Annotated in this window: 92 protein-coding genes (1 of these 92 running past the window's edge); 53 read left to right on the forward strand and 39 right to left on the reverse strand. The window is 38.6% G+C overall.

The genetic code is table 11. The features are described from left to right. Positions 1–451 precede the first annotated feature (451 nt). Both B045_RS0110990 and B045_RS0110995 read right to left on the reverse strand, forming a co-directional pair. Positions 452–1,051, reverse strand: coding sequence for an outer membrane beta-barrel protein (locus B045_RS0110990; RefSeq protein WP_154650160.1), 600 nt, complete (start codon positions 1,049–1,051; stop codon positions 452–454). 19 nt (positions 1,052–1,070) lie between these two features. Then, positions 1,071–2,387 (reverse strand): UDP-N-acetylmuramoyl-tripeptide--D-alanyl-D-alanine ligase, encoded by a 1,317-nt coding sequence (locus B045_RS0110995; protein WP_018464308.1) that lies wholly within the window; start codon positions 2,385–2,387, stop codon positions 1,071–1,073. A 132-nt stretch (positions 2,388–2,519) separates the two neighbouring features. Between B045_RS0110995 and folP the strand changes: the two genes are divergently transcribed. From folP to B045_RS0111020, 5 genes are all read left to right on the forward strand, one after another. Continuing rightward, positions 2,520–3,365, forward strand: coding sequence for a dihydropteroate synthase (folP, locus tag B045_RS0111000; protein WP_018464309.1), 846 nt, complete (start codon positions 2,520–2,522; stop codon positions 3,363–3,365). Between the two features lie 19 nt (positions 3,366–3,384). Next, positions 3,385–4,161 (forward strand): diadenylate cyclase CdaA, encoded by a 777-nt coding sequence (gene cdaA / locus B045_RS0111005; RefSeq protein ID WP_018464310.1) that lies wholly within the window; start codon positions 3,385–3,387, stop codon positions 4,159–4,161. 125 nt (positions 4,162–4,286) lie between these two features. Then, a complete protein-coding gene (gene pta, locus B045_RS0111010) occupies positions 4,287–5,300 on the forward strand; it encodes a phosphate acetyltransferase (protein WP_018464311.1) in 1,014 nt (337 codons plus the stop codon). A gap of 20 nt (positions 5,301–5,320) precedes the next feature. Next, positions 5,321–6,529 (forward strand): acetate kinase, encoded by a 1,209-nt coding sequence (locus B045_RS0111015; RefSeq protein ID WP_025883286.1) that lies wholly within the window; start codon positions 5,321–5,323, stop codon positions 6,527–6,529. A 61-nt stretch (positions 6,530–6,590) separates the two neighbouring features. Continuing rightward, positions 6,591–7,613, forward strand: coding sequence for a sugar kinase (locus B045_RS0111020; protein WP_025883284.1), 1,023 nt, complete (start codon positions 6,591–6,593; stop codon positions 7,611–7,613). A 101-nt stretch (positions 7,614–7,714) separates the two neighbouring features. Here the strand turns inward: B045_RS0111020 and B045_RS14610 are convergent, their stop codons facing one another. Continuing rightward, positions 7,715–8,980, reverse strand: a complete 1,266-nt coding sequence (locus tag B045_RS14610) for a DUF6850 family outer membrane beta-barrel protein (RefSeq protein WP_404827976.1) — start codon at positions 8,978–8,980, stop codon at positions 7,715–7,717. Positions 8,981–9,185: 205 nt separating this feature from the next. On the opposite strand from B045_RS14610, the gene B045_RS0111030 reads away from it, so the two are divergent. Continuing rightward, the gene (locus tag B045_RS0111030; RefSeq protein WP_018464315.1) at positions 9,186–9,506 is read left to right on the forward strand and encodes a metal-sulfur cluster assembly factor; all 321 of its coding nucleotides are present in this window, start codon (positions 9,186–9,188) and stop codon (positions 9,504–9,506) included. Positions 9,507–9,531: 25 nt separating this feature from the next. Next, positions 9,532–10,299, forward strand: coding sequence for a UDP-2,3-diacylglucosamine diphosphatase (locus B045_RS0111035; protein ID WP_018464316.1), 768 nt, complete (start codon positions 9,532–9,534; stop codon positions 10,297–10,299). A gap of 19 nt (positions 10,300–10,318) precedes the next feature. On the opposite strand, the gene radC is transcribed toward B045_RS0111035, so the two are convergent. The 3 genes from radC to efp all read right to left on the reverse strand — a co-directional run bounded on the left by radC (position 10,319) and on the right by efp (position 12,750). Further along, entirely contained in the window at positions 10,319–11,005 is a 687-nt protein-coding gene (gene radC / locus B045_RS0111040) for a RadC family protein (protein WP_018464317.1), read from the reverse strand. 5 nt (positions 11,006–11,010) lie between these two features. Further along, positions 11,011–12,060: a glycosyltransferase gene (locus tag B045_RS0111045; RefSeq protein ID WP_018464318.1), complete on the reverse strand. Its 1,050-nt coding sequence runs from the start codon at positions 12,058–12,060 to the stop codon at positions 11,011–11,013. A gap of 123 nt (positions 12,061–12,183) precedes the next feature. After that, positions 12,184–12,750, reverse strand: a complete 567-nt coding sequence (gene efp / locus B045_RS0111050; protein ID WP_018464319.1) for an elongation factor P — start codon at positions 12,748–12,750, stop codon at positions 12,184–12,186. A gap of 309 nt (positions 12,751–13,059) precedes the next feature. Between efp and rpmH the strand changes: the two genes are divergently transcribed. The 10 genes from rpmH (at position 13,060) to B045_RS0111100 (ending at position 22,283) form a co-directional block, all read left to right on the forward strand. Then, entirely contained in the window at positions 13,060–13,215 is a 156-nt protein-coding gene (gene rpmH, locus B045_RS0111055; protein WP_018464320.1) for a 50S ribosomal protein L34, read from the forward strand. Between the two features lie 287 nt (positions 13,216–13,502). Next, the gene (locus B045_RS0111060; protein WP_018464321.1) at positions 13,503–14,201 is read left to right on the forward strand and encodes a PASTA domain-containing protein; all 699 of its coding nucleotides are present in this window, start codon (positions 13,503–13,505) and stop codon (positions 14,199–14,201) included. A gap of 10 nt (positions 14,202–14,211) precedes the next feature. After that, positions 14,212–15,276, forward strand: a complete 1,065-nt coding sequence (locus B045_RS0111065) for an RluA family pseudouridine synthase (RefSeq protein WP_018464322.1) — start codon at positions 14,212–14,214, stop codon at positions 15,274–15,276. Positions 15,277–15,293: 17 nt separating this feature from the next. After that, the gene (locus tag B045_RS0111070) at positions 15,294–16,289 is read left to right on the forward strand and encodes a D-alanine--D-alanine ligase (RefSeq protein ID WP_018464323.1); all 996 of its coding nucleotides are present in this window, start codon (positions 15,294–15,296) and stop codon (positions 16,287–16,289) included. Between the two features lie 4 nt (positions 16,290–16,293). Continuing rightward, the gene (locus tag B045_RS0111075; RefSeq protein ID WP_025883279.1) at positions 16,294–17,445 is read left to right on the forward strand and encodes a 1-acyl-sn-glycerol-3-phosphate acyltransferase; all 1,152 of its coding nucleotides are present in this window, start codon (positions 16,294–16,296) and stop codon (positions 17,443–17,445) included. Next, positions 17,442–18,107 carry a NigD1/NigD2 family lipoprotein gene (locus tag B045_RS0111080; protein ID WP_018464325.1) on the forward strand — a complete coding sequence of 222 codons (666 nt, stop codon included), beginning with the start codon at positions 17,442–17,444 and terminating at the stop codon, positions 18,105–18,107. Before B045_RS0111075 ends, B045_RS0111080 begins: the two co-directional genes overlap by 4 nt. Before the next feature lie 285 nt (positions 18,108–18,392). After that, on the forward strand, positions 18,393–19,892 hold the full coding sequence (locus B045_RS0111085) for a hypothetical protein (RefSeq protein WP_238312043.1): 1,500 nt from the start codon (positions 18,393–18,395) through the stop codon (positions 19,890–19,892). Positions 19,893–20,046: 154 nt separating this feature from the next. Continuing rightward, entirely contained in the window at positions 20,047–20,418 is a 372-nt protein-coding gene (locus tag B045_RS0111090; RefSeq protein ID WP_018464327.1) for a DUF3244 domain-containing protein, read from the forward strand. A 311-nt stretch (positions 20,419–20,729) separates the two neighbouring features. Continuing rightward, positions 20,730–21,647 (forward strand): hypothetical protein, encoded by a 918-nt coding sequence (locus B045_RS0111095; RefSeq protein ID WP_018464328.1) that lies wholly within the window; start codon positions 20,730–20,732, stop codon positions 21,645–21,647. Positions 21,648–21,995: 348 nt separating this feature from the next. Then, a complete protein-coding gene (locus tag B045_RS0111100; protein WP_018464329.1) occupies positions 21,996–22,283 on the forward strand; it encodes a hypothetical protein in 288 nt (95 codons plus the stop codon). 63 nt (positions 22,284–22,346) lie between these two features. Here the strand turns inward: B045_RS0111100 and B045_RS0111105 are convergent, their stop codons facing one another. From B045_RS0111105 to B045_RS0111185, 17 genes are all read right to left on the reverse strand, one after another. Further along, positions 22,347–23,369, reverse strand: a complete 1,023-nt coding sequence (locus B045_RS0111105) for a threonine aldolase family protein (protein WP_025883275.1) — start codon at positions 23,367–23,369, stop codon at positions 22,347–22,349. 16 nt (positions 23,370–23,385) lie between these two features. Beyond that, positions 23,386–24,348 (reverse strand): Rossmann-fold NAD(P)-binding domain-containing protein, encoded by a 963-nt coding sequence (locus B045_RS0111110; protein ID WP_018464331.1) that lies wholly within the window; start codon positions 24,346–24,348, stop codon positions 23,386–23,388. Between the two features lie 12 nt (positions 24,349–24,360). Beyond that, the gene (locus B045_RS0111115; RefSeq protein WP_018464332.1) at positions 24,361–25,608 is read right to left on the reverse strand and encodes a glutamate-5-semialdehyde dehydrogenase; all 1,248 of its coding nucleotides are present in this window, start codon (positions 25,606–25,608) and stop codon (positions 24,361–24,363) included. Positions 25,609–25,615: 7 nt separating this feature from the next. Continuing rightward, the gene (gene proB / locus B045_RS0111120) at positions 25,616–26,689 is read right to left on the reverse strand and encodes a glutamate 5-kinase (protein WP_018464333.1); all 1,074 of its coding nucleotides are present in this window, start codon (positions 26,687–26,689) and stop codon (positions 25,616–25,618) included. A gap of 19 nt (positions 26,690–26,708) precedes the next feature. After that, entirely contained in the window at positions 26,709–28,385 is a 1,677-nt protein-coding gene (locus B045_RS0111125) for an AMP-binding protein (RefSeq protein WP_018464334.1), read from the reverse strand. Between the two features lie 14 nt (positions 28,386–28,399). Continuing rightward, a complete protein-coding gene (locus B045_RS0111130; protein WP_018464335.1) occupies positions 28,400–28,954 on the reverse strand; it encodes a helix-turn-helix domain-containing protein in 555 nt (184 codons plus the stop codon). 151 nt (positions 28,955–29,105) lie between these two features. Further along, entirely contained in the window at positions 29,106–29,891 is a 786-nt protein-coding gene (locus tag B045_RS0111135; RefSeq protein WP_018464336.1) for a pyrroline-5-carboxylate reductase family protein, read from the reverse strand. 7 nt (positions 29,892–29,898) lie between these two features. After that, positions 29,899–31,041: an aspartate aminotransferase family protein gene (locus tag B045_RS0111140; protein ID WP_018464337.1), complete on the reverse strand. Its 1,143-nt coding sequence runs from the start codon at positions 31,039–31,041 to the stop codon at positions 29,899–29,901. 18 nt (positions 31,042–31,059) lie between these two features. Further along, entirely contained in the window at positions 31,060–32,061 is a 1,002-nt protein-coding gene (argC, locus tag B045_RS0111145; RefSeq protein WP_018464338.1) for an N-acetyl-gamma-glutamyl-phosphate reductase, read from the reverse strand. A 2-nt stretch (positions 32,062–32,063) separates the two neighbouring features. Further along, positions 32,064–32,255 (reverse strand): PspC domain-containing protein, encoded by a 192-nt coding sequence (locus B045_RS0111150; RefSeq protein WP_018464339.1) that lies wholly within the window; start codon positions 32,253–32,255, stop codon positions 32,064–32,066. Between the two features lie 103 nt (positions 32,256–32,358). Then, positions 32,359–33,558 carry an argininosuccinate synthase gene (locus tag B045_RS0111155; RefSeq protein WP_018464340.1) on the reverse strand — a complete coding sequence of 400 codons (1,200 nt, stop codon included), beginning with the start codon at positions 33,556–33,558 and terminating at the stop codon, positions 32,359–32,361. Between the two features lie 18 nt (positions 33,559–33,576). After that, on the reverse strand, positions 33,577–34,167 hold the full coding sequence (locus B045_RS0111160; protein WP_018464341.1) for a GNAT family N-acetyltransferase: 591 nt from the start codon (positions 34,165–34,167) through the stop codon (positions 33,577–33,579). Positions 34,168–34,242: 75 nt separating this feature from the next. Continuing rightward, complete coding sequence (locus tag B045_RS0111165; protein WP_018464342.1) at positions 34,243–34,713, reverse strand: arginine repressor; 471 nt, start codon at positions 34,711–34,713, stop codon at positions 34,243–34,245. Positions 34,714–35,174: 461 nt separating this feature from the next. After that, positions 35,175–36,125 (reverse strand): peptidoglycan DD-metalloendopeptidase family protein, encoded by a 951-nt coding sequence (locus B045_RS0111170; RefSeq protein WP_025883270.1) that lies wholly within the window; start codon positions 36,123–36,125, stop codon positions 35,175–35,177. Positions 36,126–36,346: 221 nt separating this feature from the next. Next, a complete protein-coding gene (gene recG, locus B045_RS0111175) occupies positions 36,347–38,449 on the reverse strand; it encodes an ATP-dependent DNA helicase RecG (RefSeq protein WP_025883268.1) in 2,103 nt (700 codons plus the stop codon). Then, complete coding sequence (locus B045_RS0111180) at positions 38,446–39,141, reverse strand: 2-C-methyl-D-erythritol 4-phosphate cytidylyltransferase (protein WP_018464345.1); 696 nt, start codon at positions 39,139–39,141, stop codon at positions 38,446–38,448. The genes recG and B045_RS0111180 overlap by 4 nt, the downstream gene beginning before the upstream one ends. 3 nt (positions 39,142–39,144) lie before the next feature. After that, positions 39,145–39,711, reverse strand: coding sequence for a DJ-1 family glyoxalase III (locus B045_RS0111185; protein ID WP_018464346.1), 567 nt, complete (start codon positions 39,709–39,711; stop codon positions 39,145–39,147). Between the two features lie 63 nt (positions 39,712–39,774). Here B045_RS0111185 and B045_RS0111190 point away from each other — a divergent pair, with 63 nt between their 5' ends. The 13 genes from B045_RS0111190 (at position 39,775) to B045_RS0111255 (ending at position 62,257) form a co-directional block, all read left to right on the forward strand. Beyond that, positions 39,775–40,602: an NAD kinase gene (locus B045_RS0111190; RefSeq protein WP_018464347.1), complete on the forward strand. Its 828-nt coding sequence runs from the start codon at positions 39,775–39,777 to the stop codon at positions 40,600–40,602. A gap of 26 nt (positions 40,603–40,628) precedes the next feature. Further along, on the forward strand, positions 40,629–42,299 hold the full coding sequence (locus B045_RS0111195) for an ABC transporter ATP-binding protein (RefSeq protein WP_018464348.1): 1,671 nt from the start codon (positions 40,629–40,631) through the stop codon (positions 42,297–42,299). 56 nt (positions 42,300–42,355) lie between these two features. Beyond that, complete coding sequence (locus tag B045_RS0111200) at positions 42,356–43,075, forward strand: ABC transporter ATP-binding protein (RefSeq protein ID WP_018464349.1); 720 nt, start codon at positions 42,356–42,358, stop codon at positions 43,073–43,075. A 13-nt stretch (positions 43,076–43,088) separates the two neighbouring features. Continuing rightward, positions 43,089–44,348: an ABC transporter permease gene (locus B045_RS0111205; RefSeq protein WP_018464350.1), complete on the forward strand. Its 1,260-nt coding sequence runs from the start codon at positions 43,089–43,091 to the stop codon at positions 44,346–44,348. Between the two features lies 1 nt (position 44,349). Continuing rightward, complete coding sequence (locus B045_RS0111210) at positions 44,350–45,594, forward strand: ABC transporter permease (protein WP_018464351.1); 1,245 nt, start codon at positions 44,350–44,352, stop codon at positions 45,592–45,594. Positions 45,595–45,624: 30 nt separating this feature from the next. Next, positions 45,625–46,752, forward strand: a complete 1,128-nt coding sequence (locus B045_RS0111215; RefSeq protein ID WP_018464352.1) for an efflux RND transporter periplasmic adaptor subunit — start codon at positions 45,625–45,627, stop codon at positions 46,750–46,752. Positions 46,753–47,876: 1,124 nt separating this feature from the next. Further along, positions 47,877–49,214, forward strand: a complete 1,338-nt coding sequence (locus tag B045_RS0111225; protein WP_018464354.1) for a glycoside hydrolase family 28 protein — start codon at positions 47,877–47,879, stop codon at positions 49,212–49,214. A 108-nt stretch (positions 49,215–49,322) separates the two neighbouring features. Further along, complete coding sequence (locus tag B045_RS0111230) at positions 49,323–52,322, forward strand: SusC/RagA family TonB-linked outer membrane protein (protein WP_026234410.1); 3,000 nt, start codon at positions 49,323–49,325, stop codon at positions 52,320–52,322. A gap of 18 nt (positions 52,323–52,340) precedes the next feature. Next, positions 52,341–53,948, forward strand: coding sequence for a RagB/SusD family nutrient uptake outer membrane protein (locus tag B045_RS0111235; protein ID WP_018464356.1), 1,608 nt, complete (start codon positions 52,341–52,343; stop codon positions 53,946–53,948). Between the two features lie 79 nt (positions 53,949–54,027). Then, the gene (locus tag B045_RS0111240) at positions 54,028–54,765 is read left to right on the forward strand and encodes a hypothetical protein (protein ID WP_018464357.1); all 738 of its coding nucleotides are present in this window, start codon (positions 54,028–54,030) and stop codon (positions 54,763–54,765) included. Further along, the gene (locus tag B045_RS14615; protein ID WP_018464358.1) at positions 54,740–56,245 is read left to right on the forward strand and encodes a glycoside hydrolase family 28 protein; all 1,506 of its coding nucleotides are present in this window, start codon (positions 54,740–54,742) and stop codon (positions 56,243–56,245) included. Before B045_RS0111240 ends, B045_RS14615 begins: the two co-directional genes overlap by 26 nt. 8 nt (positions 56,246–56,253) lie before the next feature. Next, complete coding sequence (locus tag B045_RS14620) at positions 56,254–58,821, forward strand: GH92 family glycosyl hydrolase (RefSeq protein ID WP_044067793.1); 2,568 nt, start codon at positions 56,254–56,256, stop codon at positions 58,819–58,821. Positions 58,822–58,852: 31 nt separating this feature from the next. Continuing rightward, a complete protein-coding gene (locus B045_RS0111255) occupies positions 58,853–62,257 on the forward strand; it encodes a GH92 family glycosyl hydrolase (protein WP_018464360.1) in 3,405 nt (1,134 codons plus the stop codon). Positions 62,258–62,356: 99 nt separating this feature from the next. Here B045_RS0111255 and B045_RS0111260 read toward each other — a convergent pair whose 3' ends face one another. The 6 genes from B045_RS0111260 to B045_RS0111285 form a co-directional block, all read right to left on the reverse strand. After that, positions 62,357–64,273, reverse strand: a complete 1,917-nt coding sequence (locus tag B045_RS0111260; protein WP_081618631.1) for a glycoside hydrolase family 97 protein — start codon at positions 64,271–64,273, stop codon at positions 62,357–62,359. 244 nt (positions 64,274–64,517) lie between these two features. Beyond that, a complete protein-coding gene (locus B045_RS0111265) occupies positions 64,518–65,252 on the reverse strand; it encodes a Bax inhibitor-1/YccA family protein (RefSeq protein WP_018464362.1) in 735 nt (244 codons plus the stop codon). Positions 65,253–65,340: 88 nt separating this feature from the next. Next, on the reverse strand, positions 65,341–65,814 hold the full coding sequence (gene ispF / locus B045_RS0111270) for a 2-C-methyl-D-erythritol 2,4-cyclodiphosphate synthase (RefSeq protein ID WP_018464363.1): 474 nt from the start codon (positions 65,812–65,814) through the stop codon (positions 65,341–65,343). Further along, positions 65,814–66,980, reverse strand: a complete 1,167-nt coding sequence (gene porV / locus B045_RS0111275; protein WP_025883260.1) for a type IX secretion system outer membrane channel protein PorV — start codon at positions 66,978–66,980, stop codon at positions 65,814–65,816. Before porV ends, ispF begins: the two co-directional genes overlap by 1 nt. 32 nt (positions 66,981–67,012) lie before the next feature. Next, positions 67,013–70,522, reverse strand: a complete 3,510-nt coding sequence (gene porU, locus B045_RS0111280) for a type IX secretion system sortase PorU (protein ID WP_018464365.1) — start codon at positions 70,520–70,522, stop codon at positions 67,013–67,015. Between the two features lie 70 nt (positions 70,523–70,592). Then, on the reverse strand, positions 70,593–71,210 hold the full coding sequence (locus B045_RS0111285) for a fumarylacetoacetate hydrolase family protein (RefSeq protein ID WP_018464366.1): 618 nt from the start codon (positions 71,208–71,210) through the stop codon (positions 70,593–70,595). Between the two features lie 216 nt (positions 71,211–71,426). Here B045_RS0111285 and B045_RS0111290 point away from each other — a divergent pair, with 216 nt between their 5' ends. The 4 genes from B045_RS0111290 to B045_RS14625 all read left to right on the forward strand — a co-directional run bounded on the left by B045_RS0111290 (position 71,427) and on the right by B045_RS14625 (position 79,568). Continuing rightward, positions 71,427–72,560 carry a glycoside hydrolase family 43 protein gene (locus tag B045_RS0111290; RefSeq protein WP_018464367.1) on the forward strand — a complete coding sequence of 378 codons (1,134 nt, stop codon included), beginning with the start codon at positions 71,427–71,429 and terminating at the stop codon, positions 72,558–72,560. Between the two features lie 135 nt (positions 72,561–72,695). Continuing rightward, a complete protein-coding gene (locus B045_RS0111295) occupies positions 72,696–75,995 on the forward strand; it encodes a SusC/RagA family TonB-linked outer membrane protein (RefSeq protein ID WP_018464368.1) in 3,300 nt (1,099 codons plus the stop codon). Positions 75,996–76,007: 12 nt separating this feature from the next. Continuing rightward, a complete protein-coding gene (locus tag B045_RS0111300) occupies positions 76,008–78,014 on the forward strand; it encodes a RagB/SusD family nutrient uptake outer membrane protein (RefSeq protein ID WP_018464369.1) in 2,007 nt (668 codons plus the stop codon). A gap of 513 nt (positions 78,015–78,527) precedes the next feature. Beyond that, on the forward strand, positions 78,528–79,568 hold the full coding sequence (locus tag B045_RS14625) for a glycoside hydrolase family 16 protein (protein WP_018464370.1): 1,041 nt from the start codon (positions 78,528–78,530) through the stop codon (positions 79,566–79,568). A gap of 313 nt (positions 79,569–79,881) precedes the next feature. On the opposite strand, the gene B045_RS0111310 is transcribed toward B045_RS14625, so the two are convergent. Then, positions 79,882–80,865, reverse strand: coding sequence for a TraB/GumN family protein (locus B045_RS0111310; protein ID WP_162163154.1), 984 nt, complete (start codon positions 80,863–80,865; stop codon positions 79,882–79,884). Positions 80,866–81,455: 590 nt separating this feature from the next. Here B045_RS0111310 and B045_RS0111315 point away from each other — a divergent pair. Beyond that, positions 81,456–85,379: a hybrid sensor histidine kinase/response regulator transcription factor gene (locus tag B045_RS0111315; protein ID WP_018464372.1), complete on the forward strand. Its 3,924-nt coding sequence runs from the start codon at positions 81,456–81,458 to the stop codon at positions 85,377–85,379. 779 nt (positions 85,380–86,158) lie between these two features. Here B045_RS0111315 and B045_RS15360 read toward each other — a convergent pair. Continuing rightward, positions 86,159–86,257 (reverse strand): DUF6486 family protein, encoded by a 99-nt coding sequence (locus tag B045_RS15360; protein ID WP_154650163.1) that lies wholly within the window; start codon positions 86,255–86,257, stop codon positions 86,159–86,161. Between the two features lie 139 nt (positions 86,258–86,396). After that, entirely contained in the window at positions 86,397–86,870 is a 474-nt protein-coding gene (locus B045_RS0111320) for an HU family DNA-binding protein (protein ID WP_025883253.1), read from the reverse strand. Positions 86,871–87,659: 789 nt separating this feature from the next. Here B045_RS0111320 and B045_RS0111325 point away from each other — a divergent pair. The 7 genes from B045_RS0111325 to B045_RS0111355 all read left to right on the forward strand — a co-directional run bounded on the left by B045_RS0111325 (position 87,660) and on the right by B045_RS0111355 (position 93,683). Continuing rightward, on the forward strand, positions 87,660–88,553 hold the full coding sequence (locus tag B045_RS0111325; RefSeq protein WP_018464374.1) for a hypothetical protein: 894 nt from the start codon (positions 87,660–87,662) through the stop codon (positions 88,551–88,553). Continuing rightward, entirely contained in the window at positions 88,546–89,391 is an 846-nt protein-coding gene (locus B045_RS0111330) for a hypothetical protein (protein ID WP_018464375.1), read from the forward strand. Before B045_RS0111325 ends, B045_RS0111330 begins: the two co-directional genes overlap by 8 nt. Further along, positions 89,363–89,905, forward strand: coding sequence for a hypothetical protein (locus B045_RS0111335; RefSeq protein WP_154650164.1), 543 nt, complete (start codon positions 89,363–89,365; stop codon positions 89,903–89,905). Before B045_RS0111330 ends, B045_RS0111335 begins: the two co-directional genes overlap by 29 nt. Before the next feature lie 197 nt (positions 89,906–90,102). Beyond that, positions 90,103–90,390 (forward strand): DUF3127 domain-containing protein, encoded by a 288-nt coding sequence (locus tag B045_RS0111340; protein ID WP_018464377.1) that lies wholly within the window; start codon positions 90,103–90,105, stop codon positions 90,388–90,390. 106 nt (positions 90,391–90,496) lie between these two features. Further along, positions 90,497–90,847 carry a hypothetical protein gene (locus B045_RS0111345; protein WP_018464378.1) on the forward strand — a complete coding sequence of 117 codons (351 nt, stop codon included), beginning with the start codon at positions 90,497–90,499 and terminating at the stop codon, positions 90,845–90,847. Continuing rightward, on the forward strand, positions 90,844–93,255 hold the full coding sequence (locus tag B045_RS0111350) for a DUF3987 domain-containing protein (protein WP_018464379.1): 2,412 nt from the start codon (positions 90,844–90,846) through the stop codon (positions 93,253–93,255). Before B045_RS0111345 ends, B045_RS0111350 begins: the two co-directional genes overlap by 4 nt. Positions 93,256–93,305: 50 nt before the next feature. Beyond that, on the forward strand, positions 93,306–93,683 hold the full coding sequence (locus tag B045_RS0111355) for a DUF5675 family protein (protein WP_018464380.1): 378 nt from the start codon (positions 93,306–93,308) through the stop codon (positions 93,681–93,683). Between the two features lie 51 nt (positions 93,684–93,734). Here the strand turns inward: B045_RS0111355 and B045_RS0111360 are convergent, their stop codons facing one another. Then, positions 93,735–95,051, reverse strand: coding sequence for a cytidylate kinase family protein (locus tag B045_RS0111360; RefSeq protein ID WP_018464381.1), 1,317 nt, complete (start codon positions 95,049–95,051; stop codon positions 93,735–93,737). Between the two features lie 124 nt (positions 95,052–95,175). Between B045_RS0111360 and B045_RS14630 the strand changes: the two genes are divergently transcribed. Continuing rightward, the gene (locus tag B045_RS14630; RefSeq protein WP_162163153.1) at positions 95,176–96,042 is read left to right on the forward strand and encodes a LysR family transcriptional regulator; all 867 of its coding nucleotides are present in this window, start codon (positions 95,176–95,178) and stop codon (positions 96,040–96,042) included. Positions 96,043–96,048: 6 nt separating this feature from the next. Here the strand turns inward: B045_RS14630 and nadD are convergent, their stop codons facing one another. The 3 genes from nadD to B045_RS0111380 are packed head-to-tail and all read right to left on the reverse strand — an operon-like array spanning position 96,049 to position 98,108. Then, entirely contained in the window at positions 96,049–96,621 is a 573-nt protein-coding gene (gene nadD, locus B045_RS0111370) for a nicotinate (nicotinamide) nucleotide adenylyltransferase (RefSeq protein ID WP_025883246.1), read from the reverse strand. Between the two features lie 36 nt (positions 96,622–96,657). Further along, positions 96,658–97,230, reverse strand: a complete 573-nt coding sequence (gene gmk / locus B045_RS0111375; protein WP_018464385.1) for a guanylate kinase — start codon at positions 97,228–97,230, stop codon at positions 96,658–96,660. Between the two features lie 2 nt (positions 97,231–97,232). Continuing rightward, entirely contained in the window at positions 97,233–98,108 is an 876-nt protein-coding gene (locus tag B045_RS0111380) for a YicC/YloC family endoribonuclease (protein WP_025883244.1), read from the reverse strand. An 88-nt stretch (positions 98,109–98,196) separates the two neighbouring features. Here B045_RS0111380 and tsaB point away from each other — a divergent pair, with 88 nt between their 5' ends. From tsaB to B045_RS0111425, 9 genes are all read left to right on the forward strand, one after another. Then, positions 98,197–98,889, forward strand: a complete 693-nt coding sequence (gene tsaB, locus B045_RS0111385) for a tRNA (adenosine(37)-N6)-threonylcarbamoyltransferase complex dimerization subunit type 1 TsaB (protein ID WP_018464387.1) — start codon at positions 98,197–98,199, stop codon at positions 98,887–98,889. Beyond that, positions 98,886–99,536, forward strand: a complete 651-nt coding sequence (locus B045_RS14635; protein ID WP_018464388.1) for a DUF4290 domain-containing protein — start codon at positions 98,886–98,888, stop codon at positions 99,534–99,536. Before tsaB ends, B045_RS14635 begins: the two co-directional genes overlap by 4 nt. Positions 99,537–99,542: 6 nt before the next feature. After that, entirely contained in the window at positions 99,543–100,853 is a 1,311-nt protein-coding gene (gene murA / locus B045_RS0111395; RefSeq protein ID WP_018464389.1) for a UDP-N-acetylglucosamine 1-carboxyvinyltransferase, read from the forward strand. Beyond that, positions 100,846–101,367, forward strand: coding sequence for a ribosome maturation factor RimM (rimM, locus tag B045_RS0111400; RefSeq protein ID WP_018464390.1), 522 nt, complete (start codon positions 100,846–100,848; stop codon positions 101,365–101,367). The genes murA and rimM overlap by 8 nt, the downstream gene beginning before the upstream one ends. Positions 101,368–101,387: 20 nt before the next feature. Beyond that, positions 101,388–102,557, forward strand: a complete 1,170-nt coding sequence (locus tag B045_RS0111405; protein WP_018464391.1) for a 1-deoxy-D-xylulose-5-phosphate reductoisomerase — start codon at positions 101,388–101,390, stop codon at positions 102,555–102,557. 15 nt (positions 102,558–102,572) lie between these two features. Further along, the gene (rseP, locus tag B045_RS0111410; protein ID WP_025883241.1) at positions 102,573–103,967 is read left to right on the forward strand and encodes an RIP metalloprotease RseP; all 1,395 of its coding nucleotides are present in this window, start codon (positions 102,573–102,575) and stop codon (positions 103,965–103,967) included. Between the two features lie 221 nt (positions 103,968–104,188). Beyond that, complete coding sequence (gene gltB, locus B045_RS0111415) at positions 104,189–108,694, forward strand: glutamate synthase large subunit (protein ID WP_018464393.1); 4,506 nt, start codon at positions 104,189–104,191, stop codon at positions 108,692–108,694. 26 nt (positions 108,695–108,720) lie between these two features. Then, positions 108,721–110,064, forward strand: a complete 1,344-nt coding sequence (locus B045_RS0111420; protein ID WP_018464394.1) for a glutamate synthase subunit beta — start codon at positions 108,721–108,723, stop codon at positions 110,062–110,064. 75 nt (positions 110,065–110,139) lie between these two features. After that, complete coding sequence (locus B045_RS0111425; RefSeq protein ID WP_018464395.1) at positions 110,140–112,392, forward strand: inorganic phosphate transporter; 2,253 nt, start codon at positions 110,140–110,142, stop codon at positions 112,390–112,392. A 109-nt stretch (positions 112,393–112,501) separates the two neighbouring features. Here the strand turns inward: B045_RS0111425 and B045_RS0111430 are convergent, their stop codons facing one another. From B045_RS0111430 to B045_RS0111440, 3 genes are all read right to left on the reverse strand, one after another. Further along, positions 112,502–112,774: a hypothetical protein gene (locus tag B045_RS0111430; RefSeq protein ID WP_018464396.1), complete on the reverse strand. Its 273-nt coding sequence runs from the start codon at positions 112,772–112,774 to the stop codon at positions 112,502–112,504. 97 nt (positions 112,775–112,871) lie between these two features. Beyond that, the gene (locus tag B045_RS0111435) at positions 112,872–113,651 is read right to left on the reverse strand and encodes a glycosyltransferase family 2 protein (RefSeq protein WP_018464397.1); all 780 of its coding nucleotides are present in this window, start codon (positions 113,649–113,651) and stop codon (positions 112,872–112,874) included. After that, the gene (locus tag B045_RS0111440) at positions 113,648–114,922 is read right to left on the reverse strand and encodes a glycosyltransferase family 4 protein (RefSeq protein WP_018464398.1); all 1,275 of its coding nucleotides are present in this window, start codon (positions 114,920–114,922) and stop codon (positions 113,648–113,650) included. Before B045_RS0111440 ends, B045_RS0111435 begins: the two co-directional genes overlap by 4 nt. Positions 114,923–115,068: 146 nt before the next feature. Here B045_RS0111440 and B045_RS0111445 point away from each other — a divergent pair, with 146 nt between their 5' ends. Next, positions 115,069–115,343 carry the 5' portion of an outer membrane beta-barrel family protein gene (locus B045_RS0111445; protein ID WP_025883238.1) on the forward strand. The gene runs 2,197 nt beyond the window's last position, so only the first 275 of its 2,472 coding nucleotides appear in the window; its start codon is at positions 115,069–115,071; its stop codon lies beyond the right edge, outside the window.

A 115,343-nucleotide genomic window follows, 5' to 3' on the forward strand; every position in this document is an offset into this window, starting at 1 on the left:
GCGATATAAATATACAAAATATTTGTCAAACATCCTAATATATAACGATGTAATTATCTGATTTATAGTTAATTACATATAAATTATAAGTAAAATATATAGGACTTATTTTAAAGCTTAAATTCAACTAAATTAGAGAAGAACCGAATCACTATACATATTTTAAGACCGTTACTGATAGTCTTTATATCTTCTGAAATCCTATACTGAAAAGGTTGACATCATTGTTAAAATGAAGTATAACTTTTCAGTATAAAGTAATCATGTATGATCATGTATGATTCATGTATGATATGGCATATACATACATTAGTAAACGTATTGACTATGATAGACTTACGTTAAAAATGTATGTTATGTATGTTATTTTTCTTTTTTCAGCAGATTAAAATCTACTACCAAACTAGTAGTAATCGTTGAATCTACTGACTTATGAACAGCACCTAAACTCTTAAAAATGATAATATATTGATGCTACAATATCATGGATGTGTTTGGTGTCAGAGAAATTTGGACGTTGCTTGGCAACATTAAACAACCCTGCATTTCCTTCAATTCCTATACGGAACTTACCAGTCTGATACATGATGCTAGGTTGTATTCCAATATTGAAGTTTTTAATTTTGTCTGTAGAGGGGGGAGTTGGAGCGTCAGGCATCACGTCATAATAGTATTGGTCGTTTTTAACACAGAAAGATAATACTGGACCTAGTCCTAGCACCCAAGCGTTATTTCCTTCCTGAATATGATATTGCATTATTATAGGAATATCAAGGAAGGTGAACCCGTCATCATCATCCCCAGCGTTAGAGGAGAATGGTCTAACGACATCTTGACGTATAGCAACACCTGGCATAATAGACAACTTATCTGAAAGATAGTAGTTAAGTCCATAGCCCATTTTTATGGACATACCAGTCTCTGTATCTCCAGAAGTATTGTCTATAAATAATCCACCAGACACATAAATGTTATGCTCAAACTTCTTTTCCTGAGCATTTGATGTTATGCTTGTAAGCATTAACAAAGTGGTTAAAATAATAAGTCTCATATTTAGTTTTACTTATAAATTATAGTAGCTCTGGTATCTGAAAAAGTTTTATACCGTTGGAACCTTTTATTAGTATGTAATAACCCTCTGGACGTTTTTTAGCAATCTCTTTTTTCACTTCTTCAACATCTTTGAATTTGCGGTAATCTGTATCTGTTTCCCCGAATTCATCACCAACAAGCCAGATTTCTTTAAAACCGTATTCTTTCAGTTTGTCGACAATTTTTTGGTGCTCTACCATTGAAACATCACCTAGTTCGCGCATGTCTCCTAATATAGCCATCTTCTTGTCAACATCCATTACTTTGAAGTTATCAATTGCTGCAGCCATGCTTGAAGGGTTGGCATTATAAGCATCAACAATCAGTTTATTGTATTTTGTAACATCAAGTTGGCTTCTGTTGTTGTCAGGAGTATATTCTTCTAAAGCTTTGTTTATCATTTTGGCTTCCACCCCGAAATGCAAACCTATTGTTATAGCAGCTAGCATGTTATCAATGTTATAAGCTCCGATAAGATGAGTCTGAACCTCGTAGGTCTTTACCTTAGAATCGGTAGATGAAAGATCTGTCCAACAGAATTTTAGAAATGGTGCACAACTGATAACCTCGCCGTTAACATTGGCGTCATCAGTCTGACCATAACTTACAATACGGTTAAATTCCCTTTTCTGTGCCATTTCCACTAAGTCATCGTTACTCTCATTGAGGAACAATAGACAATCATGTTCTTTTAAAAAATCATACAGTTCTCCCTTTGTCTTCTTTACGCCTTCAAAGCTTCCGAATCCCAGCAAATGGGCACGACCTACATTGGTAATCATACCGCATGTAGGTTCAACATATTCCACGAGTTTCTGTATGTCTCCGGGGTGGCTTGCGCCCATTTCTACAACAGCTATATTGTGATTACTGTCAAGACGCAGCAAAGTCTTTGGTACGCCTACATCATTATTGAAGTTGCCCTCGGTATGCATGACATTATATTTTGTAGCCAATACCGCAGAAACAAGTTCCTTAGTGGTAGTCTTTCCGTTTGTACCGGTAATGCCAATAACAGGAATATCGAAATGTCTTCTGTGCTCTCTTGCAATTTCCTTGAATGTATTGAGACAGTCGTCAACGAGAATAATATTGTCGTTTCCAGCCACAGCATATTCCTTTTCATCAATGATAGCATAAGAACATCCCTTCTCCAGAGCTGCCTCGGCAAACTTGTTGCCGTTGAATGACTCACCCTTCAATGCAATGAAAATACTGTCTTTAGGACAAGTCCTACTATCAGTAGTAATACAAGGATGCTGCTGGTAGATTTTATACAATTCTTTTATATCCATGTCGTATATGTTTCTTTTATGATTGCAAAGTTACATTTTTTTCTTTTAAGACAAATAATCTGCTAATTATTTATTGCTAATATTGGAATTTTAATTTGGATAATAGTCAAAAATATGATAACTTTGCATGGTATGAAATATATGGACTATACAATTAATGTTCGTGGAAGGTTGATAGACCTTTCGACTCCCAAAGTAATGGGAATACTTAACTGCACTCCTGACAGTTTTTATGTCGGAAGCAGAAAGCAGACTGAGCGTGAAATTCTGGAAAGAGCTACTCAGATTGTGGAGCAGGGCGGTGACATTATCGATATAGGAGCATTCTCTACACGTCCAGGTGCAAAGGAAGTTAGTGAGGAAGATGAGACGGAAAGACTGCGATATGCACTTGGTATAGTAAGGCATGAATATCCCGATATTCCTATTTCTGTTGATACTTATCGTCCTCTTGTAGCAAAAAAGTGCATCACTGAATGGGGTGCAGATATAATAAACGATGTGAGTGAAGGCGGAATAACCGGTATCGTTAATACTCTGATAAGCGAAACTGGCAGTATGTTTGATGTTGTTGGTGAATTGAAAGTACCATATATATTGATGTCGGTAAAACCCAATATTCATGATATGGTGATAGCCTTTGCTGATGAGGTACAACAGTTGCGAGACCGAGGTGCAAAAGATATAATCCTTGATCCCGGCTTTGGCTTCGGAAAAACATTGGAACAGAACTATGCTATTTACGCAGAAATGGAGAAACTGCAAGTATTTGAACTTCCTATACTTGTTGGTATATCAAGAAAGAGCATGATTTTCAAACTGCTAGGTGGAGATCCTACCACGGCTCTAAACGGAACAACGATTCTCAATACTATTGCTTTGCAGAAAGGTGCCGGAATATTGCGAGTGCATGACGTAAAAGAAGCAATTGAAACTGTAAAAATTGTGTCTGAAATGCGGAAGTCAACTCAAAGCTAACATATAATAATATTTACAAATGCTTTTTGAATTTGGAATAAAAGATATAATCGACATCTTTCTTGTCGCACTGATATTATACTACCTTTATCGATTGATGAAGGAAAGTCGCTCGTTGAATATCTTTATCGGTGTTATGGTGTTTGTAATAGTGTGGCTTTTTGTAAGTCAAGTGCTTGAAATGCGCTTGTTAGGATCTATACTTGACAAATTCGTGAGTGTTGGTGTTATCGCCATGATTGTTCTTTTTCAAGAGGAAATACGTAAATTTCTTTATACACTAGGCGCACATCAGCGAATAAGACAATTCGCCCGTTTGTTTACGTCTAGCAAAAGTGATAAGGATATAGAGGCTACCAGAATAACTATAATGCCAATCGTTATGGCTTGTATGAGTATGTCTAAGGGAAAAATAGGTGCTTTGATTGTTATAGAGCGAGGTGCACCGCTTGATGACATTATTGATACAGGTGATGTTATAGATGCTAATATTAATCAGCGACTTATAGAAAATATATTTTTCAAGAATTCTCCACTCCATGATGGTGCGATGATTATATCTAATAAAAGAATTACGGCTGCAGGATGTATATTGCCTGTAAGTCATAATAGAGATATACCTAAAGAGTTAGGATTGCGTCACCGTGCTGCTATGGGAATAAGTCAGGAAAGTGACGCGATAGCAGTTGTAGTGAGTGAAGAAACTGGAAGAATTAGTGTAGCTGTCAAGGGACAATTTCATTTGAGATTGTCAGCAGAGGAGCTTGAGAGCATTTTAACCCGCGAAATAGACTGATTTTATATTTTTTTATCCTTAACCAACTCCTCGTTTTCAATTAATTTTGCTAATTTTGCAAACTGTAAATAGCAATTTAAATATTTTATTTCGAAATTTATATATTATATACATATTAACAAACTATGGACTTATTACAGCAAATAGTTGCGCGCGCTAAAGCTGACAAGCAGCGCATCGTGCTCCCAGAAGCTGAGGAGGAGCGCACTTTAAGGGCAGCCGATAAAGTTTTGGCTGACGACATGGCAGAAATCATTTTGATTGGTAACCCTGACAACATCAAGAAACTTGCAAAAGAGTGGGGACTTGGAAGTATAGACAAGGCTACTATCATTGATCCTATGAACAACCCTAAGAGTGAAGAATATGCTGAAAAACTTGCAGAACTTCGCAAGAAGAAAGGTATGACAATTGAGCAGGCTCGTGAGCTGGTTACAAAAAATAATTTGTATCTCGGTTGTATGATTATAAAAACTGAAGGCGCTGATGGTCAGATTAGTGGTGCATTGAGCACTACTGGTGATACTCTTCGTCCTGCACTTCAGATAATCAAGTGTGCACCAGGTGTTACATGTGTAAGCGGTGGATTACTTTTGTTCTCTCAGCAGAAAGAATTTGGCGAGAATGGTGTTCTTGTTATGGGTGACGTTGCAGTTACACCAGTTCCTGATGCTAGGCAGCTTGCAGAAATCGCTGTTTGTACAGCTCAAACAGCAAAGACTATTGCTGGATTTGCTGAACCTCGTGTAGCAATGTTGAGTTTCTCAACAAAGGGAAGTGCAAAGCATGAGGTTGTTGACAAGGTAGTTGAGGCAACAAGAATAGCTCATGAAATGGCTCCTGAATTGAAACTTGATGGAGAATTGCAGGCTGATGCAGCTCTTGTACCATCTGTTGCAGAGAAGAAAGCTCCTAATAGTGATATTGCAGGAAAGGCAAATGTTCTTATCGTTCCAAACCTTGAGGTTGGAAATATTGGTTACAAACTTGCACAGCGTTTAGGTAATGCCGTTGCAATTGGTCCTGTACTTCAGGGTATAGCGCGCCCAGTAAACGACCTTAGCCGTGGATGTACTGTTGATGACATCTATTACATGGTAGCAATTACAGCTTGTCAGGCTCAAGATGCAAAGAAATAAAAATCATTAAATTAAAATATATGAAAGTTTTAGTTCTTAACTGCGGAAGTTCTTCAATAAAATATAAGTTTTACAATATGGATGATGAGTCTGTATTGGCACAAGGTGGTGTTGAGCGTATTGGTCTTGACAATGCATTTATTAAGGTAAAACTTCCTAATGGGGAGAAAAAGCAGATAATGGCAGACCTTCCTACACATAAGGAAGGCGTTAGCTTGGTATTCAAGTGCCTGCTTGATTCTGAAATAGGTGCAATAAAGAGTCTTGACGAGATTGATGCTGTTGGTCATCGTATCGTACAAGGTGGTGACAAATACAAACAGAGTATCATTGTTGATAAGAGCGTTGAAGACGGCATAGAAGAACTTTGCGATCTTGCACCTGTTCATAATGCAGGACACTTGAAAGGTATTCGTGCTGTAGATTCATTGATGCCTACAACACCTCAGGTTTGTGTATTTGATAATGCTTTCCATAGCACAATGCCAGACTATGCATATCTTTATGCAGTACCTTATGAACTTTATCAGAAATATCACATACGTCGTTATGGTTTCCATGGAACGAGCCATCGTTATGTATCACAGCGTGTTTGTGAGATTCTTGGTCTTGATATAAATAATTCTAAAATCATAACATGCCATATCGGTAATGGAGCAAGTGTTGCTGCAATACTTAATGGTAAGGTTATAGATACATCAATGGGGCTAACTCCTCTTGCTGGTCTTATGATGGGTAGTCGTTGTGGTGATATTGACGCATCTGCTGTTACTTACATCATGGATAAGCTCAACTTGAAGCCACAGGAAATGTCAAGCTATTTAAACAAGGAGAGTGGTGTGCTCGGTATTACCGGTATATCTAGTGATATGCGTGATATTGAAAACGCAGCTCATGAAGGCAACGACCGTGCACAGCTTGCGCTTAAGATGTACAATTATCGTATAAAGAAATATATTGGCGCTTATGTTGCTGCTCTTGGTGGTGTTGACGCTATTGTATGGACAGCCGGTGTAGGTGAAAACCAGACCGATACTCGTGAAGAGGCTTGCGCTAATCTTGAATATCTCGGTATAAAGATTGATGTTGAGAAGAATGCAAAGATTCATGGTGATGAGGCTATAATCTCAACACCAGACAGTAAAGTAAAAGTTGTTGTTGTGCCAACTGATGAGGAAATTGTTATCGCTCGCGATACAAAGGAACTCGTTGAGAAAGCAGGCAAGTAATTTAAGGATATACAACAATAAGCCCTCTCCTTTAAGGAGTGGGCTTTTTTATAATTATATGATGGATAAGAAGATCGTTACTTTCGGAGAAATTCTTTTGCGCTTGTCAAAGGAAAATAATTCCCGCCTTTCTCAGGGGAGGCAGTTTAATGGTGATTTTGGAGGCTCTGAAGCTAATGTTGCTGTCTCATTATCGGTATTAGGAGATAATGTGGAGTATGTGACTCGTGTCCCTGAAAGTCCTATGGGCAATGCTGCGTTGATGCATCTTCGTGAGTTTGGTCTTGATACAAGTCATATAGTAAAAGGTGGTGACCGTCTTGGCACATATTATTTTGAGTCGGCGGCATCTATGCGTAATTCCGTTGTTGCGTATGATCGCAATAATAGTTCCTTTTATAGTCTAAAACATGGAGATATTGACTGGGCTCCGATATTTGATGACGCAAAGATATTTCATTGTTCAGGTATTACATGTGCTATGAGTAGAGATGCCTTGGATACAACGTTTGATGCATTGGAACTGGCAGAGAGAATGGGAGTTGAAATTACATGTGATATCAACTACCGCAAGAATCTTTGGCATTACCCTGGAGCAAATGCAAAGGCGACTCTCCATAAACTGATGGAATATAGTTCATTTATATTCGGTGATCAGAATGAATGGGAAGTCGGCAGTTCTTTGAAACATATACCTTTTGAGGCAATGGACTCTTCGTATAAAATTGACGAGGATGCTTATATTGCTTATTTCAAAGAATTACAGAAACAGTTTCCACGATGCAAGCGTATGTTGATAGCTTTGCGCAATCAGATAGCGTCAAGCCATCATACTCTTACAGGAGTGCTTTATTCAGAAGGTAAACTATATAAGACTAAGATCTATGATATTAATCCTGTCGTAGATCCTATGGGATGTGGCGATGCTTTTGTAGCTGCATTTATTCATGCCCGTATGAAATGGGTTGATGACGATCAACGTTGTCTTGATTTCGCGATAGCAGCCTCTGCCATAAAAAATACCATTATTGGCGACCAGAATCTAGCAATAGAAGATGAAATAATAGAAGTGATGAATCACTAACGATTTACTTCATTATATAAAATAAAAAAGTCATACGATGAAAGGTTTAACCTTATCATGTATGACTTTTTTGTTTTTAGCTAAATACTTACTGAAGTAGTCTAGTAGATAATTCCTACACAGACTCCAAATGTGTATTTGTTGTATGCTGTATTTTCATATTTCTTAGTCCTCAGATAATTACCATATATTTTAGCAAACCAATTTGATGTAGTTCCCTTAATAGTTATAGGATGCTCATAACTCAATTCTCCGTGCACGAAACCATAGTCAACTGCATAATATTTCATATCAGGTAACAGAACACCTTGTGCGTATTCATTTGTATTGTCAGCTAGATTGATACTGTTGCGTGTAGAGAAACTATATCCTGCACTGAGGGCATATCCAAGTCCAGTGTTGCATAAGTCCATACCTTCTTCAAATGCGATGTTTAAGCGTCCGTATTTTAGTTCTGAAGTATTAAGAAGATACTTGTTGCTTACATTATTATAGTTAGCTATGAATCCCATGTAAGCAAATATTCTGTCTTTATAAGGAATGCTCATTCTATAATGTGCATCAAGATTTAAAACTCTTATCTGATATCGCTTATTAAACTTAATCTGAGTATCATATCTATATGAATTGAAACCTGTTACAGAGTCTGTGTTGATAATCAGTTTCTGTCTGTATTCATCAGCAAATCCCTCTTCGTAACTTGCTTTAAGATCTATCTGATGAATTAATTTTCCAGTTGTCAGTCTATTTTGTGATTGTAAACCATATATGTAATTGTAGTAGTGACCAGGACTATACTTATATACGCCGAGTACACTCTCACTTCCACGCTGGATGCTTATACTATTTAGTGAATTTAAAACATTACCTTTATATCCATAAGATATTTCTGCACCAAAGTTCTGGTTTACCCATTCACGGCTGAAACTTCCGTAACCACCAGTTGTGCCGTTTGCATTCTCAAGTCCGCTCATCAAATAATATTTCAATGTAGCGTCAGTCTGCACGGTTGTTACATTCTGTATTTTCTCTTTGCGTCTGTTATACCATGCTGCAAGTCCGATACTGCTGTTACCGAAGTTATATATTGCAGACGGAGTGAGTTTATATTCAAGAAGTTCTGATCTTGATCTAGGATCACGTAGACGACTTAAATCACCTAGGTTGTAATCAATGCGTGCACCAAAGTTCCATTTCCCAATTTTTGTAGTACCAATAGCCGCAGTGAGATTTATATTCTGGAAATCGTAGTTTCCATATACTGACGAACCGCTGAAATAAGGGTCACTGTTGTATGGGCGAACAACGTCAGCCCAAGCACGATCTTTCGTTTTACCGTTGTTGAAATCAAACTTACCAATACTAATATTATCTTATTTTTTGCAAATGTATTAAAATATATTAATGTCAACAATATCTCAATGTAGGTATTTTTGTATTTAATGTCGTTTTTAACGTTTCATATTTGCAAAATACTCTTTTAATGCTTAATGATATTACCAAAAAGTAGCTAATGTTTTTGTTGGTTTCAAATATTATATTAACTTTGCAAGAAACCATAAGGAAAGATTTATGACACAGACAGAAAAAACCAAGATAGAAGAACATATAGTAGATGTGTTAAAGACTGTTTACGATCCAGAGATTCCTGTAAATATATGGGACTTGGGTATGATATACAAAATAGAAGTTCAAGACGATGCTAGTGTGGAATTGGATATGACGTTTACTGCACCAAATTGTCCTGCTGCTGATTTTATCCTTGAGGATGTTCGTACGAAGGTTGAAAGTGTAGACGGTATTACTTCTGCCAATGTTAATCTCGTTTTTGAACCTGCTTGGGATCAAAGTATGATGACGGAAGAAGCTCGTGTAGAACTGGGTTTTGAATGATAATAGAAATTTAGATAAAGTGATTATGAGAAAGAATGTTTATTTTCTCTCAGATGCCCATCTTGGATCATTGGCAATAGAGCATCCGCGTATGCAGGAAAGACGCCTTGTTCGTTTCCTTGATAGCATAAAAGATAAAGCTTCTGCTATATATCTATTGGGAGACATGTTTGACTTTTGGGATGAATACCGTTATGTCGTACCAAAAGGATATACACGCTTCTTGGGTAAATTGAGCGAACTATCAGACAGTGGAGTCGAAATCCATTTCTTTACTGGTAATCATGACCTTTGGACTTATGGATATCTTGAGGAAGAGTGTGGGCTAATTGTTCACAAGAAACCTGTCACTACTGAAATATATGGTAAGGTGTTTTTTTTAGCTCATGGTGATGGACTCGGAGATCCTGACAATAAATTCAAGATATTAAGGAAGATTTTTCATAACCGTACGTGCCAGAAGTTGCTTAATTTCTTTCATCCTCGTTGGGGAATGGCTTTGGGACTAAACTGGGCAAAGCATAGTCGCATAAAACGTATTGATGGCAAAGAGGTTCCTTTTATGGGTGAGGACAAGGAGTATCTTGTACAGTTCACTAATGAATATATGGCTAACCATAATAATATAGATTATTTTATCTATGGTCATCGACATATAGAATTGGACCTGAATTTGAGCAAGAAAGTTAGAATGCTTATCCTTGGTGACTGGATATGGCAGTTCACTTATGCCGTATTTGACGGTGAACATATGTTTATGGAACAATATGTAGAAGGTGAGACCGAGTTTTAAAAAAGCGGTCTTATCTTTTTTACAGTTTGCCGCTTTCACGATATGAATAATATTTCCCGTCTGTTATTATAACGTGATCGAGGAAATATATACGCATTAATTCGCAGGCATTTTTAACTCGTTTCGTAAGTTGATCATCTGGTCCGCTTGGAAATGGATTGTTGCTTGGATGATTATGGCATAGCGCAATCACGGTAGTATTGCAGAGTAAAGCCTCTTTCAATATTATTCTAATGTCAACAGCTGTTTCACTTATGCCTCCATGACTGATACGCATAATCTTTATCAGTTTGTAGTTTTGATTAAGCATCATAGCCCATGCCTCTTCAACATCAAGATCCTGCATTCTTGGGTGCATGTAGTCATATATCGCCGATGCAGAGCTGATGTTTTGACGCTCTTCAGCCTTTTCCAATGATCGTCTTTTTCCTAGTTCGCATGCTGCGAGTATAGTTATCGCTTTAGCGGGACCTAATCCGTTATATTCTTCGAGTTGTTGAATACTTAGTTTTCCTAATGTGTTTAGATTGTTGTTGCAATCGTTTAAAACTCGTTTCATTAAGTCGACAGCACTCTCATTGGTGTTTCCGCTTCCAATCAGAATGCCTAATAATTCAGCATTGCTGAGGGAGTCGGCACCAAGTCTTTCTAGTTTTTCTCGTGGGCGATCTTCAAGTGCCCAATTAGTTATAGATAGTTTTTCCACTTTTATTATTTGTAGAATGTTTTTTTGTATGCGCTAAATTCGTCTTTTCCTCTTACGCAACGTTTCCACCAGGAATTAATGAAACCGCAACCGTAACCTGTTAGTTGTACGTAAGCCGCGACAATACTCAGCAGACCCACTTTTATACTTTTGTTTACCTTTGTGGAGTCAGCGAAAATCAGTAGGCAATACAGTATGATAGGCAACGCTGCACATAAAGTCATGACGTAACCTGCTGTTTGCCATTTCCCTTCATCTGCAGTCAGCATAGTAATGATTCCTGAAATGCATAATGTAAAAAGGAACATCATTCCGACTGTGAATACCATTGGTAGCAGATGTACCAGTTTCAAAGACTCTGGATATTTCTTATAAAGGTTTATGCGCGCGATACCGCTATTGAAAACCTGTCTCCAGAATTTATTGAAGTCAGTGCGTCGTTTGTGCCATACCCATGCATCAGGAAATAGTCTACATTTATATCCGGATTTGAAAATGCGTATGCTAAAATCTATATCTTCACCGAAACGCATATCACTAAAGCCGTTTAACTTGCTGTAAACATCTCGCTTTATTCCCATGTTGAATGAGCGTGGATAGAATTTATCCAGTTTCTTCTTTCCTCCGCGTATTCCTCCTGTTGTGAAAAAGCTTGTCATGGAATATGATATAGCTTTTTGAGTGTCGGTAAATGAATCGTGTGCACGGTCCGGACCTCCGAAAGCATCAGCATCATTGTTATTGATTTCATCGCCAATGGCTTTGATGTAATTCTCTGGAAGCACAACGTCACTGTCAAGGATTATTAGATATTCACCATTAGCTCTCTGTGCTCCGTAGTTTCTGCTTTGTCCAGGACCACTATTCTCTTTCATGAAATACTTTAAATCAAGTTTTTCTGAATACTTGTCGCAGATATCTTTACACGTAATCTTTGAACCGTCTTCGATAATAACGACTTCAAAGTCAGTTAAAGTCTGTATTGTGAGGCTTTCGAGTAGTTCGTCAACTTCGTTAGGGCGATTGTAAACAGGTACTATTATTGAGTATTTCATAATTTATATATATAGAGAGTAACTAAGGTGCATAAAAGCAAAAAGGTAAAAAAGTAAACATTTTATGGTAGTATTTTTACTCCCATGTATTTACTTTTTCACCTTAAAGTATTTGATTTTTAATTATTCCTTTACGCGGCCTAAATAACTTCCGTCACGTGTGTCAACCTGAATAAGGTCACCTTCGTTGATGAAAAGAGGTACGCGAACTTCAACACCTGTTTCAAGAGTTGCAGGCTTTGTTGCGTTAGTTGCAGTATCACCCTTGATTCCAGGTTCGCTGTGAGCAACATGAAGATTAGTCTTTACAGGCATTTCAGCAAGTAGGATAGTGCCATCGGAAGTATCAGTAACAACTTCAACAATGTCGCTTTCTTTCATGAAGTCAACACCAGTAATCTGCTGCTTACCTACAGGAATCTGCTCAAAAGTCTCTTGGTTCATAAGAATCATTCCGGTAGTGTCTTCGTAAAGATATTGATAAGGACGGCGCTCAACGCGAACATCCTCAAGTTTGAAACCGACCTGGAATGTACGCTCAAGAACGCGACCATCAGCAACGTTCTTTAACTTTGTGATCATAACAGTGTTACCTTTTCCTGGCTTTCTGTGCTGAAAGTCAATACAAGTCCAAATCTTACCATCCATGCGAATACATGTACCGATCTTAATTTCTTGTGAATTAATCATTATTGTATTTTTAATGTTTATAATTTCTTAAAACGTTTGATGCAGTGTTTATAACTGAATTTCGACTGCAAAGTTACTATATTTTTATAAAAAAACATCAATTTGCAACTTAAAAAACTCTTAATTCTTTGGTATTTCGAAAATTATGAGTAATTTTGCAACCCAAAAGGTTTAAACTTGACTTTACAAAGTGTAGATATTATACTCAGAAGTGTTTTTAACTTTTAATTCAGAAGTGGAGGAATTGTATGCGCGGATAGCTCCGACATCATTTACAAGCAATAAATAACAAAATAAATAAGTAAAAAAATGAAAAGAACATTTCAGCCTCACAACCGCCGTCGTGTAAACAAGCACGGTTTCCGCGAGAGAATGGCAACAAAGAATGGTCGTCGTGTATTGGCAACTCGCCGTGCTCGTGGTCGCAAGAAATTAACTGTATCTGACGAGAACCACGGTAAATAATCCGTTGTTGGTCGCAGATCACGATAAGAAGCAGCAAAGAAAGTATTTTCCTTGCTGCTTTTTGTGTTATTAAGTTTTGTTGCCTTGCTTAGATTCTTATACCTTTAACTATCGTTGAAGATAGGCTGTACTTGGAATAAAAAATAAAAACTTTGTTATTTATTTTGTTCTTCTCTCAACTTGCATTATCTTTGCATAAGATAAGGCTGTACTCGGCGAAGCTATCAAGTAAATTTGATGTATTTAACTCGCTTGCAATATCTTAGCAATTAAATTAATGTATATAAATGGAGTCATCAGAATTCGTCAAGAAGTTTAAAAGCTGGTATCTGTGGAAGAATCTTCTAGCCATGGCTGCTGTCGTTATTGCGCTTTGCCTTGGTGTAAAGTTCGGGCTTGATGTATATACACATCATGGACAGTCTATTCCTATTCCTAATGTTAAGCATAAATTGTTTAGCGACGCAGAACGTATTCTTGATGACGCAGGACTTCAAATTGTAGTCAGCGATACTGGATACGTTAAGAACCTTCCTCCAGATTGTATCCTTGAACAAACACCTGGACCTGGTGAAAGAGTTAAGGAAGGACATGTAATATATGTAACTGTCAACTCTCCTCATACTCCAACTATAACTCTTCCTGATGTCATTGATAATAGTTCTCTTAGAGAGGCTATGGCTAAGTTGACATCTATGGGATTTAAACTTGGTATGCCGCAATACATATCTGGTGAGAAAGACTGGGTATATGGTATTATGGTTCGTGGTCATCATGTGACGGCTGGTGATAGAATTTCTGTTGATGATAAACTTATCATACAAGTTGGTAATGGAAAACGAGATGCCGCTGATTCTGTTGACTATGTAGACCCAACTAGTCCTGATGTGGATGAGAATAATGGAGATGTAGATGGATTCGAAGTTGTGCCTGGTTCTGAATCTACGGAACCGGAACATTCAGAATCAAACAAGACAACACCATAAAGAATAATAAATGATTGAAGATATAAACGAAATTGAAGAATTTGAAACCGATGATCAACAACTCTATGAACATTGGAAGATAGAAGTTGATCCTGGGCAGACTCAGGTACGTATTGATAAGTTCCTTTCTGAGAAAAATCCGTATCAGAGTCGTAATAGAATTCAGCAGGCTGCCGAAACCGGATTTATCCGTGTGAACGGAACGCCGGTTAAAAGTAACTATAAAGTACGTCCTAATGATGTGATAACTCTTGTGCTCGACCGTCCTAAGCATGATACAAGTATCGTTGCAGAGGATATCCCGCTAGATATTGCTTATGAAGACGATGATGTCATCGTAGTTAATAAAAAGGCCGGCATGGTAGTTCATCCTGGAGCAGGAAACTTCACTGGTACTCTGATAAATGCTATTGCATGGTATTTGAAGGACTTGGAGGGCTTTGATGCGAATGATCCTGAAGTTGGACTTGTTCATCGAATAGATAAGGACACAAGTGGACTTATTTTGGTTGCTAAAACAGCTGCTGCTAAGACTGCATTGGGAAAACAGTTCTTCGATAAGACCACACATCGTAGCTATAACGCACTAGTATGGGGAAATGTTGTCGAAGACGAGGGTAGAATAGAAGGAAATGTTGCCCGTGATCCTAAAAACAGATTGAGAATGAAGGTATTTCCTGCCGACAGCGGAATAGGTAAAACGGCAGTAACTCATTACAGAGTTCTCGAACGTTTTGGATATACAACTCTTGTTGAATGTATACTAGAGACAGGGCGCACACATCAGATACGTGCTCACATGAAGAATATCGGTCATCCTTTGTTTGCAGATGAGACTTATGGAGGCAATGAGATTCTTCGCGGACAACGCAGCGGTACGTATAAAGCTTTTATTCAGAATTGCTTTAAAACTTGTCCTCGTCAGGCTCTGCATGCTAAGACATTGGGCTTTATTCATCCTACAACAGGAAAGCAGATGGACTTTGATTCTGAATGGCCAGCTGATTTCGGTAGTCTCATTGAAAAGTGGAGAGGTTACATAAAAGGGACCACACAAGATACTTTTGCAGAATAAAAAAATATATAATAAAAATGGAAAATTTAAAGAGAAACATAGCCATTGTATGTGGTGGCGATTCATCAGAGCACGATGTATCTCTGCGCTCTGCTCAGGGACTGTACTCTTTCTTTGATAAGGAACGTTACAATATTTATGTTGTTGACGTGAAGGGTACTGATTGGCATGTAAACTTTGATAACGGCGATACTGCTGAAATAGACAAGAATGATTTCTCGTTTGTTATGGCTGGTAAATCTGTTTATTTTGATTATGCTTATATCACTATTCACGGACAGCCAGGGGAAAACGGAGTAATGCAAGGTTATTTCGACCTTATACATCTGCCTTATTCTACAAGTGGAGTTCTTGTTGAAGCGATGACATTTGATAAGTTTGTGCTTAACAACTATCTTAGGGGCTTTGGCGTAAAGGTTGCAAACAGCCTTCTATTGCGTCGTGGCGAACAGTATAACGAAGCTGAAATTGAAGAGAAGATAGGTATGCCTTGTTTTGTAAAGCCTGCCGCTGACGGAAGTAGTTTTGGAGTATCAAAAGTAAAGAATGCCGATCAGCTTGCTCCTGCACTTCGTGTTGCTTTTATGCAGAGCGACGAGGTGATGATAGAGGGCTTCTTGGAAGGAACCGAGATTTCTCAAGGTGTATACAAGACGAAGAATAAGTCTGTTGTTCTGCCTGCTACAGAAGTCGTTACAAAGAATGAATTCTTTGATTACGATGCTAAATATAACGGTCAGGTTCAAGAAATCACTCCTGCACGTCTCAATCCAGAGACTGCAGCCAAAGTTGCTAAAGAAACAAGCCGTATCTATGATATCCTCCATGCAAATGGTATCATTCGCATTGATTATATAATCTCTAAGGATAAAGAAGGAAACGATGTTGTGAATATGCTTGAAATCAATACTACTCCAGGTATGACAGCAACAAGCTTTATTCCTCAGCAGGTTCGTGCAGCAGGTCTTGACATAAAGGACGTGCTTGGCGATATAGTTGAAAATCAATTCTGAAAATATGATTATACCAAAAGAGTTCGATGATATACGCCCTTGGGAGGAAGATGATCTCCCAGAGGCGTATGACAGATTGCTTTCAAATGAACAGTTTGAAAGCGTTTTAGCTTATTTGTATCCAGGTGTTCCATTTGATGTAGTTGCCAAGAAAATGCGCAGTTGTAAAAATGGTTATGAGTTTCAATTAGCTTTCAGTTATGATTTTGTTGGGAATGTTCTCAAGAAGGGAAGTACCGGATCTGAGATGGATTCTCAAAACATTGATAACACTAAGCGCTATACATTTGTAAGCAATCACCGTGACATCGTCCTCGACTCAGCGATATTAGATAAGTTCCTTATTGATGCTAAATTCACTACTACATGCGAGATTGCTATTGGCGACAACCTTCTTTCACTTCCTTGGATAAAAGATTTGGTTAGAGTTAATAAGAGCTTTATAGTTGAACGTGGATTGCCTATGCGTCAGATGCTGATGTCAAGCAAACTATTGTCTGATTATATGCATTTTGCTATCAATGAAAAGCATGAAAATATTTGGATTGCACAGCGTGAGGGTAGAGCTAAGGATAGCAATGATCGTACTCAGGAAGCTGTTTTGAAGATGATGGCGATGGGCGGGAACGGCAGTATCGTAGAACGCCTTAAAAATTTGCATATAGTTCCTCTTGCTATATCTTATGAATATGATCCTTGTGATTTTCTTAAGGCCCGTGAGTTTCAACTGAAACGTGACATCGAAGGTTGGAAGAAAGAACCTCAGGATGATATCGTGAGTATGCAGACAGGTATCATTGGACATAAAGGACACGTACATTATCAATGTGCTAAATGTATAGATGATTTTCTTGATACAATAGCGGTAGATGTTCCAAAGACTGATATATATAGAATTGTTGCTGAACATATTGATAAATCTATATATAAGGGGTATATGCTTTATCCGGGTAACTATGTTGCTCTGGATATTCTTAATGGTGCTACAGACTTTGCAAACAAGTTCTATACTCAAGAACAGAAGGCTCTGTTTGAGACTTATATAGCAGGTCAACTTGCAAAGATAGAACTTCCGTCTAAGGACGAAGACTTCCTTCGCGAACGCATGCTTACAATGTATGCTAACCCATTGAGAAATTATTTATCCGTAAGATGAAAAAAAACTTTATTATAATAAGTGTATTAGTAGCGTTTACTCTTTTTGGATGTAAGGAAGACAACTACGATAGCGGAGATGGAAAGTATTCATATATCAAGGCTGATTTTGTTGAGGCTCATACTGTTTCCACTAAAGAGATAAACTCTGTGATAACTGATGATGGTGATTCTTTGGTGCTAAGTCCGCATGTTTCTGCAGACTGGGCTGCAAAGCCTGACTCTGATTATCGTGCGCTTTTATATTATTATAATAATGTAGACAATAATACAACAACGGCATACAGCATTTCGCGTGTGCCCGTTGTTATATATCATCCTCTAAGCGATTTTAAGGAAATACATACGGATCCTGTTAACTTTGAAAGTGCATGGGTCAGTACAAATCGCAAATACCTTAATATCGGCTTTTATGTAAAGACTGGTCAGCAGGATGCATCTACAAATTCTCAAACCATCTCAATTATTAATGATGGGGTGGTGTCGAAGTCTGACGGCACTCATGAATTGTGTCTTCGTATGTATCATGACCAAAACGGCATACCTGAATATTATTCAACAAAAGGCTATATAAGTATTCCAATAGCGAATTTAAAAGGCTATATCATACATCTCTCCATAAACACATATAACGGAATGATCACAAAGGACTTTGAAATTTAAAGACTTATTTATCATAAAAATCCCACCTTTGTTATAGCCTATACTGAATAATAAGCAATGAAACATCTTGTAACATTTTTAATTCTAATTATTTGCCTTGTAGGTTGTACCAATAATGCACATAATGCAGAGTGGAGTAAAATAGATACTTGCATCCATAACTCTGATACAACAGCATTGACGTTATTACGTAAGATAGGTAATGATAAAGCTGATTTCACAAAAGCTGATAGAATGAGATACGAACTGTTGCTTGCTAGCGCACACAACAAGTTTTTTATCTCCATGAAATCAGACAGTGTAATGAATGATGTTGTTGATTATTATTCAGAGAATGGCAATGCCAATGAGCGTATGGAGGCAACATATCTTCTAGGATGCGTATATCGTGACATGGGAGATACACCTCTTGCAATTAAATATTATGAAGATGCAATAAAGTATGCTGATATATCGAATAAAGACTGCGACTTTTATACCTTGTCAAGAATTTATGGACAGATGGGAGGTATATTTGAAGAACAAGACTCTTATAATATAATGCTTTCTTATTTTAAATTTGCTAGTAAATACGCATTCGTAGCAAAAGATACATTAGGATCTTTGTCATACTACAAAGATAAAGGCATGGCATATTATTTAATGGGTAAGTACGATTCTGTTTTTATAACAAATAAAAATGTACGCAATTTGTATCGTAGATATGGGTATAGAGAATTAGCTATTCTACCTTCTGATATAGAAATCTATATTTATCTTTTAAAAAAACAGTTTGTTAAGGCAAAATACTACATGGATATTTCTCATAAGTATTTTAGTAAAACAAATATACATACTAATGAAAATGGTATTAATGAATATTATAAAGGTCTCTATTATTTAGGTATTAATAAAATCGACTCTGCAAAATATTTTTTTGAACACGAACTTTATACTTATAATGATTATAATAACAAGCAAGCGGCAGCTAAAGGGTTATTTAATTTATATAAAAAAGAGAAGAATGCTGATTCGATAGTAAAATATAGTGAACTATGGAACAATGCTGTTGATTCATCTTATGCACATATGTCAACGCGACATTTGCAACAGATGCATGCTATTTTTAATTATAGCATGTATAAGGATTTGGCACAACAGAAAGAGTATCAACTGAAAATTAGAACAGCGCTTATTATTGTTATTATAATAGTGTTATTTTTGCTTTTCCTAATCATTTATATGCGAAACCGACTTCGTTTCAATAAAATAAAAGAACAAAATACAAGTTACGCATTTGATATCCTTACGCTGCGAAATAGAGAACAAGAATTATCTCGCACTCTTAAAAAGAAAGATTCACTGAATAATGAGTTTATAGATCGGCTTCACAATGAGATAGAGAGTCTGCAAGAAAAGCTATCATTACAGCAAAGTGATAAGTTGCGTCCGGACCAATGGGGAATGCGTGATGTCTTTTTTAATGCTCCTATTGTGAATTATTTGCATGCACTATCTCAAAAGGGTCAAAATGCTTCATATTCTGATATTAAAACTTTGCGCTTACATTTTGAAAAATATGATAATGCGTTTTTGTCTTTTCTTATAACTAAGGGAAGTGTATTAAAAGAGCGTGAGTTCAGCCTTTGCCTTTTGACAAGATTAAGATTCTTACCTTCCGAAATGGCATGTCTATTGGATGTTTCTCCACAAGTTATAACTAATATTCGGGCCAAATTACTATTATCTCTTTACAACTTAAAAGGTGGAGCACAAAGTTTTGATGAGAAAATTAGAAAATCATAATCAAAATATCTTTTTGCTTTCTTTGCATATACTGTTCATTATCAGTAGTTTACAAAAAACGTGTAAAATATGTAAAGGTTAAAATCAATAATATCTAAGTCCTTTCTTATCATTTTTAATATATTTGCACTACAAAATAATAACGCAAATAATTATGAAAAGGCTTTTAACTTTCTTTTTTTTCATTTGTACTGCTACTATATCTGTAGTGGCAAATAATGGGGTGAAAGGTAATGTAATTGATTTGACATGTACGGTTATAGATCCAAGACCCACACCCGTCACTCGTGCACCTCAAGTCATGCCGATTGTAAGTGTTGAAGGAAACACATTGTTTTTAAATAATAGTTTTTTTCAAGATATAGTTGTTCAGATACAAGATAATCAAGGAAATATTGTTTATTATGTTAATGTACCATATGGTATTAATTCTATTGCAATTCCAACATCAGTATCTGATGGAGAATACCAACTTTTTTTGAAAACGTCAACGCAAATATATGAAGGGACTCTAATACTACAATAAGTATTCTTCAGAATATGTAAATAGTATGTATCATTTCATAGAAACCAGTAGTAGTATAATGAATAGAGAAATGATGGTAAATAGTTATTCGCTCAAATTATAAGCTTTCAAAACTGGTGATAATATAGACTTACTTAACCTATATATATATATACATTTAAAAAGTGAATATCCTGACAGGAAGTGGTGAAAATCCTTTCTGTCGGATATTTTTTTAAACGGAAAATGCTAATTATAATCTGGAGTTAAAATGGACAATATATAAATGTTTTTTAAGTAGCATTTTATAATTACAGTAGATATAACTAAATATGAAACCAAAGTTACTTTTATTATCAGCCTTAGCCATTACTATTCAGTATTCTTGTAATGAAGTCGAAGACCAAAGTGTTAGACCACAGACAAAGGAAACTATAAAAACGGACTCTGTTAAGGCTGATAGTACTAGTGATTCTTTGGACTGGTATCATTTGGAAAACGTGAAGCCGCTAGACTATAATTTTTATACAGACCGTATACCTGTTTACGATGTAAGTTATAATAATATTTATGTAGGTAACATATTATACGTAGATGCATCAACATTACAATCTCCTAAATTTGTTAGTGGTATTAATTATTTGGAAAAGTTAGATATAATCTGTGAATATGATGCAAACTTTTTATCAGTAACAGACCTGCCGTCTTATGAAGTTACTCATAATATAATAAATAAACTTCCTAATGATATTGAACAAAACAACGTTTTTAGTACCTCATCTCCAGAAAAACTAAACTCTCTTAAAGCTCTTCATTTTTATAGTGAAGCCAAATTTGGAATGCCTTTGGATGAAGTTTTCTTCTCAGATGGATATAAAAATCATTCAAAGGATAATCGTGAATTTCAGCTTTATATGCTTTATCTGAATGTCTGCCACGTGTGCATGGATTATCCTATGGGTAAACTGTTAAGCAACAATTTTTCTGATGAAGAAAAGGCTAATATGGGGATCATTAGTAGTATTAATATTGGCAAAACGGGCTATATGATTATTGACAGTGATAATAATTGTGTAATAATCACGTTCGAATCTGATGGCAAAGCTATTATTACTAGAGGTGGGATAGAACTTAAATCATCTTTTTCAACATTATTCAGCCAACAGAAATTAAGACTTATTGATTATAATATTCAAAGGCTCTCTGATTATGCATTAACTGAATTAAAATACCATGTAGATATGCGTTAATTGCAACCTACCAGAAAAAGTTTTTTTATGTCACTAATGTCACAAACCTTTTGTTTGTAAGGGCTGAGCGAGTGGCATTAAGTGACATTATCGGGATAAAAGTGACATTAAACAACAAATCACACCCGTTTCTGGCGATTTTTTCGCAATTATGCTATTTGCATCATACATATTTGGGCTTATAAAGTTTTATCGAGCATAAAAACTAGACAGCTTGATCATCATGATTTATTCGCAAATGTATATAAGCAATCTTATTTATAATGAAATTCATGTATCGCGGCGAATATGAAACTAGTTTTTTCGGTGTGCCTTTGAGTGATAAAGCCCTAATCACTATTCGATTGAATGACATCCTCGAAAAATAAAGCCCTGCAACTTATATATTTAACAGATAGTTCTCTTAGTGAAGAATCTTACAAAAATATCGTAGATGATTATTTTAACGGAGAGAAAACGATTAGAGTTCCTGATTATTTGTTTGAAGATTTTAGAAGTATATTTAATGTTGATGTATTTCCTCATACCATTGATGTTCTGCCTGATGGAAAAATAAATTCAAACTCTGCTATTAGAATAAATGGAACACAAGAATCAGAGAAAATGATCAGTAATTTTGAGAAAACATCAAACTAACTTTGAGAAGTGTGGGCATAAGCTATTATGATTATTGTCCTTTATGATACAAAATAAGCGAGATTAAATAATCTCGCTTAAAATATTTAGGTCTTTATCTGTTGTAGCCCATGAAGTTACAAAACGGCAAACGAAGTTTTGGGCGTCATAAGGTTCCCAATGGGTGAACATAACTTGTTGCTCAAGTTCTTTCATCTTGGCATTTGGAATTATAACAAACTGCTGATTCGTAGGTGAGTCGAGAAAGAAATTATAGCCTTTTGTCGCAAACATCTGCTTCATCTTTTCAGCCATTTCTATTGCATGTCTTGAAATCTCAAGATAAAGGTTGTCGGTAAACAAGGCATCAAACTGTATGCCGATAAGTCTACCTTTTGCCATTAATGCTCCATGCTGCTTTATCGTAGTGAAGAAATGCTTGGGTGCTCCATTTGGAAAAACTACAGCTTCTCCACACAATGCTCCAACCTTTGTGCCACCAATATAGAAAACATCACAATGAGAGGCAATGAATTGTAGGTCAACATCACTTTTTAGCGACATTATTCCATAACCCATTCTTGCTCCATCAATAAACAGATGAAGACTATACTCTTTGCAAACATTATATATATTGTTTATTTCTTCTGCTGAATAAATTGTTCCGTATTCGGTAGGATAAGTGATATATACCATTCCTGGTTGAGCAAGATGTTCTGTGCTTTCATCATTCACAAACCAGTTCATGTAATCGCTTAATTCCTTTGCGCTCATCTTACCATCGTGAGCAGGAAGGTCTATTACCTTATGACCTGTAAATTCAACGGCTCCAGCCTCATGAATATTGATATGACCTGTCTTTGCAGAAATCACAGCTTCATAGCTTTGCAACATACCGTCAATAACGGTCATGTTGGTCTGTGTTCCTCCACTAAGGAAATATATATCAGCTTTAGGTGCATTGCATACTTTGCGAATTTTGTCTTTTGCAGAGTCGCTCCATTCGTCGAAACCGTATGTAAGGCTTTGTTTAGAGTTTGTCTCTAGCAAGTGCTGCAAAACTTTTGGGTGAGCACCATTATTATAGTCACATTCAAAAGATATCATATAATCATTTTTATTATTATAAACTTTCAAGCATACGTTTCATCACAACTTCTGCACTAATCTCACGATTGGCTGCTTCTGGAATAACTAAACTGTGGTCACTTTCTATCACGTCGTCAGTAACAATAAGTCCTCTTCTTACAGGTAGACAGTGCATAAAATAGCCGTTGTTAGTCCAACTCATGTGCTCTGTGTCTACAGTCCAAGAAGGATCTTTGTTGATAATCTTTCCATAATCAGCAATATTGGCCACACCAGGACAGCTCCAGTTCTTCGCATATATGAAATCGGCATTTTCAAAAGCCTTTTTCTGATTGTATTCAATCTTGGCATTTCCAGCAAACTTTGGATCAAGTTCGTATCCCTCAGGATGAGTGATTACAAAATCAACGTCTGCGGCATTCATCCACTGTGCAAAACTGTTAGGAACAGCCTGTGGAAGACTCTTGCAATGAGGAGCCCAAGAAAGAACAACTTTTGGACGAGCCGTTTGCTTATATTCCTCAATAGTGAAGAGGTCGGCAAAAGCCTGCAAAGGATGAACAGTCGCTGTTTCCATTGCAAATACAGGACGTCCGCTATATTTTACGAATTGATTTACAATTGTTTCAGCGTAATCAAAATCTCTGTCGCTGAGACCTGCAAACGAACGGATTCCTATGATGTCGCAATAGCTTCCCATTACAGGAATGGCTTCGAGAAGATGTTCGCTCTTGTCTCCGTCCATAATCACTCCACGTTCAGTTTCTAGTTTCCATGCACCTGCATTGACATCTAGCACAATTACGTTCATGCCAAGATTCATTGCAGCCTTCTGTGTTGACAGACGTGTGCGCAATGAATTATTAAAGAATATCATCAGCAAGGTTTTATTTTTGCCGAGTTCCTGATAACCGAAACGGTTGTTTTTTATTTCTTTTGCCTCAGCCAAAGCATCGTTAAGATTCCCGAGGTCTTCAACATTAAAAAAAGTCTTCATATTCTATTGATTTTATGATCTGATCTGTCCGTGTCCTTCAATAAGCCATTTGTAGGTTGTTATTTCTTCAAGTGCCATTGGTCCACGTGCCCCCAATTTCTGAGTGCTAATGCCTATTTCTGCTCCAAGTCCAAATTGTGAACCATCAGTGAAACTAGTTGGTACATTTACGTAAACGCAAGCAGCATCAACCAATGTCTGGAATTTGTGTTGTGCATCAATATCTTCAGAAATGATACTTTCACTGTGTCCACTGCCATATTCGGCAATATGTTGAATCGCTTCATCTATAGAGTCGACAGTCTTTATACCCATCTGCATACTCAACCATTCTGTATCCCATATATCTTGAGTTATTTGTTTCAGAAGGCTGTCTGGATAGTGTCCTTTTAAAGCATTGAAAGCTTTTTCGTCAGCATGGATAATCACTTTGCTTTCAGCAAGTTTACTACAAATTTTAGATAAGTCATTCAATCTGCTGCTGTTAATGATAAGAGTATCTAAAGCATTGCAGACACTGCACCTACGGCATTTGGCATTATGGATGATGTCTTTTGCGATTTCAGAGTCTCCGCTCTTGTCGAAGTAGCAATGAACAACTCCAGCACCAGTTTCAATGACGGGTATTTTAGCAGTATCACGTACAAAGTTTATCAATCGTTTGCTTCCTCGTGGAATACATAAATCTATATATCCAACCGCTGTTAGCATTTCGGCTGTAGCTTCATGGGTTGCTGGTAGCAATTCTACGATATCTGTGTTGATGTTGAATTTCTTAAGTACCTCATGTATAACTTTGATGGCAGCCTTGTTGGATTCATCTGCGTCTTTGCCACCTTTCAGAATACACGAGTTTCCACTCTTGAAACAAAGAGAAAATACATCGAAAGTAACATTTGGACGAGCTTCATAAATCATTCCAATAACGCCAAACGGTACACTAATCCTACGCAAATGCAATCCGTTGTCAAGTATTTTCTCTTTAAGAATTCTTCCTAAAGGAGAAGGTAATGTACTGACGTGCCTCATATCAGCTGCAATATCTTGCAAGCGTTTTGCATTGAGTTGCAGACGGTCGTACATAGGATCGCCTTTGTCCATGCGAGCCAAATCAAGTGCATTGCTCGCTATCAGCTGCGGAATATTGCTTTCAATGCTGTCGGCAACAGCCAGCAGTATCTCTTTGCGTTTCTCGTCGCTGATGGTGGCAAGCGTCTTGCTAGCGTCTTTTACTTTCTTGAATGTATCTGTAAGTTCCATAGCTTATTTACTGTTCCATATACAAATAATCATAGTGTATAAGCGGTTTCAAATCGTGTGCTCCGATATTTTCCTTCGCTTCAGAAGAAGAATATCCACTTCTGCCAACGGCAATGATTTCGTTATTACTTCCCACGACGTTTATAATATCGTTCTCCTCAAAGTCACCTTCAATAGAAGTTACTCCGACAAGCAAAAGACTCACCGCTTTGTCACCTTTCAGAGCATCTTCGGCATTCTTGTTTATGTGAACAATACCCTTTGCGAAACTTTCGCTATGGGCAATCCATTTCTTAACCTGTGATGCCGGGTTAGGATTAGGACGGAATTCCGTGTGCATAGTCTCTTGAGGCTTTGTAGCTATGTCTATAAGAATATTGTTTGTCTTTCCGTTTGCGATAATAACCCTTATGCCTTCTTCTGCTACTTTTTTAGCTATATTCGTCTTTGTAATCATACCACCGCGTCCGAATCCACTTTTGCTATCCTGAATGTATTCGCCAAGATCACGGTCGTAGTTAACCAACGGTATAACTCGTGTGTTAGGACTCTTTGGGTCACCGTTGAAAATACCATCTACATTGCTCAGAATAATCAACGTGTCAGCATCTATCATTGATGCAATAAGTCCTGAAAGTTCATCATTATCGGTAAACATCAGTTCTGTAACACTCACGGTATCGTTCTCGTTTACAATAGGAATAACATCGTTTTCAAGCATTACAGTCATACAGGCACGTTGGTTCAAATACTCGCCACGAGTGGAAAAACTGTCTTTCATGGTGAGCACCTGACCTATATGCATGTTGTATTCACGAAATAAATCGTAGTAAAGTCCAACGAGTTTCACCTGACCGATTGCTGAAAATAGCTGTCTCTGTCCCACAGAATCCAGTTTGCGATTGATTTTAAGTTCATCACGACCGCAAGCCATTGCTCCCGAAGAAACAAGGATTACCTCAAAGCCGTTGCGCTTCATCCATACAATCTGGTCTACTATGGCAGACATTCTTGTTACATCAAGTTTACCATCGTCGCGAGTAAGCACATTGCTACCCACCTTTACTACAATTCTTTTCATGTTTTCTCTATCTCAATATCTATTGTTTATTGTCCTTTTGTCGAATTTCAACTCGGCGAATCTTGCCAGAAATAGTCTTTGGCAATTCATCAACAAACTCAATGATACGAGGGTATTTGTAAGGAGCAGTCTCATGCTTCACATGATCCTGTAATTCCTTTACCAAGTCGTCACCGGCTTTATCCTTGTATTCATCTGAAAGTACGACTGTTGCTTTGACCACCATACCACGTATAGGGTCAGGTACACCTGTTATTGCACATTCTACAACGGCAGGATGAAGCATCAGTGCATTCTCAACCTCGAATGGACCTATACGATAGCCAGAACTCTTTATAACGTCGTCTGTGCGACCAACAAACCAAAAGTAACTGTCCTGATCTCTCCAAGCCATGTCTCCGGTGTGATAAACACCGTCGTGCCATGCTTCTTTGGTCTTTTCCTCGTCACGGTAATAACCCTTAAACAATCCTATAGGTTTCTCATCACCTATGAGTATGCATATTTCGCCCTTCTCACCGTCTTCACATTCAGTGCCGTCAGGTCTTAATAGTCTTACGTCGTATTGAGGATTAGGCTTTCCCATAGAACCTGGTCTTGGTTTAACCCAAGGAAAAGTTCCTAATGTCATCGTTGTCTCGGTCTGTCCGAATCCCTCGTATACAGTAACTCCTGTGAGTTCCTTGAACTTGTCTGCAACAGACGGATTCATTGCTTCTCCAGCAGTTGTGCACCATTCCAAACTACTCAAATCGTATTTTGAGAAGTCTTCACGTATGATGAAACGATAAATAGTAGGAGGTGCGCAGAAAGAAGTGATATGATATTTTTCCATCTGTCTCATTATCTTCTCAGCTGTAAACTTCTCATGATCATAAACGAATACCGCAGCACCAGCAAACCATTGTCCGTAGAGTTTACCCCATACAGCTTTACCCCAACCTGTATCAGCAACAGTAAGATGAAGGCTATTCTCGTTCAGATTATGCCAAAAAACTCCTGTTGTGAGGTGTCCGAGTGCATATAGATAATCATGAGCAACCATCTTTGGTTCACCACTTGTTCCGCTGGTGAAATACATCAGCATTGTGTCCTCGTTGGTGTTCACGTTTTCTGGGCGTTTGAACTCTGGAGCATTTATCCATTCTTTATGCCAATCGTGGAATCCTTTTGGTATAGTTTTGTCATATTCTGACATTGAATTTACTGCTACAAGCAGTTTTACAGATGGACTTTCAGACATTGCGCTTTGAATCTGTGTCGTAACATATTCATCATTAGCACATATAATCGCCTTTACACTCGCACTCTCGTTGCGGTAAATAATATCTTGCTTTGTCAGCATGTGAGTGGCAGGAATGGCAATAGCGCCTATTTTGCACAAAGCCATCATAGATAGCCACCACTGATAATGTCGTTTCAGAATAAGCATCACTTTATCACCTCTGCCTATTCCTAGGCTCATGAGATAAGCTGCTGTGCGATCTGTTTGCTCCTTAAATTCTTTAAAGGTTGTTTTTACTTCTTCGCCACGCTCACTAGTCCACAGTAGAGCAAGTTTATCTGGCCTTTCTTCAGCCAAAACGTCCATTACATCGTATGCGAAGTTAAAATTCTCAGGTATTTTGAAATGCAGATTCTTCTCGAAGTCTTCTTCAGACACGAATGAAGTCTGTGTTAAAAATCTTTCTAACATTTTCTAATTCTTATTTAGTTTACAACACAAAGAAATTTAGCCGGTTCATTTTCCAGCGCTCTCATGCAGTGAGGTACTTTGGCATCAAAGTAGATGCTGTCACCTTTTTTAAGAACTAGAACTTTCTCGTCAATAGTGAGTTCTAACACACCTTCAAGTACAAAGTCAAATTCCTGACCGTCGTGTGTATTCTTGTTGTTTTTCTTATCCCCAGGCATTGGGTCTACCTGCACGAGGAATGGATCCATTTTTCTTCCTTTGAATCCGCTTGCAAGAGTCTGATACATGTATTTGTCTCCACGATCAATTTCAGGAGCCTGTTTGTCTCTTGTAAGATAGTAACTGTTCATGCGTGGTTCTTCTCCGAAAAGGAGAACATCCAAGTCGATTCCGTAACGTTTTGAAATCTTAGATAGTCGATAGACGGAGGGGTCAGCTTCGCCAGCCTCAATCTTCAAGTAGTGCTCAACGGTTATTCCGCAGAGTTTTGCAACTTCTTCTTTAGGAATGTTTAGCACATCGCGAAGACCTCTCAGTCTCTCTCCAATTTGTTTTATTGATTCTTCCATAATTAATGGGTTGATAATTTCGTTACGCCAAAATTACGAAAACTTTTGTTATTAATGTATTTCAAGAGCTTTTAATTTCCAAGCAATGCTAATTAAATTTTTAATTATGCTCAAATGCTCATTAATGTGCAATCTTTTATTGCTTTATCTTCTATTTCAGACCAGCCTTCAGTCCACGGATCACAGCACTTGTAAATCCAGCGTGTTCCATTTCGTTTAGCCCCTTAATGGTTAGTCCACCAGGTGTTGTAACCTTGTCTATTTCGGCTTCTGGGTGATTGCCATTAGCTTGAAGCAGTTCTACTGCTCCTTTTACCGTCTGCAAAACGATGTCTTTGGCAATGTCAGCCTTAAATCCAAGTTCAACTCCACCTTCAGATGCTGCCCTGAAATATCTCATAGCGTATGCAATTCCGCAACTTGCCAGTGTTGTTCCTGCACCAAGATGCTGTTCGTCGGTAAGATAAGTCTGTCCAACATTATCGAATATACCTTTCACCATGTTTGTCTGCTCATCACTGGCATTACATGGTACAATGAAAGTCATACTAGCCTTAACAGCTATTGCTATGTTTGGAATTATTTGGAATATAGCTGGTTTTTCTTCCCCCTTTGCAGCCCATTCAAACAGTTGTGCGGAAGAAATTGCAGCAGCCATGTTAATAATAATCTGCTTTTTGTAATCAAGTATAGGTTTAATTTCTTCTATTACTTTTTCAACAAGCCAAGGTTTCACAACAATAGCTACGATGTCTGCGTCTATTGCGGCAACCTTGTTGTCTGTAGTGATGCTTGCGCCCAAAGAGGCGAATTTTTCAAGCTTGTCTGTATGCGGGTTCGCAACAGTAACGTCGGCAGCATTTATGCTTTCGCTTTTCAGCAATCCTTCAGCAAATGCTCCGCCCATTGCGCCTGCACCAATTATTGATATTTTCATGATGTTCCTATAATTCGTTTAACACAGTTTCAAGACGTTGTATGAAGTCATCCACATTGTCTCTTGTGAGACATAATGGTGGCAGAATTCTTAAAATGTCGGTTGATGCACAACCAGTGAAACAATGCTGCTCGTAGATTAGTTTGCTTCTTACTTCCTTATGCGGAATGTCAAGAACAACACCAACCATAAGACCTTGTCCGCGTACGCTCTTAATGTGTGTTGTGCGCTGTTGCAGCTGTTTAAGTTCATCCATGAGATATTCACCCACTAAGTGAGCATTTTCAACAAGTCCTTCTTTCTCAAACACATCTAGTACAGCAAGAGCTGCAGTGCATCCTAGATGGTTACCTCCGAAAGTGGTTCCGAGCTGTCCGTAGACAGGCTCAAAGTCTGGTGAAATAAGTATACCGCCCATTGGAAATCCGTTGCCGATACCTTTGGCTACAGATATAATGTCAGGACGAATGTCCAACCATTGATGAGCGAAGAATTTTCCACTTCGTCCGTATCCACATTGGATTTCGTCACAAATAAGTATGGAGCCGTATTTTTTGCAGGCCTTCTGTAATCCCTTTGCAAATTCAGGCGTAACCATGTTTACACCACCTACACCCTGAATGCATTCAATTATACATGCGCATACATCACCCTTTGCTAGTTCTGCTTCCCAAGCTTCAAGGTCGTTTAGAGGAAGAAATGTTACATGGTTATTATCATTTATCGGAGCTATGATTTTTGGATTATTTGTCACCTCTACAGCGAGAGATGTTCGTCCGTGAAAAGCCTTTTCAAATGACAGTACACGCTTGCGACCGTTTTTGAATGAAGCTAGTTTCAGGGCGTTTTCATTGGCTTCTGCACCACTGTTGATAAGAAAAAACTGATAGTCTTCATATCCGCTTATCTTTCCAAGTCGTTCAGCCAGTTCCACTTGCAACTTGTTAATTACAGAGTTGCTGTAGAAACCAAGAGTATTAAGTTGCTTTGTCATCATCTCAACGTAGTGAGGATGACAATGTCCGATACTAATTACGGCATGTCCACCGTAAAGATCAAGATATTCTTGACCTTTGTCATCCCAAACATTTACTCCTTTACCTTTGACTATATTTATGTCAAATAGCGGATACACATCAAATAGTTTCATGTTTTTTCTCTCCTTATATTAAAATGCAGAAGGCTTTAGTTTCAAGCCTATTGTCTGGTCAATGCCAAACATAATATTCATATTCTGTACAGCCTGTCCAACAGCGCCTTTCAATAGGTTGTCTATGCAGGATGTGACTAGCAGTTTATTATCTATCTTTTCGCAATGCACTAGAGCCTTGTTAGTGTTTACAACCTGCTTTAGGTCTAGTGGCTTGTCTACATAATGCGTAAACTTTGCATTCTTGTAGAATTCCTTATATCCATTCACAATCGTGTCGATATCAACATCAGTCTTTATAACTTCAGTTGCAAAAATTCCTCTAGCAAAATCGCCACGATAGGGGATGAAGTCAATGCTTGCATCAAGATAGCTTTGTACCTGTTTTAAGCTTTCCTTTATTTCTGGTATATGTTGGTGTTTAAACGCTTTGTATATGCTTATGTTGTTGTTACGCCAAGAAAAATGAGTAGTTGATCCTGGCTTTTGGCCAGCTCCAGTGCTACCTGTTATGGCATTCACTGCTACATCATCGTTTATTAATTGCATCTTTGCGGCTGGAAGTAGTCCCAACTGTATGCAGGTTGCGAAGCATCCTGGATTGGCTACATGATTTGTATGTGCAATCTTATTTTCATTTATTTCAGGAAGTCCGTAAACGAAGTCGTGAGATTTGGAAGTTGGATGCTGTGTGTGGACATTATTCTCAGGTTGTAATCTGAAGTCCTGGGCTAAGTCTATCACCTTTACTCTTTCGGGAATGTCGTGTTCGCTCATGAAGGCCTCACTCTTTCCATGTCCGAAACAGAAAAATACTACGTCAACTTCATCAAAATTTGTTTCTGTAGTAAACTCTAATTCTGTTTCTCCGTATAATCCTTCATGAACGTCGGCAACAAGGTTCCCCGCATTACTTTCACTGTTGGCAAAAACAATTTTAGCCTCAGGGTGATTTAGCAGAAGGCGAATAAGTTCGCCTCCTGTATAGCCCGCAGCTCCAAGTATTCCAATTCTAATCATATCTAATATTTCCTAGGTACAATCAACCATGCAATTATGTACAGAATTACACCGCTGAAAATTGTTGTTACGGTGAAAAACGCATACACAAGTCTTACTAATGTGGGGTCAAGGTCAAAAAACTCTGCAATTCCACCACATACTCCAGCAATAACACGATCGCTTGAACGATAAATTTTTCTTTCGTTTGACATACTTCTTTTCTTTTTATGTTTATTTTAATTTAGACGTTCCCATAATTTGAAAAGTTGCAGTCATATACTTTATTTATATAAATAATCTCGCTTGAAGCAGACATTATCTCATTTCGTCTGGATGCATTCCGTAGTAAACTCTTAGAGGTGTGGAACTTACCTTTATAAATCCCTTTGCATCTTCGGCTGTCCATCCGTGTTGCATCTCTCCATATTCTCCAAGTTTTGACTTGGTGAGGTCATCTTTAGAGTCTATTCCAACTGTTTGAAAGCCATAAGGACGTAGTTTGAGAATTGCAGTACCGTTAACGTTGCGTTGTGATGATGTTAACATAGCCTCAATATCCGGCATTACAGGCTCAAGATACTGACTCTCGTGCAGGAACATTCCATACCAGTTACCTATTTGGTCTTTCCAATACTGTTGCCATTTACTCAAAGTGCTCTTTTCTAGCAATCTGTGAGCTTCAATTATAAGTTTAGGGGCTGCTGCTTCAAAACCAACACGTCCTTTTATTCCGATAATTGTGTCGCCAACATTGCAGTCTCTGCCGATAGCATAAGCTGCACCAATTTCTTCGATTTTTTGAATTGCTTGTATCTTGTCAGAGAATTTTTCTCCGTTGACAGCTGTAATTTCGCCTTTCTCAAAAGTGATTTTTAGTTCGCTTTCATCTTTTTTAGTCACATGTTTCAGATAAGCTTCTTCTGGAAGTCCCTGTGTCGGATCTAGAATTTCACCGCCACATATACTTGTCCCCCAAATACCAACGTTGTAGCTGTATTTAAGTTTTGTGAAGTCGGCAAAGAAACCATGTTCATTAAGATAGTCTACTTCTTCCTTTCTAGTTAGAGCCTTGTCACGTGTTAGTGTGATAATCTCAACACCTGGTGCCATTACAAGGAATGTCATGTCGAAACGAATTTGATCGTTACCTGCGCCAGTACTACCATGGGCTATTGCATCAGCACTAATCTCATTGGCGTATCGCGCAATGGCTATAGCTTGGAAAATACGCTCAGAACTTACTGATATTGGATAACAGTTGTTACGCATTACATTACCGAAAATCATGTATTTGAGACTTTTCTCGTAATATTCCTTCGTAACGTCAATTGTGATATATTTCACAGCGCCCAACTTATATGCGTTTTCCTCATTTTTCTTCAGCTGTTCTTCGCTGAAACCGCCTGTGTTAGCGCATGCAGCATAAACATCCCATCCGTCTTGGGTGAGTTTCATAACTGTATATGATGTGTCAAGACCTCCTGAAAAGGCGACAACTACTTTCTTGTTTGCCATAATTCCTTAATTTAATAATCAGTCATCTATATTCTTGATTTTTTCCAATATGTCTGCTGGAAGCTTTGCGGGTAAATCCCTTTCAGGGTCGAAGAGCATAGCTGTACAAATACAGTAGCGACGATTTGTACGGTGTAGAACATCGGAGTTTATACATCCCTCGCATCCTCTCCAGAAACTCTCGTCATCTGTAAGGTCATTGAATGTGACAGGAAGATATCCGAGTTGTGTATTCATCTTCATTACAGCAGAACCGCTTGTAAGAGAGAATATCTTTGCGTGTGGCCATCGCTTTCTAGCCAAAGTGAATGTTACATTCTTGATTTTTTTTGCAAGTCCAAGACCACGAAAGTCCGGATGAACTATCAATCCTGATGTTGTTACATATTGTTTGTTTCCCCAAGTTTCAATATAACTGAATCCTGCAAACTTCTCACCTTGGAGGGCAATAACCGCTTTGGTTTCCCTCATCTTAGTTGCAACGTATTCTGGTGAACGCTTAGCGATACCTGTTCCGCGCACTTTAGCTGCTTCCGCAATAGTTTCTAGTATGATGTCGACGTACTTGATATGGCTTTCGTCGGCAACCATTACCTTGATTTCTTCCATTTTTTTACTCTTCTGTATTCATATCCCATTCTGAATTATGTTCAGTGGGATCATAATTTTTTGGTCTTTTTCTTCTTAGAGACTTATAATTCCGTTAAGACTATCTTTTACATCTTCTGGACTTGCGCCTTCTTTTATTACTATAAATATGGTGTCGTCACCAGCAATAGTTCCGATAATCTGTGGAATATCGCTACTATCTATATTATACGCGATACTACTTGCATATCCAGGGCGTGTCTTGATAATACCCATATTACCAGAAAAGTTAATAGAAACAAATCCAGGAGTCTGCATCATCTCTGTTGGAGACAGTGGTTTGTGTATGCGCTTGTACATCGTTTCATTTGGAAGTACGTAGACATATTTGCCATTCATACTTGCAGCTTTTGCAACTTTCAACTGCTTAAGGTCGCGGCTCAATGTAGCCTGGGTTAGCAGGAATCCCTCAACCTTGAGTGCCTGCAACACTTCTTCCTGATTACTTAGCTCCTTACTTGAAATGAGCATCTTCAGGGCTTCTAATCTGCTAGCTTTTACTTTCATATCGTGTATTTTTATTCAACTTTATGTTTGCAAATATACAACTTTATGTATTAACTTCCAAACAATTTTGCATAAAAATAATGTAAAGAGTGCTATTTTGTCATTTTTAGCCGCTTTTTGAACATAAATATACATACATATTGTATATTTACACTTATAATAGTTATGCATTATTTGTATAATACTATCTAAATTATCTCTATTTTTACAATTTACACCTTGTATTATTTATTAAGCTGACTTTCTAATATAAAATCCAGCCTCACTTAATAAAAGCATTTTAATAAATAGTATAAATATAATTTGTAGCTTGATGTGTATTTAGTAGGGTAGATTGTATGGCATAAAAATAGGGAGAGTGTTTTGAACACTCTCCCTATTTTTATTTAATGCCTAAGTTTATCTTAGGTTGGGTAATTCTTAAATGTATCTTTATATAATAATAAAGCGAAAAATTTGTCTTATGAATATCTTAGGATTTGTCCTGGACGTACGTGTGATTTTGAACTTAAATGGTTCAACTGACAAATTTTATCAACACTCACACCACGTTTTTTAGAAATAGACTGTATTGTTTCACCAGCCTTAACTTTGTGATAGAGTATTTCTGCACTGTTTTCCTGAATATGCCCAGTATATTTGCCAAGTTCGCCATCCTGTACTAGATCACGGGTGTAGCCACCGTTACCAATCTTGCCACGAATACGTGTAGCATCAGCAGATTCTCTGTCGTATGTATTTGAATTATAAACGAAATAGTCTCCTGTTACATCCTGGTTGCGGAAATCAAACATTAATGCTGGATTAAGAGCTACTCCACATAGACGAGTCTCAAAGTGTAAATGTGAACCGGTACTTCTACCTGTATTTCCACCTAATCCAATAACTTCACCTGCTCTTACTGTTTGGTTTTCTGAAACTAGTTGCTCTGAAAGATGTCCGTAAATAGTTTCCAATCCGTTAGCGTGTCTAATAACAATGTATTTTCCATAGCCTGCAGCTTCATATCTAACGATTCTTACTTTTCCGCTGAATGCAGCGCGAATAGAATCACCGATATAAACCTTTATGTCAAGTCCCTTATGTGGGCGTCCCCAACGACTTCCAAAGTTGCTTGTTACAACTCTACTTGGGGTAGGCATGCAGAAATGTCTTAAATCAATTTTAAAAGAATCAGGCATTTCTGTTTTGTGATGTGCGTATCTGTTGTCCCAATCATTATATAAGTCTGCTGCTGGGGACTGAACTTTTTCTCGCTCAATAATGCTCTTCAATGCCAATGTGTCGACTGCTTTCATCTTTCGGTCTATCGGAGCCTGACGTGCCAAGAGATCTTGACCGTGGGACGGTATTGCCGTTAGCGCGAACAGTGCGACTATGTAAAATTTACTAATATTCCTTTTTAAATTCATAATCTGATTTTTAGGTTTAAAACCACTAATGGATCAATAAAGAAATTAATCCAAATGGAATTAACGATGGACGGAAAATGAACACCGTTAAATATCAAAAGCGTTACAAAGATAGCAAAAATATTGCAAAGTTGTTTCTCTATTAACGTATTTTATTGCACTTTTAACAATCTGTTTGCTACCGTCGGATAGCAATTCAGCCCCCTAAGAATCAATGTGTGCTATGATATTGCAGCCCAATTCACATTAGTTTTTCTTAACTCTTTTAGTCTGTTCCAAAGCAATTTGTATTCTATTTTTTCGCATGTAGGGTCATTATCTATTATTTTTTGAGCTTCATCACGTGCCATTTGCACTATCTGACCGTCACGCGCAATGTCTGCTATTTTAAGATCGAAAGCTATTCCGCTTTGCTGTGTACCCTCAAGATCTCCGGGACCACGTAGTTTTAAGTCGGCTTCGGCAATTCTGAATCCATCGTTTGTGTCGCACATGATGTCTATTCGCTTGCGTGTTTCCTCGCTAAGTTTGTAACTTGTCACAAGAATGCAGAAAGATTGTTTTGCTCCACGTCCCACGCGTCCACGAAGCTGATGTAGTTGCGAAAGTCCGAATCTCTGTGCGTCAAGAATTACCATTACCGATGCGTTGGGAACGTTTACTCCTACTTCGATAACCGTTGTCGCAACAAGAATTTGAGTATCCCCGTTTACGAACTTGCGCATTTCCTCTTCCTTCTCTTTAGATTTCATCTTGCCATGAACCTTACTTATATTAAACTCTGGAAATATTTCTTTAAGTGATTCATAACCGTTTTCCAGATTCTTGAGGTCGGTTTTTTCATTTTCTTTAATCAAAGGAAATACAATGTATACCTGCCTTCCTTGGTTAATCTGTTGACGTATTCCACTATACAAACTTGTCATCTGTGTGTCAAATTTGTGTGTTGTTACTATAGGCTTTCTACCTGGTGGGAGTTCGTCTATTACGCTCACGTCAAGATCACCATAGATGGTCATAGCCAAAGTTCTCGGAATAGGGGTCGCTGTCATAACTAGCATGTGTGGAGGATTCTCGCTCTTCGCCCATAGTCTCGCCCTTTGTGCCACTCCGAACCGATGTTGCTCGTCGACTATAGCCAGACCAAGATGTGCGAATTGCACAGTATCTTCTATTACAGCGTGTGTTCCGATAAGTATTTTTACATCGCCTTTTGCTAATCCCTCTAAAACATCTTTTCGTCTTTTTCCTTTAACGATTCCAGTAAGGAGTTCTACGCGAATATTCATTCCAGCAAGAAATTCTTTTATGGTATTAAAATGCTGTTCGGCGAGTATTTCGGTCGGAGCCATTATACACGTCTGGAAATTGTTGTCAATAGCGATAAGCATAGAGAGCAGGGCTACTAATGTCTTACCTGATCCAACGTCACCTTGCAACAGTCTATTCATCTGTCTTCCGGCAGCCATATCTGCTCTAATCTCGTGCATCACCCTTTTCTGTGCTCCAGTGAGTTCAAACTTCAGGTTGTTCTTATAAAAATAGTTGAAGTTGCTACCTACGCGTTGGAATATGTAACCACGATATTTGCGACGATGATCGCTGGCATATCTAAGTATGTTGAGCTGAACATAAAACAGTTCCTCGAATTTCAGTCTTAACTGTGCATGTTGCAGTTCGTCAATACTCTTTGGATAATGGATGTCTCTGAAAGCGTTTTCACGTTCGATAAGATGTAACGGCACGGTTATGAATGGTGGAAGAGTTTCAGGCAAAGAACCTTTTGGAATTTTAGCAATCAGTGTTTTGGTTATTTTTTCTATAGCACGGCTCGTCATTCCGCAGTTCTTCATCTTTTCGGTAGTAGAGTAATAGGGCTGCATACCCATTTCTGAAAGTTGCAGATCCTCGGTTTTCTCTATCTCTGGATGAGCAAACTGATATCGACCACCATATACAGTAGGCTTGCCGAATACAATGTATTCAGTACCAACCTTATATGTCTTATAAATGTATTGAGTACCTCGAAACCAGACTAAGTCAACAACTCCGTGACTGTCGGAGAAATGAGCCACTATGCGTTTTCGCCTAGCACCCATTGCAAATTCCTCAAAACTAAGTATTCTTCCCTTTATCTGAACGAAAGGCATTGCACCGTTAAGTTCGTTAATATGATATATCTTGCTGCGATCCACATATTTATATGGATAGTATTCCAGAAGGTCACGCCACGTTGCAATATTGAGTTCTTTACTCAATATCTCTTTTCGTTTCGGACCCACTCCGGGCAGATACATTATGTCTTGATCTAGAATACCAGTCAAAGTGTATGAATTTTATTTTGTTGTGATTTCAATAAAGCCTCTGCTACGATGATGTCAAAAGGCGTCGTAATCTTTATGTTCTCACGGTTGCCTTCTACCATTGTAGCTTGGCAGCCAAGAGACTCGACGACTGATGCATCATCTGTAAATGACTCTTGATAGTCGGCATTGTATGCTTGCTTCAGCAGTTGTATATCAAATACCTGAGGAGTCTGCACAATCCTATAGTCGCTACGCATAACATTTTTTCCACCACCTTGCTTATCTACATATCTTATAGTGTCAGTAACAGGCATTACAGGAATAGCAGCGAAATCGTCTCTTGCTGTTTCAAAGCAATTGTCAATGACCTCTTTAGATACGAAAGGTCTCACTCCGTCGTGAATTCCTACAACTCCAATTTCTTCGTCAGGAATTGCAGCCAGTCCGTTTCGTGAAGATTCAAAGCGAGTTTCACCACCGTTGACAATTGTGTGGTTTACTTTAAAGCTGTGTTCTATGCACAGTTGCTTCCAATATTCCTGCTGACTTTGCGGAAGAACAAGGATGATTCCCAATTCAGGATCGTATTCGTGAAATCTCTCAATTGTGCGCATGAGAATAGGTTTACCATCAATAGGGAGAAACTGTTTTGGAATATCAGCTCCCATTCTCATGCCTTTTCCTCCTGCAACAATAATAATGTAATCCATCGCTTATTTATTCATTAAGTGGGCGTATTGCATCTTCTCTTGCAGGTCTTCGGTAGCCTTTTCGCCAATGAAGAAGCTCAGAATCTTATAAGCGTATGGCAATGTCGCAGCAGGTCCCTCACCGGTGATTATATTGCCGTCAATCTGGAATAGTTCTGCCGTATAATGTGCATCAATCATATATTTCTGAAAGCCTGGTGAGCATGTTGCTTTTTTACCTTTTAGCAGTCCAAGTCCTCCAAGTACCATTGGGGCGGCACATATAGCACCTATTCGCTTTCCTTTTGCGTTTTGTTCAAGCAAAGCCTTTTTCAACAGTGTATGGTTGTTTAGGTTTGTTGCCCCAGGCATTCCTCCGGGCAAAAGCATCATGTCGGCATCGTCGAAGTTGCTAATGTCTTCAAATTTCAAGTCAGCCTTGATAGTTACTCCATGAGAAGTCTCAACAAGTTCACTTCCCGTAATACTTACGGTTTTAATGTCCACACCGCCTCTTCTGAGGATGTCAACGGGAGCCAGTCCTTCGATTTCTTCGAAGCCGTCTGCCAAAAATTCATATACTTTTGCCATAGTTCTTAATTATTTTCTTTATATTTGCAAAAATAATAATAAAAATTGAAACAACAAAATATTATGTCTGAACGTAAATTGGTATTTGCTGTTTTTGGCAATGAATGCAAGTGTGTCGAGATAGCACAATACATTGAGAGAATAGAAAAGTATTTAGACTGCCATAATGCCGACGTACTGATAGAACCTGTTGATTTCGATAATGCCGACTACGTGATATCTCTTGGAGGTGATGGAACGTTCCTTCGTGCTGCCAGTAAAGTTGGTGACCGTCAAATTCCAATTATCGGTGTGAACATGGGAAGATTAGGATTCCTCGCCGATGTTTTGCCTAGTGAGATTGAAGAGACGCTTGACAAAATGTTGGCAGGAAATTATATGATAGAAGACCACACTGTGATAAAAATGGAGACTGACGGTGAACCTATTATGGGTAGCCCGTTTGCACTCAATGATATCGCGGTGTTGAAACTCGACTCTGCATCTATGATTAGTATCAGGTCACATATAAATGGCGACTTCTTGGTTAATTATCAGGCTGATGGACTTGTAATTTCCACGCCTACGGGGAGCACTGCTTATAACCTTTCTAATGGTGGTCCGATAATTGTTCCTCAAAGTGGTAGTCTCTGTATTACTCCTGTTGCGCCGCATAGTCTTAACATCCGACCAATTGTAATCAATGATACAAGCGTGATTGAGCTTGAAGTGGAATCACGTTCACATAATTTCCTGGTTGCTATTGATGGACGAAGTGAAAAACTTGATGAATGCACAAAACTTAGAATAATCAAGGCTCCGTATTGCGTAAAGATCGTGAAGTTAAAAAATAAACGATATTTCTCTACGCTACACGAAAAAATGATGTGGGGAGCAGATACCAGACAATAGTGTGCCTCATAAGAATATTAAATGCAATGAAATTAAAGAAACTACTCCGCATACCAGATTATAAATATGACACAAAGACTCTGCTGAAATGGCTTTGGCAGGCTTGGAGAGGTAATCAGCTGCAAGCTGTGCTTAATGCTTCTATTGGTTTGCTTTCTGTAGTTGTGAGTCTAGCTCAGGTGTGGGCAGTTAAACATGCTATAGATGTCGCTAGTGGTACGTTGGATGGTAGTATATATTGGTCTGTGGCTGTAATAGCCATGTTCATATTGTGTGATTTCGCATTAAATATTTCGGGAATCTGGGTAAAGAACATCCTTGGAATAAAAGCGCAGAACAAGATGCAACAGCGAGTTCTCGATCGTATTCTGCGCTCACAATGGCATGGAAGAGAAAGTCATCATTCAGGAGACGTACTAAATAGACTGGAGTTTGATGTTAACAATGTTGTTACATTTCTCACCGAAACCATTCCAAATACGTTGTCGGTGATTGCCATGTTCCTAGGTGCATTCTTTTATCTGTTCTCAATGGATAAAATTCTGGCAGTAATTGTAATAGCCATATTCCCAATGTTTCTTGCTGTGAGTAAGATTTATGTTGGACAGATGAGACGACTCACGCGTAAGGTGCGCGACAGCGATAGTAAGGTGCAAAGTGTATTGCAGGAAACTATTCAAAATCGCATGCTTATAAAAACTCTTGAGAGTGATGATGTGATGGTCGGTAGATTAGAGAATACCCAAAGCGAACTAAGACAGAATGTAGTAAAGCGTACTAAGTTTAATCTTTTCAGCAATCTCATTGTAAACTTTGGCTTTGCTTTTGGTTATCTTTTCGCATTTCTATGGGCTGCGCTAAGAATGTCTCTGCATACATTAACATTTGGAGGAATGACGGCTTTTCTGCAATTAGTTAATAAAATACAGACTCCAGCAAGAAGTCTTACTAAGTTAGTACCAGATTTCGTCAGTGTGTTTACAGCTGTTGAACGATTGATGGAATTGGAGGAAGATCCGCTGGAGGAGCAAGGTGAACCTATTGAAATGAAGTCGCCTTGTGGAATAAGATTGGAAAATGTAAGTTACGGATATTCAAATAAGGATGGACACGTGATAGATAATCTCAGCTTTGATTTCACTCCAGGCAGTTGTACTGCGATACTTGGAGAAACTGGAGCCGGGAAAACCACTCTTGTACGCTTAATACTAGCTTTGCTGCAACCTCAATCAGGTATTGTGTCAATTTACAATAAACAGCAATCTCAGTCGCTTTCACCATGTCATCGTTGTAATTTCGTGTATGTCCCGCAGGGTAATACCCTGATGAGTGGTACGATCCGTGATAATCTTCGTTTAGGAAAATTAAATGCTACGGATGAAGAAATACAAGAGGCATTACATGAAAGTTGTGCCGACTTTGTGGAACAGTTGCCTGATGGATTAAATACGCTCTGTTCTGAACAGGGTGGTGGACTCAGTGAAGGACAAGCGCAGCGCATTGCTATTGCAAGAAGTCTGCTACGTGACCGTTCTATAATGCTTTTTGATGAAGCTACTAGTGCTCTAGATCCTGATACAGAGCGCCAACTTCTTCACAACATATTAGCATGTCATGATAAGACCGTGATCTTTATCACACATCGTCCGGCCGTTATGAATTATTGTGATCAAACGTTGAAAATAGAGAAAATATAAATATATTATGTGTCTAAGGCAACTTTTTGCCAAAGTCTCACGTCTAATGAAAGAATATGATTCACTTAAAAGACATTAATAAGACCTACCGTGGAGCACAGCCGTTGCATGTGCTTAAAGGCATCAACCTTGATATTGAGGAGGGAGAGTTTGTCTCTATAATGGGAGCTTCCGGTTCTGGTAAGTCCACGTTACTCAATATTCTTGGTATTCTCGACAACTATGATAGTGGCGAGTATTTTCTCGGCGATACATTGATAAAAGACCTCTCAGAGACTCGTGCCGCAGAATATCGTAACCACATGATTGGATTTATCTTTCAAAGTTTTAATCTTATTGGATTCAAAACTGCTGTTGAAAATGTAGAGCTACCTCTATTTTATCAGGGTGTTGGACGAAAGAAAAGACACCAGTTGGCAATGGAATACCTTGAACGATTGGGACTGTTACCATGGGCAGAACATTATCCTAATGAAATGTCGGGCGGACAGAAACAACGTGTGGCTATAGCGCGTGCGCTAATAACCCAACCAAGACTAATTCTTGCCGACGAACCTACTGGAGCTTTGGACAGCAAGACTTCTGTTGAGGTGATGCAACTGCTGAAAAAACTCAATGAAGAAGAACACAAAACGATTGTTGTGGTAACACATGAGAGTGGAGTTGCCAATGAAACAAACAAGATTGTGCACATCACCGATGGACTTATTGGTAAGATAGAGGAAAATCTTGATCATCACGCTTCGCCATTTGGAATAAATGGAGTGATGAAATAAATTGTGATTGCCTATGCGTGATATTATAACTGAAATATGGTCTACTGCCAAGCGCAACAAACTGCGCACCGCACTCACCGGCTTTGCTGTTGCGTGGGGAATCTTTATGCTTATATTTCTTCTTGGTGCTGGTAATGGACTTATCAATGCCACTGAACAAAACTCAGGTAAATTTCTTTCAAACTCTATGGTTGTGTATGGTGGTCGTACTTCTAAGCCTTACAAGGGATTGAAGGAAGGTAGAAGTATAGCTCTTAACAATAGGGATATGAAAACCACTGATGAAAGCTTTCGTGCGAATGTTGACAAGATGGGTGCAAGCATTCAGCAGAATGGTGTGAATATTTCTGTTGGCGATAATTATATCAGTACAACTTTGAGTGGAGTCTATCCAAATGAACAGCAAATTAATAAGATAGAAATGCTTCACGGCAGATATGTAAATGATATAGATAATTCCAATTCTAGAAAAGTTCTTGTTTTGAGTGAGGATCAAGCCAAGGAACTTATGCCGGGACATATTGAAGACCTTATAGGAAGATATGTAGATGTTGGACCGTTCGGTTTCAGAATCGTTGGTATATATAAGGCTGACCAAAGCGGACAAAATACTAATGCTTATTCTGCATTCAATACTGTGCGTACAATATATAATAGAGGTGATTCTACTGATGAAATCTCTTTCTCCTTTCATGGATTGAAAACTGAACAGGATAATGAAGCCTTCGAGAAGCGATATAAGGCAAAATTGAATACAAACCATAGTGCTGCACCTGATGATGGTGAGTCAATATGGTTGTGGAATAGATTTACACAGTCTTTGCAAATGGCAACCGGTACAAGTGTAATTCGTACAGCCTTGTGGGTTATCGGATTGTTTACGTTGTTGAGTGGTATAGTTGGAGTTTCAAATATAATGCTGATAACTGTAAAGGAACGCACACGTGAGTTTGGCATTCGTAAGGCTATAGGCGCAAGCCCATGGTCTATATTGCGGCTTATTATTATAGAGAGTATCATTATCACAACGTTATTTGGCTACATAGGAATGCTACTTGGTATAGCTGCCAATGAATATATGGATGCTACAATTGGTCACATGAAGGTTGACTCAGGCGTGTTTACTGCAACTATGTTTGTAAATCCAACCGTGGGACTTGATGTTTGTATAAACGCCACATTAGTAATGATTATAGCTGGTACGGTAGCTGGACTTATTCCTGCACGTAAGGCAGCTAAAATACGACCTATTGAGGCATTAAGGGCTGAATAATATGAGATTAGACTTTGATACATACAAGGAAATCCTTGATACGCTGACGCGAAACAAGAGCCGTTCGTTTCTTACCGGATTCGGAGTGTTCTGGGGCGTGTTTATGCTTGTGGGACTTATCGGAGGTGGTAGTGGACTGAAAGAAATACTATCTAATAATTTCGAGGGCTTTGCCACAAATTCTGCAATCGTCTTTGCCCAACCTACCACAAAGCCCTATGACGGTTATCGTAAAGGGCGTAAATGGAATATGGATTATAACGATGTTAAAAGGTTGAAGGCTCAGGTTCCTGAACTAGACATTGTAACACCTATGCTTAGTGGATGGGGCAGTAAAGTAACCTTTAAAGATAAAAAAACATCTTGCTCTGTAAAGGGCTTGCTTCCAGATTACGCAAAGGTAGAGTCTCCAAAACTTTATTATGGTAGATACCTTAATGACATGGACATGCAACAGCACCGAAAGGTGTGCGTACTTGGAAAGAAAATTTATAAGAATCTCTTTCCTGGAGGAGGTGATCCTTGTGGACAACTGGTGAGAATAGACTCTATTTACTATTGTGTTGTTGGAATTGACTACAGCTCAGGAAACATAAGTATCAATGGTAGGGCAGAGGAGAGCGTTGTTATTCCGCTAACTCTCATGCAGAAGGCTTATAATTATGGAAATCAGGTTCACCTCATTTGTGTAACAGCTAAACGTGGTGTAAAGATGAGTACAATTACGCAGAAGATGAGAGATGTGATAGCTCGTTCGCATTCTGTTTCTCCGTCTGATGAAAAGGCGATAACTGTATTTAATACGGAGGTCATGTTTGGAATGCTCGATAATCTGTTTTCGGGTGTCAACTTCCTTATATGGCTTGTTAGCATTGGTACTCTACTTGCGGGTGCTATTGGCGTTTCCAATATTATGATGGTTACTGTGCGTGAACGTACTATAGAAATTGGTATTCGACGTGCGATAGGTGCGACGCCAAAGAGCATACTTGGACAGATTATCAGTGAGAGTATCATCCTGACTTCAGTAGCTGGTATGAGTGGTATCTTTTTTGCAGTAGTGATTTTGCAATTAGCTGAAATGGCTAATACAACAGACGGCATTGTGACTTCACATTTCCAAATAGGCTTCTGGACAGCTATTGGTGCGGTCGTAATTCTCAGTATCCTTGGCGTATTAGCTGGATTGGCTCCTGCTTTCAGAGCAATGTCAATAAAACCGGTTGACGCCATGCGTGACGAATAATTTATAATAAGAAATCAAGCATAAGAATATATGAAAAAGTATTTTAAGTTTATTGTCGCAGGCATTATTGCTTTGCTTTTTATAGGAACATTTGTTTTCCTTTGGGCTAAGTCACGTCCACAGGCTGTGGAATATGACGAGTTTACCCCTACCGTGAGAGATATCAGAAAGACAACTGTCGTTACTGGAAAGATTGAACCAAGAAACGAGGTCAATGTAAAACCACAGATTAGTGGTATCATTACCCAGTTGATGAAGGAAGCTGGTCAGACAGTACAGGCTGGCGAGATAATTGCTAAAATAAAAGTAATTCCTGACATGGGGCAACTCAGTAGTGCGCAAGCTCGCGTCCGTCTTGCTGGTGTAAATATAAAGCAAACAAAGATTGATTATCTGCGTGAGAAGGCACTCTTTGATAAGGGACTCGTAAGCGCAGACGAATATGATAAGATTCGCCAATCTTATCGTCAGTCACAAGAGGAAGTAAGAGCTTCATCTGATAATTTGGAAGTTGTTCGTGACGGTGTTTCTCGTAGTAATGCCAACACGAGTTCAACGCTCATACGCTCAACAATCAGTGGACTTGTGCTTAATGTTCCAGTAAAAGTAGGAAATACTGTTATCTTGAGTAATACTTTTAATGACGGAACAACTATTGCAACTGTTGCTAACATGAACGATCTTATTTTCCGTGGAAATATTGACGAAACTGAAGTAGGAAGTCTTGTCACAGGAATGCCAATGAAGATTACTATTGGTGCTTTGCAGGATGAAAAGCTTGAAGCCAGTCTTGAATATATTTCTCCTAAGGCTGTTGAAAGCAATGGTGCTAACCAGTTTGAATTAAAGGCTGCTGTAAGAGGTGTCGATGGTAATAGAATTCGTTCAGGTTACAGTGCCAATGCTGAGATTGTACTTGCTCAGGCAAACCATGTATTGTCTGTTCCTGAGAGTGCTATCGAGTTTAAAGGCAACGCTACATATGTTTATGTCGTTAAAGTAAAAGGCAAGGACAAAACTTATGAGCGCCGTCGTGTTGTTACTGGTCTTAGTGATGGCATAAATATTGAAATAAAGAGTGGCATCACGCTGAAGGATAAAATACGTGGTCCAAAAAAAGTAGCTGATACTCCTGAAGAATCAGAGAATAAAGACTAGACAATAAAGTCATAAATATATAAATTCTTGTAAATTCTTAAAGAGTTTACAAGAATTTTTATTTTAGTCACATTTGATTATATAATACAGTTCATCTCTGTATTTCTACTCATTCACATAGATTTGTCCCCCAGCACTTTTGGTTCTTCGTCAATTTAGGGGGGAGTGACGATAAAATCGTAATCATACTAATATTTCGCGATTTTTTGCAAAATATACAGATATATACAGACACTTTTTCGCTTATGATGGTCTTTACTCGTCATTATGTGCGCTATACTTCGCTATATATTTAGTTTTTATCTTAGAACCCAACTTTAAATATAGTGGTAATTGCCATCAATCTTATTTTTGTAGTCTTCTTGATTATCGTTCGTTTACCTGCGCTATGTAATGTGTTTTTTCACGTTGGGTAATTTAATTACCCAACGTGTGTAATCGTGTTACTCACGTTGTGTAACACGATTGCCTACGTTGTGTAATAGGATTACACACATGCTGATGTAATCTGATTACACATATGCTAATGTAATCGAATTACACAAAATCTGCGAAAATTTAGGTAATAGTTACTGCACTCGGTTTCAATATATATTTCCATACTTCAAGTTCATTCTATCATATCTATATGTGTATGGAGTTGCTTTTTGTGAATTATCTATGCTGTTCATAAAGCTAGTAATGCTGTTCAATAACACTCCATCATCATAAAAATGCATTATGTAAATAGCATAATTTGCAAAAAAACGCAAAAAACAGGTGCGCTTTAGGGTTTAATGTCACTTTTATGCCGATAATGTCACTTAATGTTACTCGCTTAGCCCTTATAAATAAAGGGTTTGTGACATTATGACATTAGTGGCATTAAAAAAACTTTTTCTAGTAGAGCTGTCTTTAACCGGAATAGGTTTATTGAGGATATCCCCCCTAAATTGACGAAGAACCAAAAGTGCTGGGAGACAAATCTATGTGAATGCGTAGAAATACTGAAATAAACTTTATAAAATTATTATTTTATTTTTAATAAGAATCATTATTTTGTCATAAATGAAGAAAAACGCGAAAAGTTTGTTGCATTTTTAAAAAAATTGTTATCTTTGCCACGAAACTTTCAACATTTGTCCATGATTCGCATTACGAGGAAAACATTTTTACTAACTACCATATTCCTTGTCTTGACACTTTTCGTCAAGGCGGAGAGTGTTTATAACGTAATGTCTTATGGTGCAAAAGGTAATGGTGTTGCCGATGATGCTTCTTCAATACAAAAAGCAATAGATAAATGTGAGCAAAGTGGTGGTGGAATTGTTTTGTTCCCATCTAATCATGTTTTTATTTCAGGTCCATTACAGTTGAAGTCAAATGTAGAACTTCATCTCGAAACAACTGCTACACTGAAGGCCAATCCTGACGAGACGGTTTATCACATTAGCGCATTTGGAAAGAACCAAGGTGAGGGCATGTTGTGGATATGGGCAAACAATGCTGATAATATTTCTATCACAGGAAAAGGATGTATCCATGGAAACGGAATAAGTTTTATGGGTAAGGACCTTAATGATAGTTATGAATTAAAGCCAGTGACAACTTTTGATCCGCGTCCCCATGTTCTTAGTCTTACAGATGTTCGCAATCTCACTATAAAGGATGTTACAATACGTGAAGGCGCATATTGGACAGTGCATCTTATAGGATGTGACGGTGCTGTGATTGATGGAATAAACCTGCTTAACAACTTGAAAATCCGTAATGGCGACGGAATAGATATAGACCATAGTAAGAACATTCGCATTGCTAATTGCCACATCACAAGCGGTGATGATGCAATTTGTCTGAAGAATAGACGTGAATTTCAGCAATATGGTTCATGCCATGATATCGTGATTACCAACTGCGTAATGGCAAGTCGCAGCTGCACTGTTAAGATTGGATCTGAAAATATGGATTCCATTTACAATGTCACAGTTGATAATTGTATAATTAAAGGCAGCAATCGTGGACTTGGAATACAGAATCGTGACGAAGGAACAGTTACAAATGTGATGTTCTCTAATATCATCTTAGACTGTAGGTTGTGGAGTGACGTTTGGTGGGGAAAGGCTGAACCTATCTATGTTACGAGCTATCCACGTGCCAACGGCAATAATAAGGACGCTAACTGGCGATTCCCGAAGGGACAGACAGAGGGTCACTCTGGAGAAGTGAGCAATATTTACTTTAATAATATTGTTGCAACATCAGAGAATGGATGTTTCATTGGTGGAGACACAAAAGACAAGGTCAACAACATTCACTTTAATAATGTAGTACTGAAAAAAACAAGACAAACAAAATATGACACGGGCATTTATGATAAGCGCCCATGCCGTGGAGATGGCTATATATATAATAATCTGGATGCTATAGTGACCGAGAACGTTGCGACTTTGGATACAACAGGCGTGAAAGCCTATGGATTCTAATTTTTGTGGCGTTTCTTAATCTAATAGAAATATAAAATTAAGATTGCTGTAATATAACAGTGATACTTTTGCTCCTAAAATGATACAATAACTTTTTAACAGACAATTATGCGTAGAGTACAAAATCAAATCCGGAGAAACTGTAAGCGAGTCATCGCTTCAGCTTTGCTTCTATTCTTAAGTACAATAGCATTTGCACAAAGTAAAATCACGGGTACCGTAAAGGATGCCAGTGGTGAACCACTTATTGGTGTAAGTGTTGTTGAAGTCGGAACAACAAATGGAACTGTTACCGACATTGACGGTAACTATGTGTTGAATGTAAAGCCTGGAGCAAAGCTCAGGGTTTCTTATGTTGGATTTAATCCACAGGAAATAAAAGCTGGCAATAATAATCAGATTATATTAAAAGAAGACAATAAAACTCTTAATGAGGTGGTTGTCGTAGGTTACGGTACAATGCGCCGTAAGGATGTAACAAGTTCTATCACTACAGTTAAGTCAGAAGATTTGAATGTCGGAGTTTTCTCTGATGCAGCAAGTATGTTGCAAGGAAAGGTCGCTGGTTTGGTGGTAACATCAAGTGGTGACCCTAACGGTTCTCCTAGTATAACTCTTCGTGGTGCATCTTCATTACGTACAGGAGATGCTATGCAGCCATACTATGTAATTGATGGTATTCCTGGTGTAGACATCTCTATGGTTGCTCCTGATGATATTGAGAGCATAGACGTACTTCGTGATGCTACAGCTACAGCTATCTATGGTTCAAAGGCAGCCAACGGCGTTATAATTATTACGACCAAGAGTGGTAAGAATGGTAAAGACCGTACAAGCGTAACATATTCTGGTTATGTAGCTTTTGACAATGCATTGAAGACATTGGATATGGCTTCTGCTGATGACATTCGTAATTATGTAACAGCCAATAAATTGGATTATGCCTATGATGGTAAATCAAGTACAGACTGGCAAAAGCAAGTTCTTCGTACTGGCGTAAGCCATAATCATAATTTGTCTATTAATGGAGGTTCAAACAAGACTACTTATGTAGCTAGTGTAAACTTCGCTAATCGTGAGGGTGTTGTAGAGGGGTCAGGCATGAATCGTTTGAACGTTCGTTCTTTGATTACAACAAAAGTTCTTAAAGATCGTTTGGAACTTTCTGCAGGTGTAAATTCACTATACGCAAAACATAAGGGTGTAGCCAATGGATGGGATGGTGAGTCTGTCCTTGATGCGATGAACTATTATAATCCAACATTGCCAGTTAAAAATACTGATGGTACATGGTCTGATGGTTCTGGTTCACAAAACTATAATCCACTTTCTTTGATTAATGAGGATACTTCTGAGACAATGTACAAACGTATGCAGTTTATCGGTAAAGCAAGTCTTAAGATTATGGATGGCTTTGTTTGGAATATGAACTATTCTTATGATAATATGCAGAGTACATATAGTTCTTATGATTCTCATAATTCTCAGCTTCCTGGATTGAAAGATTACAATGGTCGTGCAACTCGTAATACATATTTTAATAATTCGCAGACTTTTGAAACTTTTGGAAACTATGATAAGACTTTCAATAAAGTTCACAAATTATCATTGATGGCGGGTTATTCTTGGGAAGAAAAAAATAATAATGACGGTTTCGGTCTAACAGTTCATAACTTCTTTGATGATATTTTGAAGTGGAATAATCTTACTTACGCTGGTGCTATTGACGGAATGCCTGCTATTCAAAGTGGAACAAAAGAAACTATTCGTAATATTTCTTTCTATGGCCGTTTGAGTTATTCTTATAATAGCAAATATATGCTACAGGCTACTATCCGTCGTGATGGTTCTTCAGTATTTGGTAGTGGTCACCAATGGGGAACATTCCCTTCAGTAAGTGCTGCTTGGAATATTACAGAGGAATCATTCATGAAAAATCAAAACGTATTTTCTAACTTGAAACTTCGTGTTGGTTATGGTGTCAGTGGTAACGCACTTGGATTTGGTGCTTATTCTGCAGTAAGTACTTATGGTTCATCAGGTTCTTATTTTACATATAATGGAAATAGCTATGTAACTCTAGGTGCAACAAAGTTGGCTAATCCAGATTTGAAATGGGAGACAACAGGCATGTTGAATATTGGCTTAGACTATGCTTTGGCTGGTGGTCGTATCAATGGATCTATTGAATTCTATAATAAGAAAACAAAAGATTTGATTTGGGATTATCCAGTTTCTCCTTATATCTATCCATTTAATCAAATTGCTGCAAATGTTGGTGAAATAACAAATAGAGGTGTTGAATTCTCATTGAATGCAACAGCAATAAAGACTAAGAGCTTCACTTGGAATACAACTCTTAACTTGTCACATAATGTGAATAAGGTAAATAAGTTGTCTAATGATTCTTATGAGACATCTACATTTGCACAGGGCGATCCTCGTGTAGCAGGCGTTTCTGCGAATGGTTTTACTCAGCGTATTATGGAAGGCGAACCTCTTGGTACATTCTATACTTATGAGTTTGCTGGTTATGATGCTAATGGCAAGTCAACATATTATGTGCATGATGAAACAACAGGTAAGCGTACTGGTGAAGTAACAAATTCTCCAGCATACAAGGATCGTACTATTACAGGTTGTGCACAGCCTAAATTGAATCTTGGTTTGAACAATACATTTAATTACAAGAATTGGAATGCCGACATGTTCTTCACGGGCGTATTCGGTAATAAAATTTATAATGGTACACGTGCTCATTACACAGCTCCAGACTTCTTCTCTGGTGGCAAGAATGTCTTGAAGGAATATGTTACCTCTCGTCCTGTTACTGATAACCTTTCAAATATTCCATCTGATCGCTACATTGAAAATGGAAGTTATCTTCGCTTGCAAAGTCTTTCAATTGGTTACACATTCCGTAAGTTTAATGATTGGATTCAATCAGCACAGGTTTATGTAACTTGCAATAATGTATTTACCATTACAAGTTATAAGGGCCTTGATCCAGAAGTTAATTTGGGTGGAATTGATCCAGGTGTAGATTATCGTTGGAACAATTATCCTCACACACGTACATTCTTGATTGGTATGAAAGTCAATTTCTAATTATAAAGAGAAAATAATATGAATACAAATATAAAATTATTATTTGCAACTGGCATCCTGACTCTTGCTGTTGGTTGTACCGACTTAGATGTTCCAGTAGCGTCTCAATATACAACATATCCAAGTAGTGAAATCGCTATTCAGGCTAAACTGGCCAACATATATTTCAAAATGAAAGATTGCTTTGGTCGTCGATATATGGAGGCACAGGCTCTTTCTAGTGATGAAGAAACCGCTGTTGCATATAATGGTGGTTGGTTAGATGCTTATGCTTATGCTCATCCTAGTCTTCATGACTACACATACGAAGACGCTACTTTAGACTGGATGAATAATCTTGGAACAGGAACAGTAACTGCAAATGAAGTTATCAATAGTGATGCTGATGTTAAGTATGTTGCTCCAGCTCGTGCTATGCGTGCTTTCTTTGAGTTCATCATGATGGATTCTTGGGGTGATGCCCCTATCATTGATAATACAGTAAAAGGTATTGATATTCGAGATCGTCAGCCTCGCGCAGATGTTGCAAGATATATAGAAAAAGAGCTTCTTGCAATAATTCCAGACCTTCCAACAGATGTTAATGGAGATAATTATGGAAAGCCTTCAAAATATATGGCTGAGGCTCTGCTTGCCAAGTTGTATATCAACTGGCCTGTTTATACTGCTGCATCTGTAGATCAATATGATGCTGCAACAGCAAAGAATGAGAAGCTTGATGACTGTATCAAGATTTGTGATGATATCATTAAATCAGGTAAGTTTAATCTTGGTTCAATGGCTTATCGCTTTAAGTTTGGTCCAAACAACTCTAGTTTGAAGGTTGAGGACTTCATTTATGTGATGCCTTATGATACCTATACAGCAACTGGTATGCAATATGGTCGTGCACATTCTTATAAGGATGTGAAGAGCATGAATCCTAGTTACTATGGTATGAACCTTTCAAACTCTGGTGGTGGTTACATGACAGTTACTCCAGAATTCGCAAGTTTGTTTAATCTACCTGGTGATGAACGTAATAATTGTATCATCGGTGACACGGTTCATGTATATGATCCTACAACTCTTTTGCCAACAAGTAAAGTTGCTCTTGACCAAACCGGTAAACCTTTGGTGCTTACAAAGAGTATTACTTTGATAAAGCAAGATGAAACTCTTGATGTTGGTGATAATTTAACAGGATGGCGTCAAGGTTATCGTCCAATAAAATTCTTTGTAACGAATGATGATTTCAAAAATGGACGTAACCAGTCTAATGACTTGCCAATATTCCGTTACGCTGATATTTTGTTAGAAAAGGCTGAGGCAATCACACGTGGCGGAACTGCTACAAATGGCGAGACAGCTCAGAGCTTGTTCAATCAGATTCGTTCTTATGTAAAGGCCCCAACAATAGATCATAATCCAACTCTTCAGGAAATTTATGAGGAGCGTGGACGTGAGTTCTTTGATGAAAACTGGCGTCGTAATGATATGATTCGTTTCGGTCATTTTGAAGATGAGTATTTCCCTCATTATAAGGGATTCCCAGGTGCAAACTTTGATAAGACTCGTCGAATCTTCCCAATACATAAGCAAGATCTTGATGTGAATCCAAGATGGAAACAGAACCCAGGTTATTAAACCTTACATAAAAGATTGATAGGGGTAGAAAAAATCTGCCCCTATTATTTATTTAGAAAATACTATTAATGCTATATTTATGAAAAAAACTATTATTTATTTATGTGCTGTTTGCGGTTTGCTGTCACTAGCACAACCAATATCTGCTAACGAAATAAATGAAAATGCGGATACAACAAACATTATGCTGGTAAAGCAATATGGAAGTTTCATTAAGGATGGACGCCCTGTACAATATTGTGCAGATAAAGGTTTGTTGATTATCGTTTCTCCAGGAAATGATTATACAAGACCTGTGATTGTGTTGCGCAACAAAACGGGTAAGGCTTTTGATTTTAAACCAGAGGGTATAAGTGTTCATGCTCTTGCAATGAAAGGCGTGAAGAGTAAGGACACACGTTATCTTACTACTGCGAAATACATTAAGGATGGAGGAAAAAAAGAAAATGTTGAAAGAGACTCTTTGCCAATCTATTCATATTCAAAATACATAAGTAAAGTACGTAACCAGCAAGCTTGGGGAAATGTACTTGGTGGACTGGCTGATGGTGCTATTGATGCAATGGCCTATAATCCTCAGTCAACTACTGATAGAATACTGTTGGATCAGAATAATGAACAGCGTTATAAAGAAAACGCTAAGGAAGATGAAGCCCAGATTAAGAAAATCGTAGACGGCTATTGGAAAGAAAATACTATATTTAATAATACAGAGCATTCTGGTTTTGTAGCTTTTAAAGGTGTAAAAACAGATAATGTTATTTATTCAATATCCGTAAATGGTGAGAAATATGAATTTACATTCTATTTCAATTAAGGGAATATTGCTATTTTTTATTTGCCTATTCATTGGTGATAATGTATCGTATGCAATAGTTCTTAATACGACAAAATTAAAGATAGCCAATGACGGTAATACATTATGCACGCTGCAATTGCAGCGTGCAATTGATAGAGTCTGTAATAATGGTGGCGGCAGACTTGATGTAACTCCTGGTAAATATCTTACTGGGAGTATTATGCTAAAGAGTGGAGTCGAATTGCATCTTATGAACGGTGCTGTGATTCTGGGTAGTACCAATCCTAAAGACTATTATTCAATAAATGCTAAACCTACAGCAGACAAGCGCAATGATAATTCAAACATTGCGCTTGTGTTGGCTGATAACGCCGAGAATATCAGTATTACTGGTATTGGAACTATTGACGGTCAGGGATTGATACTTGCACTAAATATTGACAGTCTCTATCATAAGGGAATGTTGAAAGATAATAATTATAATGTCAGACGAATGCGACCTAGTGAACAGGTACGCCCCAAACTATTCTATTTTTATAAATCAAAGAATGTCACCGTTTCTGATTTGCAGTTGAAAAACAGTTCATGCTGGGGATTATCGTTCGACCTTTGTGTTAATTTAAATCTTAAAAATCTTAGTATCAATAATCGTGCATACTGGAATAATGACGGTATTGATATTGACGATTGCCAGCGGGTTAAGATATCAGACTGCGAAATTAATTCTGCTGACGATGCTATCTGTCTGAAATCTTATCATGCAAATTCTTCTTGCGTAGATGTAGATATTCAGCGATGTAACTTGAAAAGTAGTGCTAGCGGTGTTAAGTTTGGTACAGCTTCCTGGGGAGGTTTCAAAAATATTCATATAGCCGACATCAAAGTTTTAGATACATTCCGTTCGGCAATAGCTTTAGAGAGTGTTGATGGTGGTTGCATTGATAGCGTATGTGTTGAACGGATTAATGCCGTAAACACTGGTAATGCTATCTTTCTTAGACTTGGTCAGCGCGCAGGAAGCAAAAAAGGATGTATGAAAAACATTATTCTTCGTGATATTACTTGTACTATTCCTTTTGAAAGACCAGATAAAAATTATGATCTTCGTGGTCCGGAAGTTGATTTTTTCCATAACCCTTTTCCAAGTAGCATTTGTGGAATACCTGGCAACAAGATACAAAACGTTATGCTTGAGAATATCAATATAGTTTATCCAGGTAGGGCAACAATGGGAATGGCTTACGTTCCGTTGTGGCGTGCTGATAAGATAGACGAACAGATAAAGTCGTATCCCGAATTCTCAATGTTTGGAGAACTTCCTTCATGGGGCTTTTATGTGAGGCATGTTTCTGGGATAACTTTCAGCAATGTGAAATTGTCACTTGCTGATAATGATTTCCGTCCAGCAATTGTATTCGAAGATGCTGCCGACGTTACGTTGAAAGACGTTACATTTCCAGGAGACAAAAGCCGACAAATATATTTCGTTGACAAATAACTTATTTTATGCGCCGTATCCAGTTTATTATATCATTATTTTTTGCGTTGTCTATCCATGCGCAATACACAAAGTTTGTAGATCCTAAAATAGGCAGTGAAGGACAAGGACGTGTCTTTATTGGTCCCTCAATGCCTTATGGAATGGTTAAGCCTGGTCCTGATTGTGTATCAATGCCAAATGCCGGTTGGGAGAAAATGCCTGAAGCCGTAAAGGGTTTCAGTCAGACTCATGTTAGTGGAACAGGTGGAGGACAGAAATACGGCAATATCCTTATCCAACCGTTTAAGGGAACAGCCTTTATGACAGAATATCCTCAGCATCGCAGTGCCGAGACAATGTCGTTGGGATATTATTCTTGTGATTATGAAGAAGGTCCCCAGACAGAGATCACCACAAGTGAACGTTGTGCAATCTATCGTTTAAGAAACCTTGACGGCTTATTTGTCGACGCCCATACATTTCTAGGTATAGACACTATTCCCAACAAACGTGAGGCGCAGCAGTTTGTTGGCAGTGAGATAAATATAAATGGCGAGTATCAAATAACAGGATACTCCACAGTTAGAGGAGGTTGGAATAATGGTGGACCATATACAGTGTATTTCTGTCTTCAGAGCGATGTGCCGTTTAAGAAAAGTATGACCCAAGATAGCAAATATGCGTGGGTGATGTTTGATAAATCAACCGTGAATGTGAAGATTGGAATCTCTTTCGTTTCAACAGACAAAGCAAGACAGAATATCGTTAGTTGTGGATTTGATGACCAATTGGCGCATCTTCACAGTACGTGGAATGGTTTGCTCTCAAAGATTAAAATAAATGCATCTGAATTGCAGTCACGAATGTTCTATACTGCACTTTATCATACAATGCTGATGCCTGTAGACCGAAGCGGTGAAAATCCTAACTGGACGGCTGTTCCGTATTATGATGATTACTATGCTATATGGGATACCTATCGTACTTCGTCTCCGCTTATTACACTCCTTTCTCCACAAAGGCAGCGTGATATCGTGAACTCGCTCATAAACATATATGACAACGAAGGCTATATGCCAGATGCACGAAGTGGAAACTGCAATGGAAGAACACAGGGCGGAAGCAATGCCGATATTGTCATTGCCGACGCATTTGCTAAGGGACTCTCTGGTATAGACTATGAACATGCATTCAAGGCAATGATAAAAGATGCCGAAGTGGCTCCCGTTGACGCTGAGAAGGAAGGGCGTGGAGGAATTGCAGAATATAATTCATTGGGTTACATTCCTTATGGAATAGACCGTGCTGGGAACAGAACCGTAGAATACAGTTACGATGACTGGTGCATTGCGCAAGTAGCAAAAGGGTTAGGATACAAAGCTCTCTATGATAAATATCTGAAGCGCTCAGGCAACTGGCGTAATCTATGGCGTAGTGATTATCAGTGGCATGGAATGCGCGGATTTATAATGCCTCGTGATGCCGATGGTAATTGGTTGGATTCTGTTGTATGGGGTAAATCCAAAGTCTATTATCCTCTTATTCCATATACTCCCGATACGAAGGTTGCACCGTGGTATATTCCTTGGTGGGGAACATTCTTCTATGAAGCCCTTTCGGCAGAATATAGTTTGAGTATTCCTCACGATGTAAAAGGACTTATTCAGGCTTGTGGAGGGAAGACACAATTTATAAAGCGACTTGACACATTCTTTGAAAACAATCATTATAATGTGGCTAATGAACCAAGTTTTATGACCCCCTATCTCTATCATTGGGCAGATAGACCAGAACTTAGTTGCGAGCGCATTAGGCAGATTGTAAATGATAATTACAGTGATCGTCCCGATGGTCTTCCTGGTAATGACGATAGTGGGGCTATGTCTTCATGGTTAGTCTGGAATATGTTGGGACTTTATCCTGTTGCAGGTCAGAATCTTTATCTAGTAGGTTCACCGCTTATAAAGTCGTATTCAATAGATTTGCCAAATGGCAGAACATTGGACGTTGACGCAAAAGGCGATAGATGGAAAATGAATTTCATCAGACATGAGGATATTCTCAAAGGTGGAACATTGCACTTGCCTAATCATAATGCTGTGGCAAAGTCGCCGAAAACGAAAGAAACAGAAAGCACACGTGCTTTTAATTTATCAGCAAGTGCAACAACACATCTTTGTAAATTTGTTCTTAACAGACAGTATCGAAACTGGATAGTGAAGTGTGATCTATCAAACAACGATACATTGCGACTTTTATGTAACAACTCGCTCTATTCCATCCCAAAAACTGTAATGGAGAATGCAGAAGGTTTCTGTTGGTATAGTCCACAGAAGGGTAGTAATATTTATAAATGCAATGAAACATTCCTTTTTATTTCATTCAAAGCTTTGAGTGAATTAAAACGTGACGGCATGTTTGTATATAATGGGATTACATGGCGAATGATCAATGCTGACGCAAATATCATTACAGTTAAGGCTGATATAGACGGCACAATAATGAAAATTTCTACATCGGCAGAATTGCCATGGGTGTTAGAAATGCGCAATAACCCATTGGGAATAGATTGGAATTTGGAATTAAATGATTAATTTTGCAACCTAACAACATTATTTCCTCTTTATGAAAAAGACCCTATCTTTATTGTTACTGCTTTTATGCTTCGTCAGTCTTTCTTATGCTCAGAAATCACGAGAGCAGATGGGCGGCGTTTACTATGCATACCAAGCTCCGCAAAATATCACCTACTCAAAAGTTCCTGAAGGCTATCATGTATTCTATATTTCGCATTATGGTCGTCATGGTTCACGTTGGCTCCCATCTGACTCACGCTACGAATGGGTGAATAGTCAGTTTGCTGACGATTCTAATCTTACAAAGTTAGGAAAGAGTCTTAAGAAACGACTTGCAAAAGTTTGGAATAACGCGAAGGGCAATGGTGGAAAACTCACAGCTCTTGGTGCTGCACAGCATCGTGGTATTGCCGATAGAATGTATGCTAACTTTCCAGAAGTATTTAATGGGAACAAAGTCACTGCACACGCTAGTATAGTGGGGAGATGTGTGAAAAGTATGCAGTCGTTCAGCGACGAACTTAATAAACTCATGAAGGGAGAGACAGCTGTTCAACAGACTGTTGATTCTGCTGATATGGTTTGGATCGCTAACGAGTCACCAGAACTGAGAGCTCTTTCTGCACGAACAAAAGTTAAGGCTTATATCAACGGACAACGTTTTGCAGCTGCATTGTTTAAAGATCCTTCAAAGATATCAGATCCAGATAAACTTATGGGAGAGATTCATGCTATTGCTTCTGATATGCAGGATGTTGAGTTGAAGATAAGGTTTGACGATGTTATAAACGATGACGAATGTCGTGCCGTATACGAACAGAACAATGAGCGCATGTGGATTTGTAACGGTCAGTCTCCTGATAATTACAGTGCACCTTCACGTTCAGCATTTAGCCTTTGGAATGATATTGAGACTAAGGCTGATAATGCCGTTGCCAATGGTGGTACGTCTGCTGACCTCAGATTCGGACACGATACAGCATTGTATCATCTAATGTCGCTTCTAGGTATTTCAACTCTTTCTGATGAACGTGTTGATAAGATGGACGAGGTTGTTCCGATGGCTGCAAACTTGCAAATGATATTTTATACCAATGGTAAGAATGTTATTGTGAAGCTGATGCTTAATGAGCATGAAGTGAAACTTTTCGGACTGCGTCAGGAAAGTCCTTACTTTCAATGGGAGTCATTAAAGAAATATGTACATAAGAGAATGCAGAATGCTTTGTTACATGGACAGATAGAGGCTATAAATACAATGGTGGGAACTGACTTTTCTGTTATCCGCAATGCCGGTGTTTATGGAAATGGTAAGGAGGAACACGGACAGACTCTACCTGCTGCATTTGAACCTAATGGAATGAACTTCTGGACTCCGCAGACACAAGATACAGAACAAAAATGTCTTGCTCCTTATTATTATAGAGACAAGAAGTTTCAAGGATTCCGTGCAAGTCATTGGATGGTAGGTGGATGTACTCAGGACTATGGCTCTTTCACTCTTATGCCAGAAATGGACGTACTTCGCCTTAAACCGGAAGAGCGTGCTTCACGTTTCAGCCATGCAGATGAAATTTCTCATCCTGATTATTATTCTGTCGTACTGCCTGATGAACACCTTCAAGCTGAAATGACCGGAATGAGCCACACCGCAATGTTCCGTTTTAAGTATAATAAGAGTGGTAAAGCCTATTTCGTAGTAAATGCAAATAGTGACGAAAAAGAAGGCTTTATTGCTGTAGACACCGCAAAAAACTGCATTTATGGTTACAATCCAGTGCATCGTATTTATCAAGGTTGGGGTGAAAAGGCTGGTTTCAATGGCTGGTTTGCCGTGCAATTTGAGGATCCTATTGTGGAATATGGTGTTAAAGACTCTGTAGCTTACGTTGCTTTCGATGTAAATGAAGGCGACGAGATATTAGCCAAGGCGTCAACGAGTTTTGTTGACATGAAGGGCGTATTCAATAATATTGCTCAAGAAGTTCCACATTGGGAATTTTATGACACTCGTTGCCGTGTTGTCTCATCTTGGCAAAGCAAGTTAGCAAAAGTAATAGTAGGGTCTTCTGATACGGCTGCCGTAAACAAGTTCTATGGCGCATTGTATCGTGCTAGTTTCCTTCCTCGTGCATTCAGTGACAAGGATGGTCGCTATCCGTCTTTCGCTGGTGGAAAGAAGATAATGCAACATTCTCTAGGGGCATTTGCCGGTAGACCAATCTATCGTCGCGTTTATCAGGATTTCTCAATGTGGGATACTTATCGTGCACTGTGTCCGCTGAATATTATAATTGATAATAAAACAGGTGGTTATCTGCAAAGTCTTGTTGATATGTATCAGCAAGGTGGTTGGCTGCCAATATTCCCCGCATGGAATAGTTATACAGCTGCCATGATTGGTGATCATTGCAGTGCAGCCCTTGCTGAAGGAATCGTGAAAAATGTAAGCGGATTTGATGAAAAGATTGCTTATGAAGCAATGCGCAAGAATGCCTTTGAGAGTCCTAAGACTTTTGAGGAATACAAGAATGGAATGGGACGCCGTGCCTTGAAAAACTATTTGAAGTATGGGTATATTCCAATGGAGGATAGTGTTATGGAGGCTTTTCATACGCACGAGCAGGTGAGCCGCACTCTTGAATATGCTTATGATGATTATGCCTTGGCTCAGGCAGCAAAGGTCTTGGGCAAGACAGATGATTATAAATTGCTTATGAAGCGTGCTGCTAATTGGAAAAATGTTATTAATCCTGTTACCGGTTGGGCTGATGGACGCTATAAGAATGGTAAATGGCTTGGCAACAAGGATATCTTGAGTAGGGTGCCATTCATCACAGAGGGAGCAGCAATTCATTATTCTTTCTATGTTCCACATGATGTTTATGGATTGATTAAGGTTATGGGTGGAAAAGATAAATATGTGTCTAAATTGGATTACCTCTTTGGAATATCTAATGCTTCAGACGATTCTACCTTCACAAAATCATATTATTGGCATGGAAATGAACCGTGTCATCAGATTCCTTATATGTATGCCTATGCTGGAGAACCATGGAAGACTCAGCGAATAGTTCGCCACATCATGGATAAAGAATATCTCGATGTTCCTGGTGGACTAAGCGGTAATGATGACGCTGGGCAGATGAGTGCATGGTATATGTTTTCGGCAATTGGATTTTATCCTGTTTGTCCTGCTTCACAATATTACGTAATTGGAACGCCTACATTCAAAAAAGTAACGATTGGTGAATTCGTAATAGAAGCAGAGAACGTTTCAGACAAGAATTTCTATATACAGAGTGCAACGTATAACGGAAAGCCTTATACTCATAACTACATTACTCACGAAATGGTGAAAGGAAATGGAGTGTTGAAATTTGTTATGGGACCAAATCCTAATAAGAATTGGGGTAGTGCAAGCAACGATTGTCCACCTGACTTAATGAAATAAAGAATCTAAAGGGGAAATAAGATTCAGAACAACACTATACAAAGAAGCCTTGAAAAGTTATTTTCTACTTTTCAAGGCTTCTTTTTTTATTGATTAAACTTAACGACGAACGACTGCTACAAAACCTCCTCTAGGCAAACAATCAATTTTAAGAGTTTGCTGGGCGTTTTTAGCTGCATCGATGGCAAAACTTCTTCCATCGGGACCATCTGTGAAGAGTGCAAATGTCTTGGCGTTTGGTGCAAGTTGCGTTGGATTAAATGTCAACGTCAGCTTTTGGTCGGTTCCATTAATACCTCCTACATACCAAGTATTGCCTTTTCTTCGTGCAATAACTACTGAAGTTCCAGGGTATCCGCTCAAGAAGCGAGTTTCATCCCATACGGTAGGTAAAGTAGCAAACAACTTTTTTACCTGTGCAGGCATTGCTTCATAAGCTGAAGGACGGTCTGGATTATGTAGCAAAGCCGACTCAAACAAAATAGGAAGAGCCAGTTCATGTGCATGTGTGGTGATATGAGGATACTGAGAATCAGTAAAAGTTCCTGGAGTGTAGTCCATTGAGCCTACTATATTTCGAGTAAATGGTAGAGTGGCATTATGGCTAGCAGCAGCCTTAGTCATCTTTCCATTGTTGTTGTACCATTCAGCACCATAAACAGCTTCGGTCGTCATAAGGTTCGGATAGGTGCGTTGCCATCCACGAGGCAGGGTCGCTCCATGAAAAACCACCATCAAATGATGACGAGCTGCCGATTTAAGAATGTCGATACATAGATTCATGTCTTGTGCGTCGTCACCTTTAAAAAAGTCTACCTTGATGCCTTTGACACCTATCTTTTCCAACCAAGAGAATTCTTTTTCTCTCTTGTCGGAGTCATTAAGTCTATAAAAAGGACCAGGAGCTCCATTGCTCACCCAATTCATACTAGAATTGTACCATACCATTATTCCTATCTTCTTTGAGTTTGCATAGGCAACAGCATCTTCAACATTACCACCATTGCCCATTTCGTCCCATTCTGCATCGATCAAACTATAAGGCCAATGCATATCAACTGCCAAATCAATGTATTCTTTTACTCTCTTAAAGTCGCGTGAACCATGATTATAAGCCCAATAAATCCAAGACACACTTCCTGGATGAATCCAATCAGTCTTTTTCAGAACATTTGGGTCTGCAACATCGGTCACTCTTGTAGACTGAACTATCGTAGCCAAGTTGCCAGCTAGTACAACACGCCACGATGATTCCCACTTGTCACCTTGGGTAGATTGTGAAGGATCAGCAAATTCCACATGGTAAGCGTCTGGTTTGGTTTGGTTGTTCAATCGAGATGCACAATGATTGTAGGTGATGTTTGATTCGGTGAGGAATAGATATAGTCCGTTTGATATTTCCATCAATGCAGGATAAGCCCATAGACGATTGTTTGGTCGGTTGGCATCATATCCAGCTGTGGTAAGGGGATAAAAAGCTTCATAGCTATCTGGAATATATTTTTGTATCCAACGTTTAGTGCCTTCAGCGATAGGATAGACTGTTAAATCTTTGAGAATTTTCTCGTCTTGTGAAGTCTTTATTTGATAACGGAAAGCCATACCATCGTTGGCAAGTTTGAAGACAACCGAAAGCACCTGCTGATTGGCATTGACAAAGTTTATTGTTTGCTCTGTTTCTGTCTTTGTGCTATGCGTTTGCTTTCCTTCTAAAAGTGTATAATCAATCTTGTTCTTTTTACTCTTTCCAACTTCTCCCCTTTTCAAAGAGCTAAAGTCTTGTTGGCTAGTGGTTAGTCCCATCTGGGCATTCACTAAAACGTTTTGATAGTTTTCTTTTACTTGTTTGCGGAGCGTAAAAACTGGTGTGCCATATTCCTGGCTACCTTTTTTGTCAATACTTACGTTCACCTCCAACTGCCCGTTGGGCGACGTGATTTTCACATCGGCAAATACCACCGAAAGGCATCCGCTAAAAAGGAATAATAATCCTAATTTCTTTTTTGAAAAAAGCATATTTTTGAACTGTTATTAATGTTACTATTTTAAGGTGTCACAAAGTTAGCATTAAAAATCGATATATTTGTGTCTTTTTATTAGAATTGTAGAAAATAGCAACTCTATATTGAACTTTGAAATACAAAATGACACATTGTGAGAAAACGTAAACAAGATTTTAGAGTGTTAGATTGGGAACAAAAAAGAGGCTTTGAACTTATCGTTCGAAGCCTCTTTTAATGAGTATTTGTATAAACACAGTTTAGTTATTTCTGCCTCCGAATATTCTCAACAGATAAATAAACAGGTTGATGAAGTCTAGATAAAGGCTCAATGCACCTGACAGGGCAATCTTCTGTGAACCCTCGCTCATGTCCTGAGCCATTGCAAGCTGATTCTTGATGCGCTGGCTGTCCCATGCTGTAAGGCCTACAAATAGAGCTACTCCAACGTAACTTATTATCAAGTCCATTGTACTGCTCATGATAAACATATTGACAACAGACGCAATAATTAGTCCAATGATTCCCATGAAGAACAAACTGCCTAAACTTGTAAGATCCTTCTTTGTGAAATATCCGAAACAAGCCGTAACGCCGAACGTTCCAGCTGTGACAAAGAATGTCTTTACGATAGCGGCAGGAGCGAACACAACGAAGATATATGACAATGTGGCACCGTTGAGAGCTGCAAATATCGTAAACATTAATGTCGTTGAAGCAAGAGAGCGATTAGGTTTCCACACGCTGTTGCTGATTTTCCAAACTAATACGAGTTCGGCAATCATGATGCCCCAGAATATTAGTTTGTTGGTGTAGATAACTCTCAATAGATTAGGTGATGTCGCGACACCATAGGCAACCATTCCGCTAATGGCAAGCGCAAATGTCATCCAAAGATATACTTTGCGCATCAATGCAGGGAAAGCAGCTGAAAAATCAAAGCTTCTTCCATATTCTTGTTCTTTAATTCTCTTTTCCAAATCTTGTACTTCCATAATCTTTATTTTATAATTAATGCAAAAATAGCACTTTATGTAAACTATTACAAAAACAATGCCACTTTTTATAGTTTATTTAGTTCCATTATTTTTCAATAAGACAAACTGCGTAGGCTGACATTCCTTCCTCACGACCAGTGAATCCGAGTTTCTCGGTGGTCGTTGCTTTAATTGAAATCTGATCTTCGTCAATGCCCATAACCTCAGCCATACATTTTCTCATTTCAGGAACATGTGGATTAATCTTCGGTCGCTCTGCACAAACTGTCGCATCAATGTTACCGATATGATAACCCTTGCCAGAAATGAGCTCAACAGTTTTTTTCAATATAATCTTGCTGTCCATGTTCAGAGTGGCTTCACTAGTGTCAGGAAAATGATAGCCAATATCACGCATGTTTGCAGCACCCAGAATGGCATCACATATAGCATGAATCAATACGTCGGCATCACTGTGCCCTAGCAAACCCAATGAGTGGTTAATCTTTATTCCACCCAACCATAAATCTCGACCTTCAACAAGTTTGTGAACGTCGTATCCCATTCCTACTCTTATCATTATTTCTTTTTAAATAAATCTTTTATTCCGTCTAAATCAAATGCAAGTGAAAATCTCAATGTTTGGTCAAGCGGATTACTCTTAGCGGTTGCTATTACGTAGCCTGCATCCAGAGTAAAAGCGTTCATTTTGAAGCCTGCTCCAACAGTGAAATATTTGCGATTACCTTTGTTTTCGCTTTCGTGATGATAACCAGCGCGCAGAGAAAACTTATCATTGTAGGTATATTCGCCTCCTAAACTCCAGTTTACTTCCTGCATTTCTTCCTTGAAACCACCTGGTGCATCGCTGAAACTTTTAAATATACCGCTGATGCTTGATACATCATAATAATCTTTTTGCAGTCGGGCTTCATAATCCGTGCTCGACTCATTATCTCTCTGTATTGGATATGTTGGTACAAGTAGTTTGTTGGCATCTGCGGCAACCGTGAATTTGTTGAATTCGTCTATAGGAATCATCAAAGATGCTCCAAGACGCATATTGGTAGGTATAAATTCACTGTTTTGGTCGCTGCCGAAATTAATCTTGCTGCCTATATTTGAGATGTCCAGTCCAAGTCCTAGCTGGCATTCACGTTGCCCGATGTTGATGTAGTCTTGATAATAGGCTGCCAAATCTGCCGCAAAAGCACTTCCTGGTGAAGTATCCTCACTGTAATCGTAAGTAAGGTCTGAATAAATCCATCTCACACCTGCTGCAATAGAGAATTTCTCTGAAAGCATCAGTGAGTAAGCCACGTCGAATGACATTTCATACGGATTGATAGTCATGTCTCCAGAACCAGTTTCTGAACTGCTCATCATAACTTCTCCCATGTTGAAATATCTCATTGAGGCAGACACCGCACTGTAGTCGCCAATGCGATAGTAACCAGCAATTGTAGCAAGATCCATATCGTTGACAAGCTGGCGCAGCCAAGGAGTGTAGTTTAGTGCTATTCCTGCACGGCTTATTGTGAATGGATATTTAGCTGGATTCCAATATTGCGAGTTAACGTCAGGATCAGTAGCTGCACCTATGTCGCCCATACCTGCAGCACGAGCATCCGGCGCAATCGTCTGAGACGTTACGGCTGTACGCACAGGATTGAAAATATCAGTTTTCTGTGCCGATGCATTCATTGCCGTAAAAATCAGCGACAATATTATAATGTATTTCTTCATATAAAGTCTTTTTGTTTAAACGTCTTTGATGGCTAATTATTGTCAATCACAATCAGTTTATGCGACTTGCTTACTTTTGAACTTCCTTCAGATGAAATCTTAACACGGTATAGATAAACACCAGTGTGAAGTCTGTTCCCTCCGTCTGTACATAAGTCCCAAGTCACAGTGTAGACGCTGGAAGTTGGTATGGCTGTTTCTGAATGTTTCCAGAGAATTCTGCCGCTCATGTCGAAAACTTCTATCTGCACGTCCATGTCAGAACCAGTACGATCGTGGTTGACAATAAACGTGGTAGTTATAGTTGCTGGATTATTTGACAAAGACACCCCGAAAAGATTTGGCTCAAGTCTGTTAACTACATTGAAGTCTAGTTGTGCCGTTGATGAATTATTGAGAATGTCCCAAGATCTGAACTGCAGTTTGTGTCTGCCCTCTGTGATTTCTGGAATATTATAGTATGTTGTTCCACTCTGATAAGTTCCGAAATCATAACTAAAATTGTCGTTCAGATTATACGTCATTGTGGCTTTACCATCTATGATAAGTTCCAAGTTGTGACCAATTCCGCTTCCAGTGACATTTATTCCGTTCTCGTCTTTTATTTGTGCCACGAAATATGGGGTAGTATTCACATTTCCACCGTTTTCAAATGAAGGAGAATTAAGATAGCAATATATTGCGGGACCTATTGAATCGTTTGCGGTTACGTCAGATCCTCCTACCTTGAAGTGGTCAGAATGTCCGTTTGCTGTTATTGACCTATCGCTGTTTACGGCATATAGGTTTACAAGTCCAGTACCATCGCTATAATTTATGTCTTTTGGTACAGCGAAAGAAAAAGCGAATTTGCCTGCTTTCACGCTGTCAGATCCATTATACAACACTTTTGTGCGGTCGTAATATTGAAATGCACTGTCTGCTTGGGTAGGGTCATTTAGTCGGCACGTTACCAGTTCTCTAGAGTCTCTTACCGTAACCGTAATAATTCCGGTTAGGGAAGTCGCATTTTCTACGTGTCCCGATATTTTGGCAATGCTTCCACCTTTGAATATAGGTAATGTTGAAGATAATGTAGAAATCCCGTTGATCGAGTCGACTACAATTTTTTTGCTTGGTTTGATGAGTGATATTGCTGGGTCTCCAAGCAATGAATATTGTAGTTTGTTGGTTGTAAGATCTTTGCCGGTAGTTATCATTTCTGTCTTTGCCAACCTTTGTGCGTCACCTATTGTATTCGCTTTCCCGCCAGTGTAGTCAAGTACATAATTCAGATAAGCCATGTTTAGCACCTTATTGTACTGGGCATATACAGTTCGTGTCGTTCCGAAGAAAGCCACAGCGCCACCGTTCTCGTTCAGTACGGCAGCCTCTCCAATTGTTGCTGTAGTTCCGTCAAAAGGCATGATGTCGCATGAGGCTGTGATCCACAAGGGTAAAGCCTTATTCTTGAATGTGGCGAAGTCGTTAAGACCAAGCACTGCCTCGTGTGAAATCATTATTTCAGAGCCATGTCCAGCGTAGTCCATTATAAGGGCTCCGGTTGCTTGCTGCTGCTTGATGATTTTCGTAACATCAGGGTAAGTATTTCCTGTAGTAGATGTCTCTCTCTTATAGGCGTCCCAAATCACCTTTTTTATTAGATAGTTTGGATACTTCTCTGCCATCATGTCAGCTGCAGTGTTGGCATCGTCCATGTGTAGGTTCTGGTTGCCGTCGTCACCCATAAACATCATTGTGTTTTGCCAAGCTCCAGCATTTTCGTTGGTCACGTAGTTTATGGTCTTGTCAACCATAATCTTTGCCTCGGCAGCCGATGTTACAGGGAATCTTCCAACCGAAATGTCTGGCGTATCTTTTCTTTGTGGGTCGCCTCCTTCACCATCATCAAGAAGTGTGTAGAAACCATCATCAACGTAGCATGTGATCGAATTGAACGAATTTTCGCTTTCGTAGCACAATAAATAATCATCCTTGTCGTATGTCTTGGTGTCTGCAGTGAGCATTCTGTTGTCCCATACACCGTCGCCAAACAATAGCAGATATTTTGGTACTTCTGCTGTTGTAGAAGCTCGGTCGTAGAGCATCTTAAGATATTTTCGATAGGCGTTAGCATCAGGTGTTCCGCTTGAAAACTCATTATACAGTTCGTCAGCCTTCACGATGTTCACGCTTAATGAGTCATGAGTCTCATGAAACTCTTTTAGTCTTTCGGCTTGCTCAAGTAACTTTCCCGATGTTGGAATTATTATCACCATGTCAGCTTGTTTGTCAGCATGATGATTTTGATTTGAAATGTTGTTTACGTATTCAGGAATAGGAAATGCACCCTTCGTAATGTCTGGAGCTCCAATGGGAGTGTCCCATGCCATTGATACATAATCCAGACGAATAGGACCGCCAGATAATGCCTTTATAGAAACGTTTTCCTCGTTCTTTAAGTTATTGATGTAATACGTGTTGCCAGCCTCGTTACCATTATCGTAGCTTCCCAACGAAATATTCAGCGTGCCAAGTATCGAGTCGTTAAGCATTATTTGCACCATTGAGTTGCTGCCTGCGCTAACGTTAACTGATAGTTTTCCGCTTTTGGCATTGGCTGTATTATTGAGGATTATATTTTTACTGTTTCCAGTTGTAATCTCGTCCTTGTCAAATAGGTTTCGTCCTCCATGATACCATGAATATTTGTCAACCTCATAAAGAGAATGATAGTCATCTGCTGAAGGGTAGAATGAATTTATGAAAGTTGTCGAATCAACAGTCTGCGGTTCTATATCGTTTTGTGTAATGAAATAATATCCGTAATCAGAATAAGGATTGCGGGTGCGTCTACTAGCATCGTTGCTACTCCATGAAACAGGACCTCGACCATAAAATAATCTCTTTCCGTTAATATTGCATAATGCCACTTCTTTCAAGTCATCGTGGGCAATAAGTTCATCCTCATTAAGCACTTCGTTTTGAAGATTTCCACCATAACCGTATACGTGAACCTTGGAAATGTCAGAGAATCCAGCCTTTCTTATAAGCGCATCTGTAAGTTCAAACACGCCTGATGAGGCAATTCTTATCTTTGCCCAGCGTCCTGATGAAAGCACAGAAGAAGTTGCGTATCTTGATGATGGAACTGTTGCTCTGGTAATGGCTGCCGATGATTTTGCTTTAGTATTGTTTATTGCTGATGACTCAACTTTTAGCATATAGCTTGCCAATATGCGGTAATGGCTGTCGCGAAATACGATGGGATAGAATGATACAACAAGGCATGGCTGCTTGCTATTTACAGCAATAAACTGATTTATTACAGGCAATTCAGATAAGGGCGCACCGGATATCTTATTGTATTGATCAATGCCAGCTTGTGGCAACTCAATAAAGTCGGGATAGAGAATGCTTACCTTATATATTGAGTCACGATAATCAAGTCCAAGTGGAAGTGAATACGTGACACGAGGCAGCGCAGAATCAATCTTTACCTGATCGTAAGTCAAGTTAAAGAATCTCTGTGAGGCTGAGAGCGTGAAGCAAACAGTCAACATCAATGTTGCCAATATATATTTAGCGAAACATCTCAAAAGACAAGCATTATTTAAATATTTAGTCAGCGATCTATTTGCAATTAAAATCCAAAAGTTTGTAGTCTTCTAGGTAACCCTCCAAGTGGTCGTCAATATGTACAGGACCGCAACCTGTAGGGCAACCGGTATAAAGTAGATCGCCAGTCTTAATCGTGAAATAGCGACTGATGTAAGCAATGATTTCGTCAACTTTGTAAAGCATGTTACCAGCGAAACCTTCTTGTACAGTATTGCCGTTGATGTCAAGATGAAATTGCAAAGACTGAATATCTTTAAGTTTGTCTTTATCCATCCAGTCTCCAATCGCAGCCGAACCGTCAAACCCCTTGCTTATTTCCCAAGGCTTACCTGCATCTTTCAACTTCTTTTGCAGTTCACGGGCAGTGAAGTCAATACCCACAGTCACTGCGTCATAATATCGGTGGGCGAAACGTTCTGGAATAGTTTTTCCCAGTTTGCATATTCTCACCACTAATTCTGTTTCATATTCAATCCTTCCCATGTCGTCGGGAATGAAAAAAGGTTTTCCGTCTTTCAGCAATGCTGTGTCAGCCTTTGTGAAAATCACGGGTTCTTCTGGCCTATTTGATGTACCGTGCAGTGCTTTATTGTGCTCGGCGTAGTTCATTCCAATAGCAAAAATCTTCATATTGTTTGTATCTTTATAAAGGGATTGGGTAAAATCCGTTTTCTCCTGTATTATTGACAAAGGTAAATAAAGTTGCCGAAATCACAAAATAAAAGATTGTTTTTCGCAAATTAAGCCTTTTCTTGCATAATACCAATTTCACCTCTTATGATACGAAAAACACACCGCTTTGTTATTAATCTTTGTCTTAACTTTGCAGTCGTTATATTTTTAATTATGAAAACGAAACTAATAATTAGTCTATTTTTACTAGCGCTATTGCCGACACAGATTGTCGCAAAAGGCGCATCTAAGAAGTTTTATCCGGGTGAAATTTGGAAGGACAACAACGGAGTCCACATCAATGCTCATGGTGGAGGTGTGATAAATTACAACGGTACTTACTATTGGTTTGGAGAACACAAGTCTGATTCTACAAGCTCTGCAATGGTAGGTGTTACTTGCTATTCTTCAAAAAACCTTGTCGACTGGACCAATCGTGGTGTGGCACTTGCCGTATCTGACGATGAAACCAGCGATATTGCCAAAGGATGCATATTGGAACGTCCAAAGGTTGTTTACAACAAGAAGACCCAAAAGTTTGTTATGTGGTTTCATCTCGAACTAAAGGGTAATGGGTATTCTGCAGCTCGCTATGGTGTGGCAGTAAGTAACAATGTTACCGGACCTTATAAGTACATTCATTCGGGACGAGTAAATCCAAATGTCTATCCTATTAATATAATAGGTAAAGATACAGTTGATGTAAATTCTCATTACACCGACATGATGGCATTGAAGTGGTGGACTCCTGAATGGTATGATGCTATAAAGAAGGGCTTGTTTGTAAAAAGAGACCTTGCAAGCGGACAAATGGCACGTGATCAGACTGTTTTTGTTGATGAAGATGGAAAGGCTTATCACATCTATTCATCTGAAGACAATTTGACTTTACAGATAGCTGAACTCACCGATGACTACACTGCTCATACTGGTAAATATGCTAGAATGGCTATTTCTGAAATGAATGAGGCCCCTGCTGTATTTAAGAGAAATGGCGTGTATTGGATGATTACAAGCGGATGTACCGGATGGGCACCAAACAAAGCTAGATTGTTTACTGCAAATAACATCATGGGACCATGGAAGCAGTTGCCAAATCCATGTGTAGGTAAGGGAGCTGACTTAACATTTGGTGGTCAGAGTACCTATGTTCTGAATGTGAACGGAAAATATATTTTTATGGGCGATATATGGAAGCCTGAACATCCAAGTGATGCAAGATATATTTGGTTGCCAATAGAATTCAAGGAAGGTAAACCAATAATAGAATGGCGTGATAGTTGGAGTCTGTTGGATTTTAATAAATAATAAGGAATTACGAAAAACACCCCTGCTTTTACGAAAATAATACCTTATACATTAAAATATTTTTAGCATATTTGCAGAACGAAAACATTTTATAACAATAATCTATCTAATAATTAAAACTTAAATGTACGTTTTATGAGTAATAATCTAAAGCATTTCTCTGGAAAACATTTGCTGTTTTCTACGGTTTTAGTTTCAGCTTTTACTGTCGGCTTTCCACTTGTTTCAAGAGCAGGTGTAGACGCAGTCAATGCTGTTCAACAGTCTGACGTCGTTAAAGGACATGTTCTTGATCCCAAGGGCGAGCCTGTTATCGGTGCCACTGTGAAAGTTAAAGGTGCCAAGTCTGGAGTAATTACTGATGTTGATGGTAATTTCGTCTTGACAGGAGTAAGTGGTGGCGAACTTGAAATCTCTTATATTGGTTACGTGACACAATTTGTCAGTTCCAAGAAAGGAGCCCCTTTGAATGTAGTCTTAAAAGAAGATTCTAAAGTTCTTGATGAAGTTGTTGTCGTTGGATTTGGTACACAGAAAAAGCTAGATCTAACAGGTGCAGTAAGTGTTGTCACGGGTGATGAAATAGCTGCACGCCCTGTACAAAATGCAACTCAGGCGCTTCAGGGCCTTATCCCTGGTTTGCAAATCTCTTCTAACAGTGGAACCTTGGATGCCACTCCTAATATTAATGTTCGTGGAACAGGAACTATAGGTGAAGGTTCTAGTGGTTCTCCATTAATATTGATTGATGGTATGGAAGGTGATTTAAATACTGTAAATCCTCAGGATATAGAAAGCATTTCTGTACTTAAAGATGCTGCTGCTTCATCTATTTATGGTTCTCGTGCTCCTTTTGGTGTAATACTCGTTACTACCAAAAAAGGTGGTGCTGGCAAAGTAGTCGTAAACTATAATAATAGTTTTAGATGGAGCTCTTTGATTCATGGAAAACACATGATGAATTCTGTGGATTTCGCATCATGGATGAACGATGCCGATTATAATAGTGGTAATGGTGTCTTCTTTGATAATGACAGAATGAAACAGATCGTTGCGTATCATAATGCAACACCAAATGGTCCTGGACAGCGTATTACAGCTGATGGTCAGAAATTATATGCAATAGGTACTAATGGTACTTCATGGCAGGATGGATATGGTTATGGTGTTGACGATGTTGATTGGTATGATGTTGTTTATAAAAATACAGCATTCTCTCAGGAACATAATGCAAGCGTAAATGGTGGTAATCAGAGCTTTAATTATTATACTTCTATAAACTATTTGGATAATGGTGGTTTTATGAAGATGAGTCCTGATAGTTACAAACGCTATAATGGAACTGCTAAAATTAATGCAGAATTGGCAAAATGGATTACAATGAGTTATTCAATGCGCTTTACTCGTACAGACTACAAACGCCCTTCTGCATTGACAAATGGTTTGTATAGTGACATGGCACGACAGGGATGGCCAGTATTACCATTATATGATCGTAATGGATATTATTATTCTTCACCATCTCCAGCTTTAGCCTTGGCAACAGGTGGAAATGATAATACTCAAGAGGATACTCAATATCATCAGTTAGGTTTTAAGCTAGAGCCAATAAAAAACTGGATTACGCATGTTGATTTTAATTACAGAATAATGAATGCCGATCGTCATTGGGATTCTCAGCAGACATATAATCACGATGTTTCTGGTCAACCTGTAATCTACAATACAAGTTCAAATGTGCATGAAGATCTTAAAAAGGAAAACTATCTTAACTTCCAGGCTTATACTGAATATTCAATGAGCATAGCCGAAAAGCATAATCTACATATATTGGGTGGTTTCCAGACAGAACAGCTTAAACAGACTGTTTTCGGATTGCAGCGTGATGGTATTTTGGATCCTAGCAAACCAGAAGTTGACTTGACATCAGGACTTAGCTATACAGGTACTGCTGTAACTCCAAGTACTAATGGTGCTCGTAACCAATGGCAGACAGCTGGATTCTTCGGACGCTTTAACTACAACTATGATGAGCGTTATCTTTTAGAGGCAAACCTTAGATATGATGGAACATCACGTTTCCGTACTGATAATATGTGGAAGTTGTTCCCTTCTGTATCTATGGGTTGGAATATTGCCAGAGAAAAATTCTTTGAGTCACTATCAAAGAATATTAATACTTTGAAATTAAGAGCTTCTTATGGTTCTTTGGGTAACCAGAATACTGATAATTGGTATCAAACATACCAAACGATAACATATTCTCCTTTTACAGGAACTTACTTGCAGAACGGCACAAACACAAATATAACAAGTGCACCTGGTCTTGTTTCTACTTCTTTAGGTTGGGAAACTGTTGAAAGTTATAATGTTGGTCTTGATTTCGGAGCTTTTAATAATAGATTAACAGGTAGCTTTGACTACTATGTTCGAAATACAAAGAATATGATTGGTAGTGCTCCTGAATTACCTTCTATTCTTGGTACTAGCGTGCCAAAAACTAATAATACCGACTTACGTACAAACGGTTGGGAATTGCAGGTTAGTTGGCGTGACGTTTTGCAAAATGGTTTAGCTTATGGTGTAACAGTTAACTTGTCGGATGCAAGAACAAAGATTACTCGTTATCCTAATAACCCTACAAATTCTATTGATACTTATATTGCTGGTCGTTATATGAACGAGATATGGGGTTATGAGACACAAGGTATTGCAAAGAGCCAGAGTGAGATGGATGCTCATTTAGCTGTAGCTGATCAAAGCTCAATAGGTAGCAATTGGGGTGCAGGTGATATTATGTACAAGGACTTGAATGGTGATAAGTTAGTAACTTCTGGTGCGCGTACACTTGCTGATCATGGAGACTTGAAAGTTATCGGAAATAGTACACCTCGTTATTTAGTAGGTTTAAATTTGAATGCAAGTTGGAAGGGTTTCGATATTAGTGCATTCTTCCAGGGTGTATTGAAGCGTGATTCTTGGGTAGGTAGTTCTTGGAACGGTCTTGAATATATGTTTGGAGCTACAGGCAGTGGACGCTGGTGGTGCTCTGGCATAACAGGAGTATCAGATTATTATCGTGATGCAAGTTCTTGGTCAGTTGCTAATGGATATCAAAGCGAAAATACAGATGCTTTCCTTCCTAGACCAACTTGGAGTGACAAGAATGTTCAGTGTCAAAGTCGTTATTTAGTGAATGCAGCCTACATGCGTTTAAAGAATTTGCAGATTGGTTATTCTTTACCAAAGGCTTTGGTTTCAAATTGGGGAATAACAAATTTGCGTGTATTCTTCTCAGCTGAGAATTTGTTTACTATAACTAGTGTTCCTAATCAATATGATCCTGAGACAATTGGTTATGATAATAGCGGTAATAAAAATAATGGATACCCATTATCAAAGACTGTAGCTTTTGGACTTAATGTAACATTCTAAAATAATAAAGATATGAAACTATATAAAATTCACATACTAGCACTGGCAATGTCGGTAGGACTTGTTTCTTGTAATGATTATCTAAAGCAAGATCCACCTTCTTATCTTACTCCTGAAAGTTTTTATAGTACGGAGTCTCAGGTTCAAGCAGTTGCTAACCAATTCTATCAAGATGTTCTTCCTGGACATGGAGGATGGAATTATGGAACTTATACCAATGATAATAATACTGATAATCAGACATCTTGGTCTCCAGATAATAAATTTGGAACAGGGTTGTATAAGACAAGTAATACGAATGGTGACTGGTCTTGGTCTAACATCAGAAACATAAATTATCAATTAAATCAGATATTAACTAAGTATAAAGTAGGAGGTATTAGTGGCTCTGATGTAAATATTCGTCAGTATATTGGTGAAATATATTTTATGAGAGCTTATTGCTATTTTGATTTATTGAAGAAATTTGGCGACCTTCCTATTATTACAGCACCTTTGGCTGATAATGAGGCTATTCTTGTTGCAGCTGACAAACGTCAACCATGTAATGAGGTTGCTCGTTTTATAGTCAGTGATCTTGACTCGGCTGTAACTTATATGAAAGAAGACTTTGAATCTAAGCATACAAGAGTTTCTACAGATGCTGCATTGCTGTTTAAATCTAGAGTAGCTTTGTTTGAAGGTTCATGGTTGACAAACTTTGCTGGAACTCCTTTCGTTCCACAGGGAACAGGCTGGCCTGGAGCTACAAAAGATTATAATAAAAATTATGCGTATCCTTCTGGCTCTATAGATAAAGAGGCGCAGTATTTCTTTAAGTTGGCTGCTGATGCATCAGAACAGGTTGCTGAAAAGTATAAGAACCAGTTGGTTACCAATACAGGAAAGATACCTCAGTCATTATCCGATGCTAATAATCCATACTTCAATATATGGGGTACAACTGACTGTTCAAACACACCAGAGGTTTTACTTTGGAGACAGTATAGTACTTCTTTGAGTGTCAATAATGATGTAGAGGTTGCTGTGGAGGCTGGAGATATAGGTACTGGTTTCACTCGCAGCTTGATAGAAGGTTACTTGATGAAAGATGGTAAACCTATTTATGCATCTGATTATCAATATTGTGACACATCGTTGACACAAGTTGCTACAAACCGCGATCCTCGTCTTACAATCTTCCTTAAGGTGCCAGGACAGATCAACTGTTTTAAAAACATGAATTCTTCTGAGGATCATTACGTTCAAGTTGAGCCAGTGCCTAATATTAAAAGTAAAACAAGTGAGACTGGTTACGTAACTGGTTACACAATTCGTAAGGGTGGTACTTTTGATAGATTATTATGTGGTAATGGTAAAAGTTATAATGCATGTGAGATATTCCGTGCAACAGAAGCTTTACTTAATTACATGGAAGCAGAGTATATGCTTACTAATGATTTGAGTTCTGGTAGAATATTGGAGTATTGGAAAATCGTTCGTCAAAAAGCTGGATTCTCTGGCGCGGCTATTGATCCTACTGTAACAATTCAAGCTACTGATATGAGTAAGGAAACACAGGATTGGGGCGCTTATACTGCCGGTTCACTATTAACAGATAAGGTTCTCTATAATATACGTCGTGAGCGTCGCAGTGAACTTCTTGCAGAAGGACTCCGCGGTATGGATTTGGAACGTTGGCGTTCTTATGATCAATTGATGACTACTCCTTGCCATGTTGAAGGCTTCCACTTGTGGAATACTCCTATGCAAGGTTGGTACACTGGTCTAAAGGGTGACGGTTCTTCAAGTTCAAATGTATCTTCTCCAACTTTGAGTGAATACTACAGACCATTGGAGGTCGTTATGGCTAACAATAACTTTAAGAATGGATTAACATGGCACATGGCTCATTATCTTGAACCATTGCCTATACGCCAGTTCTTGCTTACTGCATCAGACCATGCGTCAATAGATCAGTCTCCGTTGTATCAGAATCCATATTGGCCTACAACAACTGATCAACCTGCCGAAAAATAGGCTTTGTTATATAGGATTATAGTTAACATTGGAGTCAGTCAAAAAATATTTTGGCTGGCTCCTTATTTTATATTCTCCTTATTATTCGTAAATAAAAAATAAGTATTCGTTAATAATCTTATTTTCAACATTGTTATACTATAAATTATTATTACCTTAGCAGCAAGAAGAATTACAATGGTGTTTAACGACGTCAAGCCAATGATAAAATGGCGTGATAGTTGGAGTTTATAGGATTTTAATAAATAATAAGAAATTACGAAACACCCCCTGCTTTTTACGAAAATAAGTCTAAGAAAAGGAAGGTTTTTGTGTAATTTTGCATAATCTTAATGTACTCAAAAATATTAATGATCATGTATAATTTAAACCTATCACCTTGAGGATCTTTCTGTTTTGGGAAATCTAATTACGAAAACCAATACCGATGATAATTTTATATGTTTATAGAAAGATTAATAACTATCAGTTAATCCAATGTAAATTATTAATAATTTAATGTCAATAATTAATATGAATAATGATTTTAGAAATAGCACAACTTGTTCATTCATATTTGTCGCGATTAGTCTGATTTCGCCTTTCTCAATAAAAGCTAAGGCTGTTGTCTCTTCTAATATCAATGCCGTGAAACAGCATCAGACGTTAGATGTAGCAAGTTCTGTTGCTGTGTTAATGCCTCCTGATGCTTACAGCACAGTGATGCAAGACCCAACAAAACCAGACGAGACAACTCCAAAACAGCAATTCAATGGAAAGACTCTTGTTTGGAATGATGAGTTCAACGGAACAGGAAAGCCAGATGCCAGTAAATGGTCTTTTGAAAATGGATTTCAGCGCAATCACGAAGATCAGTGGTATCAGGCAGATAATGCTTATCTTGATGGTAAAGGGGCTTTGCTCCTTGAAGCCAGAAAAGAAAGAGTAATCAATCCTAATTATCAGTCAGGAAGTTCTGATTGGAAGCAAAATAGACAGTATGCTGAATACACAAGTGCTTCAATGCAAAGCAAATACATCTACAAATATGGTACTGTGCTTGTGCGTGCAAAGATTCCTACAGCAAGTGGCTCTTGGCCTGCTATCTGGCAAGTCGGCAATACTTGGGAATGGCCTCTTGGCGGTGAGATTGATATTTTGGAGTCTTATCCTTCTGGTGGAGCTCCTGCTATTCATGCTAACTATTGCTGGGGTTCAGATAAGAGATGGAGTGGCAACTGGCAGTCTAAAGTTGTGCCAATGGATAATTATATAAGCAAGGATAAGGACTGGGCTTCAAAATATCACATCTGGCGTTTGGATTGGACCAGTGATAGCTTGAAAATTTATATTGATGATGAATTGATCAATGAAATAAGCACATCTAAAACTGTAAATGGTAATGGTGGCGGTGCACCAAGTGGTGGCGGAATGAATCCGTTTAGCAATACGGTTGCAGACTTTGGCGATCTTATTTGGTTGAATCTTGCTTTAGGTGGAGATAATGGCGGAAGCATTGATAATAGTGCTTTCCCTATGAAATACTACATTGATTATGTGCGTGTTTATCAATAAAGATATTATTCTCAATAGGACTATATAGATTTAATGTTTGGTCGATTCTCAGTTTAATTGAGAATCGACCTTTTTAAATTTCGTTTTATTCTTGTATGGATTGTTTTTTCAGTCTGTAAGCATAATAGAATGAAGTAAAACAAATAAATATCTTAATCCAAAATATGATAGTATGGTAATCATAATCGCTGAAAAACAACGTTTGTACAAGTACGCCTAGGGCACCAAAATACAAAAAAGAACGAAAATACTTCTTTCTAATTACTGTAATTTTCTTATTCATTATAAATCGTTTTTAAATTTATTCTTTTCATTATATAACAGGCTTTATCGTGTAACCTTTGGCACGAAGCATCTTTATGATGGAATCTTCTCCCATCATGTGTCTAAGACCAAATGCAAATAAACATGAATGGTTACTAATATTTTTTTCGATAATAGGAACCCATTTTTGATTTCTGTCACGTATTAATAATTCATTAACCTCTTTAGAATTTTGAAATACTGGACAATTAAAATAACTCTCCACTTTATAATAATCATTCTCCAAATACAAATTTGTTAATTCTTGTTGGGAATTAGTCGTGATTGAATTTATTGCATGTATGAATTGGTAAAGCTTCTTGGCTTGTTCCTTTAATGGGAGCTTATCATCACTTTGTGTATTCTTCAATATATCAACAAGAGTGAGTTGCGCTTTATTATCATCTAAGGCTATTATATTAGCTTTCGTTTTGAGGGCTTCATCATATAAAACGTCATCAACAGTTTTTATACCATACTGAGACTTTGTATATTGCGAATAGCTGATTCGTGGTATCCAATAGTATGGCTTCTTTTTCCAGTATTCAATATCAGACATATTGTCACTCAAGTATTTATGAACTTCCTGAAATTGAGTTTTATTGTCGTAAAGATTTACATAATAAGTTCCCCGTGGCATCAGATATTTGGGCTCTGGCCTTTTCATCCAATTATAAATAGTGATTGCAATTTCTTTGTAATCTTTAAGCGGTAGATTCCTTTTTGCTTCAAAACCAATAACGTCCACTTTCTGGAAAACATCAGCAAGTCCTTTAAATTTAAAGATTTCCTCTTTCTTATAATTATACCCATCTCCATGGCATGTTCCAAATAGGTAGGATTTCTGCGTTAATCCGTTACCGCTTATTTCCCAAAGCCAACCTACCTTATCAGCCAAAGTATCCTTATTTATGGTTAAATTGGTTTGGGCAAGTAAATTGTTTGATACCATTACTAAAATGATAAACACACACTTTCTAAAATACATTTTCATATTTTTATTTTTCATGTAAAAAAAATGGTTTAATCTACAGTCTTAGTATAAATCACACGTCACAAATATTTATTCTTGTTTCCAAGCCATAATAATGTGAGCCTAAACAAAGAACCTTACGAAGTCAAGTGTGTTGTGGTCAACATAATGGTAGAGATCTATCGGTTTGCAAGCTTCATTGGTGTTATTTCATGAGCTTTCTGCTTTGTCTTTAGTATTTATTTTCAGCTGTAAAATTACAAAAAATATTTGATAATTTTTCGTTTGAACGCATGAAAATACTATTTTTTTTATATAGAAGTTCTCATTTCACATCAAATCCTTTCTCTTGTGTCGAAACTATGCTCTAAAGACCACAAAATGGCATTCTTTAAGGATAACATCAGCACACCAAATACGATAAATTTCAATGGTGGAGGAATGAATCTCCACGTCGATAATAACTTTAATTATCAATAGAAATATATAGGCTTTATGTTTGGTTAATTCCTAATTAAATTAAGGAGCAATCTTTTTTATTTTGTCTTATTTCTTGTGGTTAGATTTTTATTTCGTATTTTTGCACTTACGATTAATCAATATGTATTTTCATGAAAAATAATTGTCGTCTGTTTGGGTCAACGTTATTCTTTATCTTGTCTTTTTTCCGATTGAGTGCCAGTGAGCAGTTTAAAGTTATTGACAATACATTCGGTTTACCAGACAATACGGTGAATTGTGTGAATCAGGATTCTCATGGATTTATTTGGATGGGAACTGTCAATGGAATTTGCCGTTACGACGGGCTATTGTTTACTACATTCAGACACGACGTTAACGATGCCTTTTCTTTACCAGACAATAACGTGAGAAAGATATTGCCGGTAAGCAATGGACTTGTTATTGCCACAAATAAAGGTGTGGACTTTTATTCTTTCAGCGACGGACTTTTTCATAAGTTTTATGTTGCCAATAAGCGACGCTCTTATATGTTAAAGTCAAGAATGAACTCTTTACTTATAAACTATGGAAATATTATCGCAGCTGATGAATTTGGCGATTATTATATAAAAAGCGCAGCCTCTGCCGATTGTAATTTTCGTAAACTTACTCATGGCTGCAAAATATATGCGATAAACAAGTTCAAAAATGGAAAGTTGCTTGCTGTTGGTTCTGCGGGACTTTATGTATTGTCGGCTGATGCAAGCCACATCCTTTATCGGATAAACAAGAAAATTACTATCACTTATAATATTAACATCCATTACAGTAAAAATTCTAATGCAATATTTGTTGGTAATGGAATTGGACGCAAAAGCCTTGCGTTCAAAGTTGTGGGAGATAAATTTTATGAGGCTCCCATTGCCGTTCCCGATAATCTTATGGATGTTGTTGATTATAAAAGCAGTACTGTTTTTGCCGTAGACGGATCTGGATTAGTGTTTGCTAAGAATGGAACACTTACGAAATGTACACCGCAGAACAGTAATATTAGCGGTGATGCTATTTATTCTTTATTCAAAGATAAAAGCGGCGACTTATGGGCTGGTACTTATCGTGCTGGAGTTAATCTCTATTCTGATAAGCAGTCTAAATTCGTGATGCTAAGTAGGGCAAATCATGGTATTAGCTATGATATTGTGACAGCCGTAGTTGACGACCGCAACAAAATCTATATAGGACTTGACGGTGGTGGACTGAATATCTATGATAAGACTACTAAGCAGACACGTGTGCTTAACACTTCAAACAGTAATATTGCAGGTAATAATGTGGTTTCGTTGTTGAAGGATAATGAAAATGTGTGGATGGCAATCTACACAAAGGGATTAGCAAAATATTCCATTGCCACTTCACGTTTCCAATTGTTCAGCATGCCTTCAGTCAAGCTTGGAGATGAAAATAATGTGTGGACAATGTGCGATGACGGCTTGGGAAACATCTGGGTGGGAGGACCAAATATCAGTGTGTTTAATAAGAAGACCGGAAAGGCAAAACTCATCAAGTCTCTTATTGGTGTCAACTGTTCGGCTATTCAGCGTGAGGGCGATTATGTTTGGATTGGTGCAAGCCATCTCGGAGTTTACAAGGTCGACAGACGCAGCTTTAAAATCATGAAGCATTATTCAGCAAGCTCGGCAAAGATGAGGTTGCCTGCTAATGACATAAAATATATTTATGTAGATTCGCGCGCTAGACTGTGGGTCGCAATTTCCTATTATGGCTTATACTGCATAGATGAAAAGTTGAATACGATACGTAAATATGATTATAACCAGGGACTTACAGACAATAACGTTGTAGCCATAGAGGAAGATCACAAGGGACAGTTATGGATGGGAACAGAGAATGGCTTGTTCAGGTTTGATTCCAAAACTCAGACCTTTGCAAGATTCGATGTTGACGAAAATATTTCATCTACTTTTACCGATAATTCAAGTATTTTCAGCGGGCATACGATGTTCTTTGGAAGTACAAAGGGATTAGTCATGTTCAATCCTGCATTAATTCATTACAGGCAGCTTTATGATAAGGTCAGTCTCACATCTTTAAATCTGTTGAACAATGATAACAAGGTCTTTAATCTTTATGGCGACAGCATAAAGAGCATAAAACTTTCTTATGATCAGAATTTCTTCACCATACATTTCTCCGTACCCGAACTTGAATCGCCAAATCGTGTGCATTTCTCATGTCGCCTTAAAGGATTGGAGACATCCTGGCGTGAATTGTCTGGTTCGCGAGAGGTGTCTTATACGAATGTTCCGCCTGGAACTTATGATTTTTTTGTGCGGTGTATCGACAGTAACGGACATTGGGTAAAGTCAGCTGTGCTCAACATTGTTGTGACACCGCCGTGGTATAAGACAACGTGGGCTATTGGGCTTTGGATAATTCTCTTCATTCTACTTTTTGTCTCAGCTTTAAAGTTCTATCTTTATGAACTCGATATAAAGCATAATATGCGTATAAGCGAGATTGAGAAAGACACGATGAAAAAGCTCAATGATGCTAAAATGACATTCTATACCAACATCATTCACGAACTGCGTACCCCTGTATTCCTTATTGCAGCACAGATTGAGGAATTGATGGACGTTAAAACCTCAATTGTCAACGTTCCCTATTCCTATCTTCATGCAATGTATCGTAGTTCTGTGAAACTGAATAAACTCATCAGCCGCATTATTGATTTCAGAAAGATGGATACTGATAAACTCAAACTGGCTCTGCAACGCATGAACGTAGTGGCATTCTGTCAAAACCTTACCGAGGACTATGTGAACCTCTGCGAACAGAAAGACATTTCGTTTAAGTTCCAGTGTGATAAGACAGACATCCAGCTTACATTTGATGCTGAAAAACTAGAGATGATTATTTCAAATTTAGTGTCTAATGCGTTTAAATACACCAAAAAGGGCGGCAATGTAGTCTTCTCAATAGAGGATAGAGACGAAGACGTAATGTTTTCAATAAAGGATAATGGAATCGGTATCATCGAAAAAATGCGCGATAATATATTCGAAAGCTTCTTCCGTACAGAGCGTGGTGAGAAACAAAGTGAGGGAGACGGCATAGGCTTGTCGGTTGTGAAGAATTTCGTAGAACTTCATGGTGGCAGAATCACTTTGAAAAGCGAAGTGGGAAAAGGTTCTGAATTTATTTTCACAATGCCAAAGCGTAAACATGCTGCTGATGATTTAATTGACAGCAGCCAGTGTGCTTTAGATGCAGACCACAGTCTTAAACCTGAACCATTTGATGCAGCCAAGTCGCCTGGCAATCCCACAGCTACTCATTCTGTGCTTATCATAGATGATGAACCTCAGACTATACAGTTGTTAGAGCGCAATCTCGTTTCCGACTTCAAGGTGTTCACGGCTTGTGATGGAGTAGAGGGCTTGGAGCAGGCTGTCAAGAATCTACCTGATGTAATTATCTGCGACATTATGATGCCTAATATGAACGGATTGGAGTTTCTTGGAAAACTGAAAGCCGACAAAAAGTTGTCAAGCATAAAAGTGTTGATATTCACAGCTAAGACTTCCGAGGAAGACATGCTCACCGCCTTTGATAATGGTGCCGATGCCTATGTTACCAAGCCAATTTCACTCAAAGTCCTCAGAAAAAGAATAGATCGTCTTATTGAGCAGACTGACAATGCCGAGTTGACAAGTTCCATAACCAATAAGTCTAACAACTACACCAAGGAAGAACAGATATTTCTGTTAAGGTGTAGAGAGATCATAGATGATAATCTTAATAATGATGATTTCAGCATTGATTTCCTTGCAGACAAGCTAGCTATGAGCCATTCTTCTCTTTACAAGAAAGTAAAGCAGATGACGGGAATGTCTCTCATAGAGTTTATCAACGATTATAAGATTTATAAGGCTGTGCAGATGTTTAAGCATGGGGCAACCAATATAGAGACTGTCTGTGAGAGTTGTGGATTCAAAGATGTTAAGAATTTCCGAGAGATGTTTAAGCGCAAGATGAAGACCACTCCTAAACTGTTTGTGCAGAGCCTTTAGGGCATCTGCATGAACACAAAAAAAACGTTGAAACTCAAATCACGAGCTTCAACGCCTATTATTATTTTTAAAATATTTCTTTAATAAATGGTAACCTCACGGTCTCCAAGTTATTACCTGTACAATCTATTAACTTTACCTTAAAAACCTAATAACTAAACCTAAAATTTTATTACTACTAACCTAAACAATCTATTAACCTTTTGATGATGCAAAGATAGGGTTATTTTCAGTTGCGCGCAATACTTTCAGGTACATTTAATGCATAAATACACCTTTTCTTGATGTAAATCAATATATTGTGTTCGCACACAGCTTGTTTTTAGACATTCAGAACCACAATCTTATTTTTATAATCGTTTAGATGATTTGATTTGTCGGTGCTTTCTTTAGTCGTAAAAACTCTAGCAATCCTGAATTTTTTGCTTATTTGTCAAGCTCGTTTATATCCTTTATAAAGAAATGGATAAATAAGGAGAATAGAACAGATACGGTAAACGCCGAAGCTCATTTCGAGTTTCGGCGTTACTGTTTCTGCATTTGTGATGAACCATTAGCTAAAGTTAAGTGAAAAAAATAGTTCAGTTCCATTCAGATTGGGTTTTCTCAAATCCATTAGTTTTGGCTCTATATTCCAATCGCTTTGGGTTGCATTGCTATTAGCAATGGGTTGCATTCTTAATGCACTGCGCATCCTATTAGAGCGCATATTGCCGCAGCCATCATAATCAGGTTAGTGATTGTCTTGATGATTTTGTTAAGGTCACCGTTGGTCAAAGTTATTCCTCCGACTGATTAGATGTTCCAAGAATGCCAAGCAGACTTGTGGCAATGGCGATAACTAGTTTGATGATAATTGATACTTCATTCTTTTTCATGATATTTGTGTTTTTAAATGGTTAAGAAAATACTGTGGTTAATGTTAATTCTATTGGCTGTATAGAGAGGGCTTTGCTGTTTTGCTCTTTTGTGTAGCCGCGGCGAGACTTTCCGGACAGTCCCACCAAAGGCTAGTTTTTATGGCTTCACAACACCACCGTTAGGGTCACCACCACTTGGTGCGGTCTTGATTTTGGTGTACTGCCCGTACTCCTTCATCTTGGCTCCTGCGGTGAAGTTCTTTATTCGCTTGTTGGTTGCTCGGTCCACCTTGGTGATAGGAGTGAAGCTGACGCGGATTTTCTTGATGTTTTTCGTTGGGTTGAATTCAGGAATGCTATCAGCTCCGATGCATGATACTGCAAGCTTGAAAGTGCCTATTCCGCTGAGTTTCACACATTTTGAATCTTGCAGTTGGTCGTTCATCACTTCCGACATTTCTGTCAACACAGCCAATACATCACTCTTCTTCACAGAGCAGTTGCGTTCTATAATTCCCGCTAGTTCATCGGTCTCAACAGTGGATGTGTGTACCACTCTTGCATAGAATTTGTTGTATGTCTTCAAGTTCTTCTTGTTCTTGTTCATGTAAATTTTATAGTTCAAAGGCATGATATTAATATTTTGGTTTATGTTTCGACTTCGGCGAGCAGCGCAAATTCTCTCTTCGGTCATCATCACGTTTGGATGACGAGTGCAAAGGTAGGGCAAATAACAATTCCAAACAAGCGATTTCAAAGTTTCGTTGTTCAGAGGTTAAATTTCAAAACTTTAAAACATTGATATTGCTAACTTTACAGCGCTAACTATTTTCGTTCAGCATGCAATTAGTGTCATTCATTCATGTTATCATCCTCACGATGAGGTCATTTAGTCAAAGTCATTTTGGTCATTTTGAATTCTTGATGTTGCGCTCCAAGCCATAATATAAATTATATATTTAAATATATAATTTATATTATAGTAATAGTCCCACTTATCAGAAGTTGAAAATGACCAAAATGACTTTGACTAAATGACCACGTTTTAGAGAACATAATGAATATTTTAACTAAAAAATATTTACATAATAAAGGGTTTTGTTAACTGCTGTGTAAAATAAAATTAGTTTTAATTTGTTATTCTATGATATTTTTATTACCTTTGTATTCCGTTGGTCGAAATAATTCTTTGTCTGGTATAGGCAATTAAGCCTTGGTAGAAAGGCTAAATGGATAGGTAAAATTTCATGTAGATTACTTATATATAAGAAACCACTAAAAATGAAAATAGACAATACCTGTGTTTATGAGACCAACTAGTAATAGAAGTAAATTAAATAATAATTTTACCGGAGTGTTTTCAGGCTATAAACTACATTGCCTCTAAATGACCCTTAATTAATAAAAAACTAAGAAATTAATGGCAAAACTGCAAATTTTCACCTACGAGTTTAGTTACATAAATTGTCCTGAAGATCGTGGTCTGTTTAAAGAATTAGAAAGAGTAGACGTAAAAGAATCAAGATTAAACAAACAAAAGATTTTGGATGATTACCTTCATTACATGGCTGATGAGGGTGTTCCTTTTAAAAAGGGAAAGAAGGAATATAAGCAAATAGTGGTGTGGCAGGAAGACGGAATTTGGGATTTAAGAATAGCCAATAACAAAAAGCAGAAGATTGAACATGAATTTATAAAAAAGAAAATTCCTGACAATCCTAGTTGCGCGGTATTTATTGATAACCGCAAGGATGTGCAGACGATAGCTATTCAGAAACTCACAGAAGCCTTTTATAGTCCTGTGGCATTATCTAAAATAATGATGGAAACCTTTAATTTATATCTTGCACAAAGACGATTAAAAATAACTATAGCTCCACGTTTTGACTCTCACGAGTTTTGGAAAATAGTGACGAATCATCCCTATAAGATAAAAATGGTGAATTTTAAGTTTCCGTTTCCCAATCTACCTGTAATATCAGACTTGATTGGAAACATACTTGACACTGCAGACGATATGAATGGTGCACCAAGATTAAGTTGGGAAGCCAATGATGACGAAGTGCTTACGCCGCATGAAGGCAAGGATTTACTTAATCGTTGTGTTAAGGCGTGTGCTGCCACTGGTTCTGAAATTAAGTTAAAATTGACAAACGGAACAAATATTATATGTGGAGAGAATGGTAGTCAGGAGCGTGAAATCAATGATGAAGCGCTTAGTCAAGAGTATGATGACTTGTTTGATAGCAAGTGCCAGATGATAACTGATTTTCTAAATAGTATAAATTTAAATACTACAATAGGCAATGTATAAGAGATTTTCGGAGAAGGAGAGCATGGACAGAATGAATAAATATCTTGAAGCGGATAGTTTGTTTATGGTAGCTTATTTTTTGTTAGCTAAATATACCTCAATGGATGACGAATTGAATCCAGAGGAAATATGGACAGAAGCTCTGAAGGTTGTAAAAAGGTTGATTAATAGCGAACATCCTGATTTTATGGTCTATAACATAGGACTAAATCTTAATTCACGTTATGCCTCTTTAAAATCATCAGATGGCACTTCATTAATAAAGCGTAGTAAGGAAAAGGCACAATACACTACGCTTCTTGTTCTTTGGTGTGCCTTGATAAAATTGAGCGAGGCTGGGGAGACGGAAGAATGCACCATAATAATGTTGGCAATTATTAGAAACATAAGTACGCATCCCAAATACAAACAATTATCTGATGATTTACACCATCACGAAATGATTAAAGAGCATGAAGGCTTTTTTGCTGATACAAGCAAGAAACTAAGTGATTTGTGTGATTGTAGTAAAGATGAACAAACAGTTGAAAGCGTACTAACTAATTTAGTAGATTCTGCCGAAGAATTTGGACTTGAAAGAATTACTTATCTTATGTCAATGTTATATGAATTTCAAAGAAAATGCCCAAGTACTTCAATTGATGAAGCAATAGAATACGCACGCGGTAGATGTCTTGACCTTCGTAAAAAACATGAACAGGCAACGAATCAAACCATAAGCGGCAGCAACGTGTTTAATGGTGAAGTAAAAAATCCTACATTTATGTTGCCGGAAGATTGGGATAAAAATGGTAAACTAGTAAATGATTATGGACAAATTCCACCAGAAGAACAATAATTGCAATGTTTTCAATGGTCCGGTTTATGGCGGAGTATTCCTTGCTCCCCAACAAACTGATCATGTGGCAGAAGCTGAAGTTGCCGATGCTGTTGAAATAAAAGAAACGGCAGCAAAGGTTGAAACTCCACGTCGTGGCAGAAAAGCAGAATTTCTTTTTGAGAAAGACGGTGAGAAAGATTATGTGTTTACAGAAAAATGTGCAAAAGCATTTAATGATTTTCTATCACGCCATCATGTTAAGAATAATAAAACTCTATGCTCAAGCAAAGATAATTATCCCTCAAAGGTGTTTGTTGTATTATACAAATTATTGATAGAGAAAGAAATCTTACCAAGTAACTGTAATGGTAATTCATGTTATGATTTTCTTTATTCAGACTGTAAACTAACAAGCAGTGTAACCAAGAAAAGTTATTCTGGATTTATAAAGAGGCTCATTGATAATCGCGAGCCTGATGTTTTGCTAGTTGATGAAGTGAAAAAATTGATTGAAGAATTAGGCATTAAATAAATTTATTTAGCGCATTTGATTATAGGCATATAGGGCAATCCGCAAAGGGTTGCCCTATTTCTGTTTTAAGCCGAATTGAATTTAGCTTAAAAGGCAGAAATGGCTTAACAAAAAACTTGCCCTACATTTGCATCCGTCATCCGATACAACGGCAAGTTTGCGGGTTGTACTTTTGAAAGGCGGATGCAAATATAATAATGGAAAAGAGATTTTTTAAGGTGAAGGCTCTCATGGAAGTGAAAAGCGGAAAGAGCCAAAACGGAAACGATTGGAAAACAAGAGAAGTGGTGCTCGAAGCCGACGAGAAAGTGATGTATCCCGACGTGATTGTGGCAAGCCTGTTTGGTGATGCTGTGGATAAATTTGAATTCAAGGAGAACACTACTCTATGGGCAGACTTTGCCTTTCGTGCTCATGAATATCAGGGCAGATGGTTTAACGACCTGCGCATTACGAACTTCGGCGAAGATAACAGAAGTTTTTAATCTTTTATTTTTTTAATCTGAGTTGAACGAGCGGGTGTAGAGTGCCCAGGGATAATTGTCGACAGCTTTAACGAGGCTCTGCTCTTCTCGTAATAATTCAGACAAAATGATAAATAATCAGAATAATTTCAACGAAAAAGTTGAACACGTACAGCTTGGCGGACAGGCTTTTTATGACGAAAGTAAATTCTTTATGTTCTCACCCGACAGCCCAGAAGTGGGATTGGTGAAGAAATTCAGAAGTAGAGGAGTGGGACAGCAAATGGCGGATGGCACTTTTGACTTTGTGGCTAAACCTGTATTGAGACCAAAGAGTACCCTTATCAAAAAGTTGGCTCACGGCAGAATTTCAGCCACTGCCGACGGTGCAATTCAACTCACGCTGAAGGTGTTTAAAAATGAGGGACTTGACTGCATGGACACGATAATGAAAGAGGCAAGAGAGGCAACTGTATGAGCGTATACGTAATATCTATCAGGGACGGCCACAAGGTGGCTTGTCCCGTTAAAACAAAAGATGAATATCTTAGACTGAGAGACAGCAGCCAGCAGAAAGCAAACCTGCAATTGGCGCGTGAAGGCAACGACAATGCAAAGCGACGACTTGTGCAGATGAACTATTCGAGCCATTATCCTGAGGGCGTTGTTAAGGGTTGCAAACTGCCTAGTATGGCTTTTGGCTTTGATCTTGACGACAAGGCTGAATTTGAGAAAGCCGCAAAGACTTTACTTGATAATCCTGAAAAATATGGATTGCTGATGCTTGAACGTAGTGCCAGACAGGGTGGTCACGCTGTGATGAAACGCGAACGGGGAAAGACGATTCTTGAAAATCAAGTGCGCATTGCTCGTATGCTTGACTGCGAAATGGATACTGGTGCTCACGACATTAATCGAGTGTATTTCACAACTACCGCCGACAAGGATAATCTGCTTTATCTGAATGATGAACTCTTTAGTGATAATTATGTGGAAGCCGACGTGAATGCGGAAGCCGAAGCGTTGGAACATAGAATAGAAGAACTTCCCCCAGAGGCGCATAAAGCAAATAAGCACTGGCATCCAGCCATCCATGAGGAAAATGAAGCAAAGGTTGAAGAAACTACACTGGAAATAAATTGTGACAACAAAATTCAAAATACAGAAATGTCTTATCTTGGCATTCCATATTCTGATATAATAAACAAATGGTGGGAACTATACAATGATGGTCACACTCCGGTGAAGAGTAATCGTGATGTGCTGACGTTTGAATTGGCTGTAAATCTACGTCATATTTGCGGATTCGACCGCAATACCCTCTGCAAAGTAGTTCCTTGTTATGATGGATTTAGTGAGGAACAGAAACTTAAATGTATCGATTCAGCACTTATTTCAAGACGCACGCAAATGCCAAAGAGAATGCGCGACGTGCTCACAGCTCTGCGAAAAGACAATATGGGCAACGAGGATGTGGTGAACGCTATTGACGAAGTGCAGACGCGTGACGAAGAATTTTATTACAGACAGTTGCCTCATTCGATTATGGTACAGGGTGTGAAAGATTCTATCGAGGCTGCTGGACATGGACTGACGATGCCTGTGCTCACTGCCATTTGTCCTGCCATCGGCGCCTTGGCGACGGGTGTGAAACTTTATGTGCACGGCAAAGCAAACTCACTAAATCTTATTTCATACATTGCGGGAGAATTTGGTTCTGGAAAGGGAAACATTGACCCTATCGTGGAAACATGGATGAACGAGGAACGTGAACTCACGAAAATATACAACAAACAGCATGAGGAATGGAGGGCTAAATATAAGGCTTCTAAAAACAAGAAAGAACAACCAGTTGAACCCAAATTGCCTAAACGCTGGCTGCCGCTCAACAATACAGTGGCAAATCTTGCCGAGGAATTGCAGAACGTTCAGGGGAAACATGCTTTCTCGTTCACTCCCGAAGCCGACAACGTGGCTCAAAAGTGGAAATCAGCAATGAGCGACTTCTCGGTGATGATAAGGCAAAGTTACGACGGAAGTGCTTTCGACCGTGAGGCTCGTTCGGTTGACGCAGTAAATGTGCATATTGACAGACTGTTGTGGAACGTTGTGATGTGTGGCACTCCCGATGCTCTTTATAGAGTGGTGAGTAACTACACCGACGGTTTCCAATCGAGAATTGCCATTGCTCACACTCCTGATAACACATTCTCAAAACTTGATGACAATCCACCGAAGCTATCCGATAAACAATCTGAACGCATTATGCAGGTGGCACATCTGCTGCCGCTGATTCAGGGCGACATTGAATTGCCAAAACTAGAGGAAAAGGGAAGGCAATGGGTAGAACAAATGAGACTTGAGACGATGAAGAACGACGACCGAATTATGGCCCGACAGCGTTTCAGAGTGTGCGTGACCGCCCAACGCATGATGTGTTGTCTGATGCTTTGTGCAGTGTGCGGACAGTTGATAAGAAAATACGGATATGCTAAAGCAGAACTGTTGCTAACGCAGAAACATGAATTGTGGAAACAAGTAATTAGTAAGGTTCAGACACCGAAATTTCTTGATGCCTACGACGTGATTGCCGATTCACTGATAGAAAATAACATGTATTTCTTTAGAGAGAAGATAGAGTCTGCAATCACCTCACACGACTATCAGGGCTCTGCAAAAGGAGTGAGAGTGCACCGTGGAAAGAACGACAGCATCTTCTCACGTCTGGCTGATGAATTCAGCTTTGAACAGGCGTTGCAGCAGTCTATTGCCGTGAAAGGCGGAAACTGTACTAGAAATTCAGTGTGTATGATGCTGAAGAACTGGAAAAAACAGGGAATCGTTTCACAACAGGAAAACAATAATTATCGCAAGATTGCAAATTAGTCATTATGGTCAAAGTCATTTTGGTCATTTTAAATAATAGATATTGAATTATGGATTTGGAATTGAAAAGAATACGTGTTCGCAAAGACACAACAGATGGATTGCTGAGACTTCACAACCGCCTAATCTGCCACACTGCGGAGTTTACACCTAAATGCCTTGAAATTGGTCGCTACGAGGTGAAAATGCAGTTAGATACTTCGCAAAAGAGTGTGCATCTATTGATAATAAGGTCTAACGGAAGAAAAGCTGTTGGAGAGCTTATTGCCGGTAATGGTGTGTTTAAGGTTAGATCGGGAAGTATTATCGTGGGCGATAATGTAACGTGGGGACTTTGCATACACAGCGAACGACGATTTAATGAACTTACTGAATTGTTTGTTGAATGCGTAAAAAGAAATGAAAAGATTTTCTTAGAGATTATCTAATGATATTTGCGGATGCCGATGTTTGTCGTGCATCCGCAAATATACTTGTTTTTATTTCTTTACGCTGTTGCAGATTATTTCTACAATATTGTCAATGCTTATTTTTGAAGAGTTTACTACAAGGTCGTAGTTGCGGGCATCGGTCCAATAACCTCCTGTGTATTGCCAATAATGATTAGCACGTGCCTTGTTTGTTTTTAATATCTGTTCCTTTGCCTTCTCAGGGGAAGAATTGATGTAGCCGACTACACGCCCAACAGCATCCTTGATGTCGGAACATACGAAGACGTGGAAACTGTTTTTGTCGTCTTTTAATACCCAATTGGCGCAACGACCAACGATTACACATGACTCATTATCTGCCAACTTCTTTATGGTGCGACTCTGTGAAACAAAGATTGCATCGTCTTCAGATGGATTCATTGACATAGGAATGCTCTTGTCGGTAAATATAAGTTTCCATAACTTGGCTGTTGAAATATTCTGCTCGTTCTCCTTTACGAAATCATAAGAACATCCAAGCTCGTCGGCAGTCTTGTCAATCAGGTATTTGTCGTAGAGCTTTATACCGAGTTTCTTTGCAAGTTTTTCGCCAACCTCGTGACCGCCGCTGCCATATTCTCTCGAAATGGTTATTACCAAAGGAGATGCGCTGATGTTTCTTTCTGTCGTGATGACTGTTAGCGGAGTGGCATTGAAAAATGGTTCTAGCCACTTGGTATATGGACTGAACTTTCTTATCAGAAAGCCTACATAGAACATTGAGAACAATGTGCCTACGCCTATCATGTCCCAATGCCAGCCACCAATGAAAATAAAGCATAATATTGCGCCAATGACAACAAGACCTGTGTCGCTGAACATCTTTACCTTGCCGAAGTCGGCATGGACAACTTTTGATATTGCCAGCGGAAATCCTTCGCCGGCTAGTGTCAACACGTCGCATTTCACTTCGATTGCAATTCCGTAGGCTAGCAGTCCTCCGCCAACACATAGTTGAATGCAACGCATCACGTAACCAAATATGCTGCTGTCGAACATGAAAAGCCCTGTCATCCACATTGTTACGTCGGTGTAGAATCCAAAAATGAAGCTCACGACAATTTGTAACAGTTGAATAATATGATAGTTTTTTCGTAATAGCAGTATCTGTGAAAGAATGAAAAAGATGTGCATACAGATTACGTATTTTCCCATTGACCACTTGGTGCCTGGAACGAGACTCAACACATAAGGAGGACACGAGATAGGGGATGAACCCAAATTGGCGCGTATTGACAAAGACGTGCCGAACGCAATTATAAAGAGTGCAATTATAAATACCACATATCTGCGCAATAATTCTTTCCCACTTCTTGCTGATTTCATTATTTTATTGATTACAATTTATTTTCTCGGATACAAAATTACTAATAATAATTGTTTTTATGTATATTTGCATTATTAATAGTTTTTATTCTTATCATTGAATTTATTAATGGAACTTACACAGATGAAATATTTTGTGAAATTAGCTGAGGAACTAAATTTCACGGTGGCGGCACGCAAACTGTTTATTACCCAGAGTACTCTGTCGCTGAGCATAAAAAAATTGGAAGAGGAATGCGGAATGCCACTTTTCGACCGCATTGGAAAATGTACTTACCTCACTGACTCTGGGCGAATATTCGCAGAGTTCGCGCGCAGGGCGATTAAAGATACCGAGGACGGAATGAGGAGTATGAAGGAGATTAACGGCATTTACACCGGCAGACTGCACATTGGGGTGACTTACAGTCTGCACGATATTCTAAACGACTGCATTCTGCTGTTTACTGAGCAGTTTCCCGAAGCAGGATTGAGAATCATTGAGTCGGACTCGGTGAAGGAACTTGAGGAACTTGTTTTGAAGGGAGAAATAGACTTTGCGTTCACTTATAGTTCAAAGAGAATGTCGACGTTGTTGGAATGTACCAAACTCTTTGAGACTCCGCTTTGCGTTATTGCGAGTAAAAATCATGAAATCGCTAAACAAAGTAGCATCACAATGAATGGATTGCGCAAATATCCTTTCGTTTTGTTTCCTTATGGTATTCACTCACGTATGGAAATAGAACATATGTTTGTTATGAACAATGAGCCGATACTTGTGCCACGCATAGAGGTGAATGATGCTAGTTTGATATTAAGAATGGTCGAGACTGGTAGGTGGCTCACAATATTGTCTGAGGGTATTGTTGCAAAGAAGGATAATTTCAGGGCTATAAGAATAGCTGGCGTGACTAATAACCTTACATGCTGCATCGTGAGACCTAAGGATAAATATTTGTCAACACTGGAACGGAAGTTCTGTGACATTATAAAAAGCCACTGGATGTAAATGTTTTTACTTGTAGTATTTCTCTACAAGCGGAATAATATTGTCGGGAACAAGGTCGTGGAGTGATTCGCATTTTGAAACTCTGCGCCTTATGTCTGTGCTGCTGACATTATAAAAAGGTGTGTCTGCAAGCGTTACGTTTGTGGGTAGAGTGGTTTTGTCTATCGGCGAATTTTTCCTTGGATAAACCACTATGCGGTAGTTGGCGATGATGTCACGATAGTTTTTCCAACGGTCAAAAGCTAACCAGTTGTCGGCTCCAATAATGAGCGTGAACTCACGATCGGGAAACTCTTGGGTTAGTCTTTGCAGTGTGTTCCACATGTATGAAGGTTTGGAGAGGTTGAACTCAAAGTCGCTTGCTTTAAGTGCTTTTTCTCCTGACAATGCAACTTGGGCAAGTTCCAGCCTATGGGCATCGTCTAAAAGTGATGTTGATGATTTCTTAAACGGATTGAGTGGAGAAACGACAAACCATATCTCATCTAGCGAAGTCATTTGCAATAACTGGCTAGCAATGGCAATGTGCCCTGTGTGAATGGGATTGAACGACCCTCCGTATATTCCCGTTCGTATCATTTTTTGCGAATGTTTAAGAAATCAACAACAGCGTTTTTATTCCTCTAGGAAATTCCTTACAAGAGCCAATGTCTCTTTTTCGGCTTCCTCAAGATTATCGTTTACGACAACATGGTCGAATTTTGACGCGAATGTTAATTCGTATTCGGCTTTGTCAAGACGTTGCTGAATAACCTCTGGTGTATCAGTGCCACGACCGTTGAGTCTTTTGCGCAGTTCCTCAATCGAAGGAGGTTGGATGAAAATGCTCATGGCGCGTTTGCCATAAAAATCCTTTATGTTGCATCCGCCTTTTACATCAACGTCGAAGACAACGCTTTGACCATCATTAAGTTGGTTTTCAACCTGTGATTTCAATGTGCCGTAGAATCTGTCTTGATAAACTTCCTCGTATTCAAGAAACTCACCTTTATCAATTTTGGCGCGAAACTCATCAGGAGTGAGGAAGAAATATTCCACACCGTTCTTTTCCGTTCCACGTGGTGGGCGGCTTGTGCATGAAATAGAGAAATGCAGTTTGAATTCAGGGTGTTCCTTCATCAGCCACTGCACGATTGTACTCTTTCCGCTTCCAGAAGGAGCTGAGAAAATAAGCAGTCCGTTCTTCATATTTAGAAAGCGTTTAAGACTTGCTCCTTAATCTGTTCAAGTTCGTCTTTCATCTTCACTACTACATTCTGCATTTCAGCCTGATTGCTCTTGCTTCCAGTAGTGTTGATTTCACGTCCCATTTCCTGAGCGATGAATCCGAGTTTCTTTCCAACAGCTCCGTCCTCGTTCATAGTCTCACGGAAATATTTAAGATGGTTGGTTAGTCTTTGCTTTTCCTCGCTGATGTCGAGTTTCTCTATGTAATAAATAAGTTCCTGTTCAAGTCTGTTCTTGTCATAGTCGACGCTAGGAATCTGTTCAAGTCCCTTGACAATGCTTTGGCGAATTTTCTCAACACGGCTTTTCTCGAAAGGCTCAATGCTGAGCAGCAGGTTTTCAATGTTATCAACTTTCTCTGTAAACTTCTTCTGGAGAGCTGCACCTTCCTGCTTTCTGAAAGTAAGTAAGTTGGTAATGGCCTCGTGTATAGCACTGCTTGCGGCAGCCCATTCCTCATTGGAAAGTTTTTCAACATCATTCTTTATTGTGACATCCGGCATACGAAGAAGAGTGTTAAACCAATCCTGTGGAACTGGAATTCCAGTCTTTTCGGAAATAGCTTTTATTTGCTTGTAATAATTTTCAACAAGTGCGGCATTAATTGGTGCGGCGTCAACAGCATCGTCCTTCTCAATCCAAATAGAGAAGTCTATTTTGCCACGTTCCAATTGTTTTGCGACAATCTGACGTATTTCCATCTCCTTTTCTCTGTAGAGTGGAGCGATTCTTGTAGAAAGATCAAGTGTCTTGCTATTTAATGACTTAATTTCAACATTAATCTTTTTTTGATTGTAGGTTACGATAGATTTTCCGTAACCGGTCATTGATTGTATCATACTTGTTTCACGTTAAATTTCTGCAAAAGTAATAATTTTGCGGGAAAAAAGCGTAAATTTGCACTTTATTTAGAATATATTTATTATTATGTCGTGTATATTGAACATTGAAACGAGCACAAACGTGTGCTCTGTAGCAGTTAGTAATGACGCCGAATGCATCTTTAACAAAGAAGATTACAGCGGACCACATCACAATGAACAACTTGGACGCTATGTTGATGAGGCTCTTTCGTTTATAGACAGTCACTCATTAAAATTAGACGCTGTGGCTGTAAGTTGTGGTCCTGGTTCTTATACCGGACTGCGAATAGGTACTTCTATGGCAAAAGGAATTTGCTATGGTCGTGATGTGAAGCTGATTGCCATACCGACTTTAGAACTTCTTGCCGTGCCAGTATTATTGAAAGAGCAGGCTGAGGAAGAGAATGCATTACTAGTGCCAATGCTAGACGCACGCCGCATGGAAGTATATGCACAGGTATTCAATCGCTCACTTCATGAAGTGAGACCAATAAAGGCTGACGTAGTGACAGTTGATACCTACAAAGAATATCTTGAAAAAGGCCCGGTGTATTTCTTCGGAAACGGAGCGGCAAAGTGTATGGAAGAGATTAATAATCCTAACGCACACTTGATAAAAGACGTTGTGCCACTAGCGAAATATATGTTTCCTCTGGCAGAGAAGCGCATCGCGCAAGGGAAGTTTGATGACGTTGCATATTTCGTGCCGTTCTATCTGAAAGACTTCGTTGCAAAATTGCCTAAAAAATTATTATGAATATCCAAGGATTAGACTACAACACACAGCGTGAACAGCTTGTCATGCCTGAATATGGGCGTGAGGTGCAGAATATGGTTGACATTTGTGGCAAACTTGATACGAAAGCCATGCGTCAATCGTGTGCGGATGCCATTGTAACCATTATGGAAAGAATGTTTCCCCAAAATCACGAGGACGTAAACTATAAGCAGAAGTTGTGGGACCATCTTGCAATCATGAGTGATTTCAAGTTGGACATCGACTGGCCTTACGACATCAGTCAAGCAAACAAGATTGCAGCAAAGCCGCAGCCTATGGCGTATCCGATGACAAAGATTTCGGTGAGACACTATGGTCACATAATGGCTGAAGTGTTTGAAAGATTGAAGACGATGGAGCCTGGTGAGGAGCGTGACGCACTTACCAAACTAGCTGCTAACCAGATGAAGTTGAGCCTGATGATGTGGAGTCACGGTTCGTGTGATGACGAGAAGGTAGCTTCTGACTTGGCAAAATATACTGACGGAAAAATTCAGCTTGACTTGAATACATTCGTTTTCAATAAGATTATGGAGAACGAGCCAGTTGGCAACAACCGTAATAACAATAACCGCAATGGTAATGTTAGTAACAACGGTAACAACAATAAGCGCAGAAGAAGATAAAAGCTAATGGAATCATTCATCATAGAAGGTGGACACCGACTTAAAGGAACCATCACTCCACAGGGAGCTAAAAACGAGGCTTTGGAAGTTATTTGCGCAATATTGCTAACTTCAGATCCTGTGAGAATAAAGAATATTCCAGAAATACTGGATGTTAAAAATCTCATTAGATTGCTGAAGGATATTGGCGTAAAGATAACGCATAATGCTGAAAATGATTACACTTTTCAGGCTGACGAACTGAATCTAGACTATCTTGAAAGTCAGGAGTTCGTGAGCAAATGTTCTTCTCTGCGAGGTAGTGTGCTTATGATAGGTCCGTTGCTTGGTAGATTTGGAAAGGCTACCATTGCCAAACCAGGTGGTGACAAGATAGGGCGTAGACGACTTGATACTCATTTCCTAGGATTCAAGCATCTTGGAGCAAAATTCGTAAAAGACCCAGAACGTGATGTTTTCAAGATTGAAAGCAAAAAACTTAAAGGTTGCTACATGCTGCTTGATGAGGCTTCGGTTACCGGAACGGCAAACATTATAATGGCTGCCGTTATGGCGAAGGGCACAACGACAATATATAATGCCGCATGTGAACCTTATATTCAGCAACTGTGCCACTTGCTTAACGCAATGGGTGCAAATATCAGCGGAATAGCAAGTAACCTGATTTCAATTGTCGGTGTAGACAAACTTCACGGTGCCGACCACACTATATTGCCAGATATGATAGAAGTTGGCTCTTTTATCGGAATGGCTGCAATGGTGGGTGACGGAGTAAGAATAAAGAATGTATCGCTGAAAGATCTCGGTATTATCCCTGATGCGTTCAGACGACTTGGAGTGAAGATAGAAACTGAAGGCGATGATCTTATTATTCCACATCAACCGCATTATGTAGTCGATTCTTTTATTGACGGAACGATAATGACTCTTGCTGATGCTCCTTGGCCAGGCTTGACGCCAGACCTTATTTCGGTGCTTCTTGTTGTAGCTACACAGGCTCGTGGTTCTGTGCTTATTCATCAGAAAATGTTTGAAAGCCGCTTGTTCTTTGTAGACAAATTGATAGATATGGGAGCACAGATCATACTTTGCGACCCACACCGTGCTGTTGTCGTAGGTCACGATCATAAATTGATTTTACGCGCAGGACGAATGACAAGTCCTGATATCCGTGCAGGTATTGCACTTCTTATTGCCGCCATGAGTGCGGAAGGAACAAGTTGCATTGCAAATATTGCACAGATAGACCGTGGTTATGAGAATATTGAAAATAGACTTAATAAACTTGGTGCCTGCATCAAACGAGTAGATGATTAGACGTGAAGAAGTATATAAAATAGGTAAGCTGGGAAAACCTCATGGAGTGAAAGGCGAAATATCGTTCATGTTTGACGATGACGTCTTTGACCGTGTAGACGCAGATTATCTAGTCTTGGACGTTGATGGAATATTGGTACCATTCTTTATAGATGAATACCGTTTCCGCAGCGACGAGAGTGCACTTATGAAATTTGAGGATATTGATACTCAGGATAAAGCTCGTGACCTTACTGGTGACGAAGTCTATTTTCCACGAAGTCTTTCTGACGGCGGTGATGAAAATGTGTCTTGGGCTGAAATCTTCGGTTTCGAAGTTGTTGATAAAAACACCAATAAGACAATAGGTGTAATAAAGTCAGTAGACGACTCAACCATTAACACGCTTTTTGAAATAGAGACCAATGATGGCAAGGAAGTTCTTGTTCCTGCCAATGAGGATCTAATTCATGAAGCCGATATGGATAATCGCCGAATAAAGATGTTTATTCCGGAAGGTCTGCTCGACCTGTAACATTCACATTATATATATTAATGAAGAAACAACAAATATGTATCCTCGGTTCTACGGGAAGTATAGGAACACAGGCGCTTGATGTAATCTCGCAGCATGGAGACCTGTACGAAGTGTACTGTCTCACTGCCAACAACAGTGTTGAGAAACTTTCCGAACAGGCTCATAAGTTCAAGCCTGCTGCAGTGGTTATTGCTAACGAGGAGAAATATAAGGAATTGCAAGACCTGCTTGCTGATGAACCTGATATCAAAATTTATGCAGGAAAGTCGGCGCTTGAACAGATTGTTGAAGCTGAACCTATTGACATGGTTCTTGCTGCAATGGTAGGGTTCTCAGGATTTCTTCCAACAATAAATGCAATCAAGGCGCATAAGAAGATTTGTCTTGCTAACAAGGAAACTCTAGTTGTAGCAGGAGAACTTATATGTAATCTTGCAAAGGAAAACCATGTTCCAATATTGCCAGTAGACAGTGAACATAGTGCAATATTCCAGAGTATTGTTGGTGACGCTGACAATGAAATTGAAAAGATATTGCTTACTTGTTCAGGAGGTCCGTTCAGATTATTTTCTGATGAACAGCTGAATACTGTGACCGCAGCTGATGCATTGAAGCACCCTACTTGGAATATGGGAGCCAAAATCACCATTGACTCAGCTTCACTTATGAACAAAGGCTTTGAGGTGATGGAGGCTAAATGGTTGTTTGGTGTTCCTGCAGAGAGAATCCAAGTACTGATTCATCCGCAGAGCGTTGTTCACAGTGCAGTGCAGTTTGTTGATGGTGCGGTGAAGGCTCAGTTGGGAGTTCCAGACATGAGGCTACCAATACAATACGCATTCTCATTTCCCAAGAGGTTACCGCTGAACGGTGAACGTCTTGACTTGTTCAAACAGCAGAAGCTGGAATTCTTTGAACCGGATATAAAGAAGTTTAAATGTCTTGCTCTGGCTTATGATGCAATTAATAAGGGTGGAAACATGCCTTGTATTCTGAATGCAGCCAACGAAATAGCAAATTCAGCATTCAGAAAAGAGCAATGCTCTTTCAAAGGAATGGCGACGATTATAGAGCAGACTATGGCTAAAGCCACATTTGACATGAATCCTAATCTTGATGTCTATTTGCAGACAGACAAGGAGGCGCGAGCAATAGCAAGCGAAATCATCAAAAATATTAATGAATAACGAATATAATCAGTAATGGAAGTATTTTTAGTAAGATTATTACAGTTTCTGTTGTCAATATCACTTTTGGTTCTGCTTCATGAGGGAGGACACCTGTTCTTCGCAAAACTGTTTGGAATAAGAGTCGAGAAGTTCTATATATTTATGGACCTTGGAATTGGTAAATGGGGTGGAAGTCTATTCCGTTTCAAACCAAAGAAGAGTGACACAGAATATGGTATGGGTTGGTTGCCATTGGGTGGCTACTGCAAAATATCAGGAATGATAGACGAAAGTTTTGACACAGAGCAAATGTCTAAACCTGCAGAGGCTTGGGAATTCCGCTCAAAACCAGCTTGGCAGAGATTGCTTGTTATGATTGGTGGAGTTTCTGTAAACTTTATCCTAGCTCTTTTCATTTATGCAATGTTGATGTTCTCATGGGGCGAGACTTACGTTCAGACAAAAGACATGAAGCAAGGCTTTGTGTTTAATGAGGAGGCAAAGAGCTACGGATTCAAGGATCATGATGTTCTGCTTGGAACAGAAAACGGAGCTTTCAAGGATTTCGGTGCTAAAATGTACCGTGAAATATCTAAAGCTAAGCGTGTTGATGTAATGCGTGACGGTAAGAAAGTGAGCATTGCACTTACTGGCGATCTGAATCTGCTTGACATGATAAAGACAACCCCAGCGTTCTGCCTTCCTTATGTTCCTGCAAATGTGGACTCGGTAATGGCTGGGGGGCCTGCGGCTAAGGCTGGAATAAAGAAGGGCGACAAGATTGTTGCACTTAATGGTAAGAAGATAACTTCTTCTAATCAGTTTACTAACGAATTATCTATCCTTGACGATGTTCTTGCTTCAGCAAAGACTCATGCAGACAGTGTTAAGGTGCGCACGGTAACTGTAGGCGTTATTGCAAATGGTGCAGATTCTGCTGTTGCAAAAAAGATGTTGCTTACACAAGACTTGAAACTTGCTATAGGATTCCCTGCAATAAATACCCTTTACACTCCTTTCCATAAGAGCTATGGTTTCTTTGAAAGTATTCCTGCTGGAATCAAATATGGTTGGGATATTCTTCATGGTTACGTGAGTGACATGAAATATGTATTCTCTGCAGACGGAGCTAAGAGCCTCGGAGGTTTTGGAGCAATAGGCAGTATGTTCCCATCTACATGGGATTGGTACGTATTCTGGAAGATGACAGCTTTCTTAAGCATTATTCTTGCTTTCATGAATATTCTCCCAATTCCTGCACTCGACGGTGGACATGTTTTGTTTCTTATATATGAAATTATCACTGGACGAAAGTTAGGTGAAAAGTTTATGATTAGAGCAGAATACATTGGAATATCAATCTTGATATTATTAATGGTGGTCGCCAATCTCAACGATATTTTACGTTGGCTGGGCTATATGCATTAGAAAAAATCTTATTTTTTAAATAAAGTATCAAACTGTAAGCTTTCAGAATTAGAATGCTTACAGTTTGTTTTGTTTTAGACTAATATTGGTAATATTTTGTTATCAGGTTGAATAATTAAATAAATTACAGTGAACGTTTAGACATACTTAAATGTCATTTTGAAACTAATTTAGTAATTTTGCAATCAGATTGAAAGGCAAACAAGAAAATTACTAAATAAATGCAGCAAGAAACAACCAACGGATTGTATAATGCCAGCAACGAACACGATGCGTGTGGTGTTGGTATGATAGTTAATATTCATGGCAACAAGAGTCATGAAATAGTTGACAGTGCTCTTAAAGTTCTTGAAAACCTACGTCACCGTGGAGCGGAAGGCGCAGATGGAAAGACTGGAGATGGTGCAGGAATATTGCTACAAATTCCTCACGAGTTTATATTGTTACAAGGTATTCCTGTTCCAGAGAAGGGGAAATATGGAACAGGTTTGGTGTTCTTTCCTAAAGAAAAGAAACGCCAGCAGGAGATTCTCTCAATAATGATTGAGGAAATTGAGCGCGAGGGTTTGTCTCTGATGCATTTGAGAAATGTTCCTACTAATCCAGAATGCTTGGGTGAGGCTGCTATTTCTACGGAGCCTGATATCAAGCAGATTTTCGTAACTGGTGTTACTGATGATAAAGTAGATAGCTTTGAACGTACCTTATATATTATAAGAAAGAAAATTGAAAAACGTGTAGCTGATGAAGACTTCTATATATGTTCATTATCTAATAAGAGCATTGTATATAAGGGCATGCTGTCTAGTTTGCAGCTTCGTCAATACTATCCTGACCTTACAAACAATTACTTCACTAGTGGAATAGCACTTGTACACAGCCGTTTCAGTACCAATACATTCCCAACATGGAGTCTTGCACAGCCATTCAGAATGCTTGCGCACAATGGTGAAATAAATACTATCCGCGGAAATCGTGGATGGATGCAGGCACGTGAATCTGTATTGTCTTCAAAACGACTTGGAAGCATAAGCGATATTTCGCCTATAATCCAGCCAGACATGAGCGACTCTGCCAGTCTTGACAACGTATTTGAATTCTTCGTGATGAGTGGTTTGTCATTGCCTCATGCAATGGCTGTAATGGTGCCTGAGAGTTTCAACGACAAGAATCCTATCAGTGAAGACCTGAAGGCTTTCTATGAATATCATTCTATATTGATGGAGCCTTGGGACGGTCCTGCAGCATTGCTGTTCAGCGATGGTAGATATGCTGGTGGAATGCTAGACCGTAACGGTTTGCGTCCTGCACGTTACACGATTACGAAGAACGACACCATGGTTGTTGCCAGTGAAGTTGGAGTTATGGACTTTGATCCTAGCGAGATTGCCGAAAAGGGACGTCTGCAACCAGGTAAGATATTGCTTATCGATACTCTCGATGGTAAAATATATTATGATGGTGAGATCAAGGAACGCCTTGCAGCGCAGCATCCTTATCGTCAATGGTTGAACACTAACCGTATTGAACTTGAAAAGATACATAGTGGAAGAAAGATTTCTAATAAAATAGATGATCTTAAAATAAAGGAAATTGAATTCGGATTTGGTGAGGAAGACATCAACGATACAATTATCCCAATGGCAACAAGTGGACAGGAACCTACTGCATCAATGGGTAATGATACTCCATTGGCAGTATTATCAGATAAGCCACAGTTGTTCTTTAATTATTTCCGTCAGCAGTTCGCTCAGGTAACCAACCCTGCAATAGATTCTATTCGTGAGAATCTTGTGATGAGCCTTACTGAATATATTGGTAGAGTAGGCACAGGAATACTTAATCCTGACGAGACAAACTGCAAGATGGTGAGACTTTCTCATCCAATCTTGACAAATACACAGTTGGATATACTTTGTAACATCAGATACAAGGGCTTCAATACAATAAAACTTCCAATAACTTTTGATGGATCAAAGGGTGGAGACGGATTGCATGAAGCACTTGATGAATTGTGCAGCCGTGCTGAAAAGAGTGTTGACGATGGTTACAACTACATCATACTCACCGATCGTGATTCAGATGATAATAATGTAGCAATGCCTTCATTGCTTGCTGTGAGTGCAGTACATCATTATCTTATAAGTGTTGGAAAGCGTGTGCAGACAGCCCTTATTGTTGAGAGCGGTGATATCCGCGAGGTAATGCATGCTGCATTGCTTCTTGGCTATGGAGCTTCTGCGCTGTGCCCTTATATGACTTACGCAATACTTGATGACATTGTAAAGAATGGAAAGATACAGGAAAATTATGGTACTGCTGAAGCAAACTATATAAAGGCTGTAAAGAAAGGTCTATTCAAGATAATGGCGAAGATGGGAATAAGTACAATTCGTAGTTATCGTGGCGCAAAGATTTTTGAGAGCATTGGACTTTCAGAGAGCCTGCTCAATACATATTTCGGAACAGAGACAAGTACAATTGGAGGTATAGGACTTGAAACTATAGCAAAAGATGCAATCGCAATGCACAATGACAGTATTGAGGCTCGCGAGAAAAAAACAGAAACTCCTCTTCCTACTCTTGGACAGTTCCATTGGCGCAAAGACGGAATACAGCATGCATGGAATCCTGAGACTATTGCCACTTTGCAGTTGGCTACAAGAACAGGAAACTATGATACATTCAAAAAATATACAGCTTTTGCCGATAAGAAGGAAAAACCTATTTTCATACGCGATTTCTTTGATTTCAAGCGTCGTCCTATTCCAATAGAGAAAGTTGAACCTGTTGAGAAGATTGTAAAGCATTTCGTAACAGGAGCAATGAGTTTCGGAGCTTTGTCTAAAGAGGCTCATGAGGCACTTGCATTGGCAATGAATAAGCTCGGTGCGCGAAGCAATACCGGAGAAGGTGGTGAAGACGAAGATCGTTTCCACTCTACATTTGATGGAATAAGCCTTAATAGTAAGACTAAGCAGGTTGCCAGCGGACGTTTCGGTGTAACAACAGAATATCTTACGAATGCAGAGGAAATACAGATAAAGGTTGCACAGGGTGCTAAACCAGGTGAAGGTGGTCAGCTTCCAGGCTTTAAGGTAGATGAAATTATAGCAAAGACTCGCCATTCTATTCCTGGTATTAGTCTAATATCTCCTCCTCCTCATCACGATATTTATAGTATTGAGGATTTAAAACAACTTATCTTCGACTTGAAGAATGTTAATCCACATGCAGCAATAAGTGTTAAGTTAGTTGCAGAGAGCGGAGTTGGAACTATTGCAGCTGGAGTTGTTAAAGCAAAAGCTGATTTGGTTGTAATCTCTGGTGCTGAAGGTGGAACAGGTGCAAGTCCTGCATCAAGTATGCGCTTTGCTGGAATATCTCCAGAAATAGGACTTTCAGAAACTCAGCAGACTCTTGTAAAGAATGGTTTGCGTTCACTTGTACGTTTGCAGGTAGACGGTCAGTTAAAAACTGGTAGAGATGTTATCATGATGGCTCTTCTCGGTGCAGAGGAATTCAGCTTCGGAACATCAGTCCTTATCACTCTTGGTTGCGTGATGATGCGTAAGTGTAATAAGAATACTTGTCCAATGGGTGTTGCAACTCAGGATCCAAAACTTCGTGCACACTTCCGTGGAAGTTATAAGTATGTAGTAAACTACTTCACATTCTTAGCTCAGGAAATAAGAGAATATCTTGCAGAAATGGGCTACACAAGTCTTAATGATATTGTTGGTCATACAGAACTTCTCGTGCCTCTTGCTACAGACGATCCAAAGTTGTCTACTCTAGATTTCACACGCTTATTGCATAAGGAAACTGGTGATAGCAGCATGTATTGCACAAAGAGTCAGGAGCATGATCTTGAAGGAATACTTGACAAGCAAATTATAAGTGGTTCTAAGAAAGCTATTGAAACTAACGGTGAGGTAGACCTAGACTTCGCAATAAAGAATACAGACCGTGCTGTTGGTACAATGCTCAGCGGATACATCGAAAAATATAAGTCAGACCTACGTGAGAAAGGTAACAACAAGGTTGTAGAACCATCTATCAACGTCAAGTTTAAAGGTGCAGCCGGCCAGAGTTTTGGAGCATTCCTTGTCAATGGAGTTGATTTCAAACTAGAGGGTGAAACCAATGACTACTTTGCTAAGGGTTTGAGTGGAGGTCGTATTTCAATCCTTCCTCCTATTCGTTCAAACTTCAATGCAGAGGACAATATCATCGCTGGTAATACTGGACTTTATGGCGCAACAAGTGGTGAACTTTACATCAACGGTAAGGTGGGTGAACGCTTCGGAGTTAGAAACTCTGGTGCGATATCTGTAATCGAAGGTGCTGGTGATCACTGCTGTGAATATATGACAGGTGGACGTATTGTAGTGCTTGGTGAAACAGGTCGCAACTTCGCAGCCGGAATGAGTGGTGGTGTCGCTTATGTTTGGGATAAAAATCACAACTTCGATTACTTCTGTAATATGGATATGGTTGAGATTAATCTTGTTGAGGAAAGCAGTTACCGGAAGGAACTTCACGAACTTATACGTCAGCATTATCTCTATACAGGATCTAAGTTGGCAAGAACGATGCTTGATGACTGGAGCAAATACGTAGAAGACTTTATTCAGGTTGTTCCTATTGAATACAAGCGAGTTTTGCAGGAAGAGCAAGTTAAGAAACTTCAACAGAAAATTGCAGATATGCAAAGAGACTATTAATGGTAAGAAAGTAAGAATATTAAGATATGGGAAATCCAAAAGCATTTCTATCCGTGCCACGTAAAGAGGCAGGATATAGACCAGTCCACGATAGAATCCACGACTTTGGTGAAGTGGAACAAACACTTAACAGTAACGACCGCCGTACACAAGCTTCACGCTGTATGGACTGCGGTGTCCCATTCTGTCATTGGGCTTGTCCATTAGGTAACAAACCACCAGAGTGGAATGATGCCTTGTTCAAAGGCGATTGGCAGCTTGCATACGAATTGCTGACCACAGATAATGACTTTCCAGAGTTTACAGGACGTATTTGTCCTGCATTGTGCGAGAAAGCCTGCGTGTTGAATCTTATGGACCACAATCCTACGACAAACCGCGAAGATGAGTGTGCAATTATTGAGCATGCGTTTTCTGAAGACTACGTACAGCCACGCATCCCAAGTCGCAACGGAAAGACTGTGGCTGTGATTGGTGGAGGTCCTGCAGGACTTGCTGCTTCAACACGACTGAATCAGCTTGGTTACAAGGTAACAGTTTTTGAAGCTTGTGAGAGTGCTGGTGGATTGCTTAGATATGGTATCCCTAACTTTAAGCTGAACAAGGCTATCATAGATCGTAGAATTGCTCTTCTTGAAGCTGAAGGTATAGAATTTAAGTACAATCAGAATATAGATTCAACGAAATTGCCTAAGGGTTATGATGCTTATGTAGTTGCCACAGGTACCCCAACGGCTCGTGATCTAAGTATTCCTGGACGTGAACTCAATGGGGTTTACTTAGCCCTTGAAATGCTTTCACAACAAAACAGAGTCCTTGCAGGAATGCAGTTCAAAAACAATGAACTTGTAAATGCTAAGGGTAAAGATGTTCTTGTGATTGGTGGTGGTGATACAGGTAGTGACTGTATTGGAACAGCTAACAGACAAGGTGCTAAGAGTGTGACACAGATAGAGATTATGCCTAAGCCTCCTGTTGGACCTGAAGATCCAAATAGTCCATGGCCTAATTGGCCTCGCACAATGAAGACTACATCAAGTCATGAGGAAGGATGCACACGTCGTTGGAATATCAACTCATTGGAATTTCTAGGTAAAGATGGAAAACTTACTGGAGTAAAAGTACAGGAAATAACATGGGAGCCTAACCCAGAAGGAGGACGCCCAATAATGAAGCCTGTTGGAAAACCAGAAGTAATAAAAGCTGACATGGTATTGTTGGCAATGGGATTCCTAAAGCCACAACATCCGCAGTTCCAAGATAATGTTTTTGTTGTTGGAGATGCTGCTAATGGTGCAAGCCTTGTTGTAAGAGCTCTTGCCAGTGGTAGGGATATTGCAGAAGAAATAGACCGCAAGTTGTCACACTAATGTAACATTTGTTTAAAACGGTTGTAATATATTGCTTTTACCTTTGTACCAAATTAAATTTAATTTGTTGCAAAGGTGGAAACAATATATTTTTGTATAGTAGTATTTCTACTATGTCTGGCAGTATTTGACCTCTTCGTTGGAGTAAGTAATGACGCAGTAAACTTCCTTCAGTCAGCAATAGGTTCGAAAGTTGCTAAATTCAGAACTGTACTTATCATTGCATCGCTTGGCGTTGTGGTAGGAGCCATTATGTCTTCGGGAATGATGGACGTTGCTCGCCATGGAATTATTATGCCGAGTCAATATTCATTCGAGGAAGTAATGACGATATTCCTTGCCGTAATGGTTACCGATGTCATCATACTTGATGTTTTCAATACACTAGGAATGCCTACATCCACTACGGTTTCACTAGTGTTTGAACTTCTTGGAGGAACATTTGTAATCGCCACGATAAAGATGATTACTGATGGGAATCTAGACTATGGAATGCTTCTCAATACAGACAAAGCGCTGAGTGTGATAGTCGCAATTTTTGTATCTGTTGCAATCGCATTTATCTTTGGTGTGATCATAATGTGGCTATCAAGACTAATATTTACATTCAACTACAAACACGGTTCGCAATTCTTAACTGTAATATTTGGTGGAATAGCTTTTACTACTCTTTCATATTTTATATTTCTGAAAGGACTTGGAAAAAGTCCTTATATTAGTTCTACCATAAGTAATTATATCAGTGCTCATACGGAAATTCTGATAGTATATACATTCTTTATTTCAACAGCTATTATGCAGATAATGCATTGGTTAGGAGGTAATATATTTAAGTTTGTTGTGCTAATGGGTACGTTTGCCCTTGCTATGGCTTTTGCAGGAAACGACCTTGTAAATTTTATAGGTGTACCTCTTGCTGGACTTGATTCGTTCAATGATTTCATAGCAAATGCCAATGGAGCGTCGCCAGCTTCTTTCCACATGAACTCGCTTATGGCTAGTGCACATACACCTCCACTATATTTGCTTGTTGCAGGAGTGATAATGATTATAGCAATGGCTAAGTCAAAGAAGGCGCATAACGTGATAAAGACTTCTGTAGATTTGAGTCGTCAGGACGAGGGAGATGAAATGTTTGGAAGTTCCAAGACAGCGAGGGCAATAGTTAGATACACACAAAACTCAAATAATTTTATAACAAAGGCATTACCAACATGTGTTACTCGTTGGATAGGCAGTCGTTTCAATAAGCGAGATTTGATTCTTGAGAATGAGAATGCAGCTTTTGATATCGTGAGGGCTGCTGTTAATCTTGTTCTTGCTTCAATGCTGATTACAATAGGAACAAATTATAAGTTGCCGCTTTCAACTACCTATGTTACATTTATGGTAGCAATGGGTTCAAGTCTTGCCGATAGGGCTTGGAGCAGAGAAAGTGCTGTATTCAGAGTAACTGGTGTTATAAGTGTGATTGGTGGGTGGTTTATCACCGCAGGATTGGCATTTATTGCATGTGCCTTAGTGTGTCTGTTGATGTATTATGGTGGAATAATTGCCAAGGTCGTTTTTATGGCAGCAGTTGTCGTAACTCTTATTCGTTCCAATCGCAATTTTTCACGTAAGTCAAAGGAGACTGAAAATGAGGATAATGCCTTCCGCCTAATGATGCGTTCAAATGATCCGGAAATAGTATGGGATTTACTTCGCAACCATGTTAGTCGTACTCAGAGCTATGTAAACAGATTTGCATTAAGCCAATACAATAAAATTGTTGAGGGACTCGCTGAAGAGAATGTGCGTGAGTTAAGTAAATGTACTAAACAGCTGAAAACAGAACTGCAAACATTAAAGAAATATAGGCGACAGGAAATGCTTGCATTAAAGAAATTACCCTTTGATATAGCAATAGAGCGCAACACGTGGTTTCATCTTGGAGCTAATTCTGACCAACAGATTATATACAGCCTTCGTCGTATGCTTGAACCAATAAAGGAACACGTAGACAATAACTTCAATCCACTTCCTGCAGGATACATTACTGAATATAGTAAGATAAACCATAAGGTAAATGACTTGATGAAACAATCAGAAGCACAGATATCTACAGGCAGATATGATAACTACCGTGATATTCTTTCTGAGGCTGATACATTGAAAAATCAGTTATCGGCGCTTCGCAAAATTCATATAGACAGAATACAATGTAGCGAAGACGACAGTGAAATGCAAATAAATATGGTCTATCTTAATTTACTTCAGGAAACTCAAGAATTCATGAGTGCAATGAGGCATCAACTTAGAGCGGCTAAAAAGTTTATTGACAATTAGAACGTTGTTCGTATTAATAATACATGGTATTCAGTGAAACCAAACACCCGTTTACCAATGTTGAAAAATCACATAGATAAACGGGTGATGATATTTGCTAAGGAGTAAGTTACTCTTTAACCATCTTCTTTACAACAGGTTTGCTGCAAGTTTTGGCTGCATTTTTGCAAGCCTTAGCATCCTTCTTGCAACACTTTTTTGCGTCAGCTGCATTCTTGCAACAAGCTTTTCCACCTTTGCAGGCTTTATCAGCATCAGCCTTGTTAGCTTTTGCACACTGTTCAACTTTATTGCATTTCTTTTCTGCCTGCTTAACATTCTGAGCATTAGCGAAACTGATGGCAGCTACCATAAGAACCGCACTTAAAACGATTTTCTTCATAGTTCAATAATTTTAGTTATATAAAAATATATATCGCAAATATAGTGTTATCTTGTCATAAAAAAAAATATTTTATCTGATTATAACATTTTTCACTTTATTTTTGTAATATCCCACGAATGACAAACCACAAGTGCATGAGTGTTGTAGTGATAAATCCATAATGTCTACACATTATATGATAACGTTCCTTGAGCGATTCCTTATGATTTTTGATGCTCATACCTCCATCAAGATAGTTCACCACGACTGTATTTACATACCTTAAAGGTAGATTGTGACGTTTTGCATCCTTCATAACTCTAATACACCAGTCTATATCAGCCGATAACTTGTAGTGTAAGTCATAATTATTGCGCTTTGCAATATCAGTACGTGCATAGAATGCCTGATGACACACTAACATGCCAAACATGAATGACCGCCAGTTGAGGTGGGATGGGGGAGATAAACGACGATGGCGCAAAAATGTTCCGTTGTCATCCACAATATCTGTATTACCATAAAGTACTCCTGGTAATTCCTCACCTTCGCCTACCATATTGGCAATAGTCTCTAATGTGGATGAAGACGGAAATACGTCTCCGGCATTTAAAAACACCAGATAATTCCCTGTTGTTTTATTTATTCCCTTGTTCATGGCATCATACAAACCATTATCCGGCTCAGAAGTAAATATTATACGATGTCTTGCATCCTGAATATCATCAGACTTCGCAATATATTCTTTAATCATCGTCACTGTATTATCATGTGACGCTCCGTCAAGAATTAGGTGTTCCACATTCTGGTATGATTGCATCAAAACACTGTCAAGAGTTCTTTGAAGAACAGAAGAAGCATCATAGGTACATGTTATAACCGAAAATGTTATCATATATTATATTTTTTAAATGCCATTGCATGATTATATACTTCGATGTATCTCATTGCTACAGAATGCTGTGAATAGTTCATTCCAACTTTATTAACAGCATTAGCACTCAGTTCTTCATAATCAGCTTCATTGAGAATCCAATTAATACCATTTGCTAAATCTTGTGTATCTTTGAATTTTGCAACATATCCATTTTTTTGATGGTCAATCATTTCTGGTATTCCACCTACTTTGAAACCAATACATGGCACTCCGCATGCCATAGCTTCCATAATTGTGTTTGGTAGGTTATCCTCTAAAGATGGAAGAACGAAAATATCTGAAGAATTATAAATGTCGATAATTCTTTTTACATCATTTATATATCCTAATGGGTATGTTGCAAGAGGTAAACGCTCTGCTATTTCTTCGGAATGTCCGCCCAATATAGCCACACATGTATTCTCTTTATATTCTGGATTGGCGCTAACTAATTTACTAAGAGCTTCAACAAAATATTCCATACCCTTGCGCTCGTCGGTAACTTTTTGTGATACAAAAAGTATTATACGCTTATTTGCGGGAAGACCTGCATTCAAACGAGAATTACTTTTATCCTTTTTATAAAATAATCTTGTATCTATTGGATTTGGAATACTAGTCACATGCTGTCCAACTAGTAGTTCACTTCGTTTTGCTTGTCCTTCCAGCCACATACTGCATGTCACGAAATGAATATTGCTATTTGTATATGTTTTCTTTTTCCTATTCCATATCTTATAAGCTAAATCCTTGTTTGACCCATTTCCAGGTAGCAGTCTGCAATTCTTACATCCAGAGTTGAAAGCTTTACATCCTCGCGCATAATGACATATAGCCGTAGCGGGCCATAAATCATGCATTGTCCATACAATAGGTTTACCTGATTTTATGATTTTGCGTATGTTCTTAAGTGAAAGCATACCTTGATTAATCCAAGAAAGATGTATAACGTCGGCTTCCTTAAATTCGCGAAGTGAAGTAATATCTATTCCAGAATTTGCAATATCTATATCAAAAAGATGCTTACGTGAAAAATGAAGATGCCAGAATATGCACCAACGCTCCCAAAGAAAATGTCTTTGATTGAGGCATTTATGAGGCAGGCCGGCAATCGTAATTTCTTCACTCAGCTTGTCTCTTACAAGCATTTTTGCCTTGACACCATTATTATTCAGTGCGTTCATAAGACGGTTTGCTGCAACTGCTGCTCCGCCTGTACTTTCGCTTGTATTTACAATAAGTACTCTCATCGCATGTGACTATTATTCATAAATAATTATACATGCAAAGATAAGATAAGTAGAGGTAAGAACAAAATAAAAATAAGAATATTCTAATTTCTTTGCAACTTTTTTTTAGTTATTGCGTCTAAACAAAAGATACTAATAAAATAGAGATGAAAAAGTTATTTTTACTAGCCATGATCACCCTTCTCTTTAGCGGAAGCATGATGGCACAAAAAACTACTATCAGTGGTACATTGAAAGATTCAATTCAGAATGCTACAGAACCTTATGCTACAATACGAGTTTATAAGGCCGGAAGCTTGCAGAAACCGATAGCAATGTCGTTGACTGATGGTGATGGAAAAATTAAGCAGGTTGTTGATGGTAAGGGAGCATTTGTTATTACATTTAATTCAGTAGGTAAAAAACTTGTAAAACGTGAATT

The organism is Segatella paludivivens DSM 17968 = JCM 13650, assembly GCF_000373185.1.
GTDB classification, from domain to species: Bacteria; Bacteroidota; Bacteroidia; order Bacteroidales; family Bacteroidaceae; genus Prevotella; species Prevotella paludivivens.

Excerpts from the sequence above, each read along its gene's own strand:
- B045_RS0110990 (WP_154650160.1), bottom strand. The coding sequence starts at position 1,051 with ATGAGACTTATTATTTTAACCACTTTGTTAATGCTTACAAGCATAACA.
- B045_RS0110995 (WP_018464308.1), bottom strand. The coding sequence starts at position 2,387 with ATGGATATAAAAGAATTGTATAAAATCTACCAGCAGCATCCTTGTATT.
- folP (WP_018464309.1), top strand. The coding sequence starts at position 2,520 with ATGAAATATATGGACTATACAATTAATGTTCGTGGAAGGTTGATAGAC.
- cdaA (WP_018464310.1), top strand. The coding sequence starts at position 3,385 with ATGCTTTTTGAATTTGGAATAAAAGATATAATCGACATCTTTCTTGTC.
- pta (WP_018464311.1), top strand. The coding sequence starts at position 4,287 with ATGGACTTATTACAGCAAATAGTTGCGCGCGCTAAAGCTGACAAGCAG.
- B045_RS0111015 (WP_025883286.1), top strand. The coding sequence starts at position 5,321 with ATGAAAGTTTTAGTTCTTAACTGCGGAAGTTCTTCAATAAAATATAAG.
- B045_RS0111020 (WP_025883284.1), top strand. The coding sequence starts at position 6,591 with ATGGATAAGAAGATCGTTACTTTCGGAGAAATTCTTTTGCGCTTGTCA.
- B045_RS0111030 (WP_018464315.1), top strand. The coding sequence starts at position 9,186 with ATGACACAGACAGAAAAAACCAAGATAGAAGAACATATAGTAGATGTG.
- B045_RS0111035 (WP_018464316.1), top strand. The coding sequence starts at position 9,532 with ATGAGAAAGAATGTTTATTTTCTCTCAGATGCCCATCTTGGATCATTG.
- B045_RS0111045 (WP_018464318.1), bottom strand. The coding sequence starts at position 12,060 with ATGAAATACTCAATAATAGTACCTGTTTACAATCGCCCTAACGAAGTT.
- efp (WP_018464319.1), bottom strand. The coding sequence starts at position 12,750 with ATGATTAATTCACAAGAAATTAAGATCGGTACATGTATTCGCATGGAT.
- rpmH (WP_018464320.1), top strand. The coding sequence starts at position 13,060 with ATGAAAAGAACATTTCAGCCTCACAACCGCCGTCGTGTAAACAAGCAC.
- B045_RS0111060 (WP_018464321.1), top strand. The coding sequence starts at position 13,503 with ATGGAGTCATCAGAATTCGTCAAGAAGTTTAAAAGCTGGTATCTGTGG.
- B045_RS0111065 (WP_018464322.1), top strand. The coding sequence starts at position 14,212 with ATGATTGAAGATATAAACGAAATTGAAGAATTTGAAACCGATGATCAA.
- B045_RS0111070 (WP_018464323.1), top strand. The coding sequence starts at position 15,294 with ATGGAAAATTTAAAGAGAAACATAGCCATTGTATGTGGTGGCGATTCA.
- B045_RS0111075 (WP_025883279.1), top strand. The coding sequence starts at position 16,294 with ATGATTATACCAAAAGAGTTCGATGATATACGCCCTTGGGAGGAAGAT.
- B045_RS0111080 (WP_018464325.1), top strand. The coding sequence starts at position 17,442 with ATGAAAAAAAACTTTATTATAATAAGTGTATTAGTAGCGTTTACTCTT.
- B045_RS0111085 (WP_238312043.1), top strand. The coding sequence starts at position 18,393 with ATGAAATCAGACAGTGTAATGAATGATGTTGTTGATTATTATTCAGAG.
- B045_RS0111090 (WP_018464327.1), top strand. The coding sequence starts at position 20,047 with ATGAAAAGGCTTTTAACTTTCTTTTTTTTCATTTGTACTGCTACTATA.
- B045_RS0111095 (WP_018464328.1), top strand. The coding sequence starts at position 20,730 with ATGAAACCAAAGTTACTTTTATTATCAGCCTTAGCCATTACTATTCAG.
- B045_RS0111100 (WP_018464329.1), top strand. The coding sequence starts at position 21,996 with ATGACATCCTCGAAAAATAAAGCCCTGCAACTTATATATTTAACAGAT.
- B045_RS0111105 (WP_025883275.1), bottom strand. The coding sequence starts at position 23,369 with ATGATATCTTTTGAATGTGACTATAATAATGGTGCTCACCCAAAAGTT.
- B045_RS0111110 (WP_018464331.1), bottom strand. The coding sequence starts at position 24,348 with ATGAAGACTTTTTTTAATGTTGAAGACCTCGGGAATCTTAACGATGCT.
- B045_RS0111115 (WP_018464332.1), bottom strand. The coding sequence starts at position 25,608 with ATGGAACTTACAGATACATTCAAGAAAGTAAAAGACGCTAGCAAGACG.
- proB (WP_018464333.1), bottom strand. The coding sequence starts at position 26,689 with ATGAAAAGAATTGTAGTAAAGGTGGGTAGCAATGTGCTTACTCGCGAC.
- B045_RS0111125 (WP_018464334.1), bottom strand. The coding sequence starts at position 28,385 with ATGTTAGAAAGATTTTTAACACAGACTTCATTCGTGTCTGAAGAAGAC.
- B045_RS0111130 (WP_018464335.1), bottom strand. The coding sequence starts at position 28,954 with ATGGAAGAATCAATAAAACAAATTGGAGAGAGACTGAGAGGTCTTCGC.
- B045_RS0111135 (WP_018464336.1), bottom strand. The coding sequence starts at position 29,891 with ATGAAAATATCAATAATTGGTGCAGGCGCAATGGGCGGAGCATTTGCT.
- B045_RS0111140 (WP_018464337.1), bottom strand. The coding sequence starts at position 31,041 with ATGAAACTATTTGATGTGTATCCGCTATTTGACATAAATATAGTCAAA.
- argC (WP_018464338.1), bottom strand. The coding sequence starts at position 32,061 with ATGATTAGAATTGGAATACTTGGAGCTGCGGGCTATACAGGAGGCGAA.
- B045_RS0111150 (WP_018464339.1), bottom strand. The coding sequence starts at position 32,255 with ATGTCAAACGAAAGAAAAATTTATCGTTCAAGCGATCGTGTTATTGCT.
- B045_RS0111155 (WP_018464340.1), bottom strand. The coding sequence starts at position 33,558 with ATGGCAAACAAGAAAGTAGTTGTCGCCTTTTCAGGAGGTCTTGACACA.
- B045_RS0111160 (WP_018464341.1), bottom strand. The coding sequence starts at position 34,167 with ATGGAAGAAATCAAGGTAATGGTTGCCGACGAAAGCCATATCAAGTAC.
- B045_RS0111165 (WP_018464342.1), bottom strand. The coding sequence starts at position 34,713 with ATGAAAGTAAAAGCTAGCAGATTAGAAGCCCTGAAGATGCTCATTTCA.
- B045_RS0111170 (WP_025883270.1), bottom strand. The coding sequence starts at position 36,125 with ATGAATTTAAAAAGGAATATTAGTAAATTTTACATAGTCGCACTGTTC.
- B045_RS0111180 (WP_018464345.1), bottom strand. The coding sequence starts at position 39,141 with ATGGATTACATTATTATTGTTGCAGGAGGAAAAGGCATGAGAATGGGA.
- B045_RS0111185 (WP_018464346.1), bottom strand. The coding sequence starts at position 39,711 with ATGGCAAAAGTATATGAATTTTTGGCAGACGGCTTCGAAGAAATCGAA.
- B045_RS0111190 (WP_018464347.1), top strand. The coding sequence starts at position 39,775 with ATGTCTGAACGTAAATTGGTATTTGCTGTTTTTGGCAATGAATGCAAG.
- B045_RS0111195 (WP_018464348.1), top strand. The coding sequence starts at position 40,629 with ATGAAATTAAAGAAACTACTCCGCATACCAGATTATAAATATGACACA.
- B045_RS0111200 (WP_018464349.1), top strand. The coding sequence starts at position 42,356 with ATGATTCACTTAAAAGACATTAATAAGACCTACCGTGGAGCACAGCCG.
- B045_RS0111205 (WP_018464350.1), top strand. The coding sequence starts at position 43,089 with ATGCGTGATATTATAACTGAAATATGGTCTACTGCCAAGCGCAACAAA.
- B045_RS0111210 (WP_018464351.1), top strand. The coding sequence starts at position 44,350 with ATGAGATTAGACTTTGATACATACAAGGAAATCCTTGATACGCTGACG.
- B045_RS0111215 (WP_018464352.1), top strand. The coding sequence starts at position 45,625 with ATGAAAAAGTATTTTAAGTTTATTGTCGCAGGCATTATTGCTTTGCTT.
- B045_RS0111225 (WP_018464354.1), top strand. The coding sequence starts at position 47,877 with ATGATTCGCATTACGAGGAAAACATTTTTACTAACTACCATATTCCTT.
- B045_RS0111230 (WP_026234410.1), top strand. The coding sequence starts at position 49,323 with ATGCGTAGAGTACAAAATCAAATCCGGAGAAACTGTAAGCGAGTCATC.
- B045_RS0111235 (WP_018464356.1), top strand. The coding sequence starts at position 52,341 with ATGAATACAAATATAAAATTATTATTTGCAACTGGCATCCTGACTCTT.
- B045_RS0111240 (WP_018464357.1), top strand. The coding sequence starts at position 54,028 with ATGAAAAAAACTATTATTTATTTATGTGCTGTTTGCGGTTTGCTGTCA.
- B045_RS14615 (WP_018464358.1), top strand. The coding sequence starts at position 54,740 with ATGAATTTACATTCTATTTCAATTAAGGGAATATTGCTATTTTTTATT.
- B045_RS14620 (WP_044067793.1), top strand. The coding sequence starts at position 56,254 with ATGCGCCGTATCCAGTTTATTATATCATTATTTTTTGCGTTGTCTATC.
- B045_RS0111255 (WP_018464360.1), top strand. The coding sequence starts at position 58,853 with ATGAAAAAGACCCTATCTTTATTGTTACTGCTTTTATGCTTCGTCAGT.
- B045_RS0111260 (WP_081618631.1), bottom strand. The coding sequence starts at position 64,273 with ATGCTTTTTTCAAAAAAGAAATTAGGATTATTATTCCTTTTTAGCGGA.
- B045_RS0111265 (WP_018464362.1), bottom strand. The coding sequence starts at position 65,252 with ATGGAAGTACAAGATTTGGAAAAGAGAATTAAAGAACAAGAATATGGA.
- ispF (WP_018464363.1), bottom strand. The coding sequence starts at position 65,814 with ATGATAAGAGTAGGAATGGGATACGACGTTCACAAACTTGTTGAAGGT.
- porV (WP_025883260.1), bottom strand. The coding sequence starts at position 66,980 with ATGAAGAAATACATTATAATATTGTCGCTGATTTTTACGGCAATGAAT.
- porU (WP_018464365.1), bottom strand. The coding sequence starts at position 70,522 with ATGTTGACTGTTTGCTTCACGCTCTCAGCCTCACAGAGATTCTTTAAC.
- B045_RS0111285 (WP_018464366.1), bottom strand. The coding sequence starts at position 71,210 with ATGAAGATTTTTGCTATTGGAATGAACTACGCCGAGCACAATAAAGCA.
- B045_RS0111290 (WP_018464367.1), top strand. The coding sequence starts at position 71,427 with ATGAAAACGAAACTAATAATTAGTCTATTTTTACTAGCGCTATTGCCG.
- B045_RS0111295 (WP_018464368.1), top strand. The coding sequence starts at position 72,696 with ATGAGTAATAATCTAAAGCATTTCTCTGGAAAACATTTGCTGTTTTCT.
- B045_RS0111300 (WP_018464369.1), top strand. The coding sequence starts at position 76,008 with ATGAAACTATATAAAATTCACATACTAGCACTGGCAATGTCGGTAGGA.
- B045_RS14625 (WP_018464370.1), top strand. The coding sequence starts at position 78,528 with ATGAATAATGATTTTAGAAATAGCACAACTTGTTCATTCATATTTGTC.
- B045_RS0111310 (WP_162163154.1), bottom strand. The coding sequence starts at position 80,865 with ATGAAAATGTATTTTAGAAAGTGTGTGTTTATCATTTTAGTAATGGTA.
- B045_RS0111315 (WP_018464372.1), top strand. The coding sequence starts at position 81,456 with ATGAAAAATAATTGTCGTCTGTTTGGGTCAACGTTATTCTTTATCTTG.
- B045_RS15360 (WP_154650163.1), bottom strand. The coding sequence starts at position 86,257 with ATGAAAAAGAATGAAGTATCAATTATCATCAAACTAGTTATCGCCATT.
- B045_RS0111320 (WP_025883253.1), bottom strand. The coding sequence starts at position 86,870 with ATGCCTTTGAACTATAAAATTTACATGAACAAGAACAAGAAGAACTTG.
- B045_RS0111325 (WP_018464374.1), top strand. The coding sequence starts at position 87,660 with ATGGCAAAACTGCAAATTTTCACCTACGAGTTTAGTTACATAAATTGT.
- B045_RS0111330 (WP_018464375.1), top strand. The coding sequence starts at position 88,546 with ATGTATAAGAGATTTTCGGAGAAGGAGAGCATGGACAGAATGAATAAA.
- B045_RS0111335 (WP_154650164.1), top strand. The coding sequence starts at position 89,363 with ATGGACAAATTCCACCAGAAGAACAATAATTGCAATGTTTTCAATGGT.
- B045_RS0111340 (WP_018464377.1), top strand. The coding sequence starts at position 90,103 with ATGGAAAAGAGATTTTTTAAGGTGAAGGCTCTCATGGAAGTGAAAAGC.
- B045_RS0111345 (WP_018464378.1), top strand. The coding sequence starts at position 90,497 with ATGATAAATAATCAGAATAATTTCAACGAAAAAGTTGAACACGTACAG.
- B045_RS0111350 (WP_018464379.1), top strand. The coding sequence starts at position 90,844 with ATGAGCGTATACGTAATATCTATCAGGGACGGCCACAAGGTGGCTTGT.
- B045_RS0111355 (WP_018464380.1), top strand. The coding sequence starts at position 93,306 with ATGGATTTGGAATTGAAAAGAATACGTGTTCGCAAAGACACAACAGAT.
- B045_RS0111360 (WP_018464381.1), bottom strand. The coding sequence starts at position 95,051 with ATGAAATCAGCAAGAAGTGGGAAAGAATTATTGCGCAGATATGTGGTA.
- B045_RS14630 (WP_162163153.1), top strand. The coding sequence starts at position 95,176 with ATGAAATATTTTGTGAAATTAGCTGAGGAACTAAATTTCACGGTGGCG.
- nadD (WP_025883246.1), bottom strand. The coding sequence starts at position 96,621 with ATGATACGAACGGGAATATACGGAGGGTCGTTCAATCCCATTCACACA.
- gmk (WP_018464385.1), bottom strand. The coding sequence starts at position 97,230 with ATGAAGAACGGACTGCTTATTTTCTCAGCTCCTTCTGGAAGCGGAAAG.
- B045_RS0111380 (WP_025883244.1), bottom strand. The coding sequence starts at position 98,108 with ATGATACAATCAATGACCGGTTACGGAAAATCTATCGTAACCTACAAT.
- tsaB (WP_018464387.1), top strand. The coding sequence starts at position 98,197 with ATGTCGTGTATATTGAACATTGAAACGAGCACAAACGTGTGCTCTGTA.
- B045_RS14635 (WP_018464388.1), top strand. The coding sequence starts at position 98,886 with ATGAATATCCAAGGATTAGACTACAACACACAGCGTGAACAGCTTGTC.
- murA (WP_018464389.1), top strand. The coding sequence starts at position 99,543 with ATGGAATCATTCATCATAGAAGGTGGACACCGACTTAAAGGAACCATC.
- rimM (WP_018464390.1), top strand. The coding sequence starts at position 100,846 with ATGATTAGACGTGAAGAAGTATATAAAATAGGTAAGCTGGGAAAACCT.
- B045_RS0111405 (WP_018464391.1), top strand. The coding sequence starts at position 101,388 with ATGAAGAAACAACAAATATGTATCCTCGGTTCTACGGGAAGTATAGGA.
- rseP (WP_025883241.1), top strand. The coding sequence starts at position 102,573 with ATGGAAGTATTTTTAGTAAGATTATTACAGTTTCTGTTGTCAATATCA.
- gltB (WP_018464393.1), top strand. The coding sequence starts at position 104,189 with ATGCAGCAAGAAACAACCAACGGATTGTATAATGCCAGCAACGAACAC.
- B045_RS0111420 (WP_018464394.1), top strand. The coding sequence starts at position 108,721 with ATGGGAAATCCAAAAGCATTTCTATCCGTGCCACGTAAAGAGGCAGGA.
- B045_RS0111430 (WP_018464396.1), bottom strand. The coding sequence starts at position 112,774 with ATGAAGAAAATCGTTTTAAGTGCGGTTCTTATGGTAGCTGCCATCAGT.
- B045_RS0111435 (WP_018464397.1), bottom strand. The coding sequence starts at position 113,651 with ATGATAACATTTTCGGTTATAACATGTACCTATGATGCTTCTTCTGTT.
- B045_RS0111440 (WP_018464398.1), bottom strand. The coding sequence starts at position 114,922 with ATGAGAGTACTTATTGTAAATACAAGCGAAAGTACAGGCGGAGCAGCA.